Genomic DNA, 115343 nt, shown 5'->3' with positions numbered 1-115343 from the left:
ATGGTGCTGGAGCGGGACTCGCAGAAGGGCATCATGATCGGTCACCGCGGCTCGCACCTGCGTGACGTGGGCACCAGGGCTCGGCAGCAGATCTCGTCCCTGCTCGGCACGCCCGTGCATCTCGACCTGAAGGTCAAGGTCATGAAGGAATGGCAGCGCGACCCCAAGTTCCTCAACCGCCTGGGCTTTTGACGGTTGGGTTTCTGACCTCAACTTCGTGAGCCCGCGGGCTCAGCTTGCGTCGACACGCCGGGGAACAGACCCCCTGCGTTCCTAGCGTGAGCGCGGCGGCACTCGGCCGCCCCTCACGCAAGGATGGTCATGACCTCGTTCACCCCCCACGCGTCACCCCGCCTGCAGCGCAGGCACCTGCTGTCATTCGCCCTCGCCACCCCCGTGGTCGCGGGCCTCGGCGTCGCCACGGCCGGCACGGCCTGGGCTGGCGCCAACAACACCGAGACGGCCTTCGACTTCTTCGCCAACTTGGGTCTCACCCGTTCCCAGTCGGCCGGCTTGGTCGGCAACTTCATCGTCGAGTCGGGGGCAGACCCCATCAACCCGGCCGCCGTGCAGGGCGGCGGCGGCCCCGGCCGAGGCATCGCCCAGTGGGAGGGCACCCGACGCACCCAGCTGTACAACTACGCGGCCCAGCGGGGGCTCAGCTGGTCGAGCCTGCGACTGCAGTTGGACTTCGTGTGGTGGGAACTGCGCAACACCGAGACCAGGGCCTACGACAAGATTCGGACCGCCACCACGCCCGAGACGGCGGCGGTGATCGTTCGCCAGTACTACGAGCGCCCCAGCGTGGCGGCCGACGAGCGTCGCAAGACCGCCGCCCGCTCGGTCTACACCCGTTACCAGGGCAATGTCGGCGGCTCCACTCCGGCGCCGGCGGAGACGAACTACCCGACGCTGCGGCGGGGCTCCTCGGGGTCGGCCGTGACCACACTGCAGTACCTGCTGCGGGCCACCGGCCGGTCGTTGTCGATCGACGGCAGCTTCGGTCCGGGCACCGAGTCGGCGGTGATCAGCTTCCAGCGCGCCAAGGGCCTCGAGGTCGACGGCATCGTCGGCGGCAAGACGTGGGCCGCGTTGGCGCCGGTGCTCAAGTACGGCGCGTCGGGCTACGCCGTGCGCGGGCTGCAGGTCGAACTGCGGGCGGCGGGGCAGTCCATCTCGGTCGACGGCTCGTTCGGTCCGGCCACGAAGACGGCCGTGATCCGGGTGCAGGCCGCCAACGGTCTGGTGCAGGACGGCATCTGCGGTCAGTTCACCTGGGGTGCCCTGATCGACTGACGCTCACAGCGTGGTGTGGGTGATGCGTCCGTCGAGCATGGTCAGCGACGGGCGCGTCGCCCCCACCTGGTTCGCGGGTAGGGCGAACGGATTCTCGTCGAGCAACAGCAGGTCGGCCTCGGCGCCGGGCACCAGACTCGCGACCCCGCGGGTGGACGAGAGCAGGGCCTGCGACAGCGTCAAGGACTGCTCGGCGTGCCACCCCGCGCGCTCGTCCCCGGTGCGGGTCACGGCCGCCTGAATGGCCAGCCAGGGGTCGAGCGGCGAGACCGGGGCGTCGGATCCCAAGGTCAGCGCCACTCCCGCGGCCGCCATCGCGGCCAGAGGGAAGGCATCGCCACAGCGGTCGCCCCACAGGTCGTCCATGGCGTCGCGATCATCGAGCAGGTGCGCCGGCTGCACGCTGGCGCGCACCCCCAGCTCGGCCATGCGGGTGATGTCTGCCGGGCGCACCAACTGGGCGTGTTCGATCGACCCCCGGGCGCCGGTGGCCGCAAAGGCGTCGAGCACGTACGAGGCGGCCTGGTCGCCGATGGCGTGAATGGCCGACTCGATGCCATTCGCCCAGGCGCGGGCCATCAGGTGGGCCAGGTCACCGGGCTCGATGTTCACCACGCCACGCTCACGGTCGGGGTCGACGGTGCCGAGCTCCGAGGTGAGGTAGGGCTCGCAGCAGTAGGCGGTGCGGGCCGTCAGTGAACCGTCGGAAACCACCTTCATGGGCCCGACGGTCAACAGCCCCGACGGGTCGAGCAGGTCGCCGGTGTGCAGGCCCTCGTCGATGGCCTGCTCGAGCCACTGCGGGTAGATGGCCGGGCGCACGCACAGCGTGTGGAAGCCTTCGGCGAAGCGGCGGCGCCATTCCTCGACCGTCCAGCGCATCTCCATGTCGACGATGCCGACAACGCCGCGGGCGGCGGCGTCCTTCGCGGCCTCGTTGATGCGCCGGTCGAGCGCCGCGGTGGGCAGTTGGTTCAGTGCGCGGGTGAGGGCGAAGGCCTCGTCCTCGACCAGATGACCGGTGGACGAATCGACGCCGTGGCGGGCCATGGCGGCCGAGTTGGCCCAGGCCGAGTGCAGGTCGCCCGACAGCAGCACGGTGGGCACCTGGCCGGTGGCCTCGTCCAACACCTCGAGGCTGGGGGCGTCGGGCCAGCGAGAGTCACGGAATCCGAAGCCGACCAGGGTGTCACCGCCGCCGGCGGCCGTGCGCGACGGGCGAACGGTGCGATCCAGGTGCTCGCGGACGAGGCTGGCGGCCTCGGCGGCCGACTCGGCCCGGTGCACGGGAACCCAGCGGGAGCACATGGCCCACTGCGACATGTGCACGTGGGAGTCCCAGAGCCCGGGGATGACGAACCGTCCCTCGGCGTCGACCTCCTCGGCGGGCTCCCGGCCGGGGCGACGGCTGAGTCGTCGCTGGACGATGTGCAGGTCGGTGGGTGCGGCCGCTCGTCCGGTGGTCAGGTCGACCACTCGGGCATCGCGGATCACCAGGTCGGGTGCCTCACCGGTGGGCGTCGCGAGCGCGGGACTGAGGGCTGTCACGCGGGTCATTCAAACCCACGCCCCGACGGGGTGGAGCACGAGTCCACCGTGTGGGCCCCGCTCACGACCCCGGCGCGTACCCCTCGCCGTACTTCGTCACATAGGCCCGCACGTCACCGGCCTTGAGGGCGGCCCCGAGCTCCCGGGTGCGAGCGGTGTTCACCAGGTTCACCGACTCACCCTTGACCAGGGCGAAACGGGCGATCGGTACCTGCAACGACACCATGGCCTGCTCGTCGACCTGGGTGAGGGCCGGCACCAGTCCGGCGAGGTTCTTCTCGGTGATCCCTCCCGACACCTTGGTGTTCTTCAGCAGCATGGTGAGCAGAGGCCCGAAGGCCTTGGCGTCGCCGGCCTGGTGCTGCTTGAGCCGGGTGATCATGCCCCGCATCAGTGCCCGGTGGCGTTCCGCGCGGTCGAGATCCCCCAGGGGCATCGACTTGCGCTCGCGGGCGTAGATCAGCCCGTCGGTGCCGTGGATGGTGATCCGGCCCTTCGCGAAGACGACCTTGCGGCCCGTCGAGATCACCGTGGGCGAGGTGGCGTGCCGATTGACCACCGGAATGCCCTTGAGCCAGCGGGTGATGGCGATGAACCCCGAGAACCCGGTCTGCGCGACGTAGTGGATCTCGATGCCGCCCAGCAGGTTCGAGACCGTGCGCACCAGACCATTCGTGCCGCCGTGCAGGTGCGCGGCGTTGATCTTGCCCGAGCCGCCGCCGGAATAGGAGACGTAGGTGTCGCGGCAGATCGAGACCACCGTCAGATCGGTGCGATCGGCCGAGAGCTGCGCCACCATGATCACGTCGGGTCGTCCCGACCAGTTGTCGGTGCGGGAGTCGTTGCCGAGGAAGAGCACGTTCACCACGCCCGGCCGCAGCGCGTCCGGTGTCGGGGTGGGCGTCGGGCTGGGTGTGGAGGTTGCGGACGACGGGCGCGCCGGGGTGGTGGTCGGGCTGGGGGTCCCGGTGCTGGGAGTCTCGGACGGGCTGGGCGCCGGCTGGTCGGGGGTCGAGCGGCCACAGGCGGCCAGCGCTCCCGTCAGCAGGGCGGACGAGCACCCGGCGATCCCGGACAACAGTCCACGGCGTGTCGTGATGGCCATGGCATCCATTCAACCGGGTGTAGGGTCGACACCGTGACGTGCGTGCGGCTGCTCCTTCGACGCCGCAGTGAGGCCCGGTAATCGTCCGGCGGACCCCCTCGCTGCGGAGATCTGACGTGCCGCCAACACGACGAACCCCAGTGAGGACAACCCCATGACGACCCCATCCGCACAGTTCGGCACCAAGCAGCAGCCCGTCCCCGTGCAGCAGCCCAGCCCGATGCCCTTCGCGCGCTACACCCCCTTCGTGCCGATCGACCTGCCCGATCGCACCTGGCCGACGAAGCGCATCGAGAAGGCCCCCCGGTGGCTCTCGACCGACCTGCGTGACGGCAACCAGGCGCTGATCGACCCCATGACCCCCGCCCGCAAGCGCACCATGTTCGACCTGTTGGTGAAGCTGGGCTACAAGGAGATCGAGATCGGTTTCCCGTCGGCCAGCCAGACCGACTTCGACTTCGTGCGCCACCTCATCGAGGACGACATCGTGCCCGATGACGTCACCATCTCGGTGTTGACCCAGGCCCGCGAAGACCTGATCGAGCGCACCGCCCAGTCGCTGGTCGGGGCCAAGCGCGCCACCATCCACCTGTACAACGCCACCGCCGAACTGTTCCGTCGGGTGGTGTTCAACATCACCCCCGAGGAGTGCATCGCCATGGCGACCCGGGGAACCCAGATGGTGATGAAGCATGCCGAGGCCAATCTGGGCGACGTCGAGTTCGGCTACCAGTACAGCCCCGAGATCTTCACCCAGACCCCCACCGACTTCGCCGTCGAGGTCTGCAATGCGGTCGCCGATGTCTGGCAGCCCGATGCGGGCCGCGAGATCATCTTCAACCTGCCGGCCACGGTGGAGCGCTCGACGCCCAACACCTACGCCGACCAGATCGAGTACTTCATCCGCAACGTGCGCGGGCGGGAGAACGTGGCCGTCTCGCTGCACCCGCACAACGACCGCGGCACGGCCGTCGCCGCCACCGAGCTGGCGATGATGGCCGGGGCCGATCGTGTCGAGGGCTGCCTGTTCGGGCACGGCGAGCGCACCGGCAACGTCGACCTGGTCACTCTGGCCATGAACCTGTTCAGCCAGGGCATCGACCCGCAGGTCGACTTCTCCGACATCGACGAGGTGCGCCGCACGGTCGAGTACTGCACCGGTCTGCCGGTGCACCCCCGCCACCCCTACGCGGGCGACCTGGTCTACACGGCGTTCTCGGGATCGCACCAGGACGCCATCAAGAAGGGGCTGGAGGCCCTCGAGAAGCAGGCCGCCGCCGAGGGCGTCGGGCTGCACGAGGTTGCGTGGGAGGCCCCGTACCTGCCCATTGATCCGCACGACGTGGGCCGTACCTACGAGGCGGTCATCAGGGTCAACAGCCAGTCCGGCAAGGGTGGCATGGCCTACATCATGAAGAACGAGCACAAGCTGAACCTGCCTCGGCGGTTGCAGATCGAGTTCTCGCGCGTCGTGCAGGGTCACGCCGATTCCGACGGTGGCGAGGTCAATGCCGCCCAGATGTGGGACTGGTTCTCCGCCGAGTACCTGACCGGCGGCACCTACCGGCTGGTGCGGGCGAGCACCTCGTCCGAAGAGGGGGAGCACGAGATTCGCGCGGTCGTCGACGTCGAGGGTGATCGCCGCGAGGTGATCGGACGAGGCAACGGCCCGCTGTCGGCCTTCATCGACGCCATCGCCGAGCGCGGGGTGCAGGTGCGGGTGCTCGACTACTCCGAGCACGCTCTCACCACCGGCGGCGACGCCCAGGCGGCTGCGTACGTGGAGGCCGAGATCGGTGAGGGTGACGAGGCACAGGTGCTGTGGGGGGTCGGCATTGACTCCGACATCGTGACCGCCAGCATCAAGGCCGTGCTCAGCGCCCTGAACCGCGCCGTTCGCTGACGCGAGAACGGACGAGCCCCGCGGGTGCGGGACTCGTCCGTTCTGCGTGATGCGGCTCGTCGATCAGCCCTCTGTCGATCAGCCCTGGGTCGATCAGCCCTGGGTCGATCAGCCCTTGGTCAGCGGGCCGAGAGTCTTGTCGTCCTTGTAGACCTCGGCGGCGTTGTCCTGGGTGACGATCTTGGGCTCCAGCAGGTAGGCCGGGACGACCTTCACGCCGTTGTCGTAGGACTTCTCGTCATTGACCTCGGGCTTCTTGCCCTGCTGCAGGTCGCCCACCATGACGATGGAGTGCTGCACGAGGGCGGTGGTGTCCTTGTAGATGGTCGAGTACTGCTGGCCGGCCATGATCGACTTCACCGACTCCACCTCGGAGTCCTGACCGGTGACGACCGGCAGATCCTTGCCGGCCTGCTTGACCGAGGTCATGGCGGCGCGAGCCAGGGTGTCGTTGGGGGAGAGGATGCCGTCGAGCTTCTTCGAACCGGCGTAGGTGCCCGACATGATCGTGTCCATGCGCTTCTGCACGTTCTCGGCCTTCCACCCCTGGGTGGCGACCTGCTGGAAGCTGGTCTGACCCGAGCCGACGGTCAGGGTCTTGTCGTCGATCTTCGGCTTGAGCACGCTCATCGCGCCGTCGAAGAAGACCTGCGAGTTGGCGTCGTCGGGCGAACCGGCGATCAGCTCGATGGTGTAGGGGCCGCCGCCCTTGCGGGCCTTGAGGCCGTCGAGCAGCGCCTGCCCCTGCAGCTGGCCGACCTTGTAGTTGTCGTAGGCCACGTAGTAGTCGACGGCGTCGGTGTTCTTCACCAGTCGGTCGTAGGCGATGACGGTGACGCCGGCGTCCTTGGCGGCCTTCAGCTGGGTACCCAGCTGCGAGCCGTCGATGGCCCCGACGATGATCACCTTGGCGCCCTTGGTGACCATGGCCTGGATCTGGTTCTGCTGCTCTGAGACGCCACCGTTGGCGAACTGCACGTCGGACTTGTAGCCCTCCTTGGCCAGGCCGTCCTTGAACAGGTTCTCGGCGAGCACCCAGTTCTCCGACGTCTTCTGCGGCAGCGCGACCCCGATCAGGGAGTCCTTGGCGAAGCCGGCGGCGGCCGAGCCAGCGTCGGTGCTGCCCTCGCGGCCGCCACAGCCTGACAGGGCGAGTGCGGCGGCCGCCACCAGGGCGACGGCAGCCTTCGTGATGTTCCTCATGGTTCCTCTTCTTGGTTGGGATGAGTGGAGTCGTGGGTGGGTGGAGCCGGTGAGTGGCTCACCGGTCGGCGGCGGTGCCGACCTGATCTGGGGTGGGTTGGCGACGCTGCAGCCCGCGCATCAGCAGGCCGGTGATCGAGGGCTTGCCCTGCGACTTGTTGTAGACGTCGAAGGCCACGGCGACGAGCAGCACCAGTCCCTTGATGACCGAGGTGGTGTCGGCTCCGACGCCCATCAGTTGCAGGCCGTTGTTCAGCACGGCCATCACCAGGCCACCGATCATCGAGCCGACCACGGTGCCCACACCGCCCGAGACGGCGGCGCCACCGATGAACACGGCCGCGATCGCGTCGAGCTCCCAGCCGGTGCCGTCGAACGGCCCCGAGGCGGTGGAGCGAGCGACGAAGATCATGCCCGCGAGGGCGGCCAGCACCGACATGTTGACCATCACCAGGAAGTCGATGCGCTTGGTCTTCACGCCCGACAGTTGGGCCGCGTGGCGGTTGCCGCCGACGGCGTAGACGTGGCGGCCGACGATGGTGCGGCCCGCGACGAAGCTGTAGACGAGCACCAGCGCCACGAGAATCAGGCCGGCGATCGGGAACGAGGTGCCGGATCGTCCGGTGGCGAACATGTAGGTCAGGTAGAAGATGACCGCGGCCAGCACGACCAGTTGCACGAGGGTCACCGAGAGCGGACGAAGCGCCACCCCCAGTCGGGCCTGCTGACCACGGCGGCGCAGGGTGAAGAAGACCACCAGCGCGATCGAGGCGAGGCCCAGCAGCATCGTCAGGTTGTTGAACCCGGTGTCGGGGCCGATCTCGGGCAGGTAGCCGGCGCCGATCTGCTGGAAGGCGTCGGAGACCGGGATGGTGTTCGACTTGCCCAGCATCTGGTTGAGGCCGCGGAAGAGCATCATGCCGGCCAGCGTCACGATGAACGCGGGGATGCCGACGTAGGCCACCCAGAATCCCTGCCAGATGCCGATCAGCGCACCGATCACCAGGCCGGCGATGATGCCGACCCACCACGGCAGGTGCCAGTCGCGCATCATCAGCGCGACGGCGATGCCGGTGACGGCGGCCACCGAGCCCACCGACAGGTCGATGTGCCCGGCGATGATCACCAGCACCATGCCGATGGCCAGCACCAGGATGTAGGAGTTGCCGTTGAGCAGGTTCATCAGGTTGGTCGGGGTGAGCACCCGGCCGCCCGACTGCCACTGGAAGTACAGCACCAGGGCCAGCAGGGCGAACAGCATGCCGAACTGCCGGATGTCGCCGGAGAACAGTTGCTTCAGGAAGGTCATTCGACGGTCTCCTCAGTGGGCAGGGCCAGCAGGTCTTCGGCCTTGGCGTTGTCGTCTGTCTTGGTGGTGCCGACCGTCATCAGCCGCATCAGCGACTCCTGGTCGGCCCCGCCGCGCGTGAGGCAGCCGGTGATGCGCCCCTCGGCGATGGTGTAGATCCGGTCACACAGTCCGAGCAGTTCGGGAAGCTCCGACGAAATCACCACGACGCCCTTCCCGCCGTCGGCGAGGCGCTGGATGATGCCGTAGATCTCGTACTTGGCGCCGACGTCGATGCCGCGGGTGGGCTCGTCCAGAATCAGCACCTCGGGCTGGGTGAACAGCCACTTGGCGAGCACGACCTTCTGCTGGTTGCCGCCCGACAGCTTGCTGACCCGTTCCTTGACGCTGGGCGTCTTGGTGCGCAGCGAGCGGCGGTAGTCCTCGGCGACGGCGTGCTCCCGGTCACGGTCGACCACTCCCCGCTGGCTGATCCGCTCGAGGTCGGCGATCACCGTGGTGGCCTGGATGGTGTCGAGCGGGTTGAAGCCCAGGGTCTTGCGATCCTCGGTGACATAGGCGAGTCCCGCCCGGATGGCGCTCGAGACGCTGGACAGGTTGGCTGGCTGGCCGTGGATGAGGGCCTCGCCCGACACGTACTGGCCGTAGCTGCGGCCGAACAGCGACCGGGCGAGCTCGGTTCGTCCGGCACCCATCAGCCCGGCGAAGCCCACGATCTCGCCGCGGTGCACGGTGAACGAGTTGCCCTTGCTGACCAGCCGATCGGTCACCTGGGGGTGACGCACCGTCCAGTCGCGCACCTCGAACAGCACCTCACCGATGTTCGGGGTGTGGTCGGGGAAGCGGCTCGACAGCGGACGACCGACCATGCCCCGGATCACCCGGTCCTCGTCGATGTCGGCGGTGACCGGGAAACTCTCCACGGTGCGTCCGTCGCGCAGGATGGTGATGGAGTCGGCCACGGCGGTGATCTCGTTGAGCTTGTGGCTGATCATGATGCAGGTGACCCCGCGGTCACGCAGCCCGCGCAGCAGGTCGAGCAGGTGGGCCGAGTCGGTCTCGTTGAGGGCGGCGGTCGGCTCGTCCAGAATCAGGAGCTTGACGTTCTTGCTCATCGCCTTGGCGATCTCGACGAGCTGCTGCTTGCCGACGCCGATGTTCTTGATGGGCGTCTTCGGGTTCTCGACGAGGCCGACCCGGGCCAGCAGCTGGGCGGCCTCGTGCTCGGCCTTGTTCCAGTCGATCACCCCGGACGAGGCGAGCTCGTTGCCGAGGAAGATGTTCTCGGCGATCGACAGTTCCGGGATGAGCGCGAGCTCCTGGTGGATGATCACGATGCCGGCGGCCTCGGACTGGCCGATGTTCGAGAACGCGGCGGGGCGTCCGTCGAACTCGATCTCGCCCTCGTAGGTGCCGTGCGGGTAGACGGCCGACAACACGTTCATCAGCGTCGACTTGCCGGCGCCGTTCTCGCCGCAGATCGCGTGGATCTCGCCACGGCTCACCGTCAGGTTCACATCGTCGAGTGCCTTCACGCCGGGAAAGGTCTTGGTGATGTGACGCATGGCGAGGATGGTTCGACTGTCAGTCATCTCACTCCTGGTGACGTCGTTGTCAGTTCTGCGGCAAACGTAGGTGTTCGACGCCTTGCGGTCAACTCTTGAACGCAAGCTACTCCGGGGGGTGGCGCGCCGCCGCGAGGGGGTCTCCTTTGTGGTGGCCGCCCACGGCGTGGGTTCAGGCGGTGGCGGCTCGGCTCACCAAGGCCGCCGCACCCATGGCGGCGGCCCGGGGACCCAACTGGCACCTGGCCACCACGGTGGACTGCGCCAACGCGGGGATGGCGCTTCGTCCGAACGCCCGGTGCAGCGGGTCGAGCAGGGGAGGGCCGGCCTCGGCGAGGGTGCCGCCGATCACCACGGTGTCGGGGTTGACCACGGTGCACACGGCGGCCAGCGCGCGGCCCAGGGCATTGCCGACGTCCTCGAGCACACGCAGGGTCGGCAGGTCGCGCTGTCGGGCCAGGTCGACCACCCGCTCCTCGGTGAGGTGGTGCAGCCGTTTGGCGCGCGCGACATGCTGCACCACCACCGCGGACGAGGCCACCGTCTGCAGGCAGCCGCGGTTGCCGCAGCGGCAGATGTCGCCCTGGTGCACCACCTGCAGGTGGGCGATGCGTCCCGCGGCGCCGATCCTGCCCCCGACCAGCCGGTTGTCGATCACCAGACCGACGACGGGTTCCTCGCCGAGGCTCAGGTGCGCAACCGATCCGGCGTTGGCGAAGGGGCCCCACGAGACCTGCGCGAAGGCGGCGAGCGCCGCTGCCGGCGCGAAGTGGCAGTCGAAGCCGAACGTCACCTCGGCGAGGGCGGCGGTGTCGACGTCGTCCCAGATCGAGAGTGCGTCGTCACCCGCGAAGGCGGTGGTGGCCGGTGGCAGACCGATGCTCGCTCCCAGCACGTCGCCGCTGGTCAGACCCAGTTCGCGGACGCGTTCGTCGAGGCGCCGGCGCAGCTGGTGCAGGTGGTCGCTGGGGGTCGAGCCGGTCAGCGGTTCGTCGATGAAGGCCAGCACGTCGTGGTCGGTGCGGGCGAGCAGCAGCCGCAGCCGCCCCTCGCTGAGGTCGGCACCCATGCAGACGCGGGGGTCGGCACGCAGGGCGATCTCCATGGCACGCCGTCCCGAGTCGATGACCGGGGTGGTGGTGATGCGGCTCTCGGAGCTCAGCTCGCGCACGATGTTCGAGATGGTGCCCGTCGACAGGCCCGTCAGCCGGGCGAGTCTGGCCTGGGTGGTGGGACCCCGCTGGGCCAGCGTCTCGACGACCCGCTGGGTGTTCTGGCGGCGCAGGGCCGGCTGTGACCCGGGCTTGCGCCGTGTCTGCTTGGCCTGACCCGACATGCTCGACAGTGTGGGGGAGGGTTCCGCTTGTCGTCAATCAGTGAACGCAAGGGCCGGACCCACGCCCTGCCACCCACGCCCTGTCACCCACGCCCTGTCACCCACGCCCTGTCACACTGGACCGATGGAGACGTCACGACGGACGAAGGTCTGGTGGGTGGGAGCCCTCGCCATCGCGGGCTGCCTGGTGAGCGTGCTGGCCGCTGGCGTCTGCCTGTCGCAGGCGCAGACGCCGATCTGGCTGCCGCCGTCCAACGGCAGCACCCAGTCCATCGAGACGAACGTCACCAACGGCGGCATGATCGCCTGGGGTGTCACGGCGGTGGTGTGTGCCGTCGCCTACGCGATCGCCGCCGTGCTGGCGTTCACCCGGGGCCTGTCGACCAGATCGTGGCTCCCGTTGGTGTGCTTGGCGTTCCCGGCGGTGATGGCCTGGTTCGCCGGGGCCAGCTTCACCGCGCCGGTCGGTTGACCTGCTCGCCGGGGTTGACCTCGTTGGGAACGGCCCCCCCGAAGCGGCGGTCGCGGTTGACGTACAACTCGACGGCCCGCCACAGGTCGCGGCGATCGAAGTCTGGCCACAGCCGGTCGAGGAAGACCATCTCGGCATAGGCCGACTGCCAGACCAAGAAGTTGCTCGTCCGTTGTTCACCCGACGACCGCACGAACAGGTCGACCTCGGGCACGTCGGGGCAGTACAGGTACTTCTCGAAGCGTTCCTCCGAGATGCGTTCGGGGTCGATCCGACCGGCGCGGGCGTCGGCCGCGATTCGGCGCACGGCATCGACGATCTCGGCTCGTCCGCCGTAGTTGACGCAGAACTGCAGTGTCAGCGTGGTGTTGTGCCTCGACTGCTCCTCGGCGGTCTTGAGTTCGTTGATCACCGATCGCCACAGCCGCGGCTCGCGGCCGGCCCACCGGATGCGCACGCCCATCGCGTCCAACTCGTCGCGGCGGCGGTGGATGACGTCGCGATTGAACCCCATCAACCAGCGCACCTCGTCGGGGGAACGCTTCCAGTTCTCGGTCGAGAAGGCGTAGGCCGACAGGTAGGGAATGCCGAGTTCGATGGCGCCCGCGATCACGTCGAACAGGGCGTCCTCGCCGCGGGCATGCCCCTCGGTGCGCTTCAGGCCGCGCTGTTTCGCCCAGCGGCCGTTGCCGTCCATCACGATCGCGACGTGACGAGGCAGGTCCTTGCCCGCGATCGCTGGCGGACGAGCCCCGCTCGGGTGGGGCTCGGGTGGGCGCGGGGTGGGGGTCATGATCCTCCCAGGAGGGCCAGCAGGTCGGGTGCGTCGGCGAGGGTGGTGGCGGCGTTCTCGCGCGTCACCGAGATCGGGGTCACGAAGACGGCCGTCACCGAGAACGGCCGGTTCTCCCAGCTGCGGCGCGGCGAGGTGACCAGAGCCTTGCCCGATCGCAGCGTCTGGAGCGTGGTGGCCACCTCGGGGGCGAGCACCTGCGGATCGCGGTACTCGGTGGCCACGATCTGCCCCGCCGCCAGCGCCCGGATGCCGTCGGGGGTGGCCCCCGCCGAAACCATCAGGGGGAGAGGTCGTCCGCTGCGCTCGAACGCCTCGCGGGCCGGGGCGATGTAGGCATCGGTGGGCAACAGCAGCCCGTCCATGGGCTGGTTCATGAACGTGGCCTGGATGGTGGTGGTCAGCTGGTCGATGACCCCGGCGTCGGTGGCCCCCGGCACCTCCACCTGGGTGTAGGCCAATCGTCCGGTCTTGGTGATGGTGGGCGAGGTCGACTCATAGGGCAGGCGTTGGATGACGCTGCCCCGCAGGCGGGCGACCCCCGCTCGGTCGCCGGGCGCCAGCCCGAGGCTCTCGACGTTCCAGCGCCGGCCGTCAGTGGGGCCCAGCGCCTCGGTCAGGGCGGCCGCCTGCAGGAAGCCGCCGGCCCAGTCGTCCCAACCGACGAAGACGGTGCAGGCCCCGGGTTCAACGGGGCGTTCGCCGACGCAGAGCACGCTCGCGCCGGCCTTCTTCAGCGTGGTCAACTCGTCGCTGGGCTGGTTCTGGTGGGGCAGCTCGACCACCACGGTGGCGGCGGGCTGGGCGCTCATCGTCCGCAGGGCGGCGCGCAGGTCGCCCGGCTGCGCCACCTCGGTGACCGTGGCCTTGATCGACCGCTCGGCGAGGGCGGCCGCCAGGGGTTCCTTCAGTCCGGGGTGCCCCCAGGTCGCTGCCGAAGGCTGGGTCTGCGGCGCCAGCACCACCGCCTGCACCGAGCCGGTGCGGGCGAACTCGACGGTCGTGGACGCCGCATTGCTCTTGTCGGCACAGCCCGACAGCGCCAGGGCGGTGGCGACGGCCACGACACCGATGACACCCCAGCTGCGCTTCACCCGTTCAGCGTATCCGGTGGGAGAATGGACGACATGCCCAGCTACCGTGACGACGCCATCGTGCTGCGCACCCACAAGCTGGGCGAGGCCGACCGCATCATCACGCTCCTCACCCGCCGCCACGGCAAGGTGCGCGCCGTCGCCCGTGGCGTGCGGCGCACCACGTCGAAGTTCGGGGGCAGGCTCGAACCGTTCCGCCACATCGACCTGCAGGTGATCGAGGGGCGCAGCCTCGACATCTGCGGTCAGGTGCAGCAGTTGCACGCCTGGTCGGAGCCGATCCTCGCCGACTACGAGCGGTTCACCGCCGGTCAGGTGATGCTCGAGACGGCCGACCGGCTCGTCAGCGTCGAGAACGAACCGGCCCTGCGGCACTACCTGCTGCTGGCGGGGGCCCTGCGGGTGCTGGGTGAGGGCACCACCGATGGACCCCGGCCGGCCGGCATGATTCTCGACTCCTACCTGTTGCGGGCGTTGTCGCTCGCCGGGTACTCGCCGTCGTTGGAGACCTGCGCGGCGTGCGGACGACCCGGCCCGCACCCGTTCTTCTCACCCTCGGCCGGTGGCCTGGTCTGCCTCGGCTGCCGCGGTTCGGGGGCGGTGCGCGTGCAGGACGGCACCCTGGCGCTGCTGGCGGCGCTCGTCCGGGGTGACTGGCCGGCGACCCGCGAGGCGAGCCCCGCCGTGCAGCGGCAGGTGACCGGCATCGTGTCGGCGTTCGCGACCTGGCATCTGGAGCACGGGCTGCGGTCGTTCAGCCACCTGGAACGCAGTTTCGCCGCTCAGGACGAGGCGGCACAGTCGCTGCACAGCCCGTAGAGCTCGAGCTCGTGGCCGGCATCGGAGAATCCGTGCTGGCGGGCCACCCGCTCGGCCCACGACTCCACCTCGGTGGCCGCGATCTCGACCGTCTTCCCGCACGAGCGGCAGATCAGGTGGTGGTGGTGCTCGCTGGCGGCGCACGCCCGGTAGGCGATCTCACCCTCGGGCTGGCGAACGGCGTCCAGTTCGCCCGTCTCGGCCATCGACTGCAGCGCCCGATAGACCGTCGCCAGACCCACGGACGCCCCCCGCGCCTTCAGCGCATCGTGCACCTGCTGGGCGGTGCGGAACTCGTCGACCTCGGCCACCAGGTCGCGGATGGCCGAGCGCTGCTTGGTGCGGCGGGGCTGGGGGCTGGTCGAGGTGGTCATGGTGGCCCCCATTGTGCCAGCGCCGTCGGGGTGTGGAAATCTGTGGGGCGTGATCGTGCTCAACCGTTTCCGTGTGCCCGACGAGCGCCGCGAGGTGTTCCGCGACCAGGCCGCCGCAGCGATGGGCGTGCTGCAGACCAAGGCGGGGCTCGTCTCGATCGAGTTGGTGCAGAACGTCGACGAACCCGACCTGTGGGCCCTCGTGCACGTCTGGGACGAGGTGGGCTCCTACCGGCGCGCCCTGCAGGGCTATGAGTCCAAGGCCACGGTGGTGCCGATGCTGTCGTTGTCGATCGACGAGCCCAGTGCCTATCTCGCTCCCGAGTTGGTGGGGGAGAACCGCCCGCGAGGTGCCTGAAAGCTGGCTCCCGTCACGGGCCGTCGGTGGTCGCAGCTAGGCTCGTGACCATGGCCACTGCTGCTCCTTCCGCGCTGACCCAGCGCATCCTGCTGACCTCCGATTCCACCGTCGTCGCCCTGCTGGTCAGCAACGGCGACCTGCCCGCCGTGCTGCACTGGGGCGACCCGCTGGGCGACCTCGATGCGGCCCAGTTCGACGCCATGAACGGCGTGCTCGGCGCCGCGATGATGCACAACGGGGTGCCCGGTGACTTCCATTGCGTCGCGATCGTGCCCGAGACCTGGATCGGCTGGACCGGTCGCCCCGGTCTGAGCGGCTCCCGTCAGGGCAAGGACTGGGCGCCCAAGTTCGTCGTCGGCTCGGTCGTGGTCGACGGCAGCACCCCGAACGCGGACGAAGTGGCCGTCGGCCGGGTGCTGCAGGTGACGGCCGCCTGCGAGGCCACCCGGCTCGAGCTCGTCATCGACGTGGAGATCGACGAGGCGGGGCTGGTGCGCGCCCGCGCCCGGGTCACCAATGACGGTGAGGACGGCTACCAGGTGGGCGAGCTCAACGTCGCCCTGCCGGTGCCCTACCGCGCCAGCGAGATTCTTGACACCGCCGGCCGCTGGGGCAAGGAGCGGGTTCCCCAGCGCACCACCCTCGGGGTGGGCGCCCACGTGCGCGAGGGTCGCCACGGCCGCACCGGCGCCGATGCGGCCACCGTCGTGCACCTCGGCGAGCCCGGCTTCGGCTTCGCCAACGGTGAGATCTGGGGCGTGCACGTCGGCTGGTCGGGCAACCACCTGCACTACGCCGAGCGGGTGCTCACCGGTGAGCAACTGATCGGCGGTGGCGAGGTGCTGCTGCCCGGCGAGATCGTGCTGGCCGGCGGCGAGTCGTACGCCAGCCCCTGGGCCTACTTCAGCCACGGTCACGGGCTCGACGCCATCGCCCACCAGCACCATGCGTTCCTGCGTCGGGTGAACCCGATCGACAGCGATCGTCCGGTCACCATCAACGTCTGGGAGGCCGTCTACTTCGACCACGACGCCGATCGCCTGATCGACCTGGCCGAGCGCGCCGCCGCCGTGGGCGTGGAGCGCTACGTCTTGGACGACGGCTGGTTCGGCTCGCGACGCGACGACCACTCCGGCCTCGGTGACTGGGTGGTGTCGACCGACGTGTGGCCCGACGGGCTGCACCCGCTGGTCGACAAGGTGCGGGAGTTGGGCATGGAGTTCGGGCTGTGGTTCGAGCCCGAGATGGTCAACCCCGACTCCGACCTGGCCCGGGAGCACCCCGAGTGGGTCATGCAGGTGCCCGGACGCATGCCGCTGACCTCGCGCCACCAGTGGGTGCTGAACCTGGCGGTGCCCGAGGCCTACGCGCACGTGCGCGACCAGATGATGGCGCTGCTCGACGAGTACGAGATCGGCTACATCAAGTGGGACCACAACCGCGACCTGCTCGACTCGGGCACCGCCCCCGACGGTCGGCCCGCGGTGCACGAGCAGACGCTGGCGTTCTACCGGCTGGTCGACGAGCTGAAGGCCGCGCACCCCGGGCTCGAGATCGAGTCGTGCAGCTCGGGTGGCGCCCGCATCGACCTCGAGGTGATGCAGCACTGCGACCGGGTGTGGGTCTCCGACAACATCGACCCGACCGATCGCCAGCAGATGCTGCGCTGGACGACGCAGTTGCTGCCGCCGGAGCTGATGGGTTCTCACATCGCTTCGGGCGCCTCGCACACCACCGGGCGTCACCACGACATCAACTACCGCGCCGCCACCGCCGTCTTCGGCCACCTCGGCATCGAGTGGGACCTCAAGCAGGCCACCGACGACGAGGTCGCCGCCCTGCAGGCGTGGGTGCAGTGGTACAAGGAGAACCGCGCCCACCTGCTGGGGGGCACCCTCGTGCGCGTCGACACCGAGCCGGGCGTCTTCGTGCACGGCGTGGTCGCGCCCGACAAGGGCATCTTCTCGATCACCCAGCTCGAGATGTCGACCACCTGGACCATCGGGACGATCCGTCTGCCCGGGCTCGACCCCGACGCCAGCTACCGGGTGCAGGAACTGGAGCTGACCCAGGTGCGCATGCCGGTGGTGCAGCCGACGGTGCTCACCGGGCGCCAGCTGGCCACCCACGGCCTGCTGTCGGGGGTGGGCATGCCCGAGCGGGCGCGCATCATCATCGCCGAGCGCGTCTGAGGACGGCGGGAGCCGGGGGGCCGGCAGGACTGCGGGGATCGGGTGGGAGCGGGGTGAGTGGCGGCGTAGAATCGTCCCTCGTGACTGTCGCTCCCGCCCCCACCCGGTTCGCCCCGCTGCGCCTGCACGCGCCGAGCAGGCGCGACGCCGTCGTGACCGAGACGCCGGTCGTGCTGGCCCCCATGGCGGGCATCACCAACCCGGCCTTCCGTCAGCTCTGCCTCGAGCAGGGTGCGGGCCTGTACGTGTGCGAGATGATCACCAGCCGCGGCCTCGTGTACGGCGATCACCGGACGAAGGCGATGCTCACGTTCGCGCCGAACGAGCAGGTGCGCTCGGTGCAGCTGTACGGCGTCGACCCCGGCATGGTGGCTGAGGCCACCACCATTCTGTGCGAGCAGTACGGGGTGCACCACGTCGACCTCAACTTCGGCTGCCCCGTGCCCAAGGTCACCCGCAAGGGCGGCGGAGGCGTGCTGCCGTGGAAGCGTGACCGGCTGGCCCAGATCCTCACCGCCACCGTCGAGGCCGCCGACGGCTTCGGCGTTCCGGTCACCATGAAGACCCGCAAGGGCATCGACGACGACCACCTCACCTACCTCGATGCCGGCCGCATCGCCCAGGATTCCGGCTGCGCCGCCATCGCCCTGCACGGCCGCACCGTCTCGCAGGCATACTCCGGCCAGGCCGACTGGTCGTCCATCGCGAAACTCGCCGAGCACGTCGACCTTCCGGTGCTCGGCAACGGCGACATCTGGGAGGCCCCCGACGCCGTGCGGATGATGGACGAAACCGGCTGCGCCGGGGTGGTGATCGGACGAGGCTGCCTCGGTCGCCCCTGGCTCTTCCGTGACCTCGCCGACGCCATGGCCGGGCGGGACTCCCGCGCCCTGCCCACCCTGGGGGAGGTGGCGGGCATCGTCCGTCGGCACGCCGAACTGCTGGCAGGGGTGATGGGTGAGAAGCACGGGCTGACCGACATGCGCAAGCACATGGCCTGGTACTTCAAGGGTTTCCCCGTGGGCGGTGAACTGCGCCACGCGCTGGCGATGATTTCGACCTTCGACGAGCTCGACGCCCTGCTGGCCCAGCTCGACCACGAGGCCCCCTACCCGTCGGCGGAGCTGGGACGACCTCGCGGCCGGCAGGGCAGCCCACGCCACAAGGTGGTCATGCCGACCGGCTGGCTGGACGACACCTCGGGATGCGAGCTCGACCTCGCGGACGCAGAGCTCGACAGCTCCGGCGGCTGAGGTCGCTCAGCTCGGCAGGTCTGATCCGAGCGCGACGACGAAGACGATCAAGCTGATGATCGGCGCGACGATGGCGAGGATCAGTGCTGCCAGACCCCTGCCCTTGGTGTCGGGGTGGCGCATCGCGCGGATGCCGAGCACCAGGCCGATGATGCCCAGCACCGTCGGCACCACCTGCGCCAGGATCGAACCGCCGAACTCCGCCGCGTAGCTGCTCTCGGCGGCATCCGACGGTCCGCCGAGCGCCATGTAATTGCGGTAGGCCGCGACGCTCCACAGGCTGATGATGATGGAGCTGACCAGTGCGATCCCGACCAGGATCAGCGGCACGTTGCCGTTGGGTGCCGACTTGGCGACGCCAGCGCTGGTGGCATAGGGGTTGGCGCCGTACTGCTGGGCGTAGGGCTGTGCCTGACCGTACGGATTCTGCTGGCCGTACTGCTGAGGCTGCTGGCCGTACTGGGGCTGCTGGCCGTATTGCTGGGGCTGCTGGCCGTATTGCTGGGGCTGCTGGCCATATTGGGGCTGCTGGTCGTACTGCTGTGCCTGCTGCCCATACGGATTGTCTTGGCTGTAGGGAGTGCTCTGCCCGTTGGGGGACTGCCCGTAGGACGGCGGCGGGGCTTGCGTGTAGTCCTGCCCGTACGGGGGCTGATTGCCGGAAGGCTGGTTGGTCATGCGGGGCTCCTCATCGCTCTCGGAGCCAGTATTGCCTACCGTCACCCCGCCCGAGGGCTGGCACACTGGCTGGCGTGTGCGCCGAGGAACCCGATCAGACCCCTGCCGTACTGCCCCCTGCCGTACTGCCCCGTGCCCGAGCCTGGGCTGCCACCCACGCGGGGCACGGCGCCGACGGCGGCGAGGTCGTCCGGGCCCATCGCGACACCCACACCCGCCTCGAGGCGCAGCCGCTGACCCGGGAGGATCGCGAGGAACGGGAGGCACGGCTGCTCGCCCCGGGCGCCACGCGTGCCCACGGCGCCGGCCATCGGGCCGTGCCGGAGGAACCCGACCCGGCCCGGACCTGTTTCGAGCGCGATCGTGACCGCATCATTCATTCGACGGCCTTCCGTCGGCTGGCGGGCAAGACGCAGGTGGTGGTGGCGCCCCGGGACCACCAGCGCACCCGGCTCACCCATGCCCTCGAGGTCGCGCAGGTGGCCACCTCGATCGCGCGCGGCATCGGGGCCAACGTCACCCTCACCGACGCCATCGCCTTGGGGCACGACTGCGGGCACGGCCCGGGTGGGCATGCCAGTGAGGACGCCTTCGACGCGTTCCTGCCCGAGGGTTACGACCACGGCCCCTGGGGGGCCGACGTGGTGCTGACGGGGCTCAATCTGTGCGCCGAGACCCTGGACGGAATCCGCAACCACTCGTGGAGTCGCCCGGCACCGGGCACCGTCGAGGGTGAAATCGTCAGTTGGTCCGACCGGATCGCCTACTGCGCCCACGACCTCGAGGACGCCGTGCACGCCGGCATCGTCACGCTGGCCGACCTGCCCGCCGAGGTCATCGAGCGAGTCGGACGAACCCGGCGCGAGCAGTTGGGCGGCTTCATCCGGGCCGTCATCGCGACCACCCAGCGCACTGGTCAGGTGGGGATGGACGCCGACACGGCCGCGGCGTTGGCCCAACTGCGGGCCTTCAACTACGAGCGCATCTACACCCGACCGGAGTCGCTGGCCCAGTCGCGGGTGGTCGTCGACGTGCTGCACGGCCTGGTCGAGGCCTACGTCGCCCGCCCTGAACTGATGCCGGCCGAGTACCGCACCCAGCTCGACCCGGTGCGTGGTGCCGTCACCTACGTCGGCGGCATGACCGACCGGTTCGCGTTCGACCAGGCCGAGGTGCTGCTCGGCTGGGGTGCCGATCGACTTCCCCAAGGCATCGGACGAGGCCTGAACTGATCCGGGTGGGTGTCGAGCACGGCCACGGCCACACTCACCGCGAGAAATCCCACGAAGGAAACGAACTGAATCAGGAAGGCTTCGGAGCTGATCACGGGGTTGGTGAGATCGAGGGACACCGCCGGCGGGACCCAGAAGCACATCGTCACCCACCACAGGCCGGCGGCGGCGAGAACGACCCAGTACCGCACGGCCCGCGGCTCGGTGAGCACGTGAGCGGCCCAGTACCAGGCCAGCGGGAGCACCAGCACCTGGTAGGGATACTGGGAGACGCTGAGCAGCACGAGACACAGGGACGTCACCGCGAAAAGGCACGCCACGGGGTCGGCGACCCACGTGAGGCAGATCGCGATGAGGGCGAGCGCGAGCGCGGTCAGCACTCCCGTGGTCAGCAGAACCAAGGCGGGGGACTCGGTGATGGAGATCACGAATGGGGAGGAGGTTGAGAACAGAGCCTCGCCAGCCCCCAGGGCCGAGTACGAGGTGAGTCCCTGGTTGGCCACCCCGAGCACGCCCCGGAACCACTGCATCGCGGCCGACGGCCCACCCAAGAGCAGGGGACAGAAGGCGATGGCCACCAGGGATCCAGCCCCGGCCACGATGGCTCGACGGCGGTGGGGCAACCGCCGATGCGCCACCCAAACGAGGTTCAGCGCCGGCCACAGTTTGATCCAGGCGCCCAAGGTCAATGCGAGTGCTGCCAGGCCCGATCTGCCGCGCGAGGCGAGCGCGGCACACAGCACCACTGCGAACAGGAGTAGGAGATCGTTCTGGCCGAGGAACAGCAGCCGGATCGTGGGCCGTGACGACCACAGGGTCTGGTTCGCGCCGACGAAGACCAACGCCTGCTGCCATATTTGAAGGCGTGCCGAAAGGGGCCAGACGATGAGGGCGCACGCGGCGAGACCCGCCATCACCTGAACCGCGAGGTACCCGGTGTAGGGGTTTCCGGGCAGGAGGTCGGACAGGCCAGCGACCAAGGCATTCAACGGGGGATGCACGTACCCCCGGACCGACCAGGGACTCTGGCCGCGAAGCAGGGCTCGACCCGCCGGCAGGAAGTAGTCGTCGAAGTCAGGATGGAAGCTGGATCGGGCTTCTTCCAGGAATCGCTTGAGTGCGAACCGGAGACTCACAGCCACTGCTCCCGCCAGCGCGACCCACTCCCACCAGCGCGTGCGCCGTCCCCCCGAACTGTTCACGTCTGCAGCGTGGCAGCCAGGTCGCTCGGCTGGGCCGCCGATCGACTTTCCCAGGGCATCGGACGAGGGCTCGCCTGACGGGAGCGGGCGTCGAGTACGGCCACCAGCACACTGACTGCCAAGAACCCGAGGAACGCCCCGAACTGCAGGAGATAGGCGCCGGAGGTGAGGACCGGCGTGCCGTCCTCGTGGAGGTGATCGACCGACGGGACCCATGCGAACATGGCCAACCACCACGCCCCGGCCGCTACGAGAGCGACCCAGTGACGTGGCTGCCGGGGCTCCGCCAGTACCGTGGACGCCCAGTACCAGGCGAGGGGCAGTGCGAGCATCTGGTAGGTGTACTGGGACACGCTCAGCAGGATGAGGCAGAGGGGAACGAGGCTCAGCAGGGTGATCACCGCGTCATCCACCCACCACAGGCACAGGGCAATGAGCGCCACCGCCACCGCACTCAGCAGGACGGTGGTCAGGATGACCAGGGTGGGGGACACGGTCAGGGATTGCACGTAGGGCGACACGTCGGAGAACAGCGCCTCCCCGGCACCCAGCGCTGAGTAGGACGTGCCCCCTTGGTTGGCGAGGTCCCGTACCCCGCGGATCCACTGCAGGATCGCCCGCGGGCCCCCGAAGGCCAAGGCGGAGACCACCATCACCCCCAGCGACGCGGCGGCCGCGAGCACCGCCCGGCGACGGTCGGGTAGTCGGCGACGCAGGAGCCACACCAGAGAGATGCCCGGCCACAACTTCACCCAGGCACCAAGCGTCAGGGCCGCTCCCGAAAAGCCAGCCCTGCCCCACACGCAGAGGGCGGCGCTCAACATGATGCCGAGCAGGATGACGATGTCGGTCTGGCCAAGGAAGAGCATGCGGATTGTTGGTCGGGACGACCAGAGGGTGACGCTCGCCCCCACCAAAACTGTGGCCTGTTGCCACACACGCAGGCGGGCGGACAGGGGCCAGACGGCCAGCGCGCACACCAGCGTTCCGGTCAGTACCAGGGCGGCCAGAAAACCGATGTAGGGGTCGTCGCCCGGCAGCAGATCGGAGGCGACGGCGAGGAGGGCCGTGACGGGTGGGTGGACGTAGCCGGTCACCGTCCAAGGGCTCTCACCACGCAGGATGGCCTGTCCTGCGGGTAGGAAGTAGAAGTCGAAGTCCGGGTGGTAGTCCGACTGCGTCTCCTCCCAGAAACGTTTGACCGGAAACCTGAGCGCCACGCCGACGGCTCCCGCCAGCACGACCCACTCCCACCAGCGCGTGCGCCGTCCCCCCGAGCTGTTCACGGGTGAAGTCTGTCAATCAGGTCCTTCGGCACCAACCTCGCCCCCCTGATGAGACGATCGGCCACGCTCACCGCCAGGAACTGCCCGGCCAGGATGCCGATCAGTACCAGCACCTGCGCCGCTCCCGCCTGCACCGGTGAGCCACCACCCAGCAGCACGCCGATGAATGCCCCCGGCAGGGTGACGAGTCCGGTCGTCCGGGTCTGGTCGAGCCCCGGTACCAACGCCTCTGGAAGGTGACGGTGGATGACCTCGTCGATGGCGTCGGCGCGGGGGAGGCCCACGGCGAGGGCGGCCTCGTAGGTGCCGTACTCGTCGCGCAGGGCCGCGAACGCGCGCCGTCCGACCAGAGTGTGCACCGTCATCATGTTGCCCACCAGGATCCCGGCGATCGGGATGATGGCCAGCCCCGTGAACGGCGCCACCCCGAGCCCGAAGATGATCGCCAGCACGGGCACGGCCCCGCTCGCCATCGTCAGCGCCACCCAAGGCCAGCGGTGCAGGGTGTCGGTGCGGCGTCCGGTCGTCCACACCGCGATCACGAACATCAGCACCACGAAGGCGATCGAGGCCACCAGGTGCTGCACCGCGGCGACGATCACGAACGAGACGACGGCCAACTGCGCGACCACCCTTGCGGCGGCCACCACGATCGGGCGGCGCAACGGCAGGCGGGTCCAGGTCGCCGCCGCCAGCGCCACCGCCACGAGCACCACCAGGGCGAGGGCCAGGCGCCACGTCGGTTCCACCGTCACAGCCCGAACCTACGCCCACCGTGAGCGGTGCCAGGTCATGGCTACGATGGCGGACATGGCTGGCCGCATCAACGAGGAGGACATCGCCCTCGTCCGCGAGCGGGCGCGGATCGACGACGTCGTCGGTTCGCATGTTGCCCTGCGCAAGGCCGGTGGCGGATCCCTGAAGGGGTTGTGCCCGTTCCACGACGAGAAGACGCCGAGCTTCCACGTCACCCCGAGCCGCGGCTACTTCCACTGCTTCGGCTGTGGCGAGGGTGGCGACGTGATCACCTTCGTGCAGAAGATCAGCAACCTGTCGTTCACGGAGGCGGTGCAGCAACTGGCCGACCGGGTGGGGGTGCAGCTGCGCATCACCGACGACGGGTCGGGCGGCCCGCGCACGCAGCCCGGTTTGCGGGTCAAGATCCTGGAGGCGAACGCGGCCGCGTCGGAGTTCTACGCCGCCCAGTTGCTGACCGCCGAGGCGCTGACCGCACGCCAGTTCATCGACCAGCGTGGGTTCGCGCGCGGTGACGCCGAACACTTCGGCATCGGCTACGCCCCCCGCGGTGGTCGCGAGCTGCGCAACCACCTCAACAAGCGTGGCTTCCGCGACGACGTGCTGGTCGCCGCTGGGCTCGTCCGCGAGGCCGGGTACGACTTCTTCCAGGGACGAGTGCTGTGGCCGATCCGCGACTCCGGGTCATCGACCCTGGGTTTCGGCGCCCGCCGCATCCACGACGACGACCGCATGCCGGCCAAGTACGTCAACACCCCCGAGACCCCGGTCTACAAGAAGTCGACCGTGCTCTACGGGCTCGATCTCGCCCGCCAGCAGATCGGCAAGAAGTCGCAGGCCGTGGTCGTCGAGGGCTACACCGACGTGATGGCCGCCCACCTGTCGGGGGTCGACACGGCGGTCGCCTCGTGCGGCACGGCCTTCGGCGATGACCACGCCCGCCTGCTGCAGCGACTGATGGGCAACCACGACGCCTTCAACGGTGAGGTGGTGTTCACCTTCGATGGGGACGAGGCCGGGCAGAAGGCCGCGCTCAAGGTCTTCTCCGGAGACCAGAACTTCATCACCCAGACCTACGTCGCCATCGAACCCAACGGGCTCGACCCGTGCGATCTGAGGATGCAGCACGGCGATGCTGCCGTGCGTGAACTGGTCGCACGGCGGGTGCCGCTCTACACCTTCGTGATGAAGAACGCCCTGACGGGGCACGACCTCGACCGCGCCGACGGTCGCCTCGCGGCCCTGCGGCAGGCGGCACCCCTGGTGTCGTCCATTCGCGACTCCAGCCTGGTCACCGGCTACGTGCGCGAGCTGGCCAGCATGCTCGGCATGGACGTCGACGAGGTGCGGGCCGAGGTGCAGCGGGTCGGCAAGCGAGGGCTGCCCCAGGAGCGCCCGGGCCGTCCCCCCGCCCAGTCTGTCGCTCCGGTGGCCGACGAGAGTCCGGCCCTGCTGTCGACGATGCCGCTGCCCGACCCCTCCGACCGGGCGACGGCGGTCGAACGGGGCACCTGCAAGCTGATGCTGCAGCACCCGCTGCTGTTCGACGCCGCCTGGAACGGGGTCACCGGTGACGACTTCTCGCACCCGGCCTACCGGGCGGTATTCGAGGCGCTCTCGGCAGTGGTCTACACCGGCGAGGAATGGGCCGAACGGGTGCGCGGCTCGATCACCGACGAGGTGGTGCGCCAGGTCTTCACCGCGCTGATGGTCGAACCGCTGCTGCGTGCGCCGGACGAGGCCTACGCGACCGCGTACGCCGACCGGTTGAAGCTGCTGCGGGTCACGCACGACCTGCGCAACCTGAAGTCGAAACTGCAGCGCACCAACCCCGTGGACGACACCTCCGCCTACAACCAGATGTTCTCGCGGCTGCTGGAACTCGAGGCCACGCGCAAGCACCTGCAGCGATCGGGGATGGGTGCGCTCGACTGACGGCTGACCCCGTTGTCAAGACCTGTGGACAAAGTGGTGTTGTCCGAATGAGGACTCCACAGTTCGTCGCTCGGCGGCCTCGACGCCCCCGGGAGTCGCTGGGGTGGGTGCATGACGAACACGACTGCGCAGCGCGTGCTGCTGAGCGCCGACCAGGAGATCCAGCTGGCCCGCGCCATCGAGGCCGGGGTGGTGGCCAGGGCGGCCTTGGCGGGGGACTTCGACTGCTCCGCCACCGCCGATGAGTTGGCGGCCGTGATGGCCGCCGGGGAGCGGGCCTGGCTGACCATGTGGGAGGCGAATCTGGGCCTGGTGGAGGTGCTCGCCAAGCGGGCAGCCCGCCGGTACGGCCTGCCCGTCGACGACCTGACCAGCGAGGCACAGCTGGGGTTGGCCGAGGCGATCATGCGCTGGGACCACACCCGCGGCACCCGCTTCTCGACCCTGGGCTGGATCTGGATCACCAACCGGCTGCAGACCGCCCAGCGGGAACTGTTCCGCGGTCGGGACGAACTGCGCGCCGGCCTGCGGGACGACGACCTGGTGCTCGAGGACGACGTCGATGCCCGGATCGGGGAGGACGAGCAGCCGCTCTGGCTCGAGCGGGTACCGCGGCCCGAGCGTCTGGTGCTCGAACTGCTGGCCCGCCCCGACCTGAGCCCCACACAAGTGCAGGAACACCTGGGGCTGACCCGCAGCGGCTTCTATCGGCTGCGGATTCGGGCCCTTCGGCTGGGCGAGCAGGCCTGGCGGCGGACGGCCTGACCCGACGCCCGCTCGGGCTGACTGCCAGACTGGTGCGGACTGGCAGACTGGTGGGGTGTTCCGACGCCAGAGCCTTCCCCGTGACGTGATCGCCGACCTCGCACGACAGGTCGAGGGCGGACGAGTGCTCGCCTGGGCCGTCGGCGCGGGCGACGCGGTTGCCGTGGCGCTGGACAGCGCCTTCGCGGTGCGACGCGACGGGGTGTGGGAGGTGCACGGCTGGCACCTGCTGCAGGGCGGTGGCTGGAACCGCGACTCGTCCGCGCTGCGCTGGACGACCAACACCGACGAGCGCGGCAGCGTCGTGTTGGACGAGCCCGGGCGCCTGCCCGAGGTGTTCAACGAACGCATGATGGCCTCGATCGTGGTGCAGCAGAACTTCGACGCCCCCGGCGGTGGTCGAGTGATGGTGGCCGGCCGCCGACCGCTGGGCGGCGCGGGGGAGGGCGCGACGGTGTGGCAGGTGGTCACGCACGGGCGGGCCAAGCTGGACGACCCCGAGGTGCGGGCGTTCCTGCTGGAGCGCACGGCCGAGCTCAAGGAGCAGTACGACCTGTGACCAGGAGCCAGCAGGCGGCCTGATTTTTGTTCCGGGGCCCCGACCTGCTAGCGTTTCCAAGCGCGCCCGGGAGGGCGCACGGCGTCCGCGCCGATCCCCTGTAGCTCAATTGGCAGAGCATTCGACTGTTAATCGAAGGGTTGCTGGTTCGAGTCCAGCCGGGGGAGCAAACAACGGCCCTGACAAGGAGAAATCCTCGCCAGGGCCGTTTTGTCGCGCCGTTTTGCTCGTGCCGTTCGCTTGTCGGGTGTCAGTGCCGGTGGTGGGCCACCTCGTCCAAGGTGGTGAGGAAGCTCTCGGCCCACCGATCGATGGTGTACTCACCCACCTGCTTGCGCAGGGCGGCCATGCGCTTGCGGCGCGACTTCGGGTTGTCGGTGGCGGCCTGCATCAGGGTCTCCTTCATGCCGTTCAGGTCGTAGGGGTTGACCTGATAGGCCTGCTTCAGTTCCAGGGCCGCCCCCGCGAACTCGCTCAGCACCAGGGCCCCGTCGTCGCTGGTGTGGCAGGCGATGTACTCCTTGGCCACCAGATTCATGCCGTCTCGCAGGGGAGTGACCACCATCACGTCGGCGATGGAGTACATGGCGGCCATGGTGTGGCGCGGGAACGACGCATGCCGGTAGACGATCGCGGATCGTCCGATGCCCCCCACCTCGGAGTTGATGCGGCCCACCAGCAGGTCGATGTCGTCGCGCAGCCGGCGGTACTCCTCGACCCGCTCGCGGCTGGGGGTGGCCACCTGCAGCAGCACGGCATCGTGGGGGTTCAGCTGGCCCTCGGCGAACAGCTCGCCCATGGCCCGGATGCGCTGACGCAGACCCTTGGTGTAGTCGAGGCGGTCGACCCCCAGGAAGATCGTGGACGGGTTGCCCAGGTCTTCCCGCAGCTTGGCCGCTTCGGCCTTGACCTCGTCGGACTCGGCGAGTTCGCGGAATCCTTGCGTGTCGATCGAGATCGGGAAGGCCATGGCCCGCACCCGTCGTCCGTCGGCGAGGGTGATCTCGTGGCCGCGCACGGTGACCTTCTCGGGGGCGTGGCGACGGGCCAGTCGCAGGAAGTTCTGCGCGCCGCCGGGCACCTGGAATCCGACCAGGTCGGCTCCCATCAGCCCGCCCAACAGCTCGCGGCGCCACGGGATCTGGTGGAACAACTCCACCGGCGGGAACGGGATGTGCAGGAAGAACCCGATCTTCAGGTCGGGGCGCAGCTCGCGCAGCATCGACGGCACCAGGTGCAACTGGTAGTCCTGCACCCACACGGTGGCCCCGTGGCCGGCGACGGCGGCGGCCCGCTCGGCGAACCGCAGGTTGACGGTCCGGTAGGCGTCCCACCACTCGCGGTGGAACTCCGGGAAGGCCACCGAATCGTGGTACAGCGGCCACAGCGTGGCATTCGAGAAGCCCTCGTAGTACTCGTTCACCTCACTGGCCGACAACGGCACCGGGACGACCGTGAAGCCGTCGTGCTCGAACTCGTCGACCTCTTCGTCGGGGGCCCCGTGCCAGCCGACCCAGGCGCCGCCCTTGGCCCGCATCACCGGCTCGAGGGCGGTGACGAGACCACCGGGGGAGGTGCGCCAGTCGACGGTTCCGTCGGGGGCGACGGTGCGGTCCACGGGGAGTCGATTGGCGACGACGACGAAACTGGCTTCAGGGCTCACGGGTCTCTCCTTCGGTCGCGGCCAGCCTATCGGCCCGTAGGGTGGCCCCATGAGCGCTCAGCAACCGCCCAGCACCGTCCACTGGCAGACCGTGACCGATCGTGGGGAAGCCTTCCTGGCCGCCCTGCTCGAGCGTCCCGGGCAGGCATTGCTGGCCTTCGACTTCGACGGCACGCTGTCGCCGATGGTCGCCGACCCCGAGGCCGCGGTCGTCTCCGACGATGCTCGCGCGGCCCTGCTCACGCTGAGTCGTCAGGTCGGGCGGGTGGCCATCATCACCGGTCGTCCCGTCGAGACGGTGCGACGCCTGGCCCGACTCGACGAGGACGACTTCGCCTCCCTGGTCGTGCTCGGCCAGTACGGCGTGGAGCGCTTGGACTGCGCCACCGGCGAGGTGCGCAGCCCCGAGGTGGGTGAGGCCTTCCGTGAGGCGGTGCGCGAGATCACCGCCCTGGTCGAGCAGGTGGGCGCCTCCGAGTTCGCCCTCGAGGGGGTTTTCCTCGAGGACAAGGGGCGCGCTCTGGGCGTGCACACGCGTCGGGCCGCCGATCCCGAGGGAGCCCTGGAGCGGCTGGACGCGCCGGTGCGGGCCATCGCCGAGGCCCACGGGCTGCAGCTCGAACCCGGCAAGCTGGTGCTCGAGGTGCGCGAGCAGGCCACCTCGAAGGCCGAGGCGCTGCGTGAGTTGGTCGGCGAACTCACACCCGAACTGGTGCTGATGGCCGGCGACGACCTCGGCGACGTACCGGCCTTCGAGGAGCTCGACCGGCTGGCGGACGAGGGTCTGGTCACCGCGGCGCTGGTCTCCGGCTCGACCGAGCGGCCAGAACTGGCGGCGCACGCCGATCTCGCCGCCGACGGGGTGGACGGCGTGGCCGCCTTCCTGGGCTGGCTGGTGCACTCGCTCAGCTGAGCCCTCTCAGCTGAGTCCCCCTCAGCTGATCCCCTCAGGGGCGCCACCAGGGCTGCTCGGCGAGGGTGACCGGGCCGCCGGTGGCCACCGACTCCTCGATGGCGAACCCGATGGCGGCATCCTGCTGGGCCTCGGCCAGAGGATAGGGCTCGTCACCGGAACCGTCGACCCAGGCCGCCATCTGCGCGAGCACCGCCGCCGTGGCGTGCTCGTCGTCCGACCACCGCCGACCCGACCAGGGGTTGCGCCAGAGCACGTCGTCGCCGTGGCTGATGGTCTCGGAGTCAAAGCCCGACATGTCGAGGTCGTGGCCCGACTGGCGGCGTTCGATGCGCGAGGTGAGCACGGTCTCGGGGCCGCCCCAGCGCAGCACCTGCTCGCCGTCGAGCTCGCCGTGACTGCCGCGCACCACCAGCCGTCGCACCCGCAACAGGTTGCGTGTCTGCAGGTCGGTGAAGTCGTAGACCCCGCTCTGCCCTTCACCGAACTGGATGACCGCGTGAGTCGTGGTCGCCGGTCCGGGCTCGGGGTCGGGAGTCCACCCCACCCGGGTGAGCGGCTGCAGGAGGGGAGCCGTCGTGGTGGTGGCCGTGACGGTGGCGGGCCCCGGGGCGGCGCCCAGGTGGGCCCGCATCAGGGCGACCGCGTGGTAGAGCTGCGTCGAGCTAACCTGCACCTGGGTGGGGGTGCCGATCGCTCCCGAGCGCACCAGTGCCAGCCGGGCGGCGTGCGAGGGGTACTGCGGGTACTGCTCGGCCACCTGCACCAGCCCCGAGGCACCCACCTGCTGCCACAGCTCGGCAAGCCCTGCCGGGTCGGCGGCGGGCGGAGTCTCGCTCAGAATGGGCAACCCCAGCTCGACCGCCTCGCGAATCACGGCGGCGGCGCTCGTCCAGCCCACGGACGAGACCACAAACTTGGCGCCGGTCGCCTCGACGGCTTCGGCCAGTGACCCGAAGGCAGGCGCCGGGGTCTCGCGCGGGCTGCGGACGACGACGCCGGCGCAGGTGGCGCCGATGCCGCGCGCCGCCTCCCACCAGGCGCGGGAGCGGTAGCCCCAGCCGACGAGGATGAACTAGGGAAGGGCGGCGGGTGTCGTCATGTCCGGAGGCTACCGGTAAGCGCTCTCCCGTGGGGAGGTGTTCACGCGCAGTCGACGCACAGGTCGGGGTTCACCACGCCGAGGCGAGCGAGCAGTCCGAAGAGCTTGCAGCCCACGCACAGCCCGAACACGCCCTCGAGGGCCGGGAACAGCACCATCACGGCGCCGATGACCCACAGGGCCACGCCGGGCCACGAGGCTCCGCTCGCCAGACCCGCCACCCAGGCCAACGACGCCACACCGGTCATGACCGCGCCGATCCCGGCGGCGAACCGCTTGGGAGCCGACGCCTTGGGACGAGGCGCAGCACCGACCCGCGGGCGGATCGTCCGGGCCACCAGCTGCGAGGTGAACCCCCAGCGCGGGCCGAACAGCGTGCGGGCCAGGAAGTCGGCGAACAGTGGGACGAACAGCCACCACCACTGGGTCGCCACCGTGACCACGACGATCGCGAGCACCACGGCGGCGACCAGCCGCACGGTGATGTCGTCGACCGTCTCGGGCCAGCGGCGGCGGGCGCCGATGGCGCCGATGGGGAGGGTCTGCGAACCAGTTGACATGCCAACAACTTTCTCAAGAGATAAGTCATTGTTATGCATGGCGGACGGGATCACAACTCCCGGTAGAGTCGTCGCGGTTCGGGTGACGGGGTGTTAGCTCAGCCGGTCAGAGCAGGGGACTCATAATCCCTGGGTCGCGGGTTCGAGCCCCGCACACCCCACCCGAACCCTTCAGGACCCGGCCCCTCAGGACTCGAAGGCGATCGACTCCCCGGTGCGGTGCGACTCGAAGGCCGCCTCCAGCACCCGCAGGCAGCGCAGAACGGAGCCCGAGTCGACCAGCGGCTGCTCGCGACCCTCGATGGCCGCCACCAGGTTGACGTAGAACGGATCCATCGAGACCGCGATCCGCGGGATGGGCAGGATCTCGAGGTTGTCCTGCACCTTGGCGCGCTCGGCGTAGTCGACCAGGCGCGGGGCCATGGTCTTGGTCATGCCCTGGCCGGCGAGCACCGGCACGGCGTCCGAGTCCTGCTCGAGGTCGTGCAGGCGCACGATGGTGCCGTTGAGGTCCCAGTCCTCGATCTGGGCGGTGCCGTGCGCGCCCTCCAGGTGGAAGTTGGGGCCCGGGATGAAGTTGTTGGTGGTGCAGACCGCCACCGCCTCGACGCCGTTGGCGAACGACAGCTGAATGCGGAAGCCGTCGTCGACCTCGTGGCCGGCGATGTGCGAGAGCCGGCAGTACACGCGGTTCAGCTTGCCCGGCACGAGCAGCAGCAGCCGGTCGACCAGGTGCACGCCCCAGTCGAGCACCATGCCGCCGCCCTTGTTCGGGTCGCGGCGCCAGTCGCCGGGAATGCCGCGCGAGCCGTCGACCCGCGACTCGACGTAGCTGATCTGGCCGAGCGTGCCCTCGTCGAACAACTGCTTGATGACCAGGTAGTCCTCGTCCCAGCGGCGGTTCTGGTGCACGGTGAAGACCTTGCCGGCCCGGTCGGCGGCCGCGATGACCTCCTCGAGTTCGGCCGACGTCAGCATGGCCGGCTTCTCGGAGAAGACGTGCTTGCCAGCGGCCAGTGCGGCCAGGGCGATCGGACGATGGGCCTCGTTCGGCGTGGTGATCACGACCAGGTCGACCTCGGGGTCGGCGAGCCCCTCCTCGAGGGAGGCGTAGCCGTGCAGACCCGCGGCCTCAGCCTCCGTGATCGCTCGGGGGTCGATGTCGACCACTCCCTTGACGGTCACCCCCTCGACGGCCGAGAGCTTGCGCGTGTGGTAGATGCCCATCGTGCCGTAGCCGACGATGAGGGCCCCATGGGCCATGACTGCGTCGTTCATCGAGAACAGAACTTCCTGGAGAGGGAGGGGTGAGTGGGTGTTCAGTCCACTCTTGCAGACTGCAACCGCCTCAGATCAAGCGCCCACGCCCAATAGTCGAAGCACGGTTCGTCCGACGGCCGAGTCGTCGTGGTCACCTGCGACGGGCAGGCCCAGCGACAGCAGCGACGGGTGGGCATTGGCCATCACGTAGCCGCGCCCGACCGACTGCAGCATGGCGATGTCGTTGGGCATGTCACCGAAGGCCACCGCGTCGGCGGGATCGATGCCCAGGTCGTCCAACACACGGCGCAGCCCGCTCGCCTTGGTGACCCCGGGCGAACTGATCTCGATCAGACCATTGGGGGAGATGTACGACCAAGTCGGCGTGAGTCGGTCGCCGATCAGGGGCTCCACCACCGCGGCCAACTCGTCGGTCGGAACATTGGGGGAACGCACCAGCAGCTTCACCGCCGGACTCCCGGCCAGGGCGTCCTCGAGCGGACCCACCAGAGCGTCCGGCGGAGCCTTGGGCGAGGCGTCGAGGTAGGCGTCGTCGCACGACCACCCCTCCACCTGCTCGATCGCGAATCCCAGCGCTGGGTCGGCGGCGCGCAGGTCGGCCAGCACCTCGGCCACGACCGCGGCGTCGAGCCCGTCGTGGCTGGTCACCACTGCATCGCGCAGGTCGTAACGCACGGCACCGTTGCTGGTGAGCACGTGCAGGTCGAGGTCGAGCAGCGGCTCCAGGGCGTCGAGCCACCGCCACGGACGACCGGTGGCCACGACCAGTTCGATGCCTCGATCGGCCGCCTCCCGGAAGGCGCGCTGGTTGAGCGGGGAGACGACTCCCCGGGCATCGAGGAAGGTGCCGTCGAGGTCGGTGGCGACCAGTCTCGGCTGGTCGGCTCGCGGGCCGGTCACAGCTTCTTGTTGGGGGTGGGCGAGCCGCCCGAAGCCGTTCCGCTGGGGTCGGGTGACTCGTAACTGGCCGATTTGGTGGGCGAGTTCCCGCCACCGGACGACTCGGGGGACTGCGGCGAACCCGAATCGGAGCCCGACGGCGAGGGCGAGCCCGAGCCGCCTCCCGAACCGGACGCGCTGGTGGGCACCGGCGGGGGCGGAGGCTGCGGGGGCTGCTTGGAGAAGATCAGCACAGCGATCAGCAGCGCCAACGCCGCCAACAACAAGGTCAGCAGCCACGCCACCAGCGTCGTCACCCAGCCGGCCCGGTCGGTGCGACCCGGCCACGGCAGTGGCCACAGTCGGCTGGTGCCCGGTTCGGTGTTGGTGCGCCAGTGCAGGTCGTAGTCGGGGCCGGCGGGTCGTCCGAGCAGGGGGGTGCGTGACAGGTCGACGGCGCGCAGCAGGCGCTCGGCCTCGGCAGCCGCCGCGGGGGAGCCGTCGTAGGCCAGGGCCACCCAGGGGGCCAGCGGAGCATGGGCCGGGTCGACCGGGTCGTCGTCCTCGGAGCGGAAGCGGTGGGCGAGCCGCCCCTCGTCCTGCCCGTGACCGCCGCGGGCCACCACGGTGTCGATGTGCAGCTTGTTGACCTCGCCGGCGAGGCGGTCGCGGGCGGCGGCGTCGTGGGCGGCACCGTCGGCGAGCATCACCACCATCACGGGAGTGTTGTCGCCGTCCTCGTGGCCGACGTAGGCGACCCCCGAGGGTCCGGCCGTGAGGCGCGCGTCCAGCCAGAAATCGCCCACCTTGGGTGGGTCGGTGGGCAGGAGCGCGGACGCGGGTCCGGCGGGCGGCTGGTCAGACATCCCCCCTATCTCACCACATCGCCGGAGCAGCCCCCCGGGCTCGCCGTGGTGGACCCGCGGGGACGGTATCGTGGCCAAGGCGCGCCGCACCCAACGGTCGGCGGGCAACGGTGACACCCGAGATTTTCAGGAGACGTGAGTGACCAACCCAACAGCGCCACAGTCGGCCGGCTCGGGACTCAGCACCAAGGAGGCGTCCGAGACCTTGGGTCGCGCCATCCAGCAGGTGCAGCGAGTCATCGTCGGCCAGGAGCACATGGTCGAGCAGTTGATGGTCGGCCTGTTGGCCAAGGGGCACGTGCTGCTCGAGGGTGTGCCCGGTGTCGCCAAGACGCTGGCCGTGCGCTCGTTCGCGACCGTGGTCGGCGGCTCCTTCGCCCGTGTGCAGTTCACCCCCGACCTGGTGCCCTCCGACATCGTCGGCACGCGCATCTACTCGGCGTCCAAGGAGTCGTTCGACATCGAGCTCGGCCCCGTCTTCGTGAACTTCGTGCTGGCGGACGAGATCAACCGCGCCCCCGCGAAGGTGCAGTCGGCCATGCTCGAGCTGATGGCCGAGAAGCAGGTCTCGATCGCCGGCCAGACCTACCCGGCCAAGAAGCCCTTCATCGTGATCGCCACCCAGAACCCGGTGGAGTCCGAGGGTGTGTATCCGCTCCCCGAGGCGCAGCGCGACCGCTTCCTGCTGAAGGTCGACGTGCCCTACCCCCGCGGCAACGAGGAGTTCGAGATCCTGCGCCGCATGAGCGTGCGTCCGCCCGAGGCGAGCGGCATCCTCAACCCCGATCTCGTCATTCAGCTGCAGGACATGGCGTCCAACGTCTTCGTGCACAACCTGGTCGCCGAGTACATCGTGCGTCTGGTGCTGGCCACCCGCACGCCGGGCGAGTTCGGCATGCCCGACCTGACCAGCGTCATCCAGATCGGCTGCTCGCCGCGAGCCACCCTGGGTCTCGTCGCCGCCGCGCGCGCCCTGGCCCTGATCCACGGTCGCGACTACGTGATGCCCACCGACGTGCAGGCCGTCGCCAAGGACGTGATGGCGCACCGGCTGGTGCTGGGCTTCGATGCCGTGGCCGACAACATCGAGCCCACCAGCGTGGTCGAGCGCATCCTGGCGATGGTGCCGGCGCCCACGCCGGTCTGGAACCAGCAGCAGCGCCAGGCCAGTCACGAACAGGGTCGGTTCAACCCCGAGTTCCGCTGATGACCTCCTCGCAGCCGGGCTTCGCGCCGCCGCCCGGCCAGAGCGCCGGTGGCATCTTCGGGGGTGGCAAGGCCGATGTCGGTGTGGCCGCCACCGTGCTGGCCTCGCCCACGGGTCCCAGCCTTCCCCTGAACAAGCTGGCCCCCGAGGCCGCCCTGCGCAGGCTCGAGCTGACCATTGTCCGTCGTCTCGAGGGGTTCCTGCACGGCGACCATCTCGGTCTGCTGCCCGGGCCGGGTTCTGACACCAATGACGCCCGCATCTACCAGCCCGGTCAGGACGACGTGCGCAAGATGGACTGGGCCGTGACCGCCCGCACCACCGTGCCGCACGTGCGCGACACCATGGCCGACCGCGAGCTCGAGGTGTGGGCCCTGCTCGACGTCACCCCGTCGATGAACTGGGGCACCGAAGGCGTCACCAAGCGCGACCTGGGCATCGCCGCCATCGCCACCATCGGCTTCCTCTCCCAGAAGATGGGTGACCGGTTCGGCGGCATGCTGATGCGCCAGGACACCGTGAAGCGGCTGCCCGCTCGCTCGGGTCGGTCGGCGCTGTACGGGTTGCTGCGCACCATGCTGGACGAGCCCATCGTCCCCGACCACGCCCCCGGTGAGATGACCCTGGCGGCCGGCATCGAACAACTCAGCCGCACCCAGCGCCGCCGCGGCATGCGGGTGGTGGTCTCGGACTTCCTGTCGCCCGGCGACGCGGAACTCGACCCGAATGTCAGCCCCGACTGGGAGCGGGCGCTGCGTCGACTCGCGGTGCGCAACCAGGTGCTGTGCATCGAGGTGGTCGACTCCCACGAACTCGAGTTCCCCGATGTCGGCGAGATGCTGATCAAGGACCCGGAGTCGAACTTCTCCCGCTACGTCAACACCGGCGACGAGAAGGCGCGCGAGCGCATGAATGCCGCCTCCCGTGCCCAGCGCGAACGGGTCGCGGTGGCGCTGCGCCGGGCCGGGGTCGGGCACATCCAGTTGCGTACTGACAGAGACTGGGTGCAGGACATCGCCCGATTCGTGCTCGGGTACCGGCGGGTGGCGAGCATGCTGCATGCCCCGCCGCAGGGCGTGAGCCGATGACCGGGCAGGCGACGAGAGGAGGGTCGAGATGAGCTGGTTGCCGGAGTTCATGAATCCGGGACGACTGTGGGTGCTCGCGTTGATCCCGCTGCTGGTGATCGCCTACGTGCTGATCCTGATGCGGCGTTCGCAACTGGGCATGCGGTTCACCAACACCGCCGTGCTCGACCGGATCATGCCGAAGCAGTCGAGCTGGCGTCGCCACGTCACCGTGGCGATGATGCTGCTCTCGCTGGTGGCACTGTCGTTCGCATGGGCTCGTCCGACCGGGCTGGAGAAGGTGCCCCGCGAACGAGCCACCATCGTCGTGGTCGTCGACGTCTCGTTGTCGATGCAGGCCAAGGACGTCGACCCCAATCGCCTCGACGCCGCCAAGAAGGCCGCCAGTGAGTTCATCACCTCGCTGCCGGCAGGCTTCAACGTCGCCATCGTGGAACTGTCGGGCAAGCCCGCCACCCGGCTGCCACCCTCGACCGACCGCGGCGCCGCCCAGCGCGCCATCCAGGCCCTGGAACTGAAGGAGGGCACCGCGCTGGGTGCCGGCATCACCAAGGCACTGGACGCGGCGGCCCAGGCTCCCAAGGGCGACGACGGCAAGCCAGCTCCCGCCGCCATCGTGCTGCTCTCGGACGGCCAGAACACCGAGGGGGCCGCCCCCGATGGCCCGTCCGACCAGGCCAAGAAGCTCAAGATCCCCGTCTATACGATCGCCTACGGCACCGAGACGGGCTACGTCGACCTGGACGGCAAGCGCGAGCGGGTGGCGCCCGACAAGGCGGCGCTGCAGAAGATCGCGAAGACCACCGGTGGCAAGGCCTGGGGGGCCGACAGCGCCGGTGAGCTGAAGAACGTCTACAAGGACGTGCGCTCCGAGGTCGGCTACGAAGAAGTCAAGACCGAGATCACTGCCCAGTGGGCCTTCTACGCGCTGGCCTTTGCGGTCGTGGCCGCGCTGGGGGCCGTGTCGATGGCAGCCAGGTGGCCCTCATGAACCTCGAATTCCTGCTCCCGCACCGACTGTGGTGGCTGCTGGTTCCGATCGGTGTCGCCCTGCTCTACCTGGTGCTGGTCATGCGTCAACCCCGGTCGACGCCGGCTCGTCCCTCGAACCTGAGCCGCATCCTGCCTAAGGACAGGGCGTGGAAGCGTCATCTGGCCGTGGCCGCCGCCGTGCTGTCGCTGGTGTCGCTCGTGGTGGCCTACGCCAAGCCGAAGGACTTCACCCAGGTGCCGCGTGAGCGGGCCACCGTGATCGTCGCCATCGACGTTTCCCGCTCGATGATGGCCCAGGACGTGAAGCCGAGCCGACTGCAGGCCGCCCAGACCGCGGCCAAGGACTTCGTGAAGTCGCTGCCCCCGCAGTACAACGTGGCCCTGGTGAGCTTCGCGGCGACCGCCGAGCCGATCGTGCCACCCACCACCGACCGTGGGGCGGTGGAGCGGGCCATCGACGCCCTCAAGCTGCAGCCGTCGACGGCCATCGGCGAGGGCATCTACACCTCGCTCGACCAGCTGAAGCTGGTGCCGCCCGACCCCAAGGACCCGACCGCGGTCGCGCCGGCGGCGATCGTCCTGCTCTCCGACGGTGCGACCAACTCCGGTCGTCCCTCGTTGACGGCGGCCAAGGACGCCAAGAAGCAGAACGTGCCGATCTACACCATCGCCTACGGCACTGCCAGCGGGTACGTGCTCGAGAACGGTGTGCGTCAGCCCGTGCCGGTCAACCATGGTGAGTTGCTCGACGTCGCCCGGGCCTCGGGCGGCAAGAAGCTGTCGGCCGAGTCGGCCGACGAACTGGGCAAGGTCTACAAGACGATCGCGCAGGACATCGGCTACGAGAAGGTCTTCGTCGAGGTGACCGAGCGCTACGCCGGCATCGGGCTGCTGTGCGGCATCGTGGCGGCGCTGAGTGTGATCTCGCTGGCCGCCCGTTGGCCATGACCCCCCTCGCCGAGGCCATCGCGGGAGTGCGGGCCCGCATCGACGCCGCCTGCTCCCTCGTGGGTCGCGATCCGGCCGGGGTGAGGTTGCTGGCGATCAGCAAGACGCATGCCCTGCCCATCCTCGTCCACGCCGTGGCCGCCGGCTGCACCCAACTGGGGGAGTCGCGGGTGCAGGAGGTGGTCGAGAAGGCGCGCGGGTGGTCGTCCGCAGCGGACGGTCTACCGGCACCCGAGTGGGTGCTGATCGGTCACCTGCAGCGCAACAAGGTGCGCGACGTCGCGAGCCTGGTCGCCGAGTTCCAGGCACTGGACTCACTCGAGCTCGCCGAGGCCCTGGACCGCAGGCTGCAGGCCGCCGGTCGCGGCCTGCGGGTGCTGGTGCAGGTCAACACGTCGGGCGAGGCCAGCAAGTTCGGGCTGGCTCCCGATGAGGTCGTCGACTTCGCCCGAAGGTTGTCGCCCTTCTCGTCCCTGGTGGTCGACGGGCTCATGACCATCGCCACACGATCGGACGACCCCGCCGACGCCGACGCCTGCTTCACCACCCTGCGCGAGCTGCAGACCCGGTTGAGGGACGAGGCCGTGCTCGGCTCGTCGTGGGACGAACTGTCGATGGGCATGTCGGGTGACCTGGAGCAGGCGATCGCCCACGGGTCGACCACGGTGCGCGTGGGGACCGCGATCTTCGGCCGACGCGGCTGAGGCCCCCGTCGTCCGAGGCGCCCGTCGTACCTCAGGTGAGCAGGCTCATCACGTCCCAGCCCCAACCGATCTTCAGGGCGGGGTTCCAGCTGCGCAGGTTGTTCTTGTAGAAGTACAACTCGCCGCCGTTGCGCACGGCCAGCAGGTCGCTGATGCCGTCGCCGTCGATGTCACCGGGAGACCACAGTCGGTCGCCCGCCTTCCAGCCGTTGCCGACGACCGCCGAGCCGTTGAACAGGCCGTTGCGGAAGCGGTAACTGAACAGCCGACCGTCGGTCCAGCGGGCGATCAACTCGGGGGCGCCGTCACCGTTGAAGTCGTTCACCGAGAACGTCGCCGACACCACGTTCCAGCCGTTGCCGATGCGCAGCGTGTTGGTCAGGTAGGCGCCACCGGCGGTGAAGCTGAAGCGCATCAGCATGCCGTCGGGACGGCGGGCCAACAGCTCGGGCAGGTTGTCGCCGGTGATGTCGTTGATCACCGTCATCAGCCCGTAGCCGCCGAATCCGTGGCCGATCAGCACGCGGGTCGCCCAGCGTCCCTGGCCCAGCCCCTTGTAGAGGTAGAGCCTGCCGGTCGAGGCCTCTCGTCCGAGCAGTTCGGTGCGCCCGTCGCCGTTCAGGTCGGGCACGACGGCCATCCAGTCGAATCCCTGCCAGCCGTTGCCGACGACGACGGACGAGGCCAACGCCGGTCCCGGGCGCGACTGGTAGAACAGCAGCTGCCCGGTGTCGCGGCGCACGGCCAACACGTCGGCCCGGCCGTCGCCGTTGTGGTCGCCGGTCACGCCCGAGGCGGGGTTGCCGGTGTCGAAGCGCCAGCTGGTGGAGCCAGCGTTGGTGGTGATCGTGCCCGAGTACGAGCGGTTCTTCACCAACGGACGATTCGGGATCACCAGCACCTTGCCGGCCATCAGCGCCTTGGCGGTGGGGTTGGAGTAGTTCTGGGCGGTGCGCACGCACACCTGCATCGACGCGCCGTCCTCGATCAGCTTTGCGGTGGCGGAGGTGATGCTGGCGCTCGGACCGAAGTCGATGATGCTGGCCGTGCCGTACCAACTGCCGGCCGGAGCCGAGCAGCCGGCCACCGGGTCGGGGTAGGCGCCGTCGGAGAGTTCGAGAATGCTGGTGGTGCCCTGCGGCCACACGCGGGGCCAGCCGGTGGTGGGTTCACTGGCCGTGCGCCCCTGCAGCACGTTGAGGGTGCCCGCGGTGATGCCGTTCACGGTCGCCTGACCGTAGCCCGAGGTCGTCAGCTTCGGCGACAGCATGGTGATCAGGTGGAAGGGTGAGGCGGCCCAGGCATCGACGAACGCGGCGGGCGAGGTGTACCCGATGGCGACGTGCGAGTTGCGGGCCGCGGTGTCACCGGCGGTGCTGTAGAGCGGCTGCCCCGGGTCTTCGACGTTGCTGACCTCGTTGAGCGAGGCCATGTAGGTCGAGTGGGCCTGCGCGCCGGCCGACCAACTGGCGTTCTCGCCGACCGCCGCCACCCCGAACTGGGCGCGCAACTGGTTGAGGCGCGTCAGGGCTGCCGACGAGGTGGCATCGGCTACCTGAACGCTGCCCGCCGTGACCGTTCCGCCTGAGGCGGCGACGTCGGCGGCAGGCGCCAGGGCGGTCCCGAGTTGGGTGTCCGGTGCCGCCACCGCAGGCATCGTCGCGACACCGACTCCCGTGATTCCCAGACTGGTGGCGAGGGTGGCCAGGAGCAGGCGCGCGGCAGGGTGCCGCGGGGGAAGCAAGCGCATGCGCTGACTTTAACCGAACAGGCGTCGGTAGAACGCGAGCTCTCGCTCGAGCGCGTCGCGGCGTGCCTCGCCTCCCCGGAAGCCGTGCCCCTCACCCTCGTAGAGCTTCAGTTCCACCTGGAGCCCCTTGGCCTCGACGGCCTCGGCCATGGCGCGCGCCTGGTTGGGCGGCACCACCTTGTCGTCGAGCCCCTGGAGGATCAGCATGGGCGTGGCCAGGGAGTCGAGGTGGTGAATGGGGGAGCGGTCGAGGTAGGTCTGCTCGTCCGCGGGCCACGGACCCACCAGCGAGTCGAGGTAGCGACTCTCGAACTTGTGGGTGTCGGTGGCCAGCATGACGAGGTCGCCGATGCCGTAACGGCTGACCCCGGCCGTGTAGCGGTCGGTGGTGACCAGCGACTGCAGGGTGGTGTAGCCGCCGGCCGACCCGCCCGTGATGCTCACCCGACGCTCGTCGACGATGCCCGCGTCGACCAGGTGGTCGACCACCGCCACGCAGTCGCCCACGTCGAGCACCCCCCATTGGCCGCGCAGTCGATTGCGGTAGTCGCGCCCGAACCCGGTCGAGCCCGAGTAGTTGACGTCGACGACGGCGAACCCGCGGCTCGTCCAGAAGTCAGTGAGCGGCGAGTGGGCGATGGAGGCGTACGAGGTGGGGCCGCCGTGGGACTTCACGATCAACGGGTGGGACGAGCTCTGGGCCCCGACGGGCAGGTACAGCCACGCCTGCACGTCGCCATGCGGGCCGGGCACCGAGATGCTGTGGGGCTCGCTGGGCAGCCAGCCCGGGCGCTCGCCGCCGGCCACCGGCGTGACGCGCAGGTGGTCGCGGTCGACCTCGAGGCGGACGATCGCGTCGCCCGCGTCGATCTGGCTCACCAGCGCGTGCGCGACCCCGCCGAGGCGCACCACGGAGTCGACCTCCGCGAGCCCCGACAGCTCGGCCCGGTACTCGTCACCGTTGTCGGGATCGACCTCCGTCAGCACGGGCCATCCCCGCGACAGGCGGTGCACGACCGGCCGGCCGGTGGCCGACCAGCGGGGCGGTGCCAGCGTCCACACCGGGTGGTCGCAGTCGTCGTCGACGGGCCACGCGACCCTGCTGCCCTCGTCAACCGTGTGACAGTGCAGGTTCCACCAGCCCGTCTCGTCGGACATGAACCACAGCACCTCGCCCGCCGGCGACTCGCTTGCTGTCGACTGGCCCCATTGGGGGTGCTGGGCGCTCACCTCGGGCTCGTCCATCACGGTCGTGATCTCACCGAGCCCCCACCGGCCCTGCGCGACGGTCAACGGCGCGTAGCGCACAGCGCTTCGATCCCAGGGCATGTTCGGGTGGTTCCACTCGAACCAGGCGAGCCGCCCGTCCGCGGAGAGCCTCGGCCCGGCCACGAAGTCGGCCCCGGCCACCACCACCTGCCCGAAGTCGTCGTTGGGCTCGTCGAGGGCCAGCACCACCACGGTGGTCACGGGCTCACTGGCGGACCCCTCGGCGACCCCGCGATGGTCCTCCCGCACGGCCAGCACGATGCCCCGCTCGGGGTGCACCTGCAGGCCACCGAACCTGACCTCGGACGAGGCCGGCGCCAGGGCGCGCTCGGGCTCGCCGGGGGTGGCGACCCGCACCAGCTGGCCCCGGGCGTCGTCCACCGCCACGATCACGCCGTCGCGGGCATCCCAGGCGCCGCCGCCGTACTCCATCACCCGGCTGCGCACCGTGAACGGTGCCGGGGTCAGCTCCCCGTGCAGGCCGACGATCGTGGTGCGGCGGTTCTCGGTCGGGCGTGACTCGAGCCACAGCAACTCCGCCTGCCCGCCGCGGGTGAGGGGAGCCGCCTTGAGCTCCGACCACGCGGGCGAGCCAGCCAAGGCCTCCTCCGTGGTGACCTGTCGGGCAACGGGATCGGGTGTGTTCATGGGGTCAGCCTAGGGCTGGCGCCCGCCCCCGGTTTGATGCAGAATCGCTGACAGGGGTCAGGTGCGACCCGCGACCAGAGGCTGGGGAAGGCTCATCTGGACGAGGAGGCACACCATGATCTCGAGCCGGAACCTGACCGATCAGCCCGTGACGGGCGTCGTGCAGATCCATTCCACGCCGTCGGCACTGCGGCCCCACCTCGAGTGGGCGCTCGGCGGCGTGATCGGCGTGCCCACCCATCTGGACTGGCACCCGCAGCCCGTCGAGCCCTCGAGCTGGCGGGCCGAACTCGCGTTCTCGGGCCGGGCGGGCACGGGCGCCGCGATCACCTCGGCGTTGGCCAGGTGGCAGCGGGTGCGTTTCGACGTCACCGAACTGCCGCGAGGCGGCGGCGAGGGCTCCCGGTGGTCGGTGACCCCCGCGCTCGGTGTGTTCGCTGCGGCCACGAACGCCGTCGGCGACATCGTGGTGCACGAAGACCGCATTCGGCAGGCGATGACCCGGGCCGCCGCCCACGGAACCGACCTGGGGCAGGAGCTGGAGTCGTTGCTCGGCGCCGGGTGGGACGCCGAGCTGGAACCGTTCAGGCGCGCCGAGGACGACACCGTCCGCTGGCTGCACCAAGTGGTCTGACGCTCAGCGGCTCTGGTGCTCGTTGGTGACCGCGATCACCACGTTGTGCCCACCGAAGCCGAACGAGTTGTTCATGGCCGCCAGATCACCCTCGGGCAGCGACGTGGTCGAGGTGGCGATCTGCACGGGCAGGTCGGGCTCGAGGTTGTCGACGTTGATGGTGCCCGGAATGGTGCGGGTGTTCAGCGCCATCACGGTCGCGAATGTCTCGACGGCGCCCGCGCCACCCAGCAGGTGACCGGTCATCGACTTGGTGGAGTTGACCCACAGGTTCGAGGTGTCACCCAGCGCCAGCTTGATCGATCCGGCCTCGGCGACGTCGCCCTGCGGGGTCGAGGTGCCGTGGGCGTTGATGTGGCGAATGTCGGCTGCCTGCAGGTCGGCCTCCTTGAGCGCCTTCACCATGGCTGCGGCCTGACCTCGTCCGGCCGGGTCGGGCTGCACGATGTCGTGGCTGTCGGCCGAGATGCCGGCGCCGGCGAGGGTGCCGTAGATCGTGGCGCCGCGGGCCTGGGCGTGCTCAAGGGTCTCGATCACCATCATCGCCGAGCCCTCGCCGAGCACGAACCCGTCGCGGTCGACGTCCCAGGGGCGGGAAGCCTTCTCGGGGGCGTCATTGCGGCGCGACAACGCCTGCATCTGACCGAAGGCAGCCAGCGGCAGCGGGTGGATGACGGCCTCGGTGCCGCCGACCACGGCGATGTCGGCGCGGCCCAGGCGCAGCATGTCGAGGCCGAACGCGATGGCTTCGTTGGACGAGGCGCAGGCCGACACGGGGGTGTGGATGGCGGCGCGGGCACCCAGCTTCAGACCGACGTTGGCGGCGGGAGCGTTGGCCATCAGCATCGGGATGGTGAACGGGCTGACGCGGCGGAAACCCTTCTCCTTCTGCACGTCCCACTGGCCGAGCAGCGACTGCATGCCGCCGATGCCCGAGGCGCAGCAAACGCCGAGGCGATCCAGATCGATGCCGTTGTCGCCGTCGTCGTGCTCCGAGGGCAGCGTCAGGCCGGCGTCGGCCCAGGCCTCGAGGGCGGCGATCACCGCGTGCTGGGTGGAGCGGTCCATGCGCCGCGCCTCGACCCGCTCGAGGCGGGTGGCGGGGTCGTCCATGGTCTCGGCCGCGAAGTTCGTCGGCAGGTCGTGAGCCCATTCGTAGGGCAGCGTGTGGGCGCCCGACACACCGGCGAGCAGGTTCGTCCAGGTGGTGGGGGCGTCGGCGCCGAGCGGGGTGAAGGCTCCGAATCCGGTGATCACGACGGTTGTCATGGCGTGCTCCGTGCAGTTGGTGGGTCGGGCAGTTGGTGGGTCGGGCAGTTGGTGGTGGTGGGCGCTGGCCGCGGGTGGGCCCACCCGCGGCCAGCGTCAGGTCAGGCCTGGGCGCGCTCGATGAAGGCCACGGCGTCGCCGACGGTCTTCAGGTTCTTGGCGTCCTCGTCGGGGATCGAGACGCCGAACTTCTCCTCGCAGGCGTAGATGATCTCGACCATCGACAGCGAGTCGACGTCCAGGTCATCGGTGAACGACTTGTCGAGCTGAACGTCGTCGGCCGCGACTCCGGCGACGTCGTTGACGATCTCGGCGAGGTCGGCGCGGATCTCTTCGGTGCTGGCCATGGGGCCCTCCTCTTTCTTGGGTGGTGGAGCGGGTGCTCCGGGCCTGCGAACACTCGAGTAGTTCGCAGGAGTTCTGGGGTGACCGGAGCGGTCAGGGAAGCACGACGACCTGTCCGGCGAACACGAGGCCGGCGCCGAAGCCGATGGTCAGCGCGGTCTGGCCCGAGGAGGCCTCTCCCGACTCGAGCAGGGCCTCCATGGCCAGCGGCACCGAGGCCGCCGACGAGTTGCCCATGCCGACGATGTCGCGGCTCACCACGACCGACTCGGGCAGCTTGAGGTGGCGCAGCATCGAGTCAGTGATGCGGTTGTTGGCCTGGTGGGGAATGAAGACATCGAGTTCGTCGGGGGTGAGCCCGGCGACCCGCAGGGTCTCGCGGGCCTTGTCGGCGATGAAAGTGGTGGCCCAGCGGAAGACCTTCTGACCCTCCATGGTGATGAACGGGCCCGCACCCTCGGTGTCGTGGGTGTCGCGCCAGTCGTCGACCTCGATCACCTCGGCCTGCGACGGGTCGGAACCCCACACCACCGGCCCGATGCCGGGGGTGTCGGAGGGGCCGATCACCGCGGCGCCGGCGCCGTCGGAGAACAGGAAGGCCGTCGAACGGTCGGTCAGGTCGGTGAGCATCGACAGGGCCTCGACGCCGATCACCAGCACGTACTGGCTGGCACCCGAGCGGACGAGCGACTCCGCCTGGGCCACCGCGTAGCAGAAGCCCGCGCAGGCGGCCGAGATGTCGAACGCCGCGGGAGAGGCGCACCCCAGGTCGTCGGCGACCAGACAGGCCAGCGACGGGGTCTGCTGGAAGTGGGTGACGGTCGAGCAGATCACGGCCGAGATCTGGTTGGCGGTCAGGTTGGCCCGGTCGAGGGCCTTCTTCGCCGCCGCCACCGCCATGGTGCGGGGAGTCTCACCCTCGGCCACCCAGCGGCGCTCGACGATGCCGGTGCGCTGGCGGATCCACTCGTCCGACGAGTCGATCATCGTGCACATCTCTTCGTTGTCGACGACGCGGCTGCCGCGGTAGCCACCGACGGACAGGATGCGGGCGTACTTGGCGCCCTGGCTGGCGTGCAGGCTCATGCGTTCTCGCTCTCGCGGGTGTGGGTGCGGACGAAGGCGCGGGCCTCGTCCAACTGGTCGGGAGTGTTGAGGTTGAACAGGTCGACGCCCTTGAGATTGCGCTTCGCGATCCCGGTCAGGGTGCCGGCGGGGGCCAGTTCGAGCAGGCCCGTGATGCCCCCCGCCCCGCCCAGCGTGCGCAGCTGCTCCAGGCAGAGGTCCCAGCGCACCGGCGAGGTCACCTGGCTGACCAACCGGTCGAGGAACTCGGCGCCCGAGGCGACCGGGAGTCCGTCGCGGTTGCTCAGCAGGGTGACGCCGGGGTCGGACGTGGTCAGGCCGGCCGCGAGGTCGCGGAGGCGATCCTGCGCCGGGGCCATGTGCTCGGTGTGGAAGGCACCCGCCACGCTGAGTGGGAAGAGTCGGGCGCGAGCGGGGGGCTCCTCGGCCAGCGCCGCCAACTGCTCGACGGTGCCGGCGGCGACCACCTGGCCGGAGCCGTTGTTGTTGGCCGGGGTGAGCCCGTGCTTCTCGATGGCGGCGAGCACCTCGTCGGCGTTCCCGCCGACCACGGCGGTCATCGAGGTCGGACGAAGGGCCGATGCCTCGGCCATGCCTCGACCGCGGGTGGCCACGAAGGTCATGGCATCGGTGGGGGAGAGCACGCCGGCCAGGGCGGCCGCGGTGATCTCACCGACGGAGTGTCCCGCGGTCACGCTGTCGGCGGGCAGGTCGGGGACGAGCTCGGCTGCGGTGGCGATGCCGGCCGCGACGAGCAGCGGCTGCGCGATGGCGGTGTCGCGGATGGTGTCGGCGTCGGCCTCGGTGGCCAGCTGGGCGAGGTCGAGCTCGGCCGCCTCCGAGAGGGTCGCGAGCAGGTCGCGGAACGAGTCAAGCTCGAGCCACGGGGCCAGGAAGCCGGGTGTCTGGGCGCCCTGTCCGGGCGCGACGATGGCAATCACAGCGTCAACTCTGCCGGGAGCGGTGGGGTCGGCGCTCTGTTTCGTCCACGAAATGTTCTGGTGGCCTCTTGTGGGATCCCCACAAGGTCTCGGCGAGTGGTCATCCGTGGCGGCGGCGGCCAGCTTGTCGGATGCCGTGAATCACACCGCTGTCATTCCCGTCGCTTCGTCGGTCGATCAGCGGGTGCCGGCCAGTCGTCCCAGGGTGATCGCCAACCGCAGCACGTAGGCGTCGCGGGCGTCCATGGGGGAGTACCCGGTCACCTCCTGAATGCGCTTGAGGCGGTAGCGCACCGTGTTGGCGTGAATGAACACCGCCCGCGCGGTGGCCTCGACCGACCCGGCGTTGTCGAGGAAGGCGACCGTGGTGGCCAACAGGTCGCCCCCGGCCGCCTCCAGCGGGGTGAACACGTCATCGACCAGCGCCCGCCGGGCATGTCCGTCGCCCATCAGCGTGCGTTCCGGCAGCAGTTCGGCGGCGGCGAGCGTCCGCGCGCCCTCGGGCCAGGCGATGGCGGCGCGATGCCCGGCGATCGCGGCGCGGGCCGACACCGACGCGTCGACGAGGTCGTCGACCACGGGCCCGACCACGACGGGGCCCTCCCCGAAGTGGTGCGTCAGCCGCGAGACCGCGTCGACGGCCGAGGCTGCATCGACGATGGCCGCTCCCGAACAGATCAGCACCAGCCGATCGCCCTGCACGGCCGCCAGCAGCGCCAGCTTGTGGCGCTCGGCGGCGTGGCGCACATCGTCCAGGTCTCGATCGGCCGCCAGTGGGGCGCGCCCGACGGCCACGGCCACCTTCGTGCCCGCCACCCACCCCAGGGTCGACGCGCGCGAGATGACGGTCTCGTCGGTCTCGGCCCGCACCACGGCGTCGACGACCAGGGCCTCGAGGCGGGAGTCCCACGAGCCGCGGATCTCGGCGGCCCGGGCGTAGACCTCGGCGGCGCCGAAGGCGACTTCGCGGGAGTACTCGACGATGGCCGTGCGCAGCACCGGGCGGTCGTCCGCGGGCATCAACGACTCGATCTGTTCCTCGACGACGGCGATGGTGACCCGCACGAGTTCCACCGTCTGCAGCAGACTCACCCGGCGGGTCAGCGCCCGCGGCGCCCGATCGAAGATGGCCGTGGACGAACTGTGGGCCGAGTCGGGAGTCTGGAACCAGTTCGCGAACCCGTCGATGCCGCCGCGGGCGACCAGCATGATCCAGGACCGCTCCTCGGCGTCCATCTCACGGAACCAGGGCAGTCGTTCCTCCATGGCGGCCACGGCGGCCGTGGTCATCTGCGCGGTGGTCTGGCCCAGTCGCTGCACGAGGGCGGCGCGGTGCTCGGCGTCGAGTTCGATCATGGTGACCCGATCCTAAACTGCCCCAGACTCGGGCTCCCTAGACTCGGGCGCATGGCTGCAGAGACGATCGGACCGGTGGAGGCGCTGCGCGAGGTCGCGTTCTGGCGCGAGCGCCGGCGCGACGAGACCCGCCGGGTCGAGGCCTACCGCAAGGCGGCCGATGCACTCGCCACCCTGACACCGGACGACCTCGCGGTGCTCGCCGGGAGCGACGCCTGGCAGTCGATTCCCGGAGTCGGGCCCAGCACCGCCGCGGTGATCCGGGAGGCGGCGGGCGGCGGCATTCCCACCGCGCTGGCCGACCTGCGCCAGTGGGGGCAGCGGCCGCTGGCCGAGTCGTCCCTGCTGGCCGACCTCAGGGGCGACCTGCACACCCACACCACCTGGTCGGACGGCGGTTCCCCGCTCGCCGAGATGGTCGCCACCGCGGCTCGACTCGGACGTGAGTACCTGGCCGTGACCGACCACTCGCCCAGGCTCCGGGTGGCCAACGGGCTGTCGGCCGAGCGGCTGACCGAGCAATGGGTCGAGATCGCCCGGGTGCAGAGCGAGCAGCCCGACATTCGGGTGCTGCGCGGCATCGAGGTCGACATTCTCGACGACGGGTCACTCGACCAGCGTGACGACCTGCTCGCCGACCTCGACATCGTGGTCGCCTCCGTGCACTCCAAGCTGCAGATGGATGCCCAGTACATGACCCGCCGCATGGTGGGTGCGATCGCCAACCCCCGCACCACCGTGCTGGGCCACTGCACGGGGCGAAAGGTCGAGAAGGGCCCGCGTGGCGAGTCGAAGGTGCGCGGCCAGTCGGAGTTCGACGCCGAGGTGGTGTTCGCGGCCTGCGCGCAGTTCGACGTCGCCGTCGAGATCAACTCCCGCCCCGAACGCAACGACCCACCCGACGACCTGCTGGCCCTGGCCAGTGAGCTGGGCTGCCTGTTCGCGATCGACACCGACGCTCACGCCCCGGGCCAACTGGACTTCCTCGCCCTGGGGGCGGCCCGAGCCGAGGCGGCCGGCATCGAGCCCGACCGGATCATCACCACCTGGCCGGTGGAACGCCTGCTCGAGTTCAGCCGACCCGGCCGAGGCGCTTGACCATCTCGAGTTCGGAGGAGTGTTCGGGATCGAGCGGGTACGGTCGCACCCCTCCGGTGCGCACCCAGCCCTCGCGTTCGTAGAAGGCGATCGCCCGCGGGTTGTGGTCGTTGACCTCCAGCCACAGCTGGTCGTGGCCGATCGCCCGCGCCCAGTCGGCGGCCGCCTCCATCAGCATGGCCGCACCGCCGCCACCTCGGGCGGACGGCGTGACGTAGACGGCGCCGACCCACACCCGCCGGATGGCCGACCACCGGTCGAGGTTGACGCTGCACTGCCCGAGCCAGGTGTCGTCGGCGTCGACCAGCGCGAACGCCTCGCCCAGCCCCGGCGCCCAGGTCGAGATGCGCCGCTGCCAGTCCTCGTCCGACAACGTCAGCGCGTCCTCGAGTCGCTCGAGGTAGGCGATGGGCGTGTCGGCGAGCATTTCGAGGCGAAGGTCACGCACCTTGGCCCAGTCGGCGGCGGTCTGCAGGCGCACGGAGAGGCTCACGGGGCCGATGCTTCCACGCTTTGGAGGCCCTGCTGTGACAAACCGAGGGGGAGAGGGGAAGATGGACAGGTGCAGTCATCAGAAAGGAATGCTCAGTGACCCAGCGCGAGGAGTCCGGCCCGATCATCAACGGTCTTCCCACCACCCTTCCCGATGCGGATCCCGAGGAGACCTCGGAGTGGTTGGAGTCGCTGGACGGCATCATCGAACAGGGGGGACGCAACCGTGCTCGCTACGTGATGCTGAAACTCCTGGAGCGTGCACGTGAGCAGCAGATCGGCGTCCCGTCCCTGACGAGCAGCGACTACATCAACACCATCCCGGCCGACCAGGAGCCCGAGTACCCGGGTGACGAGGCCCTCGAGCGCGAGGTACGTCGCCTGCTGCGGTGGAACGCCGCCGTGATGGTGCACCGGGCGCAGCGCCCCGGCATCGGCGTCGGCGGGCACATCTCGACCTACGCCTCGGCGACCACCCTGTACGAGGTGGGCCTCAACCACTTCTGGCGGGGCAAGGACCACCCCGGTGGTGGTGACCAGATCTTCTTCCAGGGCCACGCCTCGCCCGGCATGTACGCCCGAGGCTTCCTCGAGGGGCGCCTCACCGAGGAGCAGCTCGACGCGTTCCGTCAGGAGAAGTCGAAGCCGCACCCGCTGCCGTCGTACCCCCACCCCCGGCAGATGCCGGAGTTCTGGGAGTTCCCGACGGTGTCGATGGGCATCGGCCCCATGAACGCCATCCACCAGGCACAGTTCAACCGCTACCTGCACAACCGCGGCCTCAAGGACACCTCGCAGCAGCGGGTGTGGGCCTTCCTCGGCGACGGCGAGATGGACGAGCCGGAGTCGCGCGGCCTGCTGCAGCTGGCCGCCAACGAGGAGCTCGACAACCTCACCTTCGTGATCAACTGCAACCTGCAGCGTCTCGACGGCCCGGTGCGTGGCAACGGCAAGATCATGCAGGAGCTCGAGGCGTTCTTCCGCGGTGCCGGCTGGAACGTCATCAAGGTCGTCTGGGGTCGTGGCTGGGACGAACTGCTGGCCAAGGACACCGAGGGTGCGCTCGTCAACCTGATGAACGCCACCACCGACGGTGACTACCAGACCTTCAAGGCCAACGACGGTGCCTACGTGCGCGAGCACTTCTTCGGGCGCGATCCGCGCACCGCGAAGATGGTCGAGGACTGGTCGGACGACGACATCTGGCGCCTGGCCCGTGGTGGCCACGACTACCAGAAGGTCTACGCCGCCTACGACGCCGCCACCAAGCTGACCGGCGCCCCGACCGTGATCCTCGCCCAGACCATCAAGGGCTACTTCCTGGGCAAGCACTTCGCCGGTCGCAACGCGACCCACCAGATGAAGAAGCTGGCGCTGGACGACCTCAAGGGCTTCCGCGACCGCCTGCAGATCCCGATCACCGACGAGCAGCTCGAGGCCAACCCCTACGAGCCGCCCTACTACCACCCCGGTGACGACGATCCGCGCATCCAGTACCTCAAGCAGCGTCGTCAGGAACTGGGCGGATTCCTGCCCGAGCGCCGTGACCAGGCCAAGGCCCTCTCGCTGCCCGATGACAAGGCCTACGCGTCGGTCAAGAAGGGCTCGGGTCAGCAGCAGATCGCGACGACGATGGCCTTCGTCCGCCTGCTCAAGGACCTGATGCGTGACAAGGAGTTCGCGCCGCACGTCGTGCCGATCATCCCGGACGAGGCGCGCACCTTCGGCATGGACTCGTTCTTCCCGACCATCAAGATCTACAACCCGCACGGGCAGAACTACACCCCGGTCGACCACGAGCTGATGCTGGCCTACCGCGAGAGCCCGCAGGGTCAGATCCTGCACATGGGCATCAACGAGGCTGGTTCGGTGGCCGCCTTCACGGCCGCCGCCACGTCGTACGCCACCCACGGCGTGCCTATGGTGCCGATCTACGTCTTCTACTCGATGTTCGGCTTCCAGCGCACCGGTGACGGCATCTGGGCCGCCGCCGACCAGCTGGGTCGCGGCTTCCTGGTGGGCGCGACGGCCGGCCGGACGACCCTGACCGGTGAGGGCACCCAGCACATGGACGGTCACTCGCCCATGCTGGCCGCCACCAACACGGCCGTCGTCAGCTACGACCCGGCCTACGGCTACGAGATCGCCCACATCGTCAAGGACGGTCTGCGCCGGATGTACGGGGAGAACCCCGAGGACGTCATCTACTACCTGACGGTCTACAACGAGCCGCTGGTGCAACCGGTCGAGCCCGAGAACGTGGATGCCGAGGGCATCGTCAAGGGCATGTACCTGCTCAAGGAGGGCTCCTTCGACGGGGTCGGTGAGGACGCCCGTCGGGCGCAGATCCTCGCCTCGGGCGTGGGCGTGCCGTGGGCGCTGGAGGCCCAGGAGCTGTTGAAGAACGACTACGGAGTGGTCGCCGACGTCTGGTCGGTGACCAGCTGGGGCGAACTGCGCCGCGACGGCCTCGAGGCCGACGAGGCCAGCTTCCTGCACGGCGAGGAGCGCGTGCCCTACGTCACCGAGCGGCTGCAGGGTCGTCCGGGCCCGGTCATCGCGGTCTCGGACTACATGCGCCAGGTGCAGGACCAGATCGCCCAGTGGGTGCCCGGGGACTTCATCTCGCTGGGTGCGGACGGCTTCGGCTTCTCCGACACCCGCGCTGCTGCCCGTCGCTTCTTCCACATCGACGGCCCCTCGATCGTGGTCCGCACGCTGCAGATGCTGGCCAAGCAGGGTCAGGTGCCTGCGGAGTGGGCCCGCGAGGCGGCCGAGAAGTACGACCTGATGAACCCGGCCGCCGGTTCCTCCGGCAATGCCGGTGGGGATTCCTGAGTCACCAGCAGTCAGCCAGACAGCGACACCGTCGCTCGGACCAACGTCCGGGCGGCGGTGTCGCGTTCTGGGGGCGGGCTCGGTCAGTCCGCGGCGGCGAGCAACTCGCGCACGTGCGGAATGACCTGGCTGCCGTAGAGCTCGATCGAGGTCATCAACGTCTCGTGGGGCATGGGCCCATTGGCGTACTTCAGGTCGAAACGGTCGAGCTCGAGCAGCTGCACGGTGCGGGCGATCTTCGCCGCCACCGTCTCGGGGGAGCCCACGTACAGCGCACCGTGGTCGATGTCGTACTCGAACTGGTCGTAGGTGGTCTCGCCCCAGCCACGCTCCCGGCCGATCCGGTCACGGTTGGCCTTGAAGAAGGGCCACAGGTCGGCTCGGGCCTGGTCGTCCGTCTCGGCGATGTGACCGGGGGAGTGCACGCCCACCGGCAGGGTCTCGTGCCCGAACTCGGCCAGAGCCCGGCGGTAGAGCTGGGCGAAGGGCTGGAAGCGATCGGCGGGCCCGCCGATGATGGCCAGCATCATCGGGATGCGGTACCTGGCGGCGCGCACCACCGACTCCGGGCTGCCGCCGACGCCGATCCACGTCTTGAGCGGGCCGTGCTCGGTCGCCGGGTGCACGGTCACGTCGCGCACGGGGGTGCGGGTCGTCCCCTCCCACGACACGGGGCCGCCCTCGAGCAGGCGGGCATACAGGTCGAGCTTCTCCTCGAACAGCACGTCGTAGTCGCGCAGGTCGAACCCGAACAGCGGGAACGACTCCGTGAACGAGCCGCGCCCCAACTGCACCTCGGCTCGTCCGCTCGACAGGGCGTCGACGGTGGCGAACCGCTCGTGCACGCGAATGGGGTCGTCGGACGAGAGCACCGTCACGCCCGAGGCGAGCAGGATGCGCTCGGTGCGGGTGGCGAGGCCGGCCAGCACGACGTCGGGCGCGCTGACGGCGAAGTCGTCGCGGTGGTGCTCGCCGATGGCGAAGGCGTCGACGCCCACCTGGTCGGCGAGCACACCCTGGTCGATCAGTTGGCGGACGACCGTCGCGGGGTGTTGGGTCGCGCCGGTGGCGTCGACCGTCACGTCGCCGAAGGTGCCGAGGCCGAATGCGGTGCTCACGTGATCTCCTGGGATTCGAGGAATGATTGCGATTTCAACTACAGAACCGTGGGCGCGGCTGCTTTGTTCCAGTGTGGGGTGCCTCTGGTGGCTGGGGGTGACATCTGGCAGGCTTTCCCACGAACACCGTCTGTGGAGAGGAAGGTCATCGTCACCGTGGGGACGACAGAGGTCGCGGCCGCACTGGGTCTGGCACCCGGTCAGGTCGTGCAGGAGTTGGGCTGGGACGATGACGTGGACCAGGAGTTGCGCGACGCCATCATGGACGTCATCGACGCCGATCTGGTGGAGGAGTCGGTCGACGGGGTCGACGCCGTGCTGCTGTGGTGGCGGGCCGAGGACGGTGAGGTCGCCGATGGTTTGGTCGACTCGCTGACCGATCTGTCGCCGACCGGACACCTCGTGCTGGCCACCCCCAAGGTGGGTCGTCCGGGTCATGTCAGCGCCGCCGACGTCTCCGAGGGCGTGGCCACGGCAGGCATGGCCATCACGGCGCCGGTGAACCTCTCCCCGACCTGGCAGGTGCAGCGGGTGGTGCGGCCCAAGGGCTCGCGGAATCGCTGATGACGCCCGGTGGGTCGCTCGGGACCACTGATTGACCTCGCTGGCCCGCACCCGTCGATCCGGGCCAGGTGAGGCGGCCCACTAGGGTCGAGGGGTGAAGATCTGCATCGTCCGCCACGGTGAGTCGACCGGCAACGCCGCCGCCGCCCTGGGACTGCCCGACCATTCCTCCGATCCCGAACTGACCGACCTCGGCCGTCACCAGGCCGAGCTGCTGGGCGCGTGGCCCGTGTGGGACGAGATCGCCCCCACCCGGGTGTTCACCTCGCTGTTGTCGCGCACCATCCAGACGGCGGCACCGCTCGCCGAGCGCCTCGACCTGCCGATCGAGGCCAAGCTCGACCTGTTCGAGTGCGGTGGCCCGGCCCAGGCACCCTGGGATGCCCCGGTTCACCACCCGGGGAGCCCGCGCAGCCACCTCGACGGGCTCTCGACTCGGGTGAGGCTGCCCGAGGAGGCCACCGAGTCGGGCTGGTTCGCCGGCCCCCTCGAAGCACCCCACGTGTCGATGACCCGCGCGCTGAGCGCCGCGGCCTGGCTCGCCGAGCTGGACGAGCCCAGTGTGGCCGTGATCTGCCATGGCGCCTTCGGTGCGATGTTGCTCAACGCGCTGCTGGCGCCCCAGGAACTCGCCCGCGCCGCCAGCGACGAGTGGTCGGGAGCCGAGGATCAGCCCCTGGTCTTCTCCCTCGAGAACACCTCGACCTCACTGCTCGACGTCGCTGCGGGGCGCCGAGCCCGAGTGGCGTGGATCAACCGCGTCGACCACCTGGTGTCGGACCTGGGGTCGAAGGTGCCGTGGTTGGGGGAGCCGTGGCCCGCTCGTCCCGTGCGCCAGGCGAGCTGACGGGGCCACCGGACGACGCTGTTCTGCACCGACGCGCAGGAGGTCGTCAACCTGGTCGCGGTGGCGATGCGGGCCCACGTGACGGTCGACCAGTTGCGCGACGGCATCTTCACGCACCCGTCGAGCACCGAAGCGCTGAACGAGGTGCTGGGCGAGTTGAAGCCGGTCGACTCCTGACCCCCTCAGGAGCCGAAAGCCTGCACCGAGATCAGTCGACTGTAGGTGTGGTCATTGGAGTCGATCACCACGATCCGCAGCGCGGTGGTCGTGACCGGCTCGAAGGTCGCCACCATCGTGCCCTGGGTGTTTCCACGCACCTGTGCCACCGTCGTCCACGAGCCGTCGGAGGCGCGCACCTGCACGTCGACGTCACGCACGCCATACCGGGACGCCGGGTACGAGCTCGAGTCGAGGGTGTAGAGGTCGACCTTCGCCAGCGTCACCGCGGACGCCCACGTCGCCTGCACCCAATCGGGGAAGGCCCCGCCGGTGTTGTCGTTCCAGGCGCCCCCACCGCCGCCACCCCAGACCGTCGTGTCGGTCTTGCCCTCGTTGAGGTTCTCGGGGGACGACTGCGCCGAACTGCTCGACGCTGTCATGGAGGCGCTGCGCACCCAGTCGTCTGTGGGTTGCAGGAGGATCGTGCGGGACTGGTCGCCGATGGTGACCGTGACGGGAGCCGCGGTCGTGCTGGTCTGGGCCCGGGTGACCACGACCGACACCGTGGCGACAGCGTTGGCGGGCACCGTCACCGACGACGGACCCTCCACGTTGTAGCCGGCCGGGGCTGACACCGTCACGGGAGAGGTGGTGGCTGTTCCGGCGAAGTTGTGCACCTGCAGGCTCAGCGTGGTCGGAGTGTCGAGGTAACTGAAGGTCGAGGCGGGCATTGTTCCCACCACGGTGTCGGGGAGTTCGGTCATCCGCAGGTTGTCGAAGGAGTGTTCGATGTTCTGGTCCGCGACGTTGAATCCCGTGGACGGCCGGAAGCCGGTGAGCGCGACGGCATCGTCCGCTTTCACCGAGGTCGTCAGCGTCACGCCGTGCACCGTCATGGAGGCCTGGCCGCCCTTGGCATGGATGGCGACGTCGAACCACTGGGTGTTGGGGGTGAAGGTCGGAATGACGCCCAGTTCGTGCCAGGCCGAGCCGTCCCAGGCGCTCACGGCGAAGCCGCCACCACCGGGGTGGAACCAGAACTTCCACGCCGTGACCTGCTCGCCGGCTGCATTTCGTCCGAGGATGTCCCAGATGGCACCCGACCCGTACGCCGCGGCGGCGTAGTCGAACGTGAGGTCCATTCCCGCCAGATCCGGCGAGGGGAAGGTCATGGTGGCCCGCGTGTCGGGGTCCATGTCGACCAGGATCGCACGCCGCTGGGAATGGGAGGCCTTCATCAGGGTGTCGGCGGTGAAGGCGTGCAGCGTGTCGACCGTGCCTCGCGGCGTGGTGTTGATGGCATCGTTCTCGAACGTCCAGAGCCCGGCGTCATACAACTCCAGTTCGTTCAGCGCCGTGAAGGGGGCCGAACCGTCATTGCTCACCCGCACGAACCGTGCCTGCACCGGGGTGATGTCGTGGTACCGCAGGGCGAAGTCCGTGGAATTGCGCTGGCGCACGACGGGGCTCGACCAGGTGATGCCATCGGTCGACACCTGCACCTTGGCCCCATTCTCGACGCCGCGGTCCAGCATCAGTCCGATGCGATTGAGGGTGTAGGTGCGGTCCAGTTGCAGGGTGATCTGTTTGGGTCCCCCCTCGGCGAGCCGGGCAGCCGCCCGTGGCTGGTTGCTGCCGTCGACGGCCCCCTCGATGCGCTGTTCCGCGAAGCGCGCGTCAGGCGGCACCACGGCGCCGGTCAGTTTCATCACCCCGTCGCGAACACCCGTGGCGAGGTCGAGCTTCCCCTTGCCCGGGGTGACCACGTCGACGCGACGCACCCACGCGCCGTTCTCCTGACCGTGCTCCCGGCAGGTCCATTCGTTGTGACAGATGTCGCCGAACTGCAGCGCATAGTTGCTGTCCGCCGAAATCACCGAGCCGTTGCCGGACGAGCCCATGGTTCGGCCGCGCTCGGTCGTGCGAATGTAGTTGGCGAAGGTCACCTTCCCGGTGTCCCAGGTCTCGCCGGTTCCGTCCCACGACACGGCGATGTTGTTGTCGGGACGACCGTACGACAGCACGAGGGCTCCGTTGGTCTGCAGGGTGAGGTCTGGCAGGATGCCTTCCTTGGGCAGGCCAGCGGGGGGCACATACGTCGTCTGTGGGTGCCAGGTCAGCCCGTCGTCGTCCGAATAGGCCTGCTTCATGGGGCGGGTGGGATTCCCCGAGCCCTCGTTGCTGCGCGTGATGGCGATCAGGCGTCCATCACTGGTCTGCGAGAACGCAAGTTCGCCCGAGTCGCCGTCGGTCGTGGGGTTGACCCGGGAACGCTGCGACCAGGTCAAGCCGCCGTCGGTCGATTGCAACACCATCGCGGCCGCCTGCTTGCCGGCCGCGTCGGAGGCGCCGTAGACCCCCTGGAGCAGCGTGCCGTCGGGCAGGACGACGAAAGATCGGGTCGTGCGGTACCAAGCCATCGGCCACTTGTTCTCGATGATCGGTGCGTTCCACGTCTTCCAGGTCTTGCCCAGATCGCTGCTGCCGGCCAAGGTCAGCGCGTGCCGATTCGGGGCGGGGGCCGTGGTCGGAGTGAACTTGACGAGTACCAGCGAACCGTCGGCGCGCTTTCCACCCGACGACCAGTTGAACCCCGTGGGCAGTCCCGTGTAGTCGGTGAAGTCGAGGCCGTTGTCCTCGGCAACCTTCATGGTGTTGCGCAGGGTGGCACCCGAACTGTCGGCGTTACGGGTGACGGCCATGAAGACCTTCTTCGTGCGGCGCCCGTCGATGATCTGGTCGACGCCGATCGCCTCGGGAATGGCGCCCAGCTGACCAGGCCCGACGCTGTACGGCCACCATTGCGCCCCGAGCGACAGCCGAGGTTGGTTCGGGTCGGCTCCATCCGAGACCGTGTTTCCGTATCCGCCCGGACCCCCTGTCGGAGGAGCCGACGCGGAGGTGACCGCGACGCTCAGGGCCAGGGCAGAGACGACCGTGCCGATGGCCAGACGGGCACGGCGGGGCAGGGACGGGCGCGAAGGTGTGTGCACGGCGAACTCCTTGGGGGGGACTCGGAACGACGTTCCATGCAATGGCGGTGGCGTCATTGCACCCCACCGGCTGCGCTCAGCAACAGGCACCCAACAACGAAGAACCTGCACGCGGCACCAGCGCCGTTGACTACCATCGCGGGATGGCAAGCGCAGGGCCGGGACGAGGTGAGTTGGCCGTGCGGGCGGCAGCGTCGCAGCCCCGCCCGGCGGGGCCGGAGTTCGTCTGGGTCAACACCTACCGGGCGCCCCGCGGCTGCGACGCCAGCCCGCATCGATACCCGATGTGGAAGCTCACCCTCTACACCACCGGCACCATCGACACCTGGGTGGGTGGACGTCGGTTCCGGGTGGCGCCGGGCTCACTGTTGGTGGTGCCCCCGACGGTGGACCACGCCGAGGTGGCCACCAGCTCCTACGCCAACCTGTATCTGCTCGCGAGGGCGCCCGCCTCGTGGCCGTGGCCTGCCCTGGTCGAGGACGACGGTGGTGAAATCGCCTCCTACCTGCGCGGCGTGCACCGCGAGCACTGGCAGGGGGACGGCTTGTCGTCGGCCATGATCCCGGCGCTCCTCACCCAGCTCGACGTGGCTCTTCGACGGCGGGGCGGAGTGACCCGCTGCAGCCCAGCCCACGAAGTGGTGCAGGCTGCCGAGAGGCTGTTCCTGGGTCACCTGGACGAGCCCCTGCGCATGGACTGGGTGGCAGCAGAGCTCGAGGTGTCGGAGTCGACCCTGCGCACACACTTCCACGCGGAGCTGGGCGTGTCGCCGCGCGAGCGTTTGCGCCACCTGCGGCTCGAGCGGGCGCTGGCGCTACTGCGGTCGTCGCAGTTGACGGTGGAAGTGATCGCCAGGCGCTGCGGCTACCACTCGGCCAGCCACCTCAGCCGGCACCTCCGGCAACGCAGTGGCCTGACCCCGGGCGAGGTCCGAAGGGGAGTGTCACCATCTGACAGTGAAGGGTCGCTCAGTTCCTTGCGCGGCGATGGCCCGACGGTATTGAGCATCCCGTAGCGTGAGCCGGAGGGTGTCGGCGCAGCTCAGCCGGCGATGTCGTAGCCCTCCAGCGCCTTGCGGCTCTTCTTGCCGCCAGTGGCCTGGAGGTCGAGCAGCTCGTTGTAGATGCCGCCCGAGACGGCCAGTTCGGCGGGGGTGCCGACCTCGTCCACGTGCCCGTCCCGCAGCGTGATGATGCGGTCGACCGTCGCGATGGTCGACAGGCGGTGGGCGATGATGATGCTGGTCCGATCGCTCATCAGGTCGTCCAACCCGGCCTGCACGAGACGTTCCGACCGGGTGTCGAGGGCCGAGGTGGCCTCGTCCAGAATCAGGATGGGCGCGTCCTTGAGCATGGCTCTGGCCACCGCGATGCGCTGCTTCTGCCCGCCGGAGAGTTTCAGGCCGCGCTCGCCGATCAGCGAGTCGTAGCCGTCGTCGAAGCGCTCGATGAACGGGTGCGCGTTGGCCCGCGTGGCGGCCTCGACGATCTGCTCGTCGGTGGCGTCGGGTCGTCCGTAGGCGATGTTCTCGCGGATGGTGCCCGAGAACAGGGCGGGCTCCTGGAAGACGACACCGATGGTCGCGCGCACGGCCGACAGGTCGGCCTTCGACTGGTCCTGACCGTGGACGAGGATCCGTCCCCCGCTGAGGGCATACAGGCCCAGCAGCAGGTTGACGATGGTGGTCTTGCCGCCGCCCGACTCGCTGACCAGGGCCACCTTCTCGCCCTCGGCCACCGTGAAACTCACCCCCGACAGCACGTCGGTCTTCGAGTCGGAGTAGGCGAACGAGGCATGGTCGAAGACCAGGGCGGGCTCGCCCGGCGAGGGGTCGGCCAGCCGGCGTTCGGTGCGCTCGGCGGTGCCCAACTCGTCCGACTCCTCGGGCTCCTCCATCACCTCGAAGTAGCTCTTCGAGCCGGCGACCGCCCGCTGGGAGATGTCGACCAGGTAGCTCATGCCCGAGACCGGCATCTTGGCCATGGTGACCAGCTGGATCAGCATCACCATGGTGCCGACGGAGTACTGGCCGCGCACCGTCTGCACGAGGATCAGGGCGTGCACGGCGAAGAAGATCAGGGCGAGGGCGCCATTGCGCACCACGTCCATGACATGCCACCAGCTCGACTGTGACCGGGTCAGGCCGATGGTGGCGTCGTAGTCGTCGGTGAACCGGGCCAGCTCACGCCGCTCGGTGACGAAGCTCTTGACGACCTTGATCTGGCCGACGACCTCGGCGAAGGCACCGCCGGCGGAGTCGACGTGCTCGTTCTTGGCCTTCTCGAGCCGCTGCCAGCGGGGGCTGGTGAGCCAGGTCAGCCAGGTGTAGACGGGGAAGATCACGACCAGGGCGATGGCCAGCCACGGGGAGTAGTAGGCCGAGATGCCCAGCACGGCGAACAGCGTCACCAGCATCGGCAGGAAGTTGTTGGCGAACCCGTTGAGGAAGTTGGTCACCTCGGTGATCGAGCGGTTCAGCCTTGCGATGATCGACCCCGACAGGGTGTTGTCGAAGTAGCGCTGCGGCAGCCGCAGCAGCTTGGCGTAGTAACGGCTGGACAGGATGGCCCGCATCCGGGCGCCCATCATGTCGCCCCAGAAGCCGGCGATGTTGCGCAACAGGGTCTGCAGCAGTTCGGCGACCAGCAGGGCGACGGCGAACCAGATGATGGTGGTCACGCCCCTGCCCTGACCCTGCACGGTGGCGACCACCTCGTCCGTGGCGCCCTTGATGATGAAGGGGCCGAGCAGTGAGGTGACGGCGATCAGGATCGAGGCGACGGCGATGCCGATGTAGTGCCACGTGAGCTCGTCGACGTGGCGAAGCAGTTTGGTGAGGCTGCGCACCGGATCAGCCTAGGCGACGCCAACATGAAACGAGGTTTCATGTGTTCGGGCGTGGGTGCCAAGCACCGCCGACAACATCGTGGTGGCCTCGTCGGGCACCATCGCCTTCAACCCGACCGCACCCGCTGATCGCCGCTACGCGATGCTGGTGTTCCGCACCGGTGTCGTCAACGAGACGCTGGGGTACTACGGCATGGTCTCGCCCGACGGGCTGCACTGGAGCGACGTCAGCGACAAGCCGCTGCTGCTCGACGGCGACGTCAGCAACCTCACCTGGGACTCGGCCGATGATGGCGGGGCGCTCAAGATCGGTGGCCTCGAGAGCCAGATCTACGGCATGCCCGTGCTGGTGGACGACACCACCATCTCGATGTACTACGCCGGGTTCAACAACGGCCACGGTGGCGCCGAGCCGGGCAACCCCGACCGGGACAACCTCGTGGGGCAGACCGGGCTGGTGACCTGGCGACGCGACGGCTTCGTATCGATGAGCAATGCCTCGTCGGCCGGGCTGGGGGATGCCGGCGAGATCGTCACCAAGCCGATCACCTTCACCGGGCGTGACCTGCACCTCAATGCCGACGTGCACGCGGGCGGCAGCGTGAAGGTGACCGTGCTCGGCGCCGACGGCACACCGATTCCGGGCTACACCTCGCTCCCGGTGACGGGTGACCGGCCCGATGCCACCGCCAAGTTCCCCGGCAAGAGCCTGGGATCGTTGGCGGGGCAGCAGGTGTCGCTGAGGTTCACGGTGATGGGGGCCGACCTGTACTCGTACTGGGTGGCCTGAGGCTTGAATCTGTGAAGTGACGGGGGCAGCGGAGGGATAGGCTCGTCCGCATGACGAGCTACCTCGCTGCCCCCGATCGCTACGAGCAGATGACCTACCGGTTCACCGGGTCGAGTGGTCTGAAACTGCCGGTGATCAGCCTCGGACTGTGGCAGAACTTCGGTGACGTCGGCTCGAGTCAGACCCAACGCGCCATTCTGCGGCGGGCCTTCGACCGCGGTGTCACCCACTTCGATCTGGCCAACAACTACGGCCCGCCCTACGGACAGGCGGAGCTCAACTACGGTGCCCTGCACGCGCAGGACTTCCGGCCCTACCGCGACGAGCTGATCATCAGCTCCAAGGCGGGCTACGACATGTGGCCCGGGCCGTACGGGCAGGGCGGTGGTTCCCGCAAGTACGTGTTGGCGAGCCTCGACCAGTCTCTGAAGCGCACGGGGTTGGACTACTTCGACATCTTCTACTCCCATCGCTTCGACCCCGAGACTCCGTTGGAGGAGACGATGGGGGCCCTCGACCGCGCCGTGCGCGCCGGCAAGGCCCTCTACATCGGCATCTCCAGCTACGACGCGGAGCAGACCCGCAAGGCGGCCGCGATCGCCCGTGACCTCGGCACCCCGCTGCTGATCCACCAGCCCAGCTACGCGATCACCAACCGCTGGATCGAGACCGGCGGCCTGGTCGACGCCTGCGCCGACGAGGGCATGGGCATCATCGCCTTCTCGACGCTGGCCCAGGGTGTGCTCACCGACCGCTACCTCGACGGCATTCCCGAGGGCAGTCGGGCGGCCCGCGGCGGTTCGCTCAAGGCCGACGCCATCACCGACGAGACGATCGCCAAGGTGCGCGCGCTCAACGAGATCGCGCAGGCCCGTGGCCAGAAGCTGGCCCAGATGGCGCTGGCCTGGGCGCTGCGCGACGAGCGGATGACCTCGGTGATCATCGGGGCGTCGTCCGTCGACCAACTCGAGACCAACCTGGGGACGCTCGACAACCTGAGCTTCTCCGACGAGGAACTGAAGGCGATCGACGAGGTGGTGGCGTGATGAGTGGCCTGAAGGATCAGTTGAAGGCCGACATGGTCGCGGCCATGAAGGCTCACGACGACCTCACCAAGGGCACCTTGCGCATGGTGCTCGCGGCGATCACCACCGCCGAGGTCGCCGGCGACGAGGCCCGTGAGCTCTCCGACGACGAGGTGCAGGCACTGCTCACCCGCGAGGTGCGCAGCCGCAAGGATTCCGCGGAGGCCTACGCCGGCGGCGGTCGTCCCGAACTCGCGGCCAAGGAGCTGGACGAGGTGGGGGTGCTGCAGCGCTACCTGCCCGCCGACCTGACCGCGGACGAACTCGCGGCCATCGTCGAGGAAGAGATCGAGGCCGCGTCGTCCGGGGGAGAGCGCCCGACGATGAAGCAGATGGGTCAGATCATCCGCGCGGTGAACCAGCGAGCCGCCGGACGAGCCGACGGTGGCCAGGTGGCGGCGTTGGTGAGGAGCCTGTTGTCCTGAGAGGATGACCCGGTTCGGGCGCATAGCTCAGTTGGTCAGAGCGCCTGCCTTACAAGCAGGATGTCGGGGGTTCAAGTCCCTCTGCGCCCACGGTTACCCACGAGGTCGAAATATCGAACAGAACAGCTGTCACCCGTAGTAAATGTCAGTGCGGGCGCGTACGATTGTTCCATGGAACAGTTCGCCGGAACCCTGCTTGATGGGGTTGATCAGGTGCCGGATTTGCGGCGCACTGATGCGGTGTGGGCTGACACGGCTGCTGAGGCGTTGGACGGGATCGTCCGGATGCGGTCGGTGAAGCGCCGGGCGGCGTTGGCTGAGTTCCAGTTGGCCGCCGAGTATGCCGAGTTGGCGGGCCGGGAGGCGATGATTCGTGGGGGTGCCCGCGATGCGTCGGGTGTGGTTCCGGTGATGCATGGGGAGCGGTTGTCGCGGATCGCGGGTGAGGGCACCCCGCTGGTTCCGGAGTTCGCCGCCCTGGAGTTGGGGCCGAGGCTCAGGATCAGTGACACGGCGGCGTGGGCGTTGATGCGGGACGCGTTGGCGGTCAAGTTCCGGCTTGCTGGCTTGTGGCAGGTGCTGAAGAACGATCGGTTGGAGGTGTGGCAGGCCCGCCAACTCGCGGAGATCTCCAAGAGCTTGGATGCGGAGCAGGCCGAGGAGTTCGATGCCCGCCTCGCCCCCTACGCGGCCGGCATGACCCCGACCCGTCTCGAAACCCACGCTCGGGCTTTGGTGAGGCAGTTGAAGGCTGATGAGGCCACCGATGATCGTGCGCGGGCCCGTGCCCGGCGGCATGTCACCGTGGCCGGGGATGGTGACGGTCACACCACCAACGTGGCGGCGACCCTCGACTCCGCTGACGCGGTCACCCTCGATGCCCAGGTGGCGCGGTTGGCGGACATCTTCAAGGCGGCCGGTGACACCGACAGCATCGACGTGCGGCGGGCGAAAGCGTTGGGGGTGTTGGGCAGCCCGGCGCGGGCGTTGCAGTTGATCCAGGCGTCGCTGCTCGACGAGACCCCCGCTCTGGTCGATGAGGGTGATCTTGACCTGGACTGTCCCGCGTTCGGGCAGCGCGGTCACACCTGCGGTGTGATCACGGTTGATCCGGAGAGGTTGTTGCCTCGCGCGGAGGTGCGGGTGCATCTGTCCGACCAGACCTTGCAGCGCTGTGACACCGACCCCACCGGGTTGGTTCGCGCCGAACAGCTCGGGCCGCTGCTCGTCGGCTGGCTGACGGAGTTGCTCGGCCATCACCGGGTGAGCCTGCGGCCGGTGTTGACCGTCGATTCATTGCGACCGTCGGATCATTACGAAGTCCCCGATCACCTGCGGGAAGCCGTCCACGTGCGCAACCCCGTCAGTGTCTTCCCGTTCTCCAAGAAGAACAGCCGGGCCTGTGACCTCGACCACACCCGCGCCTACTCCAGAAACGGCCCACCCGGCCAGACCTCCACCGGCAACCTTGGTCCCCTCGACCGTAAAGCCCACCGAGCGAAAACCCACGGCGGCTGGATTCTCGAACAACCCATTCCCGGCTGCTACCTGTGGACCTCACCACTCAAGAACCGCTACCTGGTGACCCAGTCCTGCACCCTCGTCCTCGACCAGGAAGACTTCTGCCAGATTCCCCTCGAATGAGGGACGATGAGCTGTGACCATCATTGGATTGGCCCTGATCGGGCTGGCGGCCCTCGTCCACGTCTACATCTTCTGGATGGAGTCCTTCGGCTGGACGAGCGCCCGCGTGCGCGCCACCTTTGGCACCTCCGCGGAGGAAGCCGAGGCGACGCGCGAACTGGCCTACAACCAGGGCTTCTACAACCTCTTCCTGGCGATCACGGTGGGGGTCGGCATCGCCTTCTTCGCCGCCGGACGCCACGACGTCGGGTCGGCGCTCGCGCTGACCGGGGCGGGCTCGATGGTGGCGGCCAGCCTGGTGCTGTTCGCGTCCAGCCCCGACAAGCGCGGCGCCGCCCTCAAGCAGGGACTGGTCCCGCTGGTCGGCATCATCGCGCTGGTGATCGGGCTGCTCTGAGTCACGCTGGCTCGACCTGCAAGGATGGGAGCCATGACCGCTGACCCCGCCACCGACGAGCGCGTGGACGACCTGCCCGACGATCAGGATGTGTTCGACGACCAGGATCTACCCGCGCACCGCCCCCTCGGCCTGGCCTGGCTCATGCTCGTCGGCGGCGCCATCGCCCTGGTCGCCTCGGCGGCCCTGGTCATCGAGAAGATGCTGCTGCTCGCCAACCCCGACTACGTGCCCAGCTGCAGCTTCAACCCGGTGCTCAGCTGTGGCTCGGTGATGGTCACCCCACAGGCCTCGGTCTTCGGATTCGCCAACCCGATCATCGGCGTCGCCGGATTCCCGGCCGTCATGATGGTCGGCGCCGCCATCCTCGCGGGGGCGCGGCTTCGTCCGTGGTTCTGGATCGGCACGCAACTGGGGGTCACGTTCGGGGCAGTCTTCGTGGCCTGGCTGCAGTTCCAGAGCATCCATGTGATCGGCGCGCTGTGCCCCTACTGCATGGTCGTGTGGGCCGTGATGATCCCGCTGTTCTGCTTCACCACCGCCCGCAACCTCAAGGCGCTGGCGCACCACCGCGGCAGCACGGCGCTCGACATCGTCGGCGACCTGGCCTGGCCCGCCCTGGTCGCGTGGGTGCTCGTGCTGGTGATCACCATCGGATTCAGGTTCTGGTATTACTGGTCGACCCTGCTCTGAGGGTGCCTAGGCTTGGTCGGGTGATCACCGAGACCCACACCCTTGAACCCGGCCAGCCCTTCGAGTTCGAGGTCGAGCTCCCGCTCGGCGCTGGCGTCGGCTTCTGGACCCCCGACTCCCGCGGCCACCGCACCCTGCCGCCCGACTGGGCCCACCGGACGACCACCAGCCTCGTGCAGTCCGCGCCCGTCGTGGTGCTGCACGATGCCGCCGGCACCGCCCTGTGGGGCATCGCCTGCTCGGAGGTCGTCGGCCAGGTGCAGGTGCGTGGGGGAGTCAGCGAGGAGCACAAGTCGGTGCGACTGTGGTTCTCGGTGGCACCCTCCCAGCAGGCCCGCAGCCTGACCATCGGACGAGTCGACGCCCCCGCACCCCTGGCCGACACCGTCGCCGAGCTGGCGGCCTGGCTCGGCCAGGCCAACCAGGTGGCCTCGATGGCTCGTCCGGCGACCGCCACGGAGCCGGTCTTCTCGACCTGGTACACCTACACCCAAGACGTGAACCACGACAACGTGCTCGCCGAGGGCCGACTGGCCGCCGAGCTCGGCTGCGGCAGCCTGTTCATCGACGACGGCTGGCAGGTCGGTGGGCACGGCCGCGGTTACGCCATGTGCGGCGAATGGACCCCCGACACCGCCAAGTTCCCCGACCTGCGCGCCACCGTGGACGACCTGCGGGCGCTCGGCCTCGAGACCGTCATCTGGGTGGCCCCGCTGCTGTTGGGCATGGACTCCCCGCTGGTCGAGACGATGGGCAGGTTCGCCCCCGAGGCCAACGAGCGCAACCGAATGTGGATCCTCGACCCCCGCCACCCGCAGGTGCGGCAGTTCGTCGCCGACACCTGTGCCCGCATCGTCACCGACTTCGGTGTGGCCGGCCTCAAGATCGACTTCCTCAACGACGCCATGGTCTACGCCGACACCCCGTCCACCGGCGACATCGACGACGTCGGCGAGGCCATGCGCCAGATGCTGGCCCAGGTGCGCCAGGGCCTGACCGACGCGAGCCTGCCCGACCCCGTCATCGAGTTCCGGCAGCCCTACGTGTCACCGGCGATCACGGCCTTCGGCAACTGCATCAGGGTGGGCGACTGCCCGGCCGATGCCGTGGTGAACCGACAGGGATCGCTCGACCTGCGTCTGTTCCTCGCCCCGGCCGACGAACGGCAGGGCGCCGTGGTGCATGCCGACCCGCTGATGTGGGCCCGCGACGGGGGAGCGGTGGCCGTCGCCCAGCAGTTCCAGAGCACCTTCTTCTCGGTGCCGCAGGTCTCGATGCCGCTGGCCAGTCTCGACACCGTGCAGCGGTCGGCCGTCGCCCATCACCTCGAGCTCTGGCGCGCCTGGCGCGACGTCGCCCTGTTCGGTCGTCCGCAGGTGCAGGGCTCCGAACTCGGGTACACCCAGGCCTCCGCCACCCTCGATCGGCGATCGGTGGTGGCGGTGTGGCGCCCCGAACTGGTCGACCTCGGCACGCTCGCGGCCGACGAGGTGCTGGTGCTGAACGGCTCGCCGCGCGACGGAGTCCAGCTGGTCGGCGGCGAGCAGTGGCGGGTGACCGCGGTCACCGACGCCTCCGGGGCCGCGCGGCCCGTCGCCGACCCGATTCCCGCGTACGGGTCGGCGGTACTCGCCCGGGCGTGACCCCCCAGAGCGTGATCCGTCAGACGACGCCCTGGGCGATCATCGCATCGGCGACCTTGAGGTAGCCCGCCAGGTTGGCGCCCACCACGAGGTCGCCGGCGTGGCCGTACTCGGCGGCGGTGTCGCGGCAGGTCGTGTAGATGTCGGTCATGATCTGCTTCAGACGCTGCTCGGTGGCGTCGAAGTGCCACGCGTCGCGGCTGGCGTTCTGCTGCATCTCGAGGCCGCTGGTCGCGACGCCACCGGCGTTCGACGCCTTGCCGGGGGCGTAGAGCACGCCCGCGGAGTGGAACAGGTCGGCGCCAGCGATCGTGGTGGGCATGTTGGCGCCCTCGGCGACCACCTTGACCCCGTTCTTCACCAGCGTGGCGGCATGCGCCTCGTCCAACTCGTTCTGGGTGGCGCAGGGCAGCGCGACCTCGCAGGGCACGTCCCAGATCGACCCCTCGGTCACGAAACGAGCCGACGGGCGGGCCTCGGCATAGGCCGCGATCCGCTCGCGCCGCACCTCCTTGACCTGCTTGAGCGTCTCGAGATCGATGCCGTCGGGGTCGACCACGTAGCCGGACGAGTCCGAGCACGCGACCACCACGGCACCCAACTGGTGCAGCTTCTCGATGGCGTAGATCGCCACATTGCCCGAGCCCGAGACGACCACGCGTCGTCCCTCGAGGTCTTCGCCCTTCTCGGCCAGCATCTGCTCGACGAAGAAGACGGTGCCGTAGCCGGTGGCCTCGGTGCGGACGAGCGAGCCGCCCCAGCCGATGCCCTTGCCGGTGAGCACCCCGGCCTCGAAGCGGTTGGTGATGCGCTTGTACTGCCCGAACAGATAGCCGATCTCGCGCCCGCCCACGCCGATGTCACCGGCCGGCACGTCGGTGTACTCGCCGACGTGGCGGTACAGCTCGGTCATGAACGACTGACAGAACCGCATCACTTCGGTCTCGCTGCGACCCTTGGGGTCGAAGTCCGAGCCACCCTTGCCGCCGCCCAGCGGCAACCCGGTCAGCGAGTTCTTGTAGACCTGCTCGAAGCCCAGGAACTTCACGATCGACAGGTTGACGCTGGGGTGGAACCGCAGCCCGCCCTTGAACGGGCCGAGCACCGAACTGAACTCGACCCGGAAGCCCCGGTTGACCTTGACCTCACCCGCATCGGTCATCCACGGCACCCGGAAGATGATCTGGCGCTCGGGCTCGACCATGCGCTGCAGCACCGACCACTGCGCGTAGTCGGGGCGCTTGTTGACCAGCGGGGTCAGCGAACGCATGACCTCTCCGACGGCCTGGAGGAACTCCGGCTCGCCCTGGTTGCGGGCGGCCACCTCGTCGAACATGCGGGTCAAGTGCGGATGCACGGCATCTGTCATGTGCGGCACTGTATCCACCGCTCAGACCGGTGAGTGCCCGTACCCAAATCGCGGCCGTCGGGCCCCCGGCGGGGCTGAGCTGGTACTTCGATTGCGTAGCGTTGACGCCATGATTTCCGACCAACCCGACTTCCGCACCATCGCCCAGGACTACGACGACCTGTCGGTCGAGTGGCAGCAGAAGGCGGACGAACTGGGTGCGGCGCTGGCCGCGCACGAGGCCGTCGAGCAGACCGACACCTTCACGCTGACCATGCTCGGACCGACCCAGGTGCGCTCGCTGGAGTTCACCGACGAGGCCATCGAGACCAGCCCCGTCCAGCTGCGCAAGGCCATCCTCGAGGCGGTGGCGAGGCTCGGCGTCGCGTCCGCCAACGGGCAGGCCAGCGCCGTGGCGCGCATTCTCGACGCCCCCGAGATCGGTCAGCAGATGCGCGAGTCGGTGCCTGCCGAGGTGCGTGAACAGGCGCGCGACGAGTCGGAGGACTTCGAGGGGCACTCGCGTGCGCAGGAGCAGCCCCCGACGCCGCCCGACCAGCTGAACTTCGAGGAGGTGATGGCGTGGGCCGACGAGCAGGCCGACCCCCACGTCATCGTCTCGGAGAACCTCGCGGAGATGATGTCGGACGTCGAGGGCTGGAACCCCAGCTACCTGGGGGTGGACGAGAACCAGATTCTCGAAGACCTGCAGCGTGAGGTGCAGGCGTTGGTCGACGGGGCCCGCGACCTGCCCCAACGCATCGAGCGGATCGAGGCGGAGGCCTCGTCCAAGTACCTGACCGTGGTGGTCAACGGTGCCGGACGACTCGTCGACCTGACCTTCCGCCCCGCCTTTCGCAACATCAGTGCCGACGTGCTGACCCAGGACTTCGCCGAGGTCTACGCGACGGCCCAGGGCGAGGCCCAGCAGCAGCTGTTCGCGGCCATTGACGGCCTGACCGTCGCCGACGACCCCACCACCGGCCTGCTGAGCACGCCCGACCAGCCCACCAGCCCCCACCAGGGAGAGTGACATGACCGACTACAAGTACGACCTGGGCGCCATCGCCTCGCACAAGGGACAGGTCTCGAGCCAGCACAGTGCCATCAGCGGCGCCGCCTCGGGCATGTCGGCGACCGGTGCCGGCGGCAAGGAGATGTACGGCATCCTGATCGGCCAGATCGCCCACCCGATCCTGTCGCACACCGCGCAGGGGGCCGAGGACGTGCTCACCAGCCTCTCCGACCTGCTCGACGGCATGACCGACGGGCTCCAGTCGACCATTCAGGCCTACCAGGACACCGAGACCGATCACATCGATCGCACCTCGCAGATCGTCAACGACCTCAACTCGATCGGAGAGTGACCATGTCGAACCCCACCCTCGCCAACCGGAGTTTCGGGGGAGCGGAACTGAAGCTGCCTGTCTACAGCGATCTGGTGAACGCCACCCAGGCGCTCGGCGACGGCAAGCTCCGCTTCAATGACGTCACCTCGCTGGCCGACACCACCCTCGGCATCCTGAACACGGCGCTCGACCCCCTGGGTGCCCTCATCGGTTCGGCCGTCGGCTTCCTCGTGGACTGGCTGGTGAAGAACGTCGAGTTCATCAAGAAGCCCGTCGACTGGCTGCTCGGCGCCCCCGACCAGATCTCCGAGGTCTCCCAGAAGTGGCGCCAGACCGGCACCTCGATCGCCGAGCACGGCAATGCCTTCGTCGGTTCGCTGGGCACCCTGAGCACCTGGGAGGGCCCCGCCAGCGAGGCCTACAAGGGTGTGGTGCGTCACTGCCACGCCCTCTACCAGCAGGCCAATGAGGCCGCAAACGGGGTGGCCGGCTGGGTGAACCTCGCCGGGGCCGTGGTCAAGACCTTCCGCGAGTTCATGCTGCAGATGCTGAAGGACTTCATCACCGAGGTGGTGAAGGCCGCCCTGCTCGCCGCCGCGTCGGCGATCCCCAGCTTCGGGGCGTCCATCGGGGCGTTCACCTCCTGGTTCTCGGCGCGCATGGCGATGATGGCCGGCAAGTTCTCGAAGACCCTGTCGAAGCTGATGACCAAGATGGGTGACCTGGTCAAGAAGCTCGGTGGCTCCGGTCGCTCGTTCTACGTCGCCGCCGAGAAGCTGCGGCAGGCGGCCTCGCGGTTCGGACGAAGCGCCGCCCGCGGGTTTGGCAACTCCGGCATCCCGGGCGGTCCGACGCCGCGGCTCCCCGGGGACACGCGCGTGCCGTTCAACCAGAACATGCCCGGCTACAAGGGCTTCAACGACGCCTACAAGTGGGGCAAGCGGGTCACCGGCGGTGTCGACAAGGCCGCCGACGCCTCCGATGCCGGCGCGCCCGCCCACGTCAACGACCTGCCCGAGGGTTACTGAGGGTGGCCGCTCGACCCGCCCGCGGGCGCTCGCAGCGGCGTGCCCACCCTGCGGTGATGGCCACACTGATCATCGGGTTCCTGCTGGGGGCGTTCGTGGTGCCCACCGCCAGTGACCTGCTGGGCACGGCCACCTACGACCTCGAGACCGGACGAGGCCGGGCCGCGGTCTCGTCCTGCTGGCGGGCCTGGCCGTGGCAGGAATGCCAGGCGCGGCTCACCTCGTGGTCGGGCAGCGACGGCCACCAGGTGGGGGAGAAGGTGCTGGTCCGCGGACGAAAGCCGCTCACGGGCACCGTCGAGGTGGTGGGGCGTGTTCGCGGCGTCAGCACCATCGACGAGTACAAGCAGACGACGGTCACCACCGAGGAGGTGCTGCTCTCGGCCGACGTCTGGGTGATGCCCAGTTGGGCCCGGATCCCGTTGGTGATCGGGTTGGGGCTGGTCTGGCTGGCCCTCATCTGGGGAGCCGCTCGACTGGTGCACAGGTGGACCGCGGGCCGGGCGGTAGAGTGACCTCTCGTGGCACTTGCTGACCTGACCGAGACCATCTCCACCCTGCGGCACTCGCTGGACTCCATCGAGGCCGTGCTCGACCCTGCCTCCAAGAAGCAGGAGATCGCGAAGCTCGAGGAGCAGGTGGCCGCCCCCGACCTGTGGGACGACCAGGAGAATGCCCAGCGGGTCACCTCGCGGCTGTCGCTGTTGCAGGGTGAGGTGCAGCGGGTCGAGAAGCTGCGCCAGCGTCTCGACGATGCCGACCTGCTGCTCGAGATGGCCGCCGACGAGGGCGACGCCGACTCGGTGCACGAGGTCGAGTCCGAGGTGGGCTCCCTGCGCAAGGCCATCGAGGCCCTCGAGGTGCGCACCCTGCTGTCGGGGGAGTACGACTCCCGCGAGGCCATGGTCACCATTCGTTCCGAGGCCGGTGGCATCGACGCCGCCGACTTCGCGCAGATGCTGCTGCGCATGTACACCCGCTGGGCCGAGCGCCACAGCTACCCCTGCGAGGTCTACGACATCTCCTACGCCGAAGAGGCGGGCATCAAGTCGGCCACCTTCTCGGTCAAGGCTCCCTTCGCCTACGGCACCCTGTCGGTCGAACAGGGCACCCACCGGCTCGTCCGCATCTCGCCCTTCGACAACCAGGGACGACGCCAGACCTCGTTCGCGGGCGTCGAGGTGCTGCCGGTCACCGAGGAGACCGACCACATCGACATCCCCGAGGCCGACGTGCGGGTGGACGTGTTCCGGTCGTCCGGCCCCGGTGGTCAGTCGGTGAACACGACCGACTCCGCCGTGCGCCTCACCCACCTGCCGACCGGCATCGTGGTGAGCTGTCAGAACGAGAAGTCGCAGCTGCAGAACAAGGCCGCGGCCATGCGGGTGCTGCAGTCGCGCCTGCTCGAGCGCGCCCGTCAGGAGCGCGAGGCCGAGATGAACGCCCTCAAGGGTGACGCCGGCAACTCCTGGGGTTCGCAGATGCGCTCGTACGTGCTGCACCCCTACCAAATGGTCAAGGACCTGCGCACCGATCACGAGGTCGGCAACCCCGATGCCGTCTTCGACGGCGACATCGACGGGTTCATCGACGCGGGCATCCGCTGGCGTCGCAGCTCGGACGACGCCTGAGCCCCCCACCAGCTCGCGCCCCGCGGGCGTGGCTGCTTGCGTGTTCAGCGCACTCACCTAGACTCACGACGTCGGCCTGAGAAAACCTCAGGAACGCCTTCCCCCATCGTCGACCCGACCGAGGACGCACTGTGATCACTTTCGAGGACGTCACGAAGCTCTACGAGGGCGGCACCAAGCCCGCCCTGCGCAACGTGAACGTTGAGATCGAGAAGGGCGAGTTCGTCTTCCTCGTCGGCCAGTCCGGGTCGGGCAAGTCGACCTTCCTGCGCCTCATCCTGCGCGAGTACCGCCCGAGCAAGGGCACGGTCTTCGTGCTCGGCAAGGACCTCAACCGACTGCAGGGCTGGAAGGTTCCCGGCCTGCGTCGTCAGATCGGCACCGTCTTCCAGGATTTCCGGTTGCTGCCGGGCAAGACCGTCTACGAGAACGTGGCCTTCGCGCTGCAGGTGCTGGGTCGTCCGACGTCGGAGATCAAGAAGGTGGTGCCCGAGACGCTCGAGACGGTCGGTCTGGCCAGCAAGGGTCAGCGGCTGCCCGAGGAACTCTCCGGCGGCGAGCAGCAGCGCGTGGCCATCGCCCGCGCCTACGTCAATCGTCCCAAGATCCTGATTGCGGACGAGCCCACCGGCAACCTCGACCCGGCGACCAGCGTGGGCATCATGAAGCTGCTCGACCGCATCAACAAGACCGGCACCACCGTGATCATGGCGACCCACGACTCGACGATCGTCGACCAGATGCGCCGGCGAGTCATCGAGCTCGAATCGGGCCAGGTCATCCGCGACCAGAGCAAGGGCGTGTACGGCACCGCCTGAGCGGCGCCGCGCGACCCGGAACGAGAGAGATCCATGCGACACACCCTGCGAGAAACCTGGTCAGGTCTGCGCCGGAACCTGGCGATGAATGCCGCCGTGGTGGTGACGATCTTCGTCTCCCTCACGCTGTTCGGCATGGGCCTGCTGATCAACCGGCAGGTCGAGGTCACCAAGGACCGTTGGTACGACAAGATCGAGGTCTCGGTCTTCCTGTGCGTGAAGGACTCGTCCTCGGGCAACTGTGACCCGGGGCAGGATGCGACCCAGCCCCAGAAGGAGGCCATCAAAGCCGCCCTGGAGAAGAACCCCGAGGTCGCCCAGGTGCACTACGAGTCGAAGCAGCAGGCCTACGACGCCTTCCGTGAGACCTTCAAGGACTCGCCGCTGCTCGACACGCTCACCGTCGACCAGATGCAGGACTCGTATCGCATCAAGCTGGTCAACCCCGAGCAGTACAAGGGTGTGGTCGCCGAGGCCGGCGTGATGCCCGGGGTGCAGGCCGTCGTCGACCAGCACCTGATTCTCGACAAGATCTTCTCGGCCCTGAACCTGCTCAAGTGGGGCACGGTCGCGCTGGCCGGGCTGCTGCTGGTCGCGGCGTGGGTGCAGATCGCGAACACGATCCGGATGGCGGCGTTCGCCCGACGCCGGGAGCTGGGGATCATGCGGCTGGTGGGCGCCAGCAACGGGTACATCATGATGCCGTTCCTGCTCGAGAGCCTGCTGACGGGCGTCATCGGGGCACTTCTTGCCTCCGGGGCCTTGCTTGGACTGCACGAATTTGCGATCGTGAGGAACGCTCAAGTCTCACTCTCGAGTTTACGGTGGATTGACCGTGGAGACGTGTACGGAGTGATCGGATGGGTTGCGGTGGCGGCAGTGGGGCTGTCTATCATCCCGACGCTGATAGCAACCAAGCGATACCTGCGCGTCTGACGTAGGTGTCAGAGAAGGGGTACAGCTGTGATTCGGGACCTTCCCCCCGCTCCTCGCGGATCCCGCCACGCCCAGGCACTTCGTCTTGTCACCCGCGCCGCGCTCGCCGGACTGGTCGCCCTGTCGGTGGGGCTGAGCTCCACCCAGGCCGCCCACGCCGACGAGCTCGACCAGCAGAAGAAGGCAGTCTCCGCGAAGATCGCCCAGAACAAGGTTGACCTCGACGAGGCCAACACCCAGGCCCTCGCCGCCGCCCAGGCCCTGCAGCAGTCGCAGGCAGCCCTGGCCGACGCCCAGGCCAAGCTGGCCAAGGCCCGTTCGGCCCTCCAGCAGTCGCAGGCCCTCGACCGGCAGCGGGCCAGCGAGCTCAGCGTGGCCCAGGCGGCACTGAGGCAGGCGCAGGCCGAGGCGGCCGCCGCCCTGGCTGCCGTGAACGCCTGGCAGAAGGAGTCCGGCTCCCGGGTGCGCGAGACGATGCAGCAGCAGAACCCGCTGGCCGGCTACGGCATCCTGTTCACCCACACCACCATCGACGACCTGAACCAGAAGGTGCAGTGGTCGACCACGGTGCTCGACTCGACCAGCGCGCAGATGGACCGGCTGACGGCGCTCAAGCTGAAGGCCGACGCCGCGCAGGCCCAGGCCACCCAGGCCGAGGCCAAGGTCGCCAAGCTCCGCGCCGAAGCCGCCGCGGGCCTGAAGACCTCGCAGCGTCTCGAGGCCGAGGCCTCGTCCGCCGAACAGCAGGTCGCGATCGCCAACGCCGCCAACGCCAAGGCGAAGATCAATGCCGACGCGCAGGTGAAGGCCGAGCAGCAGCGTCAGGTCTCGCTGCAGGCCGAGAGCGTTGCCGTCGACCGTCGCATCGCTGCCCGCATCGCCGCGCAGAAGGCCGCCGCCGCCAAGGCCGAGCGTGACCGCATCGCCCGTGAGAAGGCCGCCGCCGCCCAGCGCGCCAAGGCGTCGACCAGCTCGCGTGCCAAGACGTCGTCGCGTTCGACCAGCCGCCCGGCCACCTCGAACCAGGGCAGCTCGTCGGCCGCGTGGATCTACCCCTCGGGTGCGGCCATCACCTCGCAGTACGGCATGCGCCTGCACCCGGTGCTGCACTACTGGAAGCTGCATGACGGCACTGACTTCGGCGCCGCCTGCGGGTCGCCGATCCGCGCCGCCCGCGCCGGCGTCGTGGCCGAGAAGTACTACAACGCCGGCTACGGCAATCGCCTGATGATCGACCACGGCATGGTCAACGGCCGCTACGTCACCACCGGTTACAACCACGCGATCCGTTACGTGGTCAACGTGGGCCAGCGCGTCAGCCAGGGCCAGATCATCGGCTACGTCGGCTCGACCGGCTACTCGACCGGGTGCCACCTGCACCTGATGGTCTGGGTGAACGGCTCGGTCACCAACCCGATGACCAGCATCTACTGAGTTCCGGGTACCTGACATGGCCTTCGACCCCGTCCTCGCCGAGCGCATCCGCGCGGCGCTGGGCGGGGTCGATGCCGTCACCGAGAAGAAGATGTTCGGCGGCTTGGGGTTCATGGTGCACGGCAACATGGCCGCGGCCGCCGCGTCCGGTGGTTCGCTGATGCTGCGCAGCAGCGACGCCATGGCCGACGATCTCGTCGACGGAGACCGGGTGGTCGAGATGGAGATGCGCGGCCGGTCGATGAAGGGGTGGCTGCTGGTCGCTCCCGAAGCCGTGGCCGACGACGAGGCCCTGCAGCGCCTCGTCGACCTGGCCGTCGCCCACGTGAAAACCATGCCCGCGCAATGAGTGGCGGCCGGTAGGCTGGGCGGTCGCACCCCACGAGATCGGACGAGACCATGCCACGCGAGAAGGGCCGCAAGCTCATCGCCCAGAACAAGAAGGCGTTCCACGACTACCACGTCGGTGACCGCTTCGAGGCCGGCATGGTGCTCACCGGAACCGAGGTCAAGTCGCTGCGGCAGGGGAGGGCCTCGCTGGTCGACGCCTTCGCGACCGTGGACGACGGCGAGGTCTGGCTGCGGAACGCCCACATTCCGGAGTACGCCTTCGGCACCTGGACGAACCACGCCACCCGCCGCACCCGCAAGCTGCTGCTGAACCGCAAGGAGATCGACAAGCTGGCCCGCGAGATCGGCAACTCGGGGCGCACCATCGTGCCGCTGTCGATCTATTTCTCCGACGGCTACGCCAAGGTCGAGATCGCCGTCGCGACCGGCAAGAAGGACTGGGACAAGCGGCAGACCATCGCCGCCCGCGACGCCCAGCGTGACCTGCAGCGGGAACTGGCCGACCGCAACCGCCGTCGCCGCTGACGCAAAAGTGACTGCTCGTCGCCGCCACCCGCACCACGGGGGGTTCTCGGGGCTCGAGCAGTCATTATCACGTCAGTGGCACCTGTCGTGGCTGTTCGGGAGTTGCCCACAGGTGGGACCTTCGCCGAAGAAATCCTGTGGACAACTGGGATTCTCGTCACCGCCGGGACCACAACTCAGGTGTGCATGAGGACGAACTACGAGACCTGCCCGACCAATGGGGAGTCATTGCCGAGCGGCACCACCCGCGTCGCCGGTCGACACTGCAGCGTGCTGCCCGATCCGGGGAACTCGTTCGCGTGGCTCCCGGCGTCTACCGACTGCCCGGCGAGCTGAGGCCCGACCATCTTGTGGGGGCGGTGGCCGCCACCACGCCGAGTGCCGTGTTCACCCATGACGTGGCGGCCTGGCTGGCCTGGTGGCCGGAGCTCGACGTGAGCACCGTCAGCGTGGCCGGCTCACGCATGCAAGCGGACTGGCTCACGAGAAACCAGTGCACGATCGACCGTGACTGGGTGATCCACCGTCGGGGCCTGGTCGTCACGCATCCCGCACGGTCCGTGCTGGAGCTCACCGAGACCCGCGGAGCAGATCCCATCGACGAGGCGCTGCGCCGACGGGCGACCACGCTGGCTCACTTGCGCACTGCGCTTGCCTCTTTCCCTGTCCGCGGGCGGGGGAGAGCCGAGAAGGCGGCTTGGTTGCTCGACTCCCGCGACGAACCGTGGTCAGCCCTGGAGCGGCGGGCTCATCGGATGCTGCGTGCGGCCTGCATCACCGGGTGGAAGGCCAACCTGAGGATCCGCACAGCGCGCGCGACCTTCTATGCCGACATCGCCTTCCCCAGTCTGCGGCTCGTCATCGAGCTGGACGGTTTCACCCATCACTCGACCGCTGCACAACTGAGCGCCGATCACGAGCGTCAGAACGACCTGCAGCTCGCGGGCTGGACGGTGCTGAGGTTCACGTGGACCACCGTCGATGCTCTGGTGGAATCGGTGCGGGCGTTCGCGATGACGCAAAAATGACTGCTCGTCGCCACCCAGACCCCCAGACAGGGCCTCGGCGGCGACGAGCAGTCGAGATTGCGTCAGGTCAGCGCACGCCGACCAGGTCGCAGACGAAGATCAGGGTCTCACCGGGCTTGATGACGCCACCGGCGCCACGGTCGCCGTAGGCCAGGTGGGCGGGGATGACCAGCTGGCGTCGTCCGCCCACCTTCATGCCCTGCACACCCTGGTCCCAGCCCTGGATGACCATGCCGGCACCCAGCGGGAACGACAGCGGCTCACCGCGGCCGTAGCTGGAGTCGAACTCCTCGCCGCTGGAGTAGGCGACACCCACGTAGTGCACGGCGACGGTCTGGCCGGCCTTGGCCTCCTCGCCGTCGCCCTCGATCAGGTCGGTGATGACGAGCTCGGTCGGTGCCGGGCCCTCGGGGAACTCAACTTCTGGCTTCTCAGTCATGGGTTCGAGGCTAGTGGATGCCGTCACTCCGGGGGGATTCCGGGTCGCTCCCGATGACGTGGGTGCTGCCCCGTGGAGCAGACTTGGCACCATGATCCAGCCCGCCCCGGCCTTCCCGCCGGCCCAGCACCACCCGAACAACTCGCTGCTCGTCACCGAGCCCCAGCGCGACCGCGCGCTCGCCTACCTGCAGTCCGCCTACGCCGAGGGTCGCCTGACCGCTGAGGAACTCGACCAGCGCGTCGGCCAGGCCCTGCTGGCCCGCACTCGTGCCGACCTGAACCGCGCGTTCTCCGGCCTGGTCACCATTCCGCTGTCGAGCGCCGCGGTGGGCGCCCACCCGGCCTACGCCCCGATGCTCAACCAGCACCGCGACGGCCGCGCCGGCAAGGGCGCCGCCGGTTTCGCCCACTTCTCGGCCCTGGGGGTGGGCTTCCTCGGCCCGGCGATCACCTATGCCGCCACCACCCGCGGCACCTTCGCCCATCGCGAGGCCGCCAAGGCGTTCAACACCCAGATCGCGCTGTCGATCGCTCTGGCGGGCGCCATCACCCTGTCGTCGATCTTCGACGCCTTCGGATTCCTGATTCCGATCGTGGTGATCGGCTGGTTGATCATGACCATCGTCGGCGGTGCCAAGGCCGCCAGCGGTGAGGACTCCGACACCCTGCTCAGCAAGCTCAACCCGGTCAAGCTGCTGAACGAGAACGAGGGCCACCGGGAATTGGGTCGCTGACCAGCCGGGCAACCCGGTATGCTGGATCTTCGGCGACGCGGTGCCGGTTCGACTCAGAGCTCGGACGAAATCGTGGCCACCTCCAACCCCGGTCGGGGCGAGGCGGCACAACTCAACAGGGGGTGACTGGTTTCGACTTGGGACGGTAGTCCCAGGAGAAGCGGGTCGAGAATCTGGGGTCATCTCGTGAACGTTCCCCGGAAACCAATAACTGCCGACAACACTCGCGCAGACTTCGCTCTCGCTGCCTGAGCAGTGACCGAAGGGTCAGACCGGGCGTAGCCTTCCGCCCGGATCCTGGCCTCATCAAGGAGGCTTGCTGCCTCTCCTGCGCCGCAGGGGAGAGGTGGGACTTTTCTGCGGCTGGGCTTGTCAGTGATCTGTCGTCAGAAGCACTGGAGCCGAGCAGAACGCCATGACGACTGCACCCGGAGAAGTCCTGGTTCGCCTCTTGAGGACGCGGGTTCAATTCCCGCCACCTCCACCCCCGTGCTGCACGCCCTCGGGCCCACCGTCAGGTGAGGTGCCGGGGGCGTTGTGGTGTGCCGAGGTACCGGGCATCGGCGGCGTGCAAGGATGGAGCCGTGAGCACTGGTAGCCGACCCCGCGCGGGTGAACTCCTGGTGGCCAACGCCGAGATGGACGGCGGGTTCTTCCATCAGACCGTCGTCTATCTGCTCGACGCGGACGACTCCGGCGCCCTCGGCGTCGTCCTCAACCGGCTCTCGGAGGCCGAGTTGGACGAGGTGCTGCCCACCTGGGTGCCCCTGGTGAGCCCGCCCCAGCAGCTGTTCAACGGCGGGCCGGTCTCACCCAACGGCGCCATCTGCGTCGCCCGACTCAACGACCCCAGCGAGGAACCGCCCGGATGGCGCCGGGTCAACGGTGATGTCGGGCTGTTGCACCTGGACACGCCCACCGAGATCGTGAGCGGTGCCTATGCCAATCTGCGCATCTTCGCCGGGTATGCCGGCTGGGAGTCGGGGCAACTCGAGGGCGAACTGCTGCGCGGCGACTGGTATCGCGTTCCAGCCCGTGATGCCGACCTGTTCGGGGCGGACCAGCGCGACCTGTGGCGCCGCGTGCTGCGCCGTCAGGGTGGGGAACTCTCGCTGCTGTCGACCTGGGTCGCGGACGCCGACCAGAACTGACCCTTCGGAACCCGACACTGGTGCCGTGGCCACACTGACCGACCCGACGGCGCTCGGGTGGGGGGATGATCCCTCCGACGAGGACGACGTCACCGCGTCCACCCGACTGCAGGGTGCCGACGACGAACTCGACGACGAGGATGCGGACGACGAGACCCCCTGGGCTCCCGATCAGGGATTTCCCGATCCATGGGGGATCGCGACGGTCTGGCTCGACGAGGACGACCTGATCGGCCGAGTGCGCATGTCGGTGCACTGGCGCTCGCGTCTGGGTCAGGGATCGCTCGCCCAGGCGTTCGGCCAGATCTTCATGCTGATCAACAACCACCGCGAGGGTGAGGCGTTCCGCTCCGTCGCTCCGGCGGACGATCGCCCGGCCCCTCGTCCGATGTCGTGGGAGGCGCTGGCCGACCTGCGCGAACGGTCCGCGGAACTCAACCGCCGCCTGCTGGCCCTGCCGGCCGAGGTTCGCGGACGCCACGAGAACCGCTGGACCGACGGCTTCGGGGCGCACGGCAACATCCGGATCACGCTCAACCCCACCGGCGCGCTGTCGGCGATCGCCTTCAACGAGGGATGGCTGGGACGCGCCCGCATCAAGGAACTGTCCGACGGCATCGTCGAGGCCCATCGCGCGGCCCGGGCGGCGTGGGTGCCGCCGGCCTATGAGCGCAGTGAACGCGACGACCTGATCGATCAACTGACGGCCACCCGCGACGAGCTGACTGCCATGCTCGGCCGCGGATTCGCGTGAGAGGTGTGCCCATGAATACCCCCAACGGCCCAGAGACGAGCGGGAGCCGCGCCGCCGAGGCCCAGCGCGCCCAGAAATCGGGGGCGCGCGGCTACTCCGCCGACACCGACGACTGGATGCACGTCGTCGAGCACGACGAGCAGCGCATCGACCCCAACCGCGAGGTGTCGTCGTCACGGCAGGGTCGCCCGGCTGGAATGCCGCTGATGCCCATGGCCGGCGGCCACGCGGGCACCGGCACCGCCGGTGGACTCGGGGGAGCGGGCGCCGCAGGAGCCGCGGCCTCCGCTCAGCTTCCCGGCAGCGTCGCGGCCGGTAGCGTCGCGGCCGGTGGCGGTGCGCTCTCCCGGGGAGTCTCCGGTGCCGCTGGCTCGGGCGGGTTCGGCACCAGTGCCGCCGGCGCGCACGTCGAGGGCGGCATCGACACCGACGGTGACGGCATCGCCGACCTGTTCCCCGACGCCGATGGGGCCGGTGCCGGCGGCTGGGGGACCGGCGGCTGGGGCGCCTCGTCCGGGTCGACCCCCTACGTGCCGGGCACCCACACCTTCGAGCCCGGCCCGGGTTACGGCTCCGGGTGGACGGGCGGGGGCGTTCGTCCGGGCGACGTGATCGACGTCGACCCCGGCAACCTCACCACCACCGGGCAGGGCTGGGCGCGGGTGGGCGACGAGTTGGCCTCGGTGCTGGGCATGGCGCAGCAGAGGTCTGCCGGTGACAGTGACATCTTCGGCTTCGTCACCCCGCCGAGCGAGCAGTACCGCGGGCTGCAGCGCGACGTCGCCACCTGGGCGCAGAACGCCCAGCGCACCTTCACCGAGATGGGCATGAAGCTGTCGGCCAACGCCGGCAGCTACCGCACCCTGCAGGACGACCAGATTCGCCAGTCGGGCACGATCAACGAGGAGCAGTGATGAGCACCAGCCGCCTCACCACGATCGATGACATCATGACCGAGACGATGAGCCTGTCGGAGAGCGTCGGCCGGGCCGTGCAGTTCGACATGGACGAGGCCCAGCGCGCCCTCAGGCGAGCCAAGTGGTGGAGTTGCTCGAAGAAGAAGGCCATCAAGCGGCGCATGGACGACGTGCCCCCGAAGGTGCAGCGAGCCGAGGACGACCTGTCGGGCACGCTCGAGCAGTTCTACGCCCCGAAGTCGGCGGCGCTGTCGCAGTTGGTCGAGCAGGAACAGCCCAGCTGGACCGAACTGGCCGCCGGCATCGGACGGGTGCAGGACCAGGTGAAGCAGCAACTGCAGTTGGAGACCTGGACCTCGCCCGGTGCCGACGCCTACAAGCGGGCGCTGCCGGCCCAGCAGAACGCCCTGGCCGAGCTGCGCAAGATGGCCGAGAACGGGGCCAAGGCGGCGGAGTACCTGGCCATGATCAACGCCTACATCCACGAGGTCGTCGTGCAGTCGGTCAGGATCGTCACCTCGGAGGTGCACAACATTCCGGCACCGCCCGAGCCGCCGGACTACCTGGTCGCGCACAACAACGAGGTCGACTTCGGCAACAAGTACTTCGTGCGCTCCGAGAAGGCGGCGGCGATGCTCCGCGGCCTGTCGCAGTGGTGCCGTGACCTCTCGACCCCCGAGTCGGCGTGGGGGCCCACCGCCTTCCGACTGCGCGACACGCTCACCCAGATGATGGGCAGCACCGCCAACCTCGGCAAGGGCGGCGCCTGGCCCGAATCGGTGGCCGGGCAGCCCCAGGAGGTCTCGGTGCTCGACCTGAGCGAGTTGCAGGAGTCGATGCGCGCCATCGCCACCAGTGAGGCCGATGCGACGGCCCGACGCGGCGGCGGCAACGGACCCACGCGCACCTGAGCGTTACCATGGCGTACTGAGGCGTCGCCGCACGGGTGACGCGCGTGCGAGGAGGCGATCGGGGTGGCCGAAGCGACCCGGGGGGGCGTGCGTCAGCGAATCCTGGTGGTGGACGACGACTCAGCCCTCGCCGAGATGCTGCAGATCGTGTTGCGCCAGGAGGGCTTCGACACGGCGCGCTGCGGCCACGGCTCGAAGGCGCTGCAGATGTTCCGCGAGACCAAGCCCGACCTCGTGCTGCTCGACCTGATGCTCCCCGGGCGGGACGGCGTGCAGATCTGCCGTGACATCCGGCAGGAGTCCGGGGTGCCGATCGTGATGCTGACCGCCAAGTCCGACACCACCGATGTGGTCACGGGTCTTGAGGCCGGGGCCGACGACTACGTCTCGAAGCCGTTCCGCGCCAAGGAACTGGTCGCCCGCATCCGTACCCGGTTGCGCCGCCTCGAGGTGGAGGAGAGTGCCCCGTCGCTGCTGCGCATCGGTGACCTGCACATCAACACCGAGCGGCACACGGTGACCCGCCGCGGCACCCTGATCTCGCTGACGCCGCTGGAATTCGACCTGCTGCTGGCGCTGGCGCGTCGTCCGACCCAGGTGTTCAGTCGTGAGCAACTGCTCGAGCAGGTGTGGGGCTACCGCCACGCCGCCGACACCCGGCTGGTGAACGTGCACGTGCAGCGTTTGCGCAGCAAGATCGAGCGCGACCCCGAACGCCCCGAGACCGTCATCACCGTGCGCGGCGTCGGGTACCGGGCCGGAGACCCGATCGAGGACGAGTGAGCCCCCGGCGTCGATCCCTGACGCACTGGTGGTGGTCGTCCCTGCCGCTGCGGGTGATCTCGTCGACCATGATCGGGTCGATCATCGTGGTGCTGCTGAGCGGCTGGCTGATCATGCGGCAGGCCACCGACGGTGTGATGGCTGGCAAACGCAGCGCCGCCATCGCCGAGGCTTCCAGCTCACTCGAGCGCATGCAGCAGCAACTCCGCGACACCGACCTGCGCACCGCCAGCCTGTACGAGCGCCTCAACCAACTCGCGGACGAGGCCGGCAGCCAGGGCGGCCAGTTCCACATCGTCATCCAGGGCCCGGTGTCGGGATTCGTGTCGCCGGGCATCGTCTCGTCGTCGGTGCCGCAGAGCCTCGTCGACGCGGTGGCCGCGAGCTCCGAGGGCATGTTCGTGACGCCCACGACGGTGGTCTCGTCCGATCCGACCGTGGCCGACGTGCCCGGTCTGGCGGTCGGGTCGCGCCTGCAGGCACCGGTGTCGGGGCAGTCGTATCCCATCTACTTCATCTTCCCGCTCAACCATGAGCAACAGGTGCTCGACGTCACCCAACGGGCCCTGATCACCACGGGCGCTCTGCTGATGCTGTTGATGCTGGGCATCTCGGCGTTGGTGTCGCGGCACGTGGTTCGTCCGATCAGACAGGCCAGCATCACCGCCGGACGACTCGCCGACGGCCATCTGGACGAACGCATGGCCGTGCGCGGCACCGACGACCTTGCCAGTCTGGCCACGTCGATGAACCACATGGCCTCGGAGTTGCAGCAACAGATCGTGCAGTTGGAGGACCTGTCGCGGGTTCAGCAACAGTTCGTCTCGGACGTGTCGCACGAGCTGAGGACCCCGCTGACGACCGTGCGCATGGCCGCCGAACTGCTGCACGACGGCAGGCAGGACTTCGACCCGTCGGTGGCGCGCACCACCGAGTTGCTCTACGACGAGCTCGACCGGTTCGAGGGGTTGCTGGGTGACCTGCTCGAGATCAGCCGCTTCGACGCCGGCGCCGCCGTGTTGAACCTCGACGAGGTCGACCTGGTCGAGCTGGTGCGCCGCGAGGTCGACAGCGCCCGCGGGTTCGCCGAACGCAGCGGCACCCAACTGCGGCTGCACACCGAGGGCACCGCGGTCGCCGAGGTCGACGCCCGGCGCATTCGACGCATCCTGCGCAACCTGATCACCAACGCCATCGAGCACGCCGAACGTCTGCCCATCGACATCACCGTGAAGGTGGACGAGGATGCCGCCGCCATCGTCGTGCGCGACCACGGGGTGGGCTTTCTGGCCTCGCAGGCCCGGCAGGTCTTCCACCGCTTCTGGCGGGCCGATCCGTCGCGGACGCGCACCATGGGCGGCACCGGTCTGGGGCTGGCGATCAGCCTCGAGGACGCCATGTTGCACAACGGATGGCTGTCGGCGTGGGGTCGCCCCAAACGCGGGGCACAGTTCCGGTTGACCGTGCCGCGTCGCCACGGTCAGGTGCTGCGCAGCTCGCCGTTGCCGCTGGCGCCGACCGACTTCTCCCTGATGGAGCGCGTCCAACCCATCGACGCCCACGATGCGAGGATGCCGTGATGCGCCGCCGCACCCTGCTCGCCCTCGTCCCGGCCACGCTCGGGGCCAGTGCCTGCGCCATCATCCCCACCTCGGGACCCGTGACGCGGGTCAGTCAGACCCCGCAGGCGCAGAGTTCGCAGGGCGTCGACATCGCCCCGCTGCCGCCGCTGCGCGGGGGCAACACCGAGGTGATCCTGGCGGGCTTCCTCACCGCCATGGCCACCCCGCAGCCGGGCTACCAAGTGGCGCGGCAGTACCTGACCGACGCCGCCGCCAAGAAGTGGAAGCCAGACAGCGGGGCGATCATCTACGACCCCGAGGAGCATCCGCCGATCACCTCGGACAAGTCGGCGGTGATCACGGCACCACTGGTCGGCGCCCTCGACGCGCAGGGTCGGTTCGAGCCCAGGGCCGGCACCCTACAGCACGACTTCGGCATGCAGCGGGTCGAGGGGCAGTGGCGCATCGGCAACCCGCCCGATGGCCTGCTGCTCGGGCGCACCCTGTTCGCCCGCTACTACTCGCCCCTGACGATCTGGTTCCTGTCGGCCGACAACTCTTTGCTGGCCCCAGAGCTGGTGCACGTTCCCGACAGTGCCGCCAGCCCCAGCCGCAGCCTCGACGCCCTGCTGGCCGGTCCGAGCGCCTGGGCCGCCCAGACGATGGGCAGCGCGCTCCCGGCCGAAGCCCGCACCGGCACGACGGTGAGTGTGCAGGACGACGGGTTGGCGATCGTCAACCTGCCCTCGTCGCTGAGCGTGCTCTCCGACGGCGCCCGCACGCGCGCCGCCGCCCAGGTGGTCACCACACTGACCGAGTTCGACCAGGTGCAGTCGGTGCGGCTGCAGGCCGGGGGACAGGTGTGGGAGGTCAGTCGCGCCTCGAACCCCACCCGCGTGAAGCGAACCGACTTCGACTCCTTCCAACCGGTGGAACAACGCACCGCCACCGACCTGGTCGCCGTGCGCGGGGGCATCGTGGGGCGCGTGATCGAGGGCGGCACGCCCGAATTCACCCCGATCAGCGGCGCCTTCGGCGGACGCAACTGGGGCGACCAACCCGGCAGCGTCGACGTCGGCCCCGACCTGGGCACCGTGGTCGTGGTCAACAGCGAGCGCACCCAGGTGTGGACGACGCAGTTCGGCAGCGACAAGGCCACCTCGCGCGTGAAGGGCGCGAAGCTCACCCGGCCGCAGGTGCTGCTCGACGGCACGGTCTGGACGATCGGGGTGGTCGACGGCGCGACCGTGCTGATGCGCATGAACCTCGATCGGCAACTGCACACCTTCCCCGTCAAGGATCTGCCGGTCGGCGAGGTGGTGGCCTTCCGGATCGCCCCCGACCGCACCCGCATGGCGGTCATCGTCTCGGACGGCAAGACCTCGAGGCTGGGGCTGATGCGCGTGCGCGGCACCGAGTCGCTGACCATCGACGGGTGGCGTGACCTGCCGGTGACCAGTTCGTCCGGCCCGCTGCTCAACCCCCGCGACGTGGCCTGGGCCGAGCCGGGCACCCTGCTGGTGCTGAGCCCGAGCGCGCAGGACTCGCGCACCTCGGTCTACGCCGTCTCGAGCGATGCCGCCATCGTCGAGGCGCTGGGCCCGTCGGCCACCGACATCGAACCCGTGGAGCTGTCGGCCACGCCCCGCCGTCAGGGCGTGACCGCCGTCGTGCGGGCCAGCGACAACCGGGTCTGGCGCTTCGAGGACCGCTATCGGTGGCGGTCGGTGATCGGTGGCGTCACCAGCGCGGCCCTGCCCGGCTGAGCGAGTTGTCCACAGGCCGACCGACCTGCCCCCTGCGATGCGTGATGCTGGTCGGGTGAGGAGGGCGGGCAGTGTTCTGGAAACAGTGGCGCGACGGCGCGGCGGATCTGTTCCTGGGCTCGTCGTGCCCGGGCTGTGGTCGTCCGGGCTGGGGGGCGTGCGCCGAGTGCCTGTCGGGATTGCGGCGAGCGACCCCCGCACGGACGATCCGGGCCACCATCGATGACTGGCCGGTGTGGGCCGCGTGCGCCTACCGGCCACCCGTGCCGGCTCTGGTGAAGGCGTGGAAGGACGAGGGCTCCTGGGGGCTCACCCGGCCGTTCGCGCGCGCCGTGCTGGCCAGGATCGCGGACGAGGCGGCCCTGGTCGGCGGCGGGCCCTGCCTGGTGGTGCCGGTGCCGTCTCGTCCGCAGGCGGTGGCCGAGCGCGGCCACGACCACGCGCGCTCGCTGGCCCGGGGCGTCGCCCGCGGGCTCGGCTGGCGCTCAGAGCCGCTGCTGCGAGTCGGACGCGGGGGAGCAGACCAGTTCGACCTCGACCGCGAGCACCGCTGGCTCAACAGCCGCGGGGTGCGGGCCCAGCGGGGCAGCGGGCGGGTGCTGCTGGTCGATGATGTGGTCACCACCGGAGCGAGCCTGCGGGCCGCCGCCCAGGCGCTGACCGAGGCCGGCTGGACCGTGGTGGGGGCGGCGACGGTGGCCTCGTCCGAACTGCGTCTCACCCCTTACTGCGCGGCGGCAGACAGGCATCGGCTGACTGGGTAACGTTGCTGCATGGCACGACCTGCAGCCCCTGATGAGCCGCAGAATCGTGCCTGTGTCATGTCTGGGCCCCAGCCGGGGACCGAAGGGCAAACATAGGAGGATGAGATGGACATCGTCGTTCAGGGACGTCACTGCAGCGTGAGTGACTCCGTGAAGGAGCAGGTGGTCGAGCGGATCAGCACCGTGGAGCGCTTCCGCGACCGGGTGCAGAGGGTCGAGGTGGAGTTCACCGTCGAACCGGCCCACAAGGGGCGCGACCAGGACGTCGTCGCCGAGATCACGCTGCGGAGCAAGGGCCCGGTGGTGCGTGCCGAGGGCCTTGCCGATGACAAGATGGCCGCGTTCGAGAAGGCCATGGAACGTCTCAAGACCCAGCTGCGCAAGGCGCAGGACCGACGCAAGCGGCACCGCGGGCTGCGCACCGCCGACCACTTCGGGGCTCCTCTCATCGAGACCAACGGGGCCCTGCACGCCGCAGACCTCAACGGCGACGGCGCCGACGACCACCACCAGGTGGCGGGCATCGACGTGATCGGTGACGGCCCGCTGGTGGTGAAGGAGAAGCAGTTCACGGGCACCCCCCTGACCCTCGAGCAGGCGCTCGACGAGATGGAGCTGGTCGGCCACGACTTCTTCCTCTACGCCGATGCTGCCTCCGGACGACCGAGTGTCGTCTACCGCCGCAAGGGATACGACTACGGCGTGATCCACCTCGACGTGCACGACGCCGGCTGAGTTCTGTCGGAGCCAGCCCCTAGGGTCGGGGTCATGCAGCAACTCAGCCTGTCCCAGGCTCGCCGCGTGGCCTTGGCGGCCCAGGGGCTGGCCTCCGTCAAACGTCCCTCCGTGGTCACGATGCGGCACGTGCAGGCCGAGATCGACCGGGTGGCGCAGTTCCAGATCGACACCGTCAACGTCGTGCAGCGTGCCCAGTACGTGCCGCTGTTCTCGCGGCTGGGCCCCTACGACACGGCCCTGCTCGACCGGGCCACGAACCGCTCCCCCCGGCGCCTGTTCGAGTACTGGGGGCATGCCGCCAGCCTGATCGACGTCTCCCTGGCCCCCGCCCTGCGCGACCGCATGCGGGCGATGGCCGAGCGGTACGCCGATCACCCCGCGCGCATCGAAGCGCGCCACCCCGGTCTGGTCGCCGGGGTGCTCGACGCGGTGCGCACCCACGGCCCCGCGACGGCGCGCGAACTGGAACGTCACCTCGACCATTCCGAGGAACGCAACCGCGACAACTGGGGCTGGAACTGGTCGTCGGTCAAGCAGGTGCTCGAGCACGAGTTCTCGGCCGGCGGGGTGTCGCCGGCGGGGCGCACCAGCCAGTTCGAACGGCTCTACGACCTGACTGAACGGGTACTGCCGCCGGCCCACCAGCGCACCGACCTCAGCCCGGTCGAGCAGCGCCGCATGCTGCTCGCGCGGGCGGGGCGGGCCCTGGGCGTCTTCTCGAAGGCGTGCGTCACCGATTACTTCTACCTCAAGCGTGACCCGGTCACGGCCGAGGCCTTCGCCGATCTGGAGGCGGCAGGGGAGTTCGTCCCCGTGGCCATCAAGGGATGGGACGCCAAACCCACCTGGCTGTGGCACGAGGCCACCGTGCCGCGGCGAGTCACGGGGCGTGCCCTGCTCAGCCCGTTCGACTCGATGATGTTCCAGCGCGACCGCATCGAGGCCATGTTCGACTACCTGTACCGCATCGAGATCTACGTGCCTGCCCCGCAGCGCGTGCACGGCTACTACGTCTATTCCTTCCTGTTGGACGACCGGCTGTGCGCCCGGGTCGACCTGAAGGCGAACCGCGCCTTGGGACGACTCGAGGTCAAGGCCACCTGGCTGGAGGCGGGGGCCGAGCCCGCGCGCACCACGGGGGAGCTGGCCGAGGCGCTCCGTGAGTTGGCCGACTGGCTGGGGCTGGCCGAGGTGGCCGTGGAGCCCCGCGGGAACGGGGCCGACGGCCTCGTCCGGGTGCTCGCTGCCACCGGGTAGCATGAACGGGCCCGCGAGTAGCATGAACGGGCACGTGCCCTGCTGAGCCCGAAAGGGTCGTGGGCGGGGTACCCACAGTGTCAATCCGCAAAGGACGCAAGTGAGCTTCATCGATCGACTGCTGAACGCCGGCAGTGGCAGGGAACTCAAGAGGCTGACGAAGGTCGTCGACCAGGTCAACGGCATCGAGCCTGACTTCGAGGACATGACCGACGACGAACTGGCGGCCATGACCCCGGAGTTCAAGCAGCGCCTCGAGAACGGCGAGTCGCTCGACAGCCTGCTGCCCGAGGCCTTCGCGACCGTGCGGGAGGCGTCCAAGCGGGTGCTCGGCAAGCGTCACTTCGACGTGCAGCTGATCGGTGGGGCGGCGCTGCACCACGGTCGCATCGCCGAGATGAAGACCGGCGAGGGCAAGACGCTGGTGGGCACGCTGCCCGCCTACCTGAACGCCCTCACCGGCAAGGGCGTGCACGTGGTCACCGTGAACGACTACCTGGTGCGCTACCAGTCCGAGCAGATGGGCCGCGTACACCACTTCCTGGGTCTGCGCACCGACGCGATCCTGACGTCGATGACCCCGCCGGAGCGTCGGGTCGCCTACGCGGCCGACATCACCTACGGGACCAACAACGAGTTCGGCTTCGACTACCTGCGCGACAACATGGCCCTGTCGGCCGACGAACTCGTGCAGCGCGGTCACCACTACGCCATCGTCGACGAGGTCGACTCGATCCTGATCGACGAGGCCCGCACCCCGCTGATCATCTCCGGCCCGGCCGAGGACAACCACCAGTGGTACCCCGAGTTCGCCACCTTGGTGACCCGCCTCAAGCGCGATCGTGACTACGAGGTCGACGAGAAGAAGCGCACCGTCTCGGTGCTCGGCCCCGGCATCACCGCCGTCGAGGACCGACTGGGCATCCACAACCTCTACGAGGCCGCCAACACCCCGCTGATCGGTTACCTGAACAACGCCATCAAGGCCAAGGAACTGTTCAAGCGCGACAAGGACTACGTGGTCATCGGCGGCGAGGTGCTGATCGTCGACGAGCACACCGGACGAACCCTGTCGGGCCGCCGCTACAACGAGGGCCTGCACCAGGCGCTCGAGGCGAAGGAGAAGGTGGAGATCAAGGACGAGTACCAGACGCTCGCCACCATCACCCTGCAGAACTTCTTCCGCATGTACGACAAGCTCGCCGGCATGACGGGCACCGCCCTCACCGAGGAGAGCGAGTTCCAGAAGATCTACGGTCTCGGCGTGGTGCCGGTGCCCACCAACAAGCCGATGGTGCGCGTCGACCAGAAGGACCTCATCTACCGCACCGAGGAGGCCAAGTTCGACGCCATCATCGACGACGTCGTCCAGCGTCACGAGAAGGGCCAGCCGGTGCTGATCGGCACCGCGTCGGTGGCGAAGTCGGAGGAACTGGCCAAGCGCCTGCGCACCGCCGGGGTTCCCCACCAGGTGCTGAACGCCAAGCACCACGAGTCCGAAGCGGCCATCGTGTCGATGGCCGGCCGCAAGGGCGCCGTCACCGTGGCCACCAACATGGCCGGACGAGGCACCGACATCATGCTGGGCGGCAACCCCGAGTTCCTCGCCGACCTGGTGCTGCGCGAGCAGGGTCTCGACCCGCACACCACCCCCGACGAGTACGAGGCCGCCTGGGACGAGACCCTGGCCGAGCTCGAGGAGCAGGTGGCCGCCGAGCACGAGGAGGTCGTCGAGGCCGGCGGCCTGTACGTGGTCGGGTCGGAGCGCCACGAGTCGCGGCGCATCGACAACCAGTTGCGTGGCCGTTCCGGACGCCAGGGCGACCCCGGCGAGAGCCGGTTCTACCTGTCTCTGGGCGACGAGCTGATGCGGCTGTTCAACGGCCCCGCCATGGAGCGGGCGATGGTCACCCTCAAGGTGCCCGACGACGTGCCCATCGAGTCCAGCTGGGTCGGCAAGTCGATCGAGAGTGCCCAGAAGCAGGTCGAGGCCCAGAACTTCGAGATGCGCAAGAACGTGCTCAAGTACGACGACGTGATGAACCGTCAGCGTCACGCCATCTACGGCGACCGCCGGAAGGTGCTCGACGGCGCCGACGTCGAGCAGCAGCTGCGGGACACCGTCAGCCGGGTCGTCGAGGGCGCCGTGCGGGAGCGCACCGAGGGCCTGCCCGAAGACTGGGACCTGGAGCAGCTGCTCACCGATCTGAGCACCCTCTACCCGGTGGGCGTCACCCTGGACGACATCGAGGACGAGCACGACGCCAACGCTCTGGTCGAGACCTTCGTGGAGGACGCCTCCAAGGCCTACGACAACCGTGAGGAGTCGCTCGGCGCCGACACCATGCGCGAACTCGAGCGCCAGGTGATGCTCACCGTGCTCGACCGCAAGTGGCGCGAGCACCTCTACGAGATGGACTACCTGCGCGAGGGGATCGGCCTGCGGGCCATGGCGCAGCGCGACCCGCTGGTGGAGTACCAGCGCGAGGGTGGCGCCATGTTCCAGCAGATGATGGAAGCCTTCATGGAAGAGGTCGTCGGCTACCTGTTCAACCTCGAGGTGACCAGTGAACTGGCCGGCGAGGTCAGTGGTGTCGGTGTGCAGGCCGGGGTTGACCCGCGCACGCTGGTGAGCCCCGACGAGGAGGTGACCCCCGACGAGGAGGTCGTCGCCGAGCCCGACACGTCGGAGCAGGCCAAGCAGGCGGCGGGTCGTCGTCCTAAGGTCAAGGCCAAGGGGCTGACCGGCGGCCAGCCGGCCAGCGGTCGGCAGCTCACCTACTCGGCTCCCGACGAGCAGGGTGAGGCCGAGACCACCACCACCCAGGCACGCAACACCGGCACCTTCGCCGGGGTCGGCCGCAACCAGCAGTGCCCCTGCGGGTCGGGCAAGAAGTTCAAGGCCTGCCACGGACGCAACGCCCAGGCCTCCTGACCCGAAGGCCCCGCCCGGTCTCAGGCGGCCTCGACACCCCACTCGGTGAGGTGCCCGCGGCTGCACAGCACGTCGAGCCGGGTGCATCGCCAGCCCCGACTGCTGTGGGCGAGGCGCAGCGTGAGCATGAATGCGCGCCCGCCCGACATCAATCGGGCGCAGCCCTCGACGTGGCGCCCGTTGAGCACACTGGCGCGCACGCTGCGCACCTCGGCGCCCGACCAGGCCGGCACCGTGCCCCAGGCGCGCATCACGGTGAGCGGCTCGTCGTCGAACAGCGGGGCCAGTTGGCGCAGGTTGCGTCGTCCCTGCAGCCCCTCGAGGGCCTTGTTCGCGAGCAGGGCGACCACGTGGCGGGCTCGTTCGTCGCTGGCTTCGCGTTCATCGATGCGCAGGGGCACCGTCGGTTCGGACGACCGGTGCAGCGGCTCGGGCATGGTGGCGGTCTCGGGGTCCCAGACCAGCGTCAGTGATGTCATGACGCCCACTCAAACGGGCGCCGACCGGGCTGGGGAAGGGCTCCGGGGGTACGGACAACACCCGGACAACACTCAACGGTTGAACAATTCCGCCCGCGTGGCTCAGACGAAGATGGAGCGGTAGTCCTCGACCTCGGCGAGCACGGCGTCGGCCTCGTCGGCGTCGATGCGGTGGGCCTCGGCCTCGTAGACCAGGGGCAGCAGCCGCGACTCACCGGCCGTCGCCAGACCAGCGATCTGGGGGAACCTGCCGAGCACCCACGAGACTGCCGCCGTCACCAGTTCCTGGGTGTCGAAGGGCTCGTACCACGTCGCCCACCGACGCTCCTCGCTGCTCCACGGACGACGGGCGATCGCCTTGATCGTGCGCAGGCCCACGTCGCGTTCGTCGACGAGGTCGAGCAACGCCGAGAAGTGTTCGGCGAACTGCGGGTCGGCGTACAGCTGGTGGTTCATCGGGGTGAGCACGGAGTCGAAGTCGAATCGGCGCAGCGCCTCGGCGTGGATGCGTGGTGCGGCCTCGGTGTGCCCGGTGATGCCCAACCATCGCACCAGCCCCTCGTCGCGGGCCCGCTCGAGGGCGGGCAGGGGTCCGCCGTCGGCGAAGACGTCGGCCAGGTCGTCGTCATTGCACACCGCGTGCACCTGGATCAGGTCGAGGCGATCGGTGTCGAGCCGCTCGAGGGAGCGGTTGATCTCGGCCCAGGCGGCCTCGGTGGTGCGCTGTTGGGTCTTGGTGGCCAGGAAGATCTGGTCGCGCACCCCGGGCACCCAGGGGCCCATCCGGTCTTCGGCCTCGCCGTAGTTGTGGGCGGTGTCGAAGTGGTTGATGCCCGCCTCGAGAGCGCCGGCCAGCGACGCATCGGCCACGTCCTGGCTGACGTTGCCGAGGCCCGCGGCGCCGTAGACGAGCACGCTGGTCTGGTGGCCGGTGCGGCCGAAACGACGGAATTCCATGCCGCCCAATCTACGCCCGATGCGCGGCGTCGTCTCAGGGTTGGAACAGCAGCAGCAGGCCGCCGCAGGTGAAGGCGACCATCACCACCAGCAGGGGCACCTGACCGCGCAGCTGCCGCCGCTCGGGCAACCAGCGAATGGCCAGGTCGTGGGCGACCAGCACGGCGACCACGTGACCGATGACGATGCCCAGCACCTGGTTCCAGGCCATCAGCTGGGGGTGGTCGAAGATCGACGCGTCCACCCCCAGGGTGGCCGTACCGAACCAGTCCTGGGCTCGTCCGAGGGGGTCGGAGAGGTTGACGGCGACCCGCTGGCCCTCGAGCACCAGATAGGTGGCGTAGTGGGCCACGGTGTAGCCGACCGCGATCGGCACCAGCGAGACCCCCAGCCGGTTCACCAGCGTCGTGTGCCCCGGTTGGGCACGCTCCTCGACCATGCGTGCGCCCACCGCGTAGAGCAGCAGCGCGACGCCCACCGACGCGAGCAGGCCCAGCGTTCCCCACACCTCGCGCGGGGTCGACGACGCCTGCACGAACTGCACCCAACCCGTCGAGGTTCCCAGCGAGTCGAAAGCGGTCACACCGATCAGCACGCACCCCACCGCCCAGGTGCCGCGGTGGGGGCGCACCGAGCTCAGTTGGCGCAGGGGGTTGACCAGGTGCACGACGCCGTCGATGCGCTGCCACGGCGACACCCGAGCGACCAGGGTGGCGTACACCTCGAAGGGGTCGGCACTGGCGATCCAGCGGGTGCCGAAGGCCAGCGCGCCACCGACCACCCACATCAGCCAGCCGACGAACCACCAGCGCAGCACGTCGAGGTGGGTGCGGTCGGGCTGCACGAGTTCGAGGTACCCGAACGCGAACAGGGCGAGAGCGCCGGGCCACAGCCCCCATCGGGGCAGGGGGCCGTCGACGCCGAGGGCACCGCGCCAGGCGAGCAGCACGCGCACCGGGCTCAACCGTCGCCACGCGGTGCCGAACAGCAGGGAGACCGGCACCAGCCCGACCCACACCCACACGAACAGCAGGCCCGGGTACGGATTGCGCACCTGATCGGTGCCGAACCACAGCGCGATCTGCCCGACCACGGCGACCAGCGCGACCAGGGCGCGCAGCCCCCAGAGCACGACCGGGTGGTCGACGACCTTCGTCAGGCGTGGTAGGGCCAGCCCCGTGGAACGTTCCCACCGCGGACGACGCCACAGCCGGGTGGCCCAGAAGGTCACCAACAGCACCGCCACGGCGCCGAGTACGACCAAACTGAACGGCAGGGGCAGGTCTTCACGGGTGCCGACCCCGTGCAGGGGCACCAGACCGATGCCCGACGCCGGGGTCACGACCGGACGGCGATCTTGACGATCAGCTTGTCGAGCTCGTGACTCTCCATCTCGAACACCCCACCCTGGTCGACGGTGAAGGTCATGGTCGCGGGCACCCCGGGCTTGACGGCCAGTTCCTTGTCGACCCCGTGCACGTGCACCTCGTCCGCGGAATCGGAGGTGACGTTGACCGTCACGGTGCCGCCCTTGGCGACGTCGACCGTGGTGCCGTTGGGGGTCACCTGGCCACCCGCGATGGTCACATCGATGGTGACCGCCTGGGGGGCATCGGTCTGGGAACAGCCCATCAGGGTGAGGCCGAGGGCGAGGACGAGGCAGGCGAACAGGCGACGCAGCATGCCTGTCACGGTAGCCTGTGGGACACGACGCAAGGAGGTGCGCCCATGCCGGGTGTGATGGTTTTCATACCTTTCGACGCCGCCGCATGGCCGCGGGCACTCGACGCCAGCGTGCCCGCCTTCTCGGCGACCCCGGCGCTGTGCGAGTCCTTCGACGTCACCGATCCCGAGGAGTCGGAGTTCGCCGCCATGACCCTGGCCTCGGTCGCGGGGCTGGCCCAACACGGAACCAGGTTCGTGCTCGGGGCCGAGGTCGCCGACGACCAGGTGGACGCTTCGGCCGACACCGGCAACGGTGAGGTGCAGGTGAGCGGCCTGCGTCGCGCCCAGATCGTCAGCTGGTTCACCGACGAGTTCCCGGACGACCCGCAGGTGCGGGCCGCGGCCCACGAGGCGCAGGGACTTCCTCTGGACGACGCCTGGCACCTCGACGAGGTGCAGACCCTGATCGGCCACCACGCGCTGCTGTGGCACGCGGCCGAAGAACTACCCACCAACTCAGCCCGGGAGGACTGATGCCTCGTTCCATGTGGAAGGGCGCCATCTCGTTCGGGCTGGTCACCATTCCCGTCAGACTGTTCGGAGCCACCGAGTCGAAGGACATCTCCTTCCACCAGGTGCACCCCGCCGACGGCGGTCGGATCAAGTACAAGCGCGTGTGCGAGAAGTGCGGCAAGGAAGTGCCCTTCGCCGAGATCGCCAAGGGTTACGAGGCCCCCGACGGGCGGGTCGCGATTCTCGAGAAGTCCGACTTCGACGACCTGCCGCTGCCGTCGACCAAGGCCGTCGAGGTCGTCCAGTTCGTCGATGCTGCGGCGGTCGACCCGACCTACTTCGAGAAGACCTACGTGCTCGAGGCCGACGGCCCCGGCGGCAAGCCCTACGTGCTGCTGCGCGACGCTCTGGCGGCCACCGGCAAGTCGGCCGTCGTCAAGGTCGCCCTGCGTCAGCGCGAGTCGCTGGCGCTGATCCGCCCCCGCGACCACGTGCTGGTGATGCACACCATGCTGTGGCCCGACGAACTGCGCGACACCTCGTTCGCCGAGCCGCCCAGCGACGTGAAGGCGTCGGCGGCCGAGGTGAAGATGGCCGAGTCGTTCATCAAGGAACTCGAGGGCGAGTTCGACCCCGGCCAGTTCTCGGACGCCTACCGCGAGGCGCTCGACGCCGTGGTGCAGTCGAAGCTCACCGGGGTGGCGCTGGAGGAGTCCGGTGTCGAGGAGGGCAAGCCGGCCGAGGTCGTCGACCTGGTCGCGGCCCTCAAGGCCTCCGTCGCGGCCGCCAAGGCCAAGCGCGAGCAGGCGGCGGCCGACGCGAAGGCCGCCAAGGCCGGCTGACCCCTTCTGCCCCCCGCCCCGGCCGCGTACGATGTGGCTCGGGGGGAAGGGGGAACCGTGCCACGATCGGCAGAGGTTTCGCGCGAGGGCATCGTGCTGGCCCGCGAGGAGGAACGCCGCGCCCTTCGACGCAGACTCCACGACGACGTCGCCCCCACGGTGGCCAGTCTCGGGCTGCGGGCGCAGACGGTGCGGGCGCTGGTGGCCGACGAACAGGTCGACCGGTCCGCGGTCGATGCCCTGCTGATGCTGATGGTGGCCGAGGCCGCCCAGGCCGCGACGGCCCTGCGCACCCTCAGTTACGACCTTCGTCCGCCTGCCCTCGACGACCGTGGCCTGCTGGCCGCCCTGCGCGACCGGGCCGACGACCTGCGCCCGATCGCCGCGACCTTCGAGGCCCAGGGTGACTGGGACGCCCCGCTGTCGGCCGCCCTCGAGGTCGCCGTGTACCGGATCGTCTCGAGTGCGCTCTCGAACGTGGCCCACCATTCCGGCGCCTCGAGGGTGGACATCTGCCTGTTGCGCGATGCCACGGGAGTGCTCGTGCGCGTCACCGACGACGGGGTCGGCGTCGCCGATGGGGTGCACGCCGGCGTCGGGCTGACCGTGATGCGCGAGCGGGCCGCCGAACTGGGCGGACGATGCACCGTCACCCGCCGCCCCCGCCAGCCCGGCACGGTGGTGCAGGCGTGGCTTCCGATCCGGTCGTCCCGATGACCACGCCGATCTCGGTCATGCTCGCCGAGGACCATCCCGTCTACTTGCAGGGCCTGGTGGGGCTGATCGGCGTCGCTCCCGACCTGACGGTGGTCGGCACCTGCGGCAACGGCGAGGAGGCCGTGGCGCTTGCCCATCGGCTGCGTCCCGACGTCGTGGTGATGGACTTGAACCTGCCCGGCCTCGACGGCGTGGAGGCTGCCCGACAGATCTGCGCGAGCGATGATCCTCCCCACGTGCTGATGCTCAGCATGTTCGACGACGACGAGGTCGTGTTCCGGGCCTTCCGGGCGGGAGCCCGTGGGTACGTGGTCAAGACGGCGGCGCCGCAGGAGGTGTTGGAGGCCATTCGCGGGATCGCGGTGGGGGGAGTGGTGTTCTCGGGTGCCCTGACCACCCGGGTGAACACGTGGTTCGACACCGTCACCCGCGCCCACCTGCCCTTCGACCGGTTGACCCCGCGGGAGCGGGAGGTGCTGGCGCTGGTCGCCCGGGGTTGCGACAACCAGGCGGTGGCCACGCGGCTGGGCATCTCGTCCAAGACGGTGCGCAACCTGGTCTCGAACCTGTTCGCGAAGCTGCAGGTCTCCGACCGGGCACAGGCCATCGCGAAGGCGAGGTCGGCGGGTCTGGGCCGACACGCCTGAGTCCCGGCCTGTGCCGGGACAGTGTCCCGTGACACCCGGGACGGCCGCGGGTTTCAGTGTGCCCAGGGAGGGCGGCGCTTCGGGGGGAGGGCCGCCTCCCACCCACCAGAGATCGGAGCAGCCATGCCCATCCACCCCACCCTCACCCACCCCATTCCCACCCACCCCATTCACACCCGGGGCCGGCGACTGACGGGACGCATCGCCGCGACCTTCGTCGCGGTGATGGCGCTCATGATGACCGCCTTCCTGAGCCCTGCTCGCGCGGCCACCTCGTCCGCCACCATTCCGGTCGGCTTCACCAGCAGCGCCAACCTCGGATCGGTGACCGCCAGCACCACCTCGGGTGACTTCAGCGGGTCGATCACCCTCTCGGCCGACACCAGCTGGTCGGAAACCGGGGCGCTCGGCGTCACCTGGAACCCCGACAACGTGCGCCAGGGCCGAGCCCTCGACCCGGGGTATCGCTTCGACCCGGCCTCGGGACTGCTCACCATGACGTACTCGGCCAACCTGCACGGCACCGCCCAGGTGCTCGGCAACCCCGTCGACGTCTCGTTCACGGTGTCGGTGCCCATGACCGGCGTCTGCATGCCCGACGCCGGCGGCCACTACGCCACCTGCTCCATCGAGTCGGGCGAACTGACGGTGCTCGAGCCGGCTCCGTCGGTGGTGGGTGCCCTGGGCCCGCTGCTGCCGAAGGTCACTCTCAAGCTGGTCTCGCAGGTGCAGATCAGCGACCTGCAGACCTCGCAGGCCAACCGCTCCGCCACCTCCGGTGGGGCCATGGTGGCGCCGAACGCGGTGCTGCAGCCCTCGGAGAGCGTCCGCACCGATGACCTCACCGTCGGCTGCCGCGTCGGGGCGGGGGACATCCTGAACTACGCCGTGAGCGACTTCTCGGCGCAGCGTACCCTCAGCTTCGCCACGGGCGTGCAGCTCAACGTCGACGTCTCGTCGCCGGTGCCGATCCCGTTGGTTCCCTACCCGGACTTCCCCTACATCAACGTCTTCAGCCAGACCGTGCCTCTCGATTCGCGGGCCGGCACCGTCAACCTGAACAACGGCGGCGGGTCGGTCGACATGGGGGCCCTGCAGGCCAACAACATCGCTCCCGTGGTGTCGACCGCGTCGTCCTACATGGGCGTCGAGGGATCGCCGGTGGCGATGACCGCCAGCGCCACTGGCCCGTGCGCCGCGGGAGGCAGCTACGTGTGGCGGTTCAGTGACGGCAGCACGGAGTACGGGCCGTCGCCGCACAAGACCTTCACCGACAACGGGGCCTACACCGGCAGCGTCACCTTCACCGATGTCACCGGCCTGAGTGACACCACCTCGTTCTCGGTGACGGTGTCGAACGCGGTGCCCGCGCTGACGGTGACGCCGGACAACGCCACGCTGGCGTGGGGTCGACCGCTCAGCCTGAAGGCACAGGCGATCGATCCCGGCACCGCCGACCAGTCCAGCCTCACCTACGCCTGGACCTTCGACGACGGCACCGCGATCAGTGACGGTGGCGCCACCGAGACCCATCAGTGGGCCGCGCCCGGCACCTACCAGGTGGGCCTGACGGTCTGTGACAAAGACGGCGGCTGCACCACGAGCACCGTTCCCGTGACGGTCACCGCGCGGACGACCACCACCAGCTACACCGGCGACAACGCCGCGGCCCACTCGGCCACGGCCACGCTGTCGGCGTCGGTCACCGACGAGTTCGGCATGCCGGTCCAGGGCGCCGCGGTCGCGTTCACCCTCGGTGTCGCTACGGCGGAACAGGCCTCGACGGGGGCCTCGGGCGGTGCCAGCCGCACCCAGGTCGTGGGCCTGGTGGCGGGTTCGTACGACGTCTCCGCCAGCTACGCCGGCTCGGCGCTGTACGTGGGTGACGATTCCGCCACCGAGTCCTTCCAGGTCTCGGTGATGGGCTCCACCCTCACCTACACCGGAGCCGTCACGGGCAAGCCCAACAAGGTCGCTCCGGTCAGCGTGCGACTCGTCGACGCGCTCGGTCGTCCGCTGGCCAGCCAGACGGTGACCATCGCCATCGGCACCCAGTCGACCACGGTGACCACCAACTCCCAGGGAGTGGGCACCGGATCGATCAAGCTCACCCAGAAGCCCGGCAGCTACCCGGTGCAGGCGTCGTGGGCCGGCGTGACCGATCGCTACGCCGCCGATGACGTGGCGGGGGTGTTCAAGCTCAACACCAAGTGAGATCCAGTGATCGGCGCCGGGTTGCAAGACAGATTTTGCGGCCCGGCGCCGCACTGCCCGCGAATGTTGCGGGATCCTCTCGGGTCGGTCCTAGACTGGCGACATGCAGAGCTCCTCGTCGTTCCCCGTGCCCGTGAACGAGCGCGTGTTGGGTTACGCGCCGGGATCGCCCGAGCGCGGGTCCCTGCAGGCGCAGCTGCAGACCTACGCCTCGTCCGAGCCCGTCGACCTCACCGGCGCCTTCGGCAACGGACGACGCCTCGCGGGTGGCGACCTGGTCGACGTGACCATGCCGTCGGACCGCCACCACGTGCTCGGCCGGGTGGCGCTGTCGACCGCCGACGACGTGCGCGAGGCCATCGAGTCGGGTCAGCGGGTCGCCCACGACTGGGACGAACTCGGCCTCGAGGCGCGGGCGGCGATCTTCCTGCGGGCGGCCGACCTGGCCGCGGGGCCGTGGCGCGACCGGCTGAACGCGGCGACCATGCTGGGCCAGGGCAAGACGGTGCAGCAGGCCGAGATCGACTCGGCCTGTGAGCTGGTCGACTTCCTGCGGTTCAACGTCGAGTTCGCTCGCCAGATCACCGCCGTGCAGCCGCAGAGCTCGCCCGGGGTCTGGAACCGCATGGAGTACCGCCCCCTCGAGGGCTTCGTCTACGCGATCAGCCCCTTCAACTTCACCGCCATCGCGGCGAACCTGCCGGCGGCGCCCGCGCTGATGGGCAACGTGGTGCTGTGGAAGCCGTCGCTCACCCAGCAGTTCGCCGCCCAGGTCACCATGGACCTGTTCGAGGCCGCCGGGGTGCCCGACGGCGTGATCACCCTGGTGCCCGGCGCCGGCCCCGAGGTGAGCGAGGTGGCGCTGGCCGACCCGCGCCTGGCCGGGGTGCACTTCACGGGCTCGACCCCGACCTTCCAGCACCTGTGGCGCGAGATCGGGCAGAACATCTCCCGTTACCGCGGCTACCCCCGAATGGTGGGCGAGACCGGAGGCAAGGACTTCGTGCTGGCCCACCCCAGCGCCGACCCCGCGCTCACGGTGACCGCTCTGGTGCGCGGTGCCTTCGAGTACTCCGGGCAGAAGTGCTCGGCCGCGTCGCGCGCCTACCTGCCGCGCTCGCTGTGGGACACGATCCGCGACGAACTCGTCGAGGTCACCGAAGGCCTGTCCGTCGGCGACGTGCGCGACCTGGGCCACTTCACCTCGGCCGTCATCGACCAACGAGCCTTCGCCAAGCACCGCGACGCCATCGACCGGGCGCACGCGCAGTCGTCCACCGAGGTCATCGCGGGCGGAACCTACGACGACACCGAGGGCTGGTTCGTGCGGCCGACGCTGATCACCTCGGACGACCCCGGTGACGAGATCTTCCGCACCGAGTACTTCGGGCCGATCCTGGGCATCCACGTCTACGCCGACGACCAGTGGGAGCGGATGATCGAGACCGTCGACTCGACGGCCCAGTACGCACTCACCGGGGCCGTGCTGGCCACCGATCGCGCCGCCATCCAGCAGGCCGCCCGGGGCCTGCGGCAGGCGGCCGGCAACTTCTACGTCAACGACAAGCCGACCGGTGCCGTCGTCGGCCAGCAGCCGTTCGGCGGGGCACGTGCCTCGGGCACCAACGACAAGGCAGGATCGTTGTGGAACATCGCCCGGTGGGCGAGCCCGCGGGCCGTCAAGGAGACCCTGGCCCCGATCGTCGACCACCGCTACCCGCACATGCAACCGGAGGCCGACCAGTGAGCATCACCCGCATTCACCTCGAGGACGAGACCGCCGCCGCAGAACTGGCCGAGCGGATCGACGCCCTCGGCTTCGAGGTCGCCGTCATCGGGGAGCGGTTCGCGGGTGAGGACGACGACGAGGCAATCGAGTACGTCGTCTGCACCCCAGCCACCCCCGCCGACCTCGGTGATCTGGTCGACGACGACTGGTTCGTGACCACCGACTGACCCAAACCCGAACATCGAGCACAAGGACGTGTGACGAGTCATGAACCTGCGTGACGCCTGGTTGGACCGCTGTCTGCCCGAGGATCGCGAACAGCACGATCGGGCCACCCTGACGGCCCTCGCCGATGCCCAAGTGGCACTGGCCGCCTCGCGGGCGCCGGGGGAGACGTTGATCAAGGTGCACAAGCCCGAGACCGATCTGGGTCTGGGGCACGCCTGGTTGGTGCAGGTGGTCGGCGACGATCGTCCGTTCTGTGTCGACACCGCGGCCATGGCGCTGACCGCGTTGGGGTGGACGATCCATGACTTCTTCCATCCCACCCTGACGGTCGACCGCGACGGCACCACGATCGACGAGTCGTGGATCGTCGCCGCCGCCACCCCGCCGCTGGGTGCCGACCAGGAACAGGCCGCCCGGGCACTGGACGAGCGCCTGCGCACGGGCTTCGACCGGCTGTCGTTGGCGGTCGACGACTGGCAGCCCATGGTGGCCCGTACCCGCGAGATCGCCGCCTCCGTGCGCGGGCGCGATGCCGAGACCGACGCCCTGGCCGACACCCTGGACTGGTTCGCCGACGAGGGCTTCGTCTTCCTGGGGGCGCGGGACCACACGGTCGCCGACGGCGTCTTCACTCCCGTGGAGGGCAGTGGGCTGGGCGAACTCCGCGGGGATCGGCCGATGGCCTTCCACGCGACGGTGGCGACCCGTGACCCTCGTCCGTGGTTGATCACCAAGGACTCCGAGCGCAGCGTCGTGCACCGGGCCGGGCTGCGTGACTACGTGGCCGTGCGCGAGTTCGACGAGAGCCGTGCCCTGGTGCGCGAACGCTGCCTCGTCGGCCTGCTGGCGTCGAAGGCCTACACCGAGGACATCTCCCGCATTCCCATGCTGCGCGACAAGCTCGCCCGGGTGCTCGAGGCCTCGCAGGCCCGCCCCGCCAGCCATCGCGGCAAGGCGATCACGGCTGCTCTGGCCACCTACCCCCGCGACGAGTTGTTCCAGGCCCGCGTCAGCCAGCTGACCCCGATCATGGGCGAGGTCGCCGAACTGCGGGAACGCCGGCAGGTGCGGGCGTTCGTCCGCACCGACCCCTGGGGACGATTCGCCTACGTGACCGTCTACCTGCCGCGCGACCGCTACAACACGGTGGTGCGCGAGGCCATGGAGGGCGTGCTGCGCACCCACTCCGGGGCGAGCTCGATCGACTTCCGCGCCCACGTCACCGAGTCGGTGCTGGCCCGGTTGTTCTTCACGCTCACCCTGACCGGGCCGGTGGAGTGGAACCTGCCCGCCCTGCAGCGCGACCTCACGCAGGCCAGCCGCGACTGGACCGAAGGGTTCGTCGACCTGGCTCGCGACCTCGACCCGGCCGAACGGGGGGTCGAGTTCTCGGCGGCCTACCAGGACGCCAACACCCCCAGTCAAGGCTTCTTCGACCTGCTCGAACTCAACGCCTTGGCCGATGACGATGACATGCGGTTGGTGATGTACCGCCCCGACCGCCCCGAACGCGCCGACCTGCGGGTCAAGGTGATGGTGGCAGGCGTTCCGATGACGCTGTCGCACGCGATGCCGCTGTGGAACAGCCTGGGGTTGACCGTGGTGGACGAGCGTGCCCATCCCGTCACCCTGCGCGGTCAGCAGACCAGCATCGCCGATTTCGGGCTGGTGAACCCGCCCGGGGTGAAGTGGGACACCCCCGACCGCCAGCGCGTGCTCGACGCCTTCGAGGCCTGCCACCGCGGTGCGATGGACGTGGACCAGCTCAACGCCCTGGTCACGACGGCCGGGCTGACGTGGCGTCAGGTGGTGGTGCTGCGCACCGTGTCGCGCTACCTGTTGCAGGCGGGAATCGCCTACTCGCAGGCCTACGTCGCGCAGACTTTGCTGGAACATCCGGTGCTCGCCCGCGCCCTGTCGGAACTGTTCGACGCCAAGTTCGACCCCGACCTGTTCCCCGACGACGGAGCCGACCTCGCCGATCGGCGGCGCGCGGTGCACACGCTGTCGACCGCCATCGCCGGCGAGCTCGACGAGGTCACCAGTCTCGACGCCGACCGCATCCTGCGCTCGTTCCTGCAGGTGATCGATGCCTGCGTGCGCACCAATGCGTTCGTGCCCTCGGCCCGGGCCACCGCGCTCAAGCTGGTGCCGACCGAGCTGGCGCTGCTGCCCAAACCGCGGCCGGCGTTCGAGATCTTCGTGCACTCACCCCGGGTGGAGGGAGTGCACCTGCGCTTCGGGGCCGTGGCCCGCGGCGGACTGCGCTGGTCGGACCGTCCCGAGGATTTCCGCACCGAGGTGTTGGGGCTGGTCAAGGCCCAGATGGTCAAGAACACCGTGATCGTGCCGGTCGGCGCCAAGGGCGGCTTCCTGCCCCGTCAGCTGCCGCCGGCGAGCGATCGTCCGGCCTGGTTGGCCGAGGGGCAGGAGTGCTACCGCATCTTCATCGGGTCACTGCTCGACGTGACCGACAACCTCGTCGGCGGCGAGGTGGTCGCGGCCGAGCGGGTCGTGCGCCACGACTGCCTGGACGCATCGATGGGCGACACCTACCTGGTGGTCGCCGCCGACAAGGGCACCGCCACGTTCTCAGACCTCGCCAACCAGATCGCCGTCGAGCGCGGCTTCTGGTTGGGCGATGCCTTCGCGTCGGGCGGGTCGAAGGGCTACGACCACAAGGAGATGGGCATCACCGCCCGCGGCGCCTGGGAGTCGGTCAAGCGGCACCTGGCCGAGGCGGGCATCGACTCGCAGACGACCGACTTCACCTGCGTGGGCATCGGCGACATGGCCGGTGACGTGTTCGGCAACGGCATGCTGTTGTCGGAGCACATCGGCCTGGTGGCCGCCTTCAACCACCAGCACATCTTCCTCGACCCCACCCCCGACACCGCGCGCGGGTTCGCCGAGCGCCGCCGGCTGTTCGAGCTTCCCCGCTCGACGTGGGACGACTACGACCGCACGGCCATCTCGGACGGCGGCGGGGTGTTCTCGCGGCAGGCCAAGGCGATCGAGATCAGCCCCGAGGTGGCAGCCCTGCTCGACCTCGACGCCGCGGTGGGCACCATGACACCCACTGACCTGATCAGGGCGATCCTGCAGGCGCCGGTCGACCTGCTCTTCAACGGCGGCATCGGCACGTACGTGAAGGCCGAGACCGAGACCCACGCCGAGGTCGGGGACCGCGCCAACGACGCGCTCCGCGTCAACGGATCGGACCTGCGCTGCCGCGTGGTGGGGGAGGGCGGCAACCTCGGCCTCACCCAGAAGGGTCGCATCGAGTACGCCCGCGCCGGCGGCCGCGTCAACACCGACTTCATCGACAACTCCGCGGGCGTCGACACCTCCGACCACGAGGTCAACATCAAGATCCTGCTGGCGGGGGCGATCGAGGCGGGCCTGATCGACGAGGCCGGCCGCGACGAACTGTTGCCGACGATGACCGACGAGATCGCCCAGCTGGTGCTGGTGCACAACATCGACCAGAACGTTGCCCTGGCCAATGCGCGATCCCGGGCGGCGGCGATGAGTTGGGTGCACGAGTCGCTGATGCAGCACCTGGAGCAGGCGGTCGGCCTCGACCGGGAACTCGAGGGCCTGCCGAACCGTGAGGCCATGCAGGCCATCGTCGACCGTGGCGAGGCCCTGTCGAACCCCGAGATGTGCTCGCTGATGGCCTGGACGAAGATCTGGCTCGAGCGCGAGGTGCTCGCCTCTGACCTGCCCGACGACCCCTACCTGCAGCACCGGGTGCACAGCTACTTCCCGACCCGGCTCAGGGAGCGCTTCGCCGCCCAGATCGACCAGCACCCGCTGCGTCGCGAGATCATCACCACGGTGGCCGTCAACCGGTTCGTGAACTCCCAGGGCATCAGCGCCTGCCACCGGTTGGCCACCGAGACCGGCCGCACCCCCGACGAGGTGATCCGCGCCCAGTTGGTGGCCCGCAGCATCTTCGGAGCGGGCCGCTACGAGGTGGCGCTGGCGCGTACGGGTATGGACCCGGCCCTGCAACTCGACCTGCGACTCAGCGTGCGCAAGCTGGTGGAGCGGGGCACCCGCTGGCTGCTGATGCACCGTCGCGGCACCCTCGACATCGCCGGTGAGATCGAGCAGCTGGCCCCCGCCATCGACGCGTTGGTCGCCAACCTGCCCAGTCTGCTGACCGCACGCGGACGGGGCCTGCGCGACGACGCCCTCGCCAAGTCGCTCGCGCGTGGTGTCGAGCCCGGCCTGGCCGAGATCGCGGCCAACGCGCCCAGCCTGCACCTGGGGCTGGCGATGATCGAGGTGAGCCGACGGGTCGACCGTGACCTGCTGGTGACCGCGTCGACGTTCGTCGAGCTGGTCGAGCGGCTGGAACTCGACTCCCTGCTGCCGTTGATCGAAGGGCTGCCCAGGACGAGCGAATGGGACGTGCAGGCCCGTTCGGCGATGCGCGACGAGATGCTGCAGCTGCAGACCGACCTGACGGCGCAGGCTCTGGAGGTGGGTTCGGTCGACGCCTGGGGCGCCCGCGTGCCCAGGCTCGACGATCGGCTGGCCCAGCTGAAGCAGGCCACGTCGGCGGGCCCTGATCTGGCCCGGCTGTCGGTGGCGCTGAGGATCGTCCGGGGCATGTACGACGCGGTGAAGGCGGGCTGACGGGGCTGATTCGTGCCGGGTGCCCCCGGTGTGCGAGACTGGACGACGGCCCGGGCACGATTCCCGGCCAGCGTCGTGGAGTTCCCTTGACCGCTCACCTCGGTGGGCATGCCCCCAACCGGTGGGCCTTCTCTTGCGGCGAACCCCGACCGATTCCACCCTCCCCGAGAGGTGCACTGTGCACAGTTTTGCTGATTTCGCCCTGCCCGAAGCCGTCCTGGCCGAGCTGACCCGGCAGGGTCTGACCACCCCCTTCCCGATCCAGCAGGCCTCCCTGCCCGATTCGATCGCCGGCGCCGATGTGCTCGGACGAGGCCGCACCGGCTCCGGCAAGACGCTTGCGTTCTCGCTGCCGATCGTCACCCGGCTGGCCGGTGGGAAGCGGCAGCCCCGTCGTCCGCGCGCCCTGGTGCTCTGCCCGACCCGCGAACTGGCCAACCAGATCAACGCCACCATCGAACCCCTGGCCAAGACCGTCGGCCTGACCACCACCACCGTCTTCGGCGGGGTCGGCCCGAACCGCCAGCTGGCCGCCCTGCGGCAGGGTGTCGACATCGTGATCGCCTGCCCCGGGCGCCTCGAAGACCTGCTGCGGCAGGGTGGGCTCACCCTCGACGGCATCGAGATCACCGTGCTGGACGAGGCCGACCACATGGCCGACCTCGGCTTCCTGCCCGGCGTGAAGCGGATCATGGACAAGACCCCCCAGCGCGGGCAGCGGATGCTGTTCTCGGCGACCCTCGACAACGGGGTCGACCTGCTGGTGAAGCGCTACCTGCACGACCCGGTCACCCACTCCGTCGACAGCGCCCAGTCGCCGGTGGCCGCGATGACCCACCACTTCTTCGTGCTGCCCAGCCCCGATGCCAAGCGCGACGTGGTCACCGAGCTCGCCTCCGGCACGGCCCGACGGGTGCTGTTCACCCGCACCAAGCACGCCGCCAAGAAGCTGGCCCGCCAACTCACCGCGGCCGGCGTGCCCGCCGTCGACCTGCACGGCAACCTCAGTCAGAACGCGCGTGAGCGCAATCTGGCGGCGTTCTCGTCGGGCGAGGTGAAGGTGCTGGTCGCCACCGACATCGCGGCCCGCGGCATTCACGTCGACGAGGTCGATCTGGTGGTGCACGTCGACCCGCCGGCCGAGGACAAGGCCTACCTGCATCGCTCGGGGCGCACCGCCCGTGCCGGGCAGAGCGGCACCGTGGTGACGCTGGCCCTTGCCGAGCAGCGCGACGAGGTGCGCCAGCTGATGCGCAAGGCCAAGATCCAGGCCGCCCCGGTGATGGTCGGCGTCGGCCACGCCGCGGTCACCGAGTTGGTGGGGGAGCGGGCCGCCAAGGTGACGCCCAGCGCTCCGGTCGAACTGGTGCCGGATCGTCCCGAACGCGGCCCGCGGCGCGGACAGTCCCCGAGTCGCGGAGAGTCCCCGAGGCGCGGTGGCGGCAACGGCGCAGGCCCGTCGCGTCATCGTGGTGGCACCCCCGGGCGCACCTCGTCGGCGGCTCAGGCGTCCCGATCGTTCCGGTCGTCCCGCCGAGGTTCCGCGCGCTGAGCGACGCGGGCCAGAACGCTGCCCTCGAGATGGTATCGGGTGGGCAGCAGCTGGCCGGGTAGACGTTATGTCCCGGTGTGAACCGCCTGGTGGGTCGGTGGATGGGGGCGCCCCCAGCGGGCTGTGGGTGGTACATACTGGGCCGACTACTACCCAGTCTTGGAGGGTTCTCAGAGCGATCAATGCTCGTCGGGCCGGGCTCAGCTGCCCATGAGTTGAGTGAGTGCACGGGCTGGGAGCCGAACTGACCCGTAATGCAACAAGCCGCTGGGTCGGGTCAGGAGCGGCGTCTTTCCCCATTGACGGCACCGACCCCTCTAGGGTGACACCATGAGCGAAGTGGTCGGGGGAGAAGGACAGCTCGCAAGCGCGGTCGGAGCGGTCCAGGAAGAGACGGACAGTGTCTTGGCCGCTGATGGTTCGGCCCCCCCTCTTCGGAGCCTCCAAGTCGAACGAGCTTGCTACGAAGACATCGATGTGTGCCTGTCGGAACTCGCTGTCACAGCGCAAGCAGAAATGACAGCCAGACTCGAGGCGAGTGGGATCAAGGTGCACAGTGTCACTGCGCGAGTGAAGGAGTTCACCAGCGCGTACGATAAGGCGAGCGCCCATGGTTGTGCCGTACGCGATCTACGGGATCTCGTCGGCGTTCGTGTCGTTTGCCTGTACCGAGCTGACCTACAACGCGTTGATTCTGTGATCCATGACGCGTTCACTGTCCTCTACCGAGAGGATAAGCGGGAGGCTTCTCCAGTAGATTCTTTCGGCTACGCGAGCATTCACTACGATTGCCAGCTCCCCTATTCTAGAGTGCCCGGCATGGGCAATGCTGATAACCTGGCGAAATGGACGTTCGAGGTTCAAGCTCGAACGATCCTGATGGATGCTTGGGCTAACGTATCTCACCACCTCGCCTATAAGGGGAAGTCGAGCATGCCCGCTGAGGTAGCCCGCGAGTTCCATGCCCTCAGTGGCCTGTTTCACATTGCTGACAAGGCGCTGGATGGTGTCTTCGATGCGGCCGAGCGAAGTCGATTGCGTGCAATAGGAGGGCCAAGCCTCAGTGACCCCATCGATCGCGACACCCTCCGAGGGCTGCTATGCAGTGAGTATTCGGACCGTCGTGCCGCCAGCCCGGGCGCTTACGCGGCGCTGGCAGATGGCCTCGTCGATGCCGGCTACCGATCTTTGAATGAAGTGCGAAGTGACTTACTTGCCGGTAAGCGCGGGTATGGAAGATGGGTCAGTAGGTACGGCTCGAACGATAACTTCACTGACGCGGCGGCGGCTCGAAGGACTATCGCCATCGCAAATGCAAATTCGGCGCGCGTTCTGTATCCCGGGATGCCCGACGTCTTCTCACCGTATCGACAGTAGTAACAATCGCTCGATCAGGTGCCGCTGACGGTCACGGTGCCATCGGGCACGCCGGAGGGCGACTACGTCGTCGCGGTCGTCGCCAGCTCGCGTGCACTCTCGTGGAAGGCCGTCACCCATGTGCTGGTGGCGCGCCATGCCGACTTCGACACCGGCACGGACGACGAGGCGCCGTGGTTGTTCGACAACCACGGCTCCGGCAGCAACGGCCCGAAGAATCGGTTCGCGGACGGCGAGGCCCACTACACGTGGCGCTTCCCGCTGCCGGCCGACACGACCGGCGCGAAGCTCGACCTGCACATCAACAACCAGTTCGTCGTGCAGGTCTCGTCCGACAACGCCACCTGGACGACGGTGCTGCGCGAGACCGAGCAGATCCGCGACGCCTCGAACGACGCGGTGCGCACCCTCGACCTCACTCCGTACCTGGCCGCCACCGACGGGACCACTCCGAGGACGGTGTACGTGAAGGTGTCCGACGCCTTTCCCGACGACGGATGGGGGGGTCAGACGTCCCACGTGACGGTCACGCCCACCCCCTGATGGGGGGCCCATCGGCGGCATGATGGGTACATGCGCATCGACCTGCACACCCATAGTTCCGTCTCCGACGGCACCGACACCCCCGCGGCGTTGGTGCTGGCGGCGCGGGAGGCGGGCCTCGACGCCTTCGCGCTGACCGATCACGACACCTTCGACGGCCTCGCGGAGGCCATCCGGGCCGGTGGCGAGCTGGACGTGCGGGTGATCGCCGGGGTCGAGATGTCGACCGAGCTCCAGGAAACCTCGGTGCACCTGCTCGGGTACGGCATGCGCCGAAATGACCAGCCCCTGCTCGACGAGCTCGCCCGGCTGCGCGAGGGCCGCAGCGGTCGGGTGGCCGCCCTGGCCGCCCGGCTGACCGAGTTGGGCATGCCGCTCACCGAGGACGAGATCGTCGCGGCCGCGAACGGCTCGCCGTCGATCGGACGACCGCACGTCGCCGACGCCATGGTGGCCAAGGGTTACGTGGCCGACCGGGACGAGGCCTTCCGCGACTGGTTGGCCGACGACAAGCCCGGCTTCGTGCACCGCTACTCGTGCCCGCTGACCCGCGCCATCGACCTGCTGCACGACGCCGGGGGAGTCGCCGTGATCGCCCATCCCTGGTCGCGCTCGAGCCGGTCGGTGCTGACCCCCGACGTGATCGCCTCCCTGGTCAGCGAGCACCGCCTCGACGGCATCGAGGTCGACCACCCCGACCATGACGCCGCCACCCGGGACGAGCTCTCGTCCCTCGCGGAACGCATCGGGCTGGTGCGCACCGGATCGTCCGATCACCATGGCACCGGGAAGGTGGGCTTCCCCCTGGGCGCGAACCTGACGCGGCCCGAGGCGCTCGCGCGACTGAATCGGTTGGCCGAGGCGAGGGGCGGGCGCGTAGGCTGACTGACCGTGATCGATGACGGCGACGCCCTGGAACAGTCCACCTCCGACGCCTCGCTGGCTGCCAGCCAGAAGCGTTCGGACGAGATCGAGGCCGACCTCGCGGCCGGCAAGGGTGCCAGCTACCGCATGCTGACGGGTGACCGGCCCACCGGTCGCCTGCACATCGGCCACTACTTCGGATCGCTGGCCAACCGGGTGCGCCTGCAGAACCTGGGCGTCGACACCTTCGTGCTGATCGCCGACTACCAGGTGATCTACGACCGCGACGGCGTCGGCGAGCTGCACGACAACGTGCTCAACTGCGTCACCGACTACCTCGCCATCGGGGTCGACCCGGCGAAGTCGACGATCTTCGCCCACTCGGCCGTGCCGGCGCTCAACCAGTTGATGCTGCCGTTCCTGTCGCTGGTCACCGACTCGGAGCTGCGCCGCAACCCGACGGTGAAGGACGAGATGGCGGCCGCGACCCGGCCCATGTCGGGGCTGATGCTCACCTTCCCGGTGCATCAGGCCGCCGACATCTTGTTCTGCAACGCCAACGTGGTGCCGGTCGGCAAGGATCAGCTGCCCCACATCGAGGTGACCCGCGTGATCGCCCGTCGGTTCGACGAGCGCTACGGACGAGCCCGGGCCGATCGTCCGGTGTTCGGCCAGGCCGATGCGCTGTTGTCGAAGGCGCCGCTGCTGCTGGGCATGGACGGCGCCAAGATGTCGAAGTCGCGCGGCAACACCATCGAGCTCGGCATGACCGCCGACGAGACCGCCAAGTTGATCAAGCGGGCCGTCACCGACTCGAACCGGACCATCACCTACGACCCGGCGAACCGTCCCGAGGTGTCGAACCTGGTGATGTTGGCGGCGCTGTGCACCGACCGCGACCCGGTGGCGATCGCCGACGAGATCGGCGACGGTGGTGGCGGCGGGCTGAAGAAGCTGGTCACCGAGGCCGTCAACGAGTACTTCGCCCCGATTCGTGCGCGGCGTGCCGAGCTGGCCGCCGCCCCGGACCACGTGGTGTCGGTGCTGCGGCAGGGCAATGCGCGCGCCAACGAGGTGGGCAACGCCACCCTCGACGACGTGCTCACCGCCATGCAGATGCGCTACTGAACCCGTGAGCGGGCGAACATCGTGAGCGCCCCGATCGCCGCCGCCCCCACCACAAGTGCGATGCCGCCGGCGAGCACCGCCCCGATCACGCCGATGGCCGTGCCCACCAGCGCCAGGGAGACGCCGTTGCCGGTGCGCATGCCGTTGGCGACCATGGAGTAGACCCCCACCACCCGACCCCGTTGGTCGACCGGGGCGCGCAGCTGCACCACCGCCTGGCCGATCGACATCGCCGCCAGGCTGGCGATGCCCCCGAGGAAGAGGGCGACCAGGGTGAGCGGGTACCACGGCGACGTCGCGACGACCACGGTTGTCACCCCCAGCAGCACCGTGGCGACCACGGCCGACTGAAGGGTCGGACGAATGCGTCCGCTGGCCTCGAGCAGCAGGCCGCCGAGCACGCCACCGGCGCCGCTGGCGAAGAGCAGGGTTCCGTAGGGAATGCCGCCTCCGGTCCCGAGGCGGTCACCGATGGCCGGCATGGCCACCTGCATCGACGTGCCGATGCAGATCGCGACCAGCCCACCGAGGGCCACCAGCCCGATCAGCACCTTGTCGGTCCACACCGTGCGCAGCACCGAGAACGTGTCGAGGATCGACAGGCGTTTCGTGCGCGCGAACCCGTCGCGCACGTGGCCGGTGAAGGGAGTGCGCAGCATCAGCACCGTCATCGGCAGGTAGAACAGCACGTTCGCGAGGATGCCCCACGACTGCCCGAGCCCGAGCAGCAGGGCCGAACCGACCACTGGACCCGCCAGGACGCCGAGGCTCTTGAAGGTGGCGTTCAGGCGCACGGCGCTCGGCAGTTCCGCGGGTTCGGCGAAGTCGTGCAGCATCAGCTGCTCGGCCGGGCCCCACAGCGCCCCGGCGCAGCCGTGCAGCACCAGCAGCACGCAGGCCTGCCAGATCTGCAACGAGTCGGTGAAGAACAGCACCGCCCACGCCAGCGAGACGAAGGCGAAGAGTCCCTGCGCCACCTGGATGATCCGCCGACAGTCGAACCGCTCGGCCAGCGACCCGAACCACACCGACAGGGTGAGGAACGGCAGCCAGTGACTGATCACCTGGAAGCCGACCAGGGCGGGGGAGTGGAAGACCTGCCACAGCACCCAGTAGGTGATCACGTGCTCGATGTTGTCGGCCATCATCGACAGGCCCGCCGTGATCAGGTAGGGCCGGGAATGACGGTCGCGCAGGGCTCCGAAGCGTCGGAGCGTGGGTGGTGCGGTGCTGGCCGGGGTGGACGTGGTGGCTCCTGGGCTGGGGGTGGCTGGTGCGGGATCGGCGGTTCCCCCAGCCTAGGGCGGGCCTCGTCGCGGCCCGGGATCGTCCGCTGGTCGGCAGACTCACACCAAAACATGCGGCCGCCAGGAAACTTCCTGGGGGTCGAAGCGTTTCCTGGGAGTTTGCGGTGGTCGGTGACCGAAACTGTGTATCGTTACAGTGGTCGGCCTGTATCGATACAACCAGCGCCGGCCACCGCTTCCCGTGACAGCCACTTCACCGCCGAAGGACTCCCCATGATTCGCCTCGCCCCCGCCGAGAACACCTGGACCCTCGACCGCCGCCTGCAGGGCCAGTTCGCCGAACACCTCGGGCGCTGCATCGAGGAGGGCATCTGGGTCGGCCGCGACTCCGAGATCGCTAACGTCAACGGCATCCGCACCGACGTCGTCGAGGCGCTTCGCCACATCAAGGTGCCGCTCGTCCGCTGGCCCGGTGGGTGCTTCGCCGACGAATACCACTGGCTGAAGGGGGTCGGCCCCGAGCGGGTGCCGATGGTGAACACCCACTGGGGTGGCGTCATCGAGCGCAACGAGTTCGGCACCCACGAGTACTTCGAGCTGCTCGAGCAGCTGGGGGCCGAGGCCTACATCTGCGGCAACGTCGGCTCGGGCACCGTCGCCG

General features: G+C 69.2%; 104 protein-coding genes, 3 tRNA genes, 1 other RNA gene and 2 pseudogenes (2 of these 110 cut by a window edge). 73 read left to right on the top strand and 37 right to left on the bottom strand.

From position 1 onward, the window contains the following. Positions 1–192, top strand: the end of a protein-coding gene (gene era, locus ACSDQ9_RS03415; protein WP_435143565.1) for a GTPase Era. The gene continues 780 nt to the left of window position 1, outside the view; only the last 192 of its 972 coding nucleotides appear in the window; its start codon lies off the left edge, out of view; it ends in the stop codon at positions 190–192. A 129-nt stretch (positions 193–321) separates the two neighbouring features. Next, a complete protein-coding gene (locus tag ACSDQ9_RS03410) occupies positions 322–1296 on the top strand; it encodes a phage tail tip lysozyme (RefSeq protein WP_435143562.1) in 975 nt (324 codons plus the stop codon). Positions 1297–1299: 3 nt separating this feature from the next. Here the strand turns inward: ACSDQ9_RS03410 and ACSDQ9_RS03405 are convergent, their stop codons facing one another. Next, complete coding sequence (locus ACSDQ9_RS03405) at positions 1300–2844, bottom strand: amidohydrolase (protein WP_435143560.1); 1545 nt, start codon at positions 2842–2844, stop codon at positions 1300–1302. Positions 2845–2905: 61 nt separating this feature from the next. Next, positions 2906–3949 (bottom strand): LCP family protein, encoded by a 1044-nt coding sequence (locus ACSDQ9_RS03400; protein ID WP_435143557.1) that lies wholly within the window; start codon positions 3947–3949, stop codon positions 2906–2908. A gap of 154 nt (positions 3950–4103) precedes the next feature. Between ACSDQ9_RS03400 and leuA the strand changes: the two genes are divergently transcribed. Beyond that, positions 4104–5852 (top strand): 2-isopropylmalate synthase, encoded by a 1749-nt coding sequence (leuA, locus tag ACSDQ9_RS03395; RefSeq protein ID WP_435143554.1) that lies wholly within the window; start codon positions 4104–4106, stop codon positions 5850–5852. Between the two features lie 108 nt (positions 5853–5960). Here the strand turns inward: leuA and ACSDQ9_RS03390 are convergent, their stop codons facing one another. The 4 genes from ACSDQ9_RS03390 to ACSDQ9_RS03375 form a co-directional block, all read right to left on the bottom strand. Further along, complete coding sequence (locus ACSDQ9_RS03390; RefSeq protein WP_435143551.1) at positions 5961–7055, bottom strand: substrate-binding domain-containing protein; 1095 nt, start codon at positions 7053–7055, stop codon at positions 5961–5963. A 58-nt stretch (positions 7056–7113) separates the two neighbouring features. After that, positions 7114–8364, bottom strand: coding sequence for a multiple monosaccharide ABC transporter permease (gene mmsB / locus ACSDQ9_RS03385; protein ID WP_435143549.1), 1251 nt, complete (start codon positions 8362–8364; stop codon positions 7114–7116). After that, complete coding sequence (gene mmsA / locus ACSDQ9_RS03380; protein ID WP_435143546.1) at positions 8361–9956, bottom strand: multiple monosaccharide ABC transporter ATP-binding protein; 1596 nt, start codon at positions 9954–9956, stop codon at positions 8361–8363. The genes mmsB and mmsA overlap by 4 nt, the downstream gene beginning before the upstream one ends. A gap of 145 nt (positions 9957–10101) precedes the next feature. Further along, positions 10102–11265 carry an ROK family transcriptional regulator gene (locus ACSDQ9_RS03375; protein ID WP_435143543.1) on the bottom strand — a complete coding sequence of 388 codons (1164 nt, stop codon included), beginning with the start codon at positions 11263–11265 and terminating at the stop codon, positions 10102–10104. Positions 11266–11389: 124 nt separating this feature from the next. Here ACSDQ9_RS03375 and ACSDQ9_RS03370 point away from each other — a divergent pair, with 124 nt between their 5' ends. Beyond that, a complete protein-coding gene (locus ACSDQ9_RS03370; protein WP_435143541.1) occupies positions 11390–11737 on the top strand; it encodes a hypothetical protein in 348 nt (115 codons plus the stop codon). Here the strand turns inward: ACSDQ9_RS03370 and ACSDQ9_RS03365 are convergent. Further along, positions 11718–12530 (bottom strand): isoprenyl transferase, encoded by an 813-nt coding sequence (locus tag ACSDQ9_RS03365; protein WP_435143538.1) that lies wholly within the window; start codon positions 12528–12530, stop codon positions 11718–11720. The genes ACSDQ9_RS03370 and ACSDQ9_RS03365 overlap by 20 nt on opposite strands. Beyond that, positions 12527–13624: a substrate-binding domain-containing protein gene (locus ACSDQ9_RS03360; protein WP_435143536.1), complete on the bottom strand. Its 1098-nt coding sequence runs from the start codon at positions 13622–13624 to the stop codon at positions 12527–12529. The genes ACSDQ9_RS03365 and ACSDQ9_RS03360 overlap by 4 nt, the downstream gene beginning before the upstream one ends. A 33-nt stretch (positions 13625–13657) precedes the next feature. Between ACSDQ9_RS03360 and recO the strand changes: the two genes are divergently transcribed. Further along, positions 13658–14443, top strand: coding sequence for a DNA repair protein RecO (gene recO, locus ACSDQ9_RS03355; protein ID WP_435143533.1), 786 nt, complete (start codon positions 13658–13660; stop codon positions 14441–14443). Here the strand turns inward: recO and ACSDQ9_RS03350 are convergent. Beyond that, positions 14407–14817 carry a Fur family transcriptional regulator gene (locus ACSDQ9_RS03350; protein WP_435143532.1) on the bottom strand — a complete coding sequence of 137 codons (411 nt, stop codon included), beginning with the start codon at positions 14815–14817 and terminating at the stop codon, positions 14407–14409. The two genes, recO and ACSDQ9_RS03350, sit on opposite strands and share 37 nt — an antisense overlap. On the opposite strand from ACSDQ9_RS03350, the gene ACSDQ9_RS03345 reads away from it, so the two are divergent. The 3 genes from ACSDQ9_RS03345 (at position 14816) to dusB (ending at position 18623) form a co-directional block, all read left to right on the top strand. Further along, on the top strand, positions 14816–15175 hold the full coding sequence (locus tag ACSDQ9_RS03345) for an antibiotic biosynthesis monooxygenase family protein (protein WP_435143529.1): 360 nt from the start codon (positions 14816–14818) through the stop codon (positions 15173–15175). The genes ACSDQ9_RS03350 and ACSDQ9_RS03345 overlap by 2 nt on opposite strands. 50 nt (positions 15176–15225) lie before the next feature. Beyond that, positions 15226–17370, top strand: a complete 2145-nt coding sequence (locus ACSDQ9_RS03340; RefSeq protein ID WP_435143526.1) for an alpha-galactosidase — start codon at positions 15226–15228, stop codon at positions 17368–17370. A 170-nt stretch (positions 17371–17540) separates the two neighbouring features. Next, positions 17541–18623 carry a tRNA dihydrouridine synthase DusB gene (gene dusB, locus ACSDQ9_RS03335; RefSeq protein ID WP_435143762.1) on the top strand — a complete coding sequence of 361 codons (1083 nt, stop codon included), beginning with the start codon at positions 17541–17543 and terminating at the stop codon, positions 18621–18623. Between the two features lie 6 nt (positions 18624–18629). On the opposite strand, the gene ACSDQ9_RS03330 is transcribed toward dusB, so the two are convergent. After that, positions 18630–19301: a hypothetical protein gene (locus ACSDQ9_RS03330; RefSeq protein ID WP_435143523.1), complete on the bottom strand. Its 672-nt coding sequence runs from the start codon at positions 19299–19301 to the stop codon at positions 18630–18632. Positions 19302–19426: 125 nt separating this feature from the next. Here ACSDQ9_RS03330 and ACSDQ9_RS03325 point away from each other — a divergent pair, with 125 nt between their 5' ends. Then, positions 19427–20533, top strand: coding sequence for an HD domain-containing protein (locus tag ACSDQ9_RS03325; protein ID WP_435143759.1), 1107 nt, complete (start codon positions 19427–19429; stop codon positions 20531–20533). Here ACSDQ9_RS03325 and ACSDQ9_RS03320 read toward each other — a convergent pair. From ACSDQ9_RS03320 to ACSDQ9_RS03310, 3 genes are all read right to left on the bottom strand, one after another. Next, complete coding sequence (locus tag ACSDQ9_RS03320) at positions 20428–21669, bottom strand: glycosyltransferase family 87 protein (protein WP_435143520.1); 1242 nt, start codon at positions 21667–21669, stop codon at positions 20428–20430. The two genes, ACSDQ9_RS03325 and ACSDQ9_RS03320, sit on opposite strands and share 106 nt — an antisense overlap. Before the next feature lie 62 nt (positions 21670–21731). Further along, positions 21732–22976 (bottom strand): glycosyltransferase 87 family protein, encoded by a 1245-nt coding sequence (locus ACSDQ9_RS03315; RefSeq protein ID WP_435143517.1) that lies wholly within the window; start codon positions 22974–22976, stop codon positions 21732–21734. Between the two features lie 41 nt (positions 22977–23017). Next, the gene (locus ACSDQ9_RS03310) at positions 23018–23776 is read right to left on the bottom strand and encodes an ABC transporter permease (protein ID WP_435143515.1); all 759 of its coding nucleotides are present in this window, start codon (positions 23774–23776) and stop codon (positions 23018–23020) included. A gap of 37 nt (positions 23777–23813) precedes the next feature. Between ACSDQ9_RS03310 and dnaG the strand changes: the two genes are divergently transcribed. The 4 genes from dnaG to ACSDQ9_RS03290 all read left to right on the top strand — a co-directional run bounded on the left by dnaG (position 23814) and on the right by ACSDQ9_RS03290 (position 27203). After that, a complete protein-coding gene (gene dnaG / locus ACSDQ9_RS03305) occupies positions 23814–25712 on the top strand; it encodes a DNA primase (RefSeq protein WP_435143512.1) in 1899 nt (632 codons plus the stop codon). A 111-nt stretch (positions 25713–25823) separates the two neighbouring features. After that, complete coding sequence (locus tag ACSDQ9_RS03300; protein WP_435143511.1) at positions 25824–26477, top strand: sigma-70 family RNA polymerase sigma factor; 654 nt, start codon at positions 25824–25826, stop codon at positions 26475–26477. A 55-nt stretch (positions 26478–26532) separates the two neighbouring features. Further along, positions 26533–27036 (top strand): hypothetical protein, encoded by a 504-nt coding sequence (locus tag ACSDQ9_RS03295; RefSeq protein WP_435143508.1) that lies wholly within the window; start codon positions 26533–26535, stop codon positions 27034–27036. Between the two features lie 94 nt (positions 27037–27130). Next, positions 27131–27203, top strand: a tRNA-Asn gene (locus tag ACSDQ9_RS03290). An 83-nt stretch (positions 27204–27286) separates the two neighbouring features. Here the strand turns inward: ACSDQ9_RS03290 and ACSDQ9_RS03285 are convergent. Continuing rightward, positions 27287–28750: an alpha,alpha-trehalose-phosphate synthase (UDP-forming) gene (locus ACSDQ9_RS03285; protein ID WP_435143506.1), complete on the bottom strand. Its 1464-nt coding sequence runs from the start codon at positions 28748–28750 to the stop codon at positions 27287–27289. Here ACSDQ9_RS03285 and otsB point away from each other — a divergent pair. Beyond that, the gene (gene otsB / locus ACSDQ9_RS03280; protein ID WP_435143504.1) at positions 28749–29612 is read left to right on the top strand and encodes a trehalose-phosphatase; all 864 of its coding nucleotides are present in this window, start codon (positions 28749–28751) and stop codon (positions 29610–29612) included. The two genes, ACSDQ9_RS03285 and otsB, sit on opposite strands and share 2 nt — an antisense overlap. 34 nt (positions 29613–29646) lie before the next feature. On the opposite strand, the gene ACSDQ9_RS03275 is transcribed toward otsB, so the two are convergent. Next, positions 29647–30525: a Gfo/Idh/MocA family oxidoreductase gene (locus ACSDQ9_RS03275; protein ID WP_435143501.1), complete on the bottom strand. Its 879-nt coding sequence runs from the start codon at positions 30523–30525 to the stop codon at positions 29647–29649. A 230-nt stretch (positions 30526–30755) separates the two neighbouring features. Beyond that, positions 30756–31274 carry a DUF4395 domain-containing protein gene (locus ACSDQ9_RS03270; RefSeq protein ID WP_435143500.1) on the bottom strand — a complete coding sequence of 173 codons (519 nt, stop codon included), beginning with the start codon at positions 31272–31274 and terminating at the stop codon, positions 30756–30758. 87 nt (positions 31275–31361) lie between these two features. Between ACSDQ9_RS03270 and ACSDQ9_RS03265 the strand changes: the two genes are divergently transcribed. Beyond that, positions 31362–31435 (top strand) — tRNA-Ile (locus tag ACSDQ9_RS03265). Between the two features lie 25 nt (positions 31436–31460). Here ACSDQ9_RS03265 and ACSDQ9_RS03260 read toward each other — a convergent pair. The 3 genes from ACSDQ9_RS03260 to ACSDQ9_RS03250 form a co-directional block, all read right to left on the bottom strand. Beyond that, positions 31461–32552 (bottom strand): Gfo/Idh/MocA family protein, encoded by a 1092-nt coding sequence (locus ACSDQ9_RS03260; RefSeq protein ID WP_435143497.1) that lies wholly within the window; start codon positions 32550–32552, stop codon positions 31461–31463. Between the two features lie 75 nt (positions 32553–32627). Then, on the bottom strand, positions 32628–33455 hold the full coding sequence (locus ACSDQ9_RS03255; RefSeq protein WP_435143494.1) for an HAD family hydrolase: 828 nt from the start codon (positions 33453–33455) through the stop codon (positions 32628–32630). Continuing rightward, complete coding sequence (locus ACSDQ9_RS03250) at positions 33452–34300, bottom strand: hypothetical protein (protein WP_435143491.1); 849 nt, start codon at positions 34298–34300, stop codon at positions 33452–33454. The genes ACSDQ9_RS03255 and ACSDQ9_RS03250 overlap by 4 nt, the downstream gene beginning before the upstream one ends. A gap of 208 nt (positions 34301–34508) precedes the next feature. Here ACSDQ9_RS03250 and ACSDQ9_RS03245 point away from each other — a divergent pair. The 5 genes and pseudogenes from ACSDQ9_RS03245 to ACSDQ9_RS03225 form a co-directional block, all read left to right on the top strand. Then, positions 34509–35507: pseudogene (locus tag ACSDQ9_RS03245) on the top strand (AAA family ATPase); the annotation flags it as partial. Continuing rightward, on the top strand, positions 35507–36595 hold the full coding sequence (locus tag ACSDQ9_RS03240) for a DUF58 domain-containing protein (RefSeq protein WP_435143489.1): 1089 nt from the start codon (positions 35507–35509) through the stop codon (positions 36593–36595). The pseudogene ACSDQ9_RS03245 and the gene ACSDQ9_RS03240, both read left to right, overlap by 1 nt. Positions 36596–36623: 28 nt before the next feature. Then, on the top strand, positions 36624–37586 hold the full coding sequence (locus ACSDQ9_RS03235; RefSeq protein ID WP_435143486.1) for a VWA domain-containing protein: 963 nt from the start codon (positions 36624–36626) through the stop codon (positions 37584–37586). After that, positions 37574–38536, top strand: coding sequence for a VWA domain-containing protein (locus ACSDQ9_RS03230; protein WP_435143485.1), 963 nt, complete (start codon positions 37574–37576; stop codon positions 38534–38536). The genes ACSDQ9_RS03235 and ACSDQ9_RS03230 overlap by 13 nt, the downstream gene beginning before the upstream one ends. Continuing rightward, positions 38533–39240 (top strand): YggS family pyridoxal phosphate-dependent enzyme, encoded by a 708-nt coding sequence (locus ACSDQ9_RS03225; protein WP_435143482.1) that lies wholly within the window; start codon positions 38533–38535, stop codon positions 39238–39240. The genes ACSDQ9_RS03230 and ACSDQ9_RS03225 overlap by 4 nt, the downstream gene beginning before the upstream one ends. A 31-nt stretch (positions 39241–39271) precedes the next feature. Here ACSDQ9_RS03225 and ACSDQ9_RS03220 read toward each other — a convergent pair whose 3' ends face one another. Together ACSDQ9_RS03220 and ACSDQ9_RS03215 are read right to left on the bottom strand one after the other, a co-directional pair. Then, positions 39272–40990, bottom strand: coding sequence for an FG-GAP-like repeat-containing protein (locus tag ACSDQ9_RS03220; RefSeq protein WP_435143480.1), 1719 nt, complete (start codon positions 40988–40990; stop codon positions 39272–39274). Positions 40991–40999: 9 nt separating this feature from the next. Next, positions 41000–42907: an alpha/beta hydrolase family protein gene (locus ACSDQ9_RS03215; protein ID WP_435143477.1), complete on the bottom strand. Its 1908-nt coding sequence runs from the start codon at positions 42905–42907 to the stop codon at positions 41000–41002. A 115-nt stretch (positions 42908–43022) separates the two neighbouring features. On the opposite strand from ACSDQ9_RS03215, the gene ACSDQ9_RS03210 reads away from it, so the two are divergent. Further along, a complete protein-coding gene (locus ACSDQ9_RS03210; protein ID WP_435143474.1) occupies positions 43023–43541 on the top strand; it encodes a DUF3145 domain-containing protein in 519 nt (172 codons plus the stop codon). 3 nt (positions 43542–43544) lie between these two features. Here the strand turns inward: ACSDQ9_RS03210 and ACSDQ9_RS03205 are convergent, their stop codons facing one another. The 5 genes from ACSDQ9_RS03205 to ACSDQ9_RS03185 form a co-directional block, all read right to left on the bottom strand. After that, positions 43545–44810: a beta-ketoacyl-[acyl-carrier-protein] synthase family protein gene (locus tag ACSDQ9_RS03205; protein WP_435143471.1), complete on the bottom strand. Its 1266-nt coding sequence runs from the start codon at positions 44808–44810 to the stop codon at positions 43545–43547. Between the two features lie 101 nt (positions 44811–44911). After that, positions 44912–45157 (bottom strand): acyl carrier protein, encoded by a 246-nt coding sequence (locus tag ACSDQ9_RS03200; protein WP_022910501.1) that lies wholly within the window; start codon positions 45155–45157, stop codon positions 44912–44914. A gap of 91 nt (positions 45158–45248) precedes the next feature. Further along, positions 45249–46241 carry a beta-ketoacyl-ACP synthase III gene (locus ACSDQ9_RS03195; RefSeq protein WP_435143467.1) on the bottom strand — a complete coding sequence of 331 codons (993 nt, stop codon included), beginning with the start codon at positions 46239–46241 and terminating at the stop codon, positions 45249–45251. Continuing rightward, positions 46238–47182, bottom strand: coding sequence for an ACP S-malonyltransferase (locus ACSDQ9_RS03190; protein ID WP_435143465.1), 945 nt, complete (start codon positions 47180–47182; stop codon positions 46238–46240). The genes ACSDQ9_RS03195 and ACSDQ9_RS03190 overlap by 4 nt, the downstream gene beginning before the upstream one ends. Positions 47183–47359: 177 nt before the next feature. After that, the gene (locus ACSDQ9_RS03185) at positions 47360–48472 is read right to left on the bottom strand and encodes a PucR family transcriptional regulator (RefSeq protein ID WP_435143756.1); all 1113 of its coding nucleotides are present in this window, start codon (positions 48470–48472) and stop codon (positions 47360–47362) included. Positions 48473–48589: 117 nt separating this feature from the next. On the opposite strand from ACSDQ9_RS03185, the gene ACSDQ9_RS03180 reads away from it, so the two are divergent. Beyond that, a complete protein-coding gene (locus ACSDQ9_RS03180; RefSeq protein ID WP_435143463.1) occupies positions 48590–49636 on the top strand; it encodes a PHP domain-containing protein in 1047 nt (348 codons plus the stop codon). Here ACSDQ9_RS03180 and ACSDQ9_RS03175 read toward each other — a convergent pair. Then, positions 49611–50129, bottom strand: a complete 519-nt coding sequence (locus ACSDQ9_RS03175) for a GNAT family N-acetyltransferase (RefSeq protein ID WP_435143461.1) — start codon at positions 50127–50129, stop codon at positions 49611–49613. The two genes, ACSDQ9_RS03180 and ACSDQ9_RS03175, sit on opposite strands and share 26 nt — an antisense overlap. Positions 50130–50224: 95 nt before the next feature. On the opposite strand from ACSDQ9_RS03175, the gene aceE reads away from it, so the two are divergent. Further along, positions 50225–52966, top strand: coding sequence for a pyruvate dehydrogenase (acetyl-transferring), homodimeric type (aceE, locus tag ACSDQ9_RS03170; protein WP_435143458.1), 2742 nt, complete (start codon positions 50225–50227; stop codon positions 52964–52966). A gap of 83 nt (positions 52967–53049) precedes the next feature. Here aceE and ACSDQ9_RS03165 read toward each other — a convergent pair whose 3' ends face one another. Beyond that, positions 53050–54084, bottom strand: coding sequence for an LLM class flavin-dependent oxidoreductase (locus tag ACSDQ9_RS03165; protein WP_435143456.1), 1035 nt, complete (start codon positions 54082–54084; stop codon positions 53050–53052). Between the two features lie 156 nt (positions 54085–54240). Between ACSDQ9_RS03165 and ACSDQ9_RS03160 the strand changes: the two genes are divergently transcribed. The 3 genes and pseudogenes from ACSDQ9_RS03160 to ACSDQ9_RS03150 form a co-directional block, all read left to right on the top strand. Further along, on the top strand, positions 54241–54648 hold the full coding sequence (locus ACSDQ9_RS03160) for a DUF3052 domain-containing protein (protein WP_435143754.1): 408 nt from the start codon (positions 54241–54243) through the stop codon (positions 54646–54648). A gap of 94 nt (positions 54649–54742) precedes the next feature. Then, positions 54743–55495 (top strand): histidine phosphatase family protein, encoded by a 753-nt coding sequence (locus ACSDQ9_RS03155; protein ID WP_435143454.1) that lies wholly within the window; start codon positions 54743–54745, stop codon positions 55493–55495. Between the two features lie 15 nt (positions 55496–55510). Next, positions 55511–55672: pseudogene (locus ACSDQ9_RS03150) on the top strand (pyridine nucleotide-disulfide oxidoreductase); the annotation flags it as partial. 5 nt (positions 55673–55677) lie between these two features. Here the strand turns inward: ACSDQ9_RS03150 and ACSDQ9_RS03145 are convergent. Beyond that, on the bottom strand, positions 55678–58647 hold the full coding sequence (locus ACSDQ9_RS03145) for a galactose-binding domain-containing protein (protein WP_435143451.1): 2970 nt from the start codon (positions 58645–58647) through the stop codon (positions 55678–55680). Positions 58648–58790: 143 nt separating this feature from the next. Between ACSDQ9_RS03145 and ACSDQ9_RS03140 the strand changes: the two genes are divergently transcribed. Next, the gene (locus ACSDQ9_RS03140; protein ID WP_435143448.1) at positions 58791–59663 is read left to right on the top strand and encodes a helix-turn-helix domain-containing protein; all 873 of its coding nucleotides are present in this window, start codon (positions 58791–58793) and stop codon (positions 59661–59663) included. Positions 59664–59689: 26 nt separating this feature from the next. Here the strand turns inward: ACSDQ9_RS03140 and ACSDQ9_RS03135 are convergent, their stop codons facing one another. After that, positions 59690–61495, bottom strand: coding sequence for an ABC transporter ATP-binding protein (locus ACSDQ9_RS03135; protein WP_435143445.1), 1806 nt, complete (start codon positions 61493–61495; stop codon positions 59690–59692). 55 nt (positions 61496–61550) lie between these two features. Between ACSDQ9_RS03135 and ACSDQ9_RS03130 the strand changes: the two genes are divergently transcribed. The 8 genes from ACSDQ9_RS03130 to ACSDQ9_RS03095 all read left to right on the top strand — a co-directional run bounded on the left by ACSDQ9_RS03130 (position 61551) and on the right by ACSDQ9_RS03095 (position 68172). Then, positions 61551–62285 (top strand): hypothetical protein, encoded by a 735-nt coding sequence (locus tag ACSDQ9_RS03130; RefSeq protein ID WP_435143442.1) that lies wholly within the window; start codon positions 61551–61553, stop codon positions 62283–62285. A gap of 50 nt (positions 62286–62335) precedes the next feature. Further along, complete coding sequence (gene mgrA, locus ACSDQ9_RS03125; RefSeq protein WP_435143439.1) at positions 62336–63331, top strand: L-glyceraldehyde 3-phosphate reductase; 996 nt, start codon at positions 62336–62338, stop codon at positions 63329–63331. Then, complete coding sequence (locus ACSDQ9_RS03120) at positions 63331–63795, top strand: GatB/YqeY domain-containing protein (RefSeq protein ID WP_435143437.1); 465 nt, start codon at positions 63331–63333, stop codon at positions 63793–63795. Before mgrA ends, ACSDQ9_RS03120 begins: the two co-directional genes overlap by 1 nt. Positions 63796–63811: 16 nt before the next feature. Beyond that, a tRNA-Val gene (locus ACSDQ9_RS03115) sits at positions 63812–63885 on the top strand. Next, positions 63856–65439 carry a DUF222 domain-containing protein gene (locus ACSDQ9_RS03110; RefSeq protein ID WP_435143434.1) on the top strand — a complete coding sequence of 528 codons (1584 nt, stop codon included), beginning with the start codon at positions 63856–63858 and terminating at the stop codon, positions 65437–65439. Before ACSDQ9_RS03115 ends, ACSDQ9_RS03110 begins: the two co-directional genes overlap by 30 nt. A 13-nt stretch (positions 65440–65452) precedes the next feature. Next, positions 65453–65836, top strand: a complete 384-nt coding sequence (locus ACSDQ9_RS03105; protein WP_435143431.1) for a DUF1304 domain-containing protein — start codon at positions 65453–65455, stop codon at positions 65834–65836. 33 nt (positions 65837–65869) lie between these two features. Next, on the top strand, positions 65870–66529 hold the full coding sequence (locus tag ACSDQ9_RS03100) for a vitamin K epoxide reductase family protein (protein ID WP_435143430.1): 660 nt from the start codon (positions 65870–65872) through the stop codon (positions 66527–66529). Between the two features lie 20 nt (positions 66530–66549). Further along, positions 66550–68172 (top strand): glycoside hydrolase family 36 protein, encoded by a 1623-nt coding sequence (locus ACSDQ9_RS03095; RefSeq protein ID WP_435143427.1) that lies wholly within the window; start codon positions 66550–66552, stop codon positions 68170–68172. Between the two features lie 19 nt (positions 68173–68191). Here ACSDQ9_RS03095 and gdhA read toward each other — a convergent pair whose 3' ends face one another. Beyond that, on the bottom strand, positions 68192–69541 hold the full coding sequence (gdhA, locus tag ACSDQ9_RS03090; RefSeq protein WP_435143424.1) for an NADP-specific glutamate dehydrogenase: 1350 nt from the start codon (positions 69539–69541) through the stop codon (positions 68192–68194). Positions 69542–69650: 109 nt separating this feature from the next. Between gdhA and ACSDQ9_RS03085 the strand changes: the two genes are divergently transcribed. From ACSDQ9_RS03085 to ACSDQ9_RS03035, 11 genes are all read left to right on the top strand, one after another. Continuing rightward, positions 69651–70553 carry a hypothetical protein gene (locus ACSDQ9_RS03085; protein ID WP_435143422.1) on the top strand — a complete coding sequence of 301 codons (903 nt, stop codon included), beginning with the start codon at positions 69651–69653 and terminating at the stop codon, positions 70551–70553. 1 nt (position 70554) lies between these two features. Continuing rightward, positions 70555–70887 (top strand): hypothetical protein, encoded by a 333-nt coding sequence (locus ACSDQ9_RS03080; protein WP_435143419.1) that lies wholly within the window; start codon positions 70555–70557, stop codon positions 70885–70887. A gap of 2 nt (positions 70888–70889) precedes the next feature. Continuing rightward, positions 70890–71897: a WXG100 family type VII secretion target gene (locus ACSDQ9_RS03075; RefSeq protein WP_435143416.1), complete on the top strand. Its 1008-nt coding sequence runs from the start codon at positions 70890–70892 to the stop codon at positions 71895–71897. A 56-nt stretch (positions 71898–71953) separates the two neighbouring features. Continuing rightward, the gene (locus ACSDQ9_RS03070; RefSeq protein WP_435143413.1) at positions 71954–72412 is read left to right on the top strand and encodes a hypothetical protein; all 459 of its coding nucleotides are present in this window, start codon (positions 71954–71956) and stop codon (positions 72410–72412) included. A gap of 6 nt (positions 72413–72418) precedes the next feature. After that, positions 72419–73528: a peptide chain release factor 2 gene (gene prfB / locus ACSDQ9_RS03065; RefSeq protein ID WP_435143411.1), complete on the top strand. Its 1110-nt coding sequence runs from the start codon at positions 72419–72421 to the stop codon at positions 73526–73528. A 131-nt stretch (positions 73529–73659) separates the two neighbouring features. Next, positions 73660–74346: a cell division ATP-binding protein FtsE gene (ftsE, locus tag ACSDQ9_RS03060; protein ID WP_435143408.1), complete on the top strand. Its 687-nt coding sequence runs from the start codon at positions 73660–73662 to the stop codon at positions 74344–74346. 33 nt (positions 74347–74379) lie between these two features. After that, complete coding sequence (ftsX, locus tag ACSDQ9_RS03055) at positions 74380–75282, top strand: permease-like cell division protein FtsX (protein ID WP_435143405.1); 903 nt, start codon at positions 74380–74382, stop codon at positions 75280–75282. A 27-nt stretch (positions 75283–75309) separates the two neighbouring features. After that, the gene (locus tag ACSDQ9_RS03050) at positions 75310–76716 is read left to right on the top strand and encodes a M23 family metallopeptidase (RefSeq protein WP_435143402.1); all 1407 of its coding nucleotides are present in this window, start codon (positions 75310–75312) and stop codon (positions 76714–76716) included. 16 nt (positions 76717–76732) lie between these two features. Further along, positions 76733–77065 carry a TfoX/Sxy family protein gene (locus tag ACSDQ9_RS03045; protein ID WP_435143399.1) on the top strand — a complete coding sequence of 111 codons (333 nt, stop codon included), beginning with the start codon at positions 76733–76735 and terminating at the stop codon, positions 77063–77065. Positions 77066–77115: 50 nt separating this feature from the next. Next, positions 77116–77592, top strand: coding sequence for an SsrA-binding protein SmpB (gene smpB / locus ACSDQ9_RS03040; protein ID WP_435143396.1), 477 nt, complete (start codon positions 77116–77118; stop codon positions 77590–77592). Positions 77593–77951: 359 nt separating this feature from the next. Next, positions 77952–78620 carry an endonuclease domain-containing protein gene (locus ACSDQ9_RS03035; RefSeq protein WP_435143393.1) on the top strand — a complete coding sequence of 223 codons (669 nt, stop codon included), beginning with the start codon at positions 77952–77954 and terminating at the stop codon, positions 78618–78620. 67 nt (positions 78621–78687) lie between these two features. Here ACSDQ9_RS03035 and ACSDQ9_RS03030 read toward each other — a convergent pair whose 3' ends face one another. Beyond that, positions 78688–79059: an FKBP-type peptidyl-prolyl cis-trans isomerase gene (locus ACSDQ9_RS03030; protein ID WP_435143390.1), complete on the bottom strand. Its 372-nt coding sequence runs from the start codon at positions 79057–79059 to the stop codon at positions 78688–78690. A gap of 91 nt (positions 79060–79150) precedes the next feature. Here ACSDQ9_RS03030 and ACSDQ9_RS03025 point away from each other — a divergent pair, with 91 nt between their 5' ends. The 13 genes from ACSDQ9_RS03025 (at position 79151) to secA (ending at position 93333) form a co-directional block, all read left to right on the top strand. Further along, positions 79151–79795, top strand: coding sequence for a DUF1707 and DUF4870 domain-containing protein (locus ACSDQ9_RS03025; RefSeq protein ID WP_435143388.1), 645 nt, complete (start codon positions 79151–79153; stop codon positions 79793–79795). 118 nt (positions 79796–79913) lie between these two features. Beyond that, positions 79914–80282, top strand: a transfer-messenger RNA (tmRNA) gene (gene ssrA / locus ACSDQ9_RS03020). Positions 80283–80379: 97 nt separating this feature from the next. After that, positions 80380–80946 carry a YqgE/AlgH family protein gene (locus ACSDQ9_RS03015; RefSeq protein ID WP_435143386.1) on the top strand — a complete coding sequence of 189 codons (567 nt, stop codon included), beginning with the start codon at positions 80380–80382 and terminating at the stop codon, positions 80944–80946. 25 nt (positions 80947–80971) lie between these two features. After that, the gene (locus tag ACSDQ9_RS03010; protein WP_435143383.1) at positions 80972–81700 is read left to right on the top strand and encodes a hypothetical protein; all 729 of its coding nucleotides are present in this window, start codon (positions 80972–80974) and stop codon (positions 81698–81700) included. Positions 81701–81711: 11 nt separating this feature from the next. After that, positions 81712–82614: a hypothetical protein gene (locus ACSDQ9_RS03005; protein WP_435143381.1), complete on the top strand. Its 903-nt coding sequence runs from the start codon at positions 81712–81714 to the stop codon at positions 82612–82614. Continuing rightward, positions 82614–83528 carry a hypothetical protein gene (locus ACSDQ9_RS03000; RefSeq protein ID WP_435143378.1) on the top strand — a complete coding sequence of 305 codons (915 nt, stop codon included), beginning with the start codon at positions 82614–82616 and terminating at the stop codon, positions 83526–83528. Before ACSDQ9_RS03005 ends, ACSDQ9_RS03000 begins: the two co-directional genes overlap by 1 nt. Positions 83529–83663: 135 nt before the next feature. Further along, entirely contained in the window at positions 83664–84311 is a 648-nt protein-coding gene (gene mtrA / locus ACSDQ9_RS02995; RefSeq protein ID WP_435143751.1) for an MtrAB system response regulator MtrA, read from the top strand. A gap of 41 nt (positions 84312–84352) precedes the next feature. Continuing rightward, positions 84353–85891, top strand: a complete 1539-nt coding sequence (gene mtrB, locus ACSDQ9_RS02990) for an MtrAB system histidine kinase MtrB (RefSeq protein WP_435143749.1) — start codon at positions 84353–84355, stop codon at positions 85889–85891. Then, positions 85891–87639 (top strand): LpqB family beta-propeller domain-containing protein, encoded by a 1749-nt coding sequence (locus ACSDQ9_RS02985; RefSeq protein WP_435143375.1) that lies wholly within the window; start codon positions 85891–85893, stop codon positions 87637–87639. The genes mtrB and ACSDQ9_RS02985 overlap by 1 nt, the downstream gene beginning before the upstream one ends. A 71-nt stretch (positions 87640–87710) precedes the next feature. Next, a complete protein-coding gene (locus tag ACSDQ9_RS02980) occupies positions 87711–88403 on the top strand; it encodes a ComF family protein (RefSeq protein ID WP_435143371.1) in 693 nt (230 codons plus the stop codon). A gap of 105 nt (positions 88404–88508) precedes the next feature. Beyond that, positions 88509–89138 (top strand): ribosome hibernation-promoting factor, HPF/YfiA family, encoded by a 630-nt coding sequence (gene hpf / locus ACSDQ9_RS02975; RefSeq protein ID WP_435143369.1) that lies wholly within the window; start codon positions 88509–88511, stop codon positions 89136–89138. 33 nt (positions 89139–89171) lie between these two features. Next, the gene (locus ACSDQ9_RS02970; RefSeq protein WP_435143366.1) at positions 89172–90398 is read left to right on the top strand and encodes a winged helix-turn-helix domain-containing protein; all 1227 of its coding nucleotides are present in this window, start codon (positions 89172–89174) and stop codon (positions 90396–90398) included. A gap of 100 nt (positions 90399–90498) precedes the next feature. Next, a complete protein-coding gene (secA, locus tag ACSDQ9_RS02965) occupies positions 90499–93333 on the top strand; it encodes a preprotein translocase subunit SecA (RefSeq protein WP_459251763.1) in 2835 nt (944 codons plus the stop codon). A gap of 20 nt (positions 93334–93353) precedes the next feature. Here the strand turns inward: secA and ACSDQ9_RS02960 are convergent, their stop codons facing one another. The 4 genes from ACSDQ9_RS02960 to ACSDQ9_RS02945 all read right to left on the bottom strand — a co-directional run bounded on the left by ACSDQ9_RS02960 (position 93354) and on the right by ACSDQ9_RS02945 (position 96452). After that, positions 93354–93812, bottom strand: a complete 459-nt coding sequence (locus ACSDQ9_RS02960; protein ID WP_435143364.1) for an Rv3235 family protein — start codon at positions 93810–93812, stop codon at positions 93354–93356. A 102-nt stretch (positions 93813–93914) separates the two neighbouring features. After that, positions 93915–94769, bottom strand: a complete 855-nt coding sequence (locus tag ACSDQ9_RS02955; RefSeq protein ID WP_435143361.1) for an aldo/keto reductase — start codon at positions 94767–94769, stop codon at positions 93915–93917. A gap of 34 nt (positions 94770–94803) precedes the next feature. Continuing rightward, positions 94804–96111 (bottom strand): hypothetical protein, encoded by a 1308-nt coding sequence (locus ACSDQ9_RS02950; RefSeq protein ID WP_435143358.1) that lies wholly within the window; start codon positions 96109–96111, stop codon positions 94804–94806. Further along, complete coding sequence (locus ACSDQ9_RS02945) at positions 96108–96452, bottom strand: cupredoxin domain-containing protein (RefSeq protein ID WP_435143356.1); 345 nt, start codon at positions 96450–96452, stop codon at positions 96108–96110. The genes ACSDQ9_RS02950 and ACSDQ9_RS02945 overlap by 4 nt, the downstream gene beginning before the upstream one ends. Before the next feature lie 57 nt (positions 96453–96509). Between ACSDQ9_RS02945 and ACSDQ9_RS02940 the strand changes: the two genes are divergently transcribed. From ACSDQ9_RS02940 to trpS, 13 genes are all read left to right on the top strand, one after another. Continuing rightward, positions 96510–96968, top strand: coding sequence for a DUF6912 family protein (locus ACSDQ9_RS02940; protein WP_435143354.1), 459 nt, complete (start codon positions 96510–96512; stop codon positions 96966–96968). Further along, complete coding sequence (gene ku, locus ACSDQ9_RS02935; protein ID WP_435143351.1) at positions 96968–97789, top strand: non-homologous end joining protein Ku; 822 nt, start codon at positions 96968–96970, stop codon at positions 97787–97789. Before ACSDQ9_RS02940 ends, ku begins: the two co-directional genes overlap by 1 nt. 57 nt (positions 97790–97846) lie before the next feature. Continuing rightward, complete coding sequence (locus ACSDQ9_RS02930) at positions 97847–98506, top strand: sensor histidine kinase (RefSeq protein ID WP_435143348.1); 660 nt, start codon at positions 97847–97849, stop codon at positions 98504–98506. Continuing rightward, positions 98503–99153 (top strand): response regulator, encoded by a 651-nt coding sequence (locus ACSDQ9_RS02925; protein ID WP_435143345.1) that lies wholly within the window; start codon positions 98503–98505, stop codon positions 99151–99153. Before ACSDQ9_RS02930 ends, ACSDQ9_RS02925 begins: the two co-directional genes overlap by 4 nt. 123 nt (positions 99154–99276) lie before the next feature. After that, on the top strand, positions 99277–101367 hold the full coding sequence (locus ACSDQ9_RS02920; RefSeq protein WP_435143342.1) for a PKD domain-containing protein: 2091 nt from the start codon (positions 99277–99279) through the stop codon (positions 101365–101367). A 103-nt stretch (positions 101368–101470) separates the two neighbouring features. Then, on the top strand, positions 101471–103114 hold the full coding sequence (gene pruA / locus ACSDQ9_RS02915) for an L-glutamate gamma-semialdehyde dehydrogenase (RefSeq protein ID WP_435143340.1): 1644 nt from the start codon (positions 101471–101473) through the stop codon (positions 103112–103114). Further along, the gene (locus ACSDQ9_RS02910; RefSeq protein ID WP_435143337.1) at positions 103111–103323 is read left to right on the top strand and encodes a hypothetical protein; all 213 of its coding nucleotides are present in this window, start codon (positions 103111–103113) and stop codon (positions 103321–103323) included. Before pruA ends, ACSDQ9_RS02910 begins: the two co-directional genes overlap by 4 nt. 40 nt (positions 103324–103363) lie before the next feature. After that, complete coding sequence (locus ACSDQ9_RS02905; protein ID WP_435143335.1) at positions 103364–107971, top strand: NAD-glutamate dehydrogenase; 4608 nt, start codon at positions 103364–103366, stop codon at positions 107969–107971. 178 nt (positions 107972–108149) lie between these two features. After that, the gene (locus ACSDQ9_RS02900; RefSeq protein WP_435143333.1) at positions 108150–109523 is read left to right on the top strand and encodes a DEAD/DEAH box helicase; all 1374 of its coding nucleotides are present in this window, start codon (positions 108150–108152) and stop codon (positions 109521–109523) included. Positions 109524–109853: 330 nt separating this feature from the next. Continuing rightward, on the top strand, positions 109854–110900 hold the full coding sequence (locus tag ACSDQ9_RS02895; protein WP_435143331.1) for a GTP pyrophosphokinase: 1047 nt from the start codon (positions 109854–109856) through the stop codon (positions 110898–110900). Positions 110901–110918: 18 nt separating this feature from the next. Further along, the gene (locus ACSDQ9_RS02890; protein WP_435143328.1) at positions 110919–111443 is read left to right on the top strand and encodes a hypothetical protein; all 525 of its coding nucleotides are present in this window, start codon (positions 110919–110921) and stop codon (positions 111441–111443) included. Positions 111444–111473: 30 nt separating this feature from the next. Continuing rightward, positions 111474–112328 carry a PHP domain-containing protein gene (locus ACSDQ9_RS02885; protein ID WP_435143325.1) on the top strand — a complete coding sequence of 285 codons (855 nt, stop codon included), beginning with the start codon at positions 111474–111476 and terminating at the stop codon, positions 112326–112328. A gap of 6 nt (positions 112329–112334) precedes the next feature. Further along, positions 112335–113435, top strand: coding sequence for a tryptophan--tRNA ligase (trpS, locus tag ACSDQ9_RS02880; RefSeq protein ID WP_435143323.1), 1101 nt, complete (start codon positions 112335–112337; stop codon positions 113433–113435). Here the strand turns inward: trpS and ACSDQ9_RS02875 are convergent. Continuing rightward, the gene (locus ACSDQ9_RS02875) at positions 113429–114589 is read right to left on the bottom strand and encodes an MFS transporter (protein WP_435143744.1); all 1161 of its coding nucleotides are present in this window, start codon (positions 114587–114589) and stop codon (positions 113429–113431) included. The genes trpS and ACSDQ9_RS02875 overlap by 7 nt on opposite strands. A 366-nt stretch (positions 114590–114955) precedes the next feature. Here ACSDQ9_RS02875 and ACSDQ9_RS02870 point away from each other — a divergent pair, with 366 nt between their 5' ends. Further along, positions 114956–115343, top strand: partial view of an alpha-N-arabinofuranosidase gene (locus tag ACSDQ9_RS02870; RefSeq protein ID WP_435143320.1) — the beginning only. 1070 nt of this gene lie beyond the right edge of the window; the window shows 388 of its 1458 coding nt (coding positions 1–388); its start codon is at positions 114956–114958; its stop codon lies off the right edge, out of view.

This window comes from Aestuariimicrobium soli, assembly GCF_051192575.1.
Taxonomy (GTDB): Bacteria; Actinomycetota; Actinomycetes; order Propionibacteriales; family Propionibacteriaceae; genus Aestuariimicrobium; species Aestuariimicrobium soli.
This window is presented reverse-complemented; position numbering and strand designations above follow the sequence as displayed.

Excerpts from the sequence above, each read along its gene's own strand:
- ACSDQ9_RS02955 (WP_435143361.1), bottom strand. The coding sequence starts at position 94,769 with ATGGAATTCCGTCGTTTCGGCCGCACCGGCCACCAGACCAGCGTGCTC.
- ACSDQ9_RS03300 (WP_435143511.1), top strand. The coding sequence starts at position 25,824 with ATGACGAACACGACTGCGCAGCGCGTGCTGCTGAGCGCCGACCAGGAG.
- ACSDQ9_RS03185 (WP_435143756.1), bottom strand. The coding sequence starts at position 48,472 with ATGACCACGGCCGCCGTGGCCGCCATGGAGGAACGACTGCCCTGGTTC.
- ACSDQ9_RS03410 (WP_435143562.1), top strand. The coding sequence starts at position 322 with ATGACCTCGTTCACCCCCCACGCGTCACCCCGCCTGCAGCGCAGGCAC.
- pruA (WP_435143340.1), top strand. The coding sequence starts at position 101,471 with ATGCAGAGCTCCTCGTCGTTCCCCGTGCCCGTGAACGAGCGCGTGTTG.
- ACSDQ9_RS03120 (WP_435143437.1), top strand. The coding sequence starts at position 63,331 with ATGAGTGGCCTGAAGGATCAGTTGAAGGCCGACATGGTCGCGGCCATG.
- gdhA (WP_435143424.1), bottom strand. The coding sequence starts at position 69,541 with ATGACAGATGCCGTGCATCCGCACTTGACCCGCATGTTCGACGAGGTG.
- mgrA (WP_435143439.1), top strand. The coding sequence starts at position 62,336 with ATGACGAGCTACCTCGCTGCCCCCGATCGCTACGAGCAGATGACCTAC.
- ACSDQ9_RS03100 (WP_435143430.1), top strand. The coding sequence starts at position 65,870 with ATGACCGCTGACCCCGCCACCGACGAGCGCGTGGACGACCTGCCCGAC.
- recO (WP_435143533.1), top strand. The coding sequence starts at position 13,658 with ATGCCCAGCTACCGTGACGACGCCATCGTGCTGCGCACCCACAAGCTG.
- ACSDQ9_RS03250 (WP_435143491.1), bottom strand. The coding sequence starts at position 34,300 with ATGTCTGACCAGCCGCCCGCCGGACCCGCGTCCGCGCTCCTGCCCACC.
- ACSDQ9_RS02895 (WP_435143331.1), top strand. The coding sequence starts at position 109,854 with ATGAGCGAAGTGGTCGGGGGAGAAGGACAGCTCGCAAGCGCGGTCGGA.
- ACSDQ9_RS03240 (WP_435143489.1), top strand. The coding sequence starts at position 35,507 with ATGACCTCCTCGCAGCCGGGCTTCGCGCCGCCGCCCGGCCAGAGCGCC.
- ACSDQ9_RS03220 (WP_435143480.1), bottom strand. The coding sequence starts at position 40,990 with ATGCGCTTGCTTCCCCCGCGGCACCCTGCCGCGCGCCTGCTCCTGGCC.
- otsB (WP_435143504.1), top strand. The coding sequence starts at position 28,749 with ATGAGCGCTCAGCAACCGCCCAGCACCGTCCACTGGCAGACCGTGACC.
- ACSDQ9_RS03345 (WP_435143529.1), top strand. The coding sequence starts at position 14,816 with ATGGTGGCCCCCATTGTGCCAGCGCCGTCGGGGTGTGGAAATCTGTGG.
- ACSDQ9_RS03285 (WP_435143506.1), bottom strand. The coding sequence starts at position 28,750 with ATGGGGCCACCCTACGGGCCGATAGGCTGGCCGCGACCGAAGGAGAGA.
- ftsX (WP_435143405.1), top strand. The coding sequence starts at position 74,380 with ATGCGACACACCCTGCGAGAAACCTGGTCAGGTCTGCGCCGGAACCTG.
- mmsB (WP_435143549.1), bottom strand. The coding sequence starts at position 8,364 with ATGACCTTCCTGAAGCAACTGTTCTCCGGCGACATCCGGCAGTTCGGC.
- ACSDQ9_RS03270 (WP_435143500.1), bottom strand. The coding sequence starts at position 31,274 with ATGTCAACTGGTTCGCAGACCCTCCCCATCGGCGCCATCGGCGCCCGC.
- ACSDQ9_RS03000 (WP_435143378.1), top strand. The coding sequence starts at position 82,614 with ATGAGCACCAGCCGCCTCACCACGATCGATGACATCATGACCGAGACG.
- smpB (WP_435143396.1), top strand. The coding sequence starts at position 77,116 with ATGCCACGCGAGAAGGGCCGCAAGCTCATCGCCCAGAACAAGAAGGCG.
- ku (WP_435143351.1), top strand. The coding sequence starts at position 96,968 with ATGCCTCGTTCCATGTGGAAGGGCGCCATCTCGTTCGGGCTGGTCACC.
- ACSDQ9_RS03140 (WP_435143448.1), top strand. The coding sequence starts at position 58,791 with ATGGCAAGCGCAGGGCCGGGACGAGGTGAGTTGGCCGTGCGGGCGGCA.
- leuA (WP_435143554.1), top strand. The coding sequence starts at position 4,104 with ATGACGACCCCATCCGCACAGTTCGGCACCAAGCAGCAGCCCGTCCCC.
- ACSDQ9_RS03070 (WP_435143413.1), top strand. The coding sequence starts at position 71,954 with ATGGCCACACTGATCATCGGGTTCCTGCTGGGGGCGTTCGTGGTGCCC.
- ACSDQ9_RS02945 (WP_435143356.1), bottom strand. The coding sequence starts at position 96,452 with ATGCTGCGTCGCCTGTTCGCCTGCCTCGTCCTCGCCCTCGGCCTCACC.
- ACSDQ9_RS03110 (WP_435143434.1), top strand. The coding sequence starts at position 63,856 with ATGTCGGGGGTTCAAGTCCCTCTGCGCCCACGGTTACCCACGAGGTCG.
- ACSDQ9_RS03260 (WP_435143497.1), bottom strand. The coding sequence starts at position 32,552 with ATGAACGACGCAGTCATGGCCCATGGGGCCCTCATCGTCGGCTACGGC.
- mmsA (WP_435143546.1), bottom strand. The coding sequence starts at position 9,956 with ATGACTGACAGTCGAACCATCCTCGCCATGCGTCACATCACCAAGACC.
- ACSDQ9_RS02920 (WP_435143342.1), top strand. The coding sequence starts at position 99,277 with ATGCCCATCCACCCCACCCTCACCCACCCCATTCCCACCCACCCCATT.
- ACSDQ9_RS03340 (WP_435143526.1), top strand. The coding sequence starts at position 15,226 with ATGGCCACTGCTGCTCCTTCCGCGCTGACCCAGCGCATCCTGCTGACC.
- ACSDQ9_RS02925 (WP_435143345.1), top strand. The coding sequence starts at position 98,503 with ATGACCACGCCGATCTCGGTCATGCTCGCCGAGGACCATCCCGTCTAC.
- ACSDQ9_RS03005 (WP_435143381.1), top strand. The coding sequence starts at position 81,712 with ATGAATACCCCCAACGGCCCAGAGACGAGCGGGAGCCGCGCCGCCGAG.
- hpf (WP_435143369.1), top strand. The coding sequence starts at position 88,509 with ATGGACATCGTCGTTCAGGGACGTCACTGCAGCGTGAGTGACTCCGTG.
- ACSDQ9_RS03350 (WP_435143532.1), bottom strand. The coding sequence starts at position 14,817 with ATGACCACCTCGACCAGCCCCCAGCCCCGCCGCACCAAGCAGCGCTCG.
- ACSDQ9_RS02885 (WP_435143325.1), top strand. The coding sequence starts at position 111,474 with ATGCGCATCGACCTGCACACCCATAGTTCCGTCTCCGACGGCACCGAC.
- ACSDQ9_RS03030 (WP_435143390.1), bottom strand. The coding sequence starts at position 79,059 with ATGACTGAGAAGCCAGAAGTTGAGTTCCCCGAGGGCCCGGCACCGACC.
- ACSDQ9_RS03180 (WP_435143463.1), top strand. The coding sequence starts at position 48,590 with ATGGCTGCAGAGACGATCGGACCGGTGGAGGCGCTGCGCGAGGTCGCG.
- ACSDQ9_RS03235 (WP_435143486.1), top strand. The coding sequence starts at position 36,624 with ATGAGCTGGTTGCCGGAGTTCATGAATCCGGGACGACTGTGGGTGCTC.
- ACSDQ9_RS02970 (WP_435143366.1), top strand. The coding sequence starts at position 89,172 with ATGCAGCAACTCAGCCTGTCCCAGGCTCGCCGCGTGGCCTTGGCGGCC.
- ACSDQ9_RS03085 (WP_435143422.1), top strand. The coding sequence starts at position 69,651 with ATGATTTCCGACCAACCCGACTTCCGCACCATCGCCCAGGACTACGAC.
- ACSDQ9_RS03215 (WP_435143477.1), bottom strand. The coding sequence starts at position 42,907 with ATGAACACACCCGATCCCGTTGCCCGACAGGTCACCACGGAGGAGGCC.
- ACSDQ9_RS02960 (WP_435143364.1), bottom strand. The coding sequence starts at position 93,812 with ATGACATCACTGACGCTGGTCTGGGACCCCGAGACCGCCACCATGCCC.
- ACSDQ9_RS02985 (WP_435143375.1), top strand. The coding sequence starts at position 85,891 with ATGCGCCGCCGCACCCTGCTCGCCCTCGTCCCGGCCACGCTCGGGGCC.
- ACSDQ9_RS03210 (WP_435143474.1), top strand. The coding sequence starts at position 43,023 with ATGATCTCGAGCCGGAACCTGACCGATCAGCCCGTGACGGGCGTCGTG.
- ACSDQ9_RS02905 (WP_435143335.1), top strand. The coding sequence starts at position 103,364 with ATGAACCTGCGTGACGCCTGGTTGGACCGCTGTCTGCCCGAGGATCGC.
- dnaG (WP_435143512.1), top strand. The coding sequence starts at position 23,814 with ATGGCTACGATGGCGGACATGGCTGGCCGCATCAACGAGGAGGACATC.
- ACSDQ9_RS03045 (WP_435143399.1), top strand. The coding sequence starts at position 76,733 with ATGGCCTTCGACCCCGTCCTCGCCGAGCGCATCCGCGCGGCGCTGGGC.
- ACSDQ9_RS02940 (WP_435143354.1), top strand. The coding sequence starts at position 96,510 with ATGGTTTTCATACCTTTCGACGCCGCCGCATGGCCGCGGGCACTCGAC.
- ACSDQ9_RS03075 (WP_435143416.1), top strand. The coding sequence starts at position 70,890 with ATGTCGAACCCCACCCTCGCCAACCGGAGTTTCGGGGGAGCGGAACTG.
- ACSDQ9_RS03330 (WP_435143523.1), bottom strand. The coding sequence starts at position 19,301 with ATGACCAACCAGCCTTCCGGCAATCAGCCCCCGTACGGGCAGGACTAC.
- ACSDQ9_RS03365 (WP_435143538.1), bottom strand. The coding sequence starts at position 12,530 with ATGACCCCCACCCCGCGCCCACCCGAGCCCCACCCGAGCGGGGCTCGT.
- ACSDQ9_RS03200 (WP_022910501.1), bottom strand. The coding sequence starts at position 45,157 with ATGGCCAGCACCGAAGAGATCCGCGCCGACCTCGCCGAGATCGTCAAC.
- ACSDQ9_RS03370 (WP_435143541.1), top strand. The coding sequence starts at position 11,390 with ATGGAGACGTCACGACGGACGAAGGTCTGGTGGGTGGGAGCCCTCGCC.
- ACSDQ9_RS03400 (WP_435143557.1), bottom strand. The coding sequence starts at position 3,949 with ATGGCCATCACGACACGCCGTGGACTGTTGTCCGGGATCGCCGGGTGC.
- ACSDQ9_RS03080 (WP_435143419.1), top strand. The coding sequence starts at position 70,555 with ATGACCGACTACAAGTACGACCTGGGCGCCATCGCCTCGCACAAGGGA.
- ACSDQ9_RS03025 (WP_435143388.1), top strand. The coding sequence starts at position 79,151 with ATGATCCAGCCCGCCCCGGCCTTCCCGCCGGCCCAGCACCACCCGAAC.
- ACSDQ9_RS03195 (WP_435143467.1), bottom strand. The coding sequence starts at position 46,241 with ATGAGCCTGCACGCCAGCCAGGGCGCCAAGTACGCCCGCATCCTGTCC.
- ACSDQ9_RS03375 (WP_435143543.1), bottom strand. The coding sequence starts at position 11,265 with ATGTCGGGTCAGGCCAAGCAGACACGGCGCAAGCCCGGGTCACAGCCG.
- ACSDQ9_RS03225 (WP_435143482.1), top strand. The coding sequence starts at position 38,533 with ATGACCCCCCTCGCCGAGGCCATCGCGGGAGTGCGGGCCCGCATCGAC.
- mtrA (WP_435143751.1), top strand. The coding sequence starts at position 83,664 with ATGCTGCAGATCGTGTTGCGCCAGGAGGGCTTCGACACGGCGCGCTGC.
- ACSDQ9_RS03205 (WP_435143471.1), bottom strand. The coding sequence starts at position 44,810 with ATGACAACCGTCGTGATCACCGGATTCGGAGCCTTCACCCCGCTCGGC.
- ACSDQ9_RS03390 (WP_435143551.1), bottom strand. The coding sequence starts at position 7,055 with ATGAGGAACATCACGAAGGCTGCCGTCGCCCTGGTGGCGGCCGCCGCA.